At 70.6% G+C, this 115,343-nt stretch carries 99 protein-coding genes (2 of these 99 cut by a window edge); 48 read left to right on the plus strand and 51 right to left on the minus strand.

The annotated features are described in order from the left end of the window. The 6 genes in view from IPH07_27115 to IPH07_27140 are tightly spaced (at most 16 nt apart) and all read left to right on the plus strand, a layout consistent with a single transcriptional unit that may run on beyond the window. Nucleotides 1–751, plus strand: the 3' portion of a protein-coding gene (locus IPH07_27115; protein ID MBK6921096.1) for a PRC-barrel domain-containing protein. Its footprint begins 80 nt before the window's first position; only the last 751 of its 831 coding nucleotides appear in the window; the start codon falls outside the window, past its left edge; it ends in the stop codon at nucleotides 749–751. Beyond that, a complete protein-coding gene (locus tag IPH07_27120) occupies nucleotides 748–1,443 on the plus strand; it encodes a PH domain-containing protein (protein MBK6921097.1) in 696 nt (231 codons plus the stop codon). The genes IPH07_27115 and IPH07_27120 overlap by 4 nt, the downstream gene beginning before the upstream one ends. Nucleotides 1,444–1,459: 16 nt before the next feature. Further along, the gene (locus tag IPH07_27125; protein MBK6921098.1) at nucleotides 1,460–1,909 is read left to right on the plus strand and encodes a photosynthetic complex assembly protein PuhC; all 450 of its coding nucleotides are present in this window, start codon (nucleotides 1,460–1,462) and stop codon (nucleotides 1,907–1,909) included. Beyond that, the gene (locus IPH07_27130; protein MBK6921099.1) at nucleotides 1,906–2,193 is read left to right on the plus strand and encodes a hypothetical protein; all 288 of its coding nucleotides are present in this window, start codon (nucleotides 1,906–1,908) and stop codon (nucleotides 2,191–2,193) included. Before IPH07_27125 ends, IPH07_27130 begins: the two co-directional genes overlap by 4 nt. Next, nucleotides 2,190–3,287: a magnesium-protoporphyrin IX monomethyl ester (oxidative) cyclase gene (gene acsF, locus IPH07_27135; protein ID MBK6921100.1), complete on the plus strand. Its 1,098-nt coding sequence runs from the start codon at nucleotides 2,190–2,192 to the stop codon at nucleotides 3,285–3,287. The genes IPH07_27130 and acsF overlap by 4 nt, the downstream gene beginning before the upstream one ends. Before the next feature lie 4 nt (nucleotides 3,288–3,291). Then, entirely contained in the window at nucleotides 3,292–4,098 is an 807-nt protein-coding gene (locus IPH07_27140; GenBank protein MBK6921101.1) for a DUF3623 domain-containing protein, read from the plus strand. Here the strand turns inward: IPH07_27140 and IPH07_27145 are convergent. The 6 genes from IPH07_27145 to IPH07_27170 form a co-directional block, all read right to left on the minus strand. After that, a complete protein-coding gene (locus IPH07_27145; GenBank protein ID MBK6921102.1) occupies nucleotides 4,089–5,396 on the minus strand; it encodes a DUF1552 domain-containing protein in 1,308 nt (435 codons plus the stop codon). The genes IPH07_27140 and IPH07_27145 overlap by 10 nt on opposite strands. A gap of 5 nt (nucleotides 5,397–5,401) precedes the next feature. Then, a complete protein-coding gene (locus tag IPH07_27150; GenBank protein ID MBK6921103.1) occupies nucleotides 5,402–7,057 on the minus strand; it encodes a DUF1592 domain-containing protein in 1,656 nt (551 codons plus the stop codon). Next, nucleotides 7,020–8,096 (minus strand): hypothetical protein, encoded by a 1,077-nt coding sequence (locus tag IPH07_27155; protein ID MBK6921104.1) that lies wholly within the window; start codon nucleotides 8,094–8,096, stop codon nucleotides 7,020–7,022. The genes IPH07_27150 and IPH07_27155 overlap by 38 nt, the downstream gene beginning before the upstream one ends. A gap of 169 nt (nucleotides 8,097–8,265) precedes the next feature. Next, nucleotides 8,266–9,459, minus strand: a complete 1,194-nt coding sequence (locus tag IPH07_27160; GenBank protein MBK6921105.1) for a hypothetical protein — start codon at nucleotides 9,457–9,459, stop codon at nucleotides 8,266–8,268. 222 nt (nucleotides 9,460–9,681) lie between these two features. Further along, the gene (locus IPH07_27165; protein ID MBK6921106.1) at nucleotides 9,682–10,878 is read right to left on the minus strand and encodes a type II toxin-antitoxin system HipA family toxin; all 1,197 of its coding nucleotides are present in this window, start codon (nucleotides 10,876–10,878) and stop codon (nucleotides 9,682–9,684) included. 11 nt (nucleotides 10,879–10,889) lie between these two features. Further along, the gene (locus tag IPH07_27170) at nucleotides 10,890–11,195 is read right to left on the minus strand and encodes a helix-turn-helix transcriptional regulator (GenBank protein MBK6921107.1); all 306 of its coding nucleotides are present in this window, start codon (nucleotides 11,193–11,195) and stop codon (nucleotides 10,890–10,892) included. A gap of 239 nt (nucleotides 11,196–11,434) precedes the next feature. On the opposite strand from IPH07_27170, the gene IPH07_27175 reads away from it, so the two are divergent. The 3 genes from IPH07_27175 to IPH07_27185 all read left to right on the plus strand — a co-directional run bounded on the left by IPH07_27175 (nucleotide 11,435) and on the right by IPH07_27185 (nucleotide 14,960). Then, entirely contained in the window at nucleotides 11,435–12,952 is a 1,518-nt protein-coding gene (locus tag IPH07_27175) for a hypothetical protein (protein MBK6921108.1), read from the plus strand. A 71-nt stretch (nucleotides 12,953–13,023) separates the two neighbouring features. Further along, nucleotides 13,024–14,406, plus strand: coding sequence for a hypothetical protein (locus IPH07_27180; protein MBK6921109.1), 1,383 nt, complete (start codon nucleotides 13,024–13,026; stop codon nucleotides 14,404–14,406). Beyond that, entirely contained in the window at nucleotides 14,403–14,960 is a 558-nt protein-coding gene (locus IPH07_27185; GenBank protein MBK6921110.1) for a DUF3501 family protein, read from the plus strand. The genes IPH07_27180 and IPH07_27185 overlap by 4 nt, the downstream gene beginning before the upstream one ends. Nucleotides 14,961–14,969: 9 nt before the next feature. On the opposite strand, the gene IPH07_27190 is transcribed toward IPH07_27185, so the two are convergent. Continuing rightward, nucleotides 14,970–15,449 (minus strand): hypothetical protein, encoded by a 480-nt coding sequence (locus tag IPH07_27190; protein ID MBK6921111.1) that lies wholly within the window; start codon nucleotides 15,447–15,449, stop codon nucleotides 14,970–14,972. Between the two features lie 209 nt (nucleotides 15,450–15,658). Here IPH07_27190 and xrtO point away from each other — a divergent pair, with 209 nt between their 5' ends. Both xrtO and IPH07_27200 read left to right on the plus strand, forming a co-directional pair. Further along, a complete protein-coding gene (gene xrtO / locus IPH07_27195) occupies nucleotides 15,659–17,140 on the plus strand; it encodes an exosortase O (GenBank protein ID MBK6921112.1) in 1,482 nt (493 codons plus the stop codon). Next, nucleotides 17,137–19,893, plus strand: coding sequence for a TIGR02921 family PEP-CTERM protein (locus IPH07_27200; GenBank protein MBK6921113.1), 2,757 nt, complete (start codon nucleotides 17,137–17,139; stop codon nucleotides 19,891–19,893). Before xrtO ends, IPH07_27200 begins: the two co-directional genes overlap by 4 nt. Nucleotides 19,894–19,911: 18 nt before the next feature. Here IPH07_27200 and IPH07_27205 read toward each other — a convergent pair whose 3' ends face one another. Continuing rightward, on the minus strand, nucleotides 19,912–20,874 hold the full coding sequence (locus tag IPH07_27205; GenBank protein MBK6921114.1) for a hypothetical protein: 963 nt from the start codon (nucleotides 20,872–20,874) through the stop codon (nucleotides 19,912–19,914). Nucleotides 20,875–21,002: 128 nt separating this feature from the next. On the opposite strand from IPH07_27205, the gene IPH07_27210 reads away from it, so the two are divergent. Next, a complete protein-coding gene (locus IPH07_27210; GenBank protein MBK6921115.1) occupies nucleotides 21,003–22,952 on the plus strand; it encodes an ion channel DMI1 in 1,950 nt (649 codons plus the stop codon). Between the two features lie 36 nt (nucleotides 22,953–22,988). On the opposite strand, the gene IPH07_27215 is transcribed toward IPH07_27210, so the two are convergent. Then, nucleotides 22,989–23,297, minus strand: coding sequence for a hypothetical protein (locus IPH07_27215; protein MBK6921116.1), 309 nt, complete (start codon nucleotides 23,295–23,297; stop codon nucleotides 22,989–22,991). A 145-nt stretch (nucleotides 23,298–23,442) separates the two neighbouring features. Here IPH07_27215 and IPH07_27220 point away from each other — a divergent pair, with 145 nt between their 5' ends. Next, the gene (locus IPH07_27220; GenBank protein ID MBK6921117.1) at nucleotides 23,443–24,123 is read left to right on the plus strand and encodes a TetR/AcrR family transcriptional regulator; all 681 of its coding nucleotides are present in this window, start codon (nucleotides 23,443–23,445) and stop codon (nucleotides 24,121–24,123) included. Nucleotides 24,124–24,155: 32 nt separating this feature from the next. Here IPH07_27220 and IPH07_27225 read toward each other — a convergent pair whose 3' ends face one another. Continuing rightward, a complete protein-coding gene (locus IPH07_27225; GenBank protein MBK6921118.1) occupies nucleotides 24,156–24,761 on the minus strand; it encodes a hypothetical protein in 606 nt (201 codons plus the stop codon). Between IPH07_27225 and IPH07_27230 the strand changes: the two genes are divergently transcribed. Continuing rightward, nucleotides 24,698–25,690 carry a hypothetical protein gene (locus IPH07_27230; protein ID MBK6921119.1) on the plus strand — a complete coding sequence of 331 codons (993 nt, stop codon included), beginning with the start codon at nucleotides 24,698–24,700 and terminating at the stop codon, nucleotides 25,688–25,690. The two genes, IPH07_27225 and IPH07_27230, sit on opposite strands and share 64 nt — an antisense overlap. A 494-nt stretch (nucleotides 25,691–26,184) precedes the next feature. Further along, nucleotides 26,185–28,452, plus strand: coding sequence for a carbohydrate binding family 9 domain-containing protein (locus IPH07_27235; GenBank protein ID MBK6921120.1), 2,268 nt, complete (start codon nucleotides 26,185–26,187; stop codon nucleotides 28,450–28,452). Here the strand turns inward: IPH07_27235 and IPH07_27240 are convergent. The 4 genes from IPH07_27240 to IPH07_27255 form a co-directional block, all read right to left on the minus strand. Beyond that, on the minus strand, nucleotides 28,442–29,602 hold the full coding sequence (locus tag IPH07_27240; GenBank protein ID MBK6921121.1) for an EAL domain-containing protein: 1,161 nt from the start codon (nucleotides 29,600–29,602) through the stop codon (nucleotides 28,442–28,444). The two genes, IPH07_27235 and IPH07_27240, sit on opposite strands and share 11 nt — an antisense overlap. Then, nucleotides 29,602–30,756, minus strand: a complete 1,155-nt coding sequence (locus IPH07_27245) for an HDOD domain-containing protein (GenBank protein MBK6921122.1) — start codon at nucleotides 30,754–30,756, stop codon at nucleotides 29,602–29,604. The genes IPH07_27240 and IPH07_27245 overlap by 1 nt, the downstream gene beginning before the upstream one ends. Continuing rightward, nucleotides 30,753–31,883 (minus strand): ATP-binding protein, encoded by a 1,131-nt coding sequence (locus IPH07_27250; protein MBK6921123.1) that lies wholly within the window; start codon nucleotides 31,881–31,883, stop codon nucleotides 30,753–30,755. Before IPH07_27250 ends, IPH07_27245 begins: the two co-directional genes overlap by 4 nt. A gap of 210 nt (nucleotides 31,884–32,093) precedes the next feature. Further along, nucleotides 32,094–32,990, minus strand: coding sequence for a flap endonuclease (locus IPH07_27255; GenBank protein ID MBK6921124.1), 897 nt, complete (start codon nucleotides 32,988–32,990; stop codon nucleotides 32,094–32,096). Between the two features lie 91 nt (nucleotides 32,991–33,081). On the opposite strand from IPH07_27255, the gene IPH07_27260 reads away from it, so the two are divergent. Beyond that, nucleotides 33,082–34,824 carry a serine/threonine protein kinase gene (locus IPH07_27260; GenBank protein MBK6921125.1) on the plus strand — a complete coding sequence of 581 codons (1,743 nt, stop codon included), beginning with the start codon at nucleotides 33,082–33,084 and terminating at the stop codon, nucleotides 34,822–34,824. Continuing rightward, entirely contained in the window at nucleotides 34,821–35,612 is a 792-nt protein-coding gene (locus tag IPH07_27265; protein MBK6921126.1) for a Smr/MutS family protein, read from the plus strand. The genes IPH07_27260 and IPH07_27265 overlap by 4 nt, the downstream gene beginning before the upstream one ends. Here the strand turns inward: IPH07_27265 and IPH07_27270 are convergent. Beyond that, a complete protein-coding gene (locus IPH07_27270; GenBank protein MBK6921127.1) occupies nucleotides 35,594–37,096 on the minus strand; it encodes a hypothetical protein in 1,503 nt (500 codons plus the stop codon). The genes IPH07_27265 and IPH07_27270 overlap by 19 nt on opposite strands. Next, a complete protein-coding gene (locus tag IPH07_27275; GenBank protein ID MBK6921128.1) occupies nucleotides 37,080–37,448 on the minus strand; it encodes a hypothetical protein in 369 nt (122 codons plus the stop codon). The genes IPH07_27270 and IPH07_27275 overlap by 17 nt, the downstream gene beginning before the upstream one ends. A 929-nt stretch (nucleotides 37,449–38,377) precedes the next feature. On the opposite strand from IPH07_27275, the gene IPH07_27280 reads away from it, so the two are divergent. Further along, nucleotides 38,378–39,484 carry a hypothetical protein gene (locus IPH07_27280; GenBank protein MBK6921129.1) on the plus strand — a complete coding sequence of 369 codons (1,107 nt, stop codon included), beginning with the start codon at nucleotides 38,378–38,380 and terminating at the stop codon, nucleotides 39,482–39,484. Nucleotides 39,485–39,553: 69 nt separating this feature from the next. On the opposite strand, the gene IPH07_27285 is transcribed toward IPH07_27280, so the two are convergent. Further along, nucleotides 39,554–40,186, minus strand: coding sequence for a hypothetical protein (locus IPH07_27285; GenBank protein ID MBK6921130.1), 633 nt, complete (start codon nucleotides 40,184–40,186; stop codon nucleotides 39,554–39,556). A 129-nt stretch (nucleotides 40,187–40,315) separates the two neighbouring features. Here IPH07_27285 and IPH07_27290 point away from each other — a divergent pair, with 129 nt between their 5' ends. After that, nucleotides 40,316–41,686 (plus strand): FAD-containing oxidoreductase, encoded by a 1,371-nt coding sequence (locus IPH07_27290; GenBank protein ID MBK6921131.1) that lies wholly within the window; start codon nucleotides 40,316–40,318, stop codon nucleotides 41,684–41,686. A gap of 6 nt (nucleotides 41,687–41,692) precedes the next feature. On the opposite strand, the gene IPH07_27295 is transcribed toward IPH07_27290, so the two are convergent. After that, nucleotides 41,693–43,081 carry a hypothetical protein gene (locus IPH07_27295; GenBank protein MBK6921132.1) on the minus strand — a complete coding sequence of 463 codons (1,389 nt, stop codon included), beginning with the start codon at nucleotides 43,079–43,081 and terminating at the stop codon, nucleotides 41,693–41,695. Nucleotides 43,082–43,290: 209 nt separating this feature from the next. Between IPH07_27295 and IPH07_27300 the strand changes: the two genes are divergently transcribed. Then, nucleotides 43,291–43,719: a Uma2 family endonuclease gene (locus IPH07_27300; protein MBK6921133.1), complete on the plus strand. Its 429-nt coding sequence runs from the start codon at nucleotides 43,291–43,293 to the stop codon at nucleotides 43,717–43,719. 284 nt (nucleotides 43,720–44,003) lie between these two features. After that, complete coding sequence (locus IPH07_27305; GenBank protein MBK6921134.1) at nucleotides 44,004–44,249, plus strand: hypothetical protein; 246 nt, start codon at nucleotides 44,004–44,006, stop codon at nucleotides 44,247–44,249. A gap of 60 nt (nucleotides 44,250–44,309) precedes the next feature. Here the strand turns inward: IPH07_27305 and IPH07_27310 are convergent, their stop codons facing one another. The 4 genes from IPH07_27310 to moeB all read right to left on the minus strand — a co-directional run bounded on the left by IPH07_27310 (nucleotide 44,310) and on the right by moeB (nucleotide 49,158). Continuing rightward, on the minus strand, nucleotides 44,310–45,014 hold the full coding sequence (locus IPH07_27310; GenBank protein MBK6921135.1) for a TonB family protein: 705 nt from the start codon (nucleotides 45,012–45,014) through the stop codon (nucleotides 44,310–44,312). Further along, a complete protein-coding gene (locus IPH07_27315) occupies nucleotides 45,011–46,054 on the minus strand; it encodes a DUF2330 domain-containing protein (GenBank protein MBK6921136.1) in 1,044 nt (347 codons plus the stop codon). The genes IPH07_27310 and IPH07_27315 overlap by 4 nt, the downstream gene beginning before the upstream one ends. A gap of 161 nt (nucleotides 46,055–46,215) precedes the next feature. Further along, a complete protein-coding gene (locus tag IPH07_27320) occupies nucleotides 46,216–47,931 on the minus strand; it encodes an aminotransferase class V-fold PLP-dependent enzyme (GenBank protein MBK6921137.1) in 1,716 nt (571 codons plus the stop codon). 66 nt (nucleotides 47,932–47,997) lie between these two features. After that, complete coding sequence (moeB, locus tag IPH07_27325) at nucleotides 47,998–49,158, minus strand: molybdopterin-synthase adenylyltransferase MoeB (protein ID MBK6921138.1); 1,161 nt, start codon at nucleotides 49,156–49,158, stop codon at nucleotides 47,998–48,000. A gap of 303 nt (nucleotides 49,159–49,461) precedes the next feature. Here moeB and IPH07_27330 point away from each other — a divergent pair, with 303 nt between their 5' ends. Genes IPH07_27330 through IPH07_27340 form a run of 3 tightly spaced genes read left to right on the plus strand, consistent with a single transcriptional unit; the run spans nucleotide 49,462 to nucleotide 53,553 of the window. Beyond that, nucleotides 49,462–50,475 carry a MoxR family ATPase gene (locus tag IPH07_27330; protein ID MBK6921139.1) on the plus strand — a complete coding sequence of 338 codons (1,014 nt, stop codon included), beginning with the start codon at nucleotides 49,462–49,464 and terminating at the stop codon, nucleotides 50,473–50,475. A 13-nt stretch (nucleotides 50,476–50,488) separates the two neighbouring features. After that, the gene (locus tag IPH07_27335; protein MBK6921140.1) at nucleotides 50,489–51,475 is read left to right on the plus strand and encodes a DUF58 domain-containing protein; all 987 of its coding nucleotides are present in this window, start codon (nucleotides 50,489–50,491) and stop codon (nucleotides 51,473–51,475) included. Further along, nucleotides 51,472–53,553: a VWA domain-containing protein gene (locus tag IPH07_27340; GenBank protein ID MBK6921141.1), complete on the plus strand. Its 2,082-nt coding sequence runs from the start codon at nucleotides 51,472–51,474 to the stop codon at nucleotides 53,551–53,553. The genes IPH07_27335 and IPH07_27340 overlap by 4 nt, the downstream gene beginning before the upstream one ends. Before the next feature lie 74 nt (nucleotides 53,554–53,627). Here IPH07_27340 and IPH07_27345 read toward each other — a convergent pair whose 3' ends face one another. The 4 genes from IPH07_27345 to nagZ all read right to left on the minus strand — a co-directional run bounded on the left by IPH07_27345 (nucleotide 53,628) and on the right by nagZ (nucleotide 56,941). Next, nucleotides 53,628–54,170: a hypothetical protein gene (locus IPH07_27345; GenBank protein ID MBK6921142.1), complete on the minus strand. Its 543-nt coding sequence runs from the start codon at nucleotides 54,168–54,170 to the stop codon at nucleotides 53,628–53,630. A 327-nt stretch (nucleotides 54,171–54,497) separates the two neighbouring features. After that, complete coding sequence (locus IPH07_27350; protein ID MBK6921143.1) at nucleotides 54,498–55,004, minus strand: dihydrofolate reductase; 507 nt, start codon at nucleotides 55,002–55,004, stop codon at nucleotides 54,498–54,500. A gap of 15 nt (nucleotides 55,005–55,019) precedes the next feature. Continuing rightward, the gene (locus tag IPH07_27355; protein MBK6921144.1) at nucleotides 55,020–55,817 is read right to left on the minus strand and encodes a thymidylate synthase; all 798 of its coding nucleotides are present in this window, start codon (nucleotides 55,815–55,817) and stop codon (nucleotides 55,020–55,022) included. 62 nt (nucleotides 55,818–55,879) lie between these two features. Next, complete coding sequence (nagZ, locus tag IPH07_27360) at nucleotides 55,880–56,941, minus strand: beta-N-acetylhexosaminidase (GenBank protein ID MBK6921145.1); 1,062 nt, start codon at nucleotides 56,939–56,941, stop codon at nucleotides 55,880–55,882. 238 nt (nucleotides 56,942–57,179) lie between these two features. Between nagZ and IPH07_27365 the strand changes: the two genes are divergently transcribed. From IPH07_27365 to radA, 3 genes are all read left to right on the plus strand, one after another. Continuing rightward, nucleotides 57,180–59,270, plus strand: coding sequence for a TIGR04551 family protein (locus tag IPH07_27365; GenBank protein MBK6921146.1), 2,091 nt, complete (start codon nucleotides 57,180–57,182; stop codon nucleotides 59,268–59,270). A 231-nt stretch (nucleotides 59,271–59,501) separates the two neighbouring features. Beyond that, a complete protein-coding gene (locus IPH07_27370) occupies nucleotides 59,502–60,038 on the plus strand; it encodes a transglycosylase SLT domain-containing protein (GenBank protein MBK6921147.1) in 537 nt (178 codons plus the stop codon). A gap of 68 nt (nucleotides 60,039–60,106) precedes the next feature. Continuing rightward, the gene (radA, locus tag IPH07_27375; GenBank protein MBK6921148.1) at nucleotides 60,107–61,471 is read left to right on the plus strand and encodes a DNA repair protein RadA; all 1,365 of its coding nucleotides are present in this window, start codon (nucleotides 60,107–60,109) and stop codon (nucleotides 61,469–61,471) included. A gap of 79 nt (nucleotides 61,472–61,550) precedes the next feature. Here the strand turns inward: radA and recA are convergent, their stop codons facing one another. Next, entirely contained in the window at nucleotides 61,551–62,783 is a 1,233-nt protein-coding gene (gene recA / locus IPH07_27380) for a recombinase RecA (protein MBK6921149.1), read from the minus strand. Between the two features lie 47 nt (nucleotides 62,784–62,830). After that, complete coding sequence (locus IPH07_27385) at nucleotides 62,831–64,153, minus strand: CinA family nicotinamide mononucleotide deamidase-related protein (GenBank protein ID MBK6921150.1); 1,323 nt, start codon at nucleotides 64,151–64,153, stop codon at nucleotides 62,831–62,833. A 300-nt stretch (nucleotides 64,154–64,453) separates the two neighbouring features. Between IPH07_27385 and IPH07_27390 the strand changes: the two genes are divergently transcribed. The 5 genes from IPH07_27390 to IPH07_27410 all read left to right on the plus strand — a co-directional run bounded on the left by IPH07_27390 (nucleotide 64,454) and on the right by IPH07_27410 (nucleotide 70,634). Further along, nucleotides 64,454–65,215 (plus strand): Stp1/IreP family PP2C-type Ser/Thr phosphatase, encoded by a 762-nt coding sequence (locus tag IPH07_27390; GenBank protein ID MBK6921151.1) that lies wholly within the window; start codon nucleotides 64,454–64,456, stop codon nucleotides 65,213–65,215. Between the two features lie 241 nt (nucleotides 65,216–65,456). Next, the gene (locus tag IPH07_27395; GenBank protein ID MBK6921152.1) at nucleotides 65,457–65,822 is read left to right on the plus strand and encodes a PilZ domain-containing protein; all 366 of its coding nucleotides are present in this window, start codon (nucleotides 65,457–65,459) and stop codon (nucleotides 65,820–65,822) included. Between the two features lie 311 nt (nucleotides 65,823–66,133). Then, the gene (locus IPH07_27400) at nucleotides 66,134–67,450 is read left to right on the plus strand and encodes a transglutaminase domain-containing protein (protein MBK6921153.1); all 1,317 of its coding nucleotides are present in this window, start codon (nucleotides 66,134–66,136) and stop codon (nucleotides 67,448–67,450) included. A 73-nt stretch (nucleotides 67,451–67,523) separates the two neighbouring features. Beyond that, nucleotides 67,524–68,897, plus strand: a complete 1,374-nt coding sequence (locus IPH07_27405; protein ID MBK6921154.1) for a PQQ-binding-like beta-propeller repeat protein — start codon at nucleotides 67,524–67,526, stop codon at nucleotides 68,895–68,897. A 72-nt stretch (nucleotides 68,898–68,969) separates the two neighbouring features. Next, the gene (locus tag IPH07_27410) at nucleotides 68,970–70,634 is read left to right on the plus strand and encodes an amidohydrolase (protein MBK6921155.1); all 1,665 of its coding nucleotides are present in this window, start codon (nucleotides 68,970–68,972) and stop codon (nucleotides 70,632–70,634) included. 40 nt (nucleotides 70,635–70,674) lie between these two features. Here IPH07_27410 and IPH07_27415 read toward each other — a convergent pair whose 3' ends face one another. From IPH07_27415 to IPH07_27425, 3 genes are all read right to left on the minus strand, one after another. Next, nucleotides 70,675–72,096: a penicillin-insensitive murein endopeptidase gene (locus IPH07_27415; GenBank protein MBK6921156.1), complete on the minus strand. Its 1,422-nt coding sequence runs from the start codon at nucleotides 72,094–72,096 to the stop codon at nucleotides 70,675–70,677. Between the two features lie 105 nt (nucleotides 72,097–72,201). Further along, on the minus strand, nucleotides 72,202–72,468 hold the full coding sequence (locus IPH07_27420) for a hypothetical protein (GenBank protein MBK6921157.1): 267 nt from the start codon (nucleotides 72,466–72,468) through the stop codon (nucleotides 72,202–72,204). Between the two features lie 64 nt (nucleotides 72,469–72,532). Further along, nucleotides 72,533–73,783, minus strand: a complete 1,251-nt coding sequence (locus tag IPH07_27425) for a serine/threonine protein kinase (protein MBK6921158.1) — start codon at nucleotides 73,781–73,783, stop codon at nucleotides 72,533–72,535. A gap of 101 nt (nucleotides 73,784–73,884) precedes the next feature. On the opposite strand from IPH07_27425, the gene selB reads away from it, so the two are divergent. The 5 genes from selB (at nucleotide 73,885) to IPH07_27450 (ending at nucleotide 79,569) form a co-directional block, all read left to right on the plus strand. Next, the gene (gene selB / locus IPH07_27430; GenBank protein ID MBK6921159.1) at nucleotides 73,885–75,891 is read left to right on the plus strand and encodes a selenocysteine-specific translation elongation factor; all 2,007 of its coding nucleotides are present in this window, start codon (nucleotides 73,885–73,887) and stop codon (nucleotides 75,889–75,891) included. 169 nt (nucleotides 75,892–76,060) lie between these two features. Further along, complete coding sequence (locus IPH07_27435; protein MBK6921160.1) at nucleotides 76,061–76,579, plus strand: FixH family protein; 519 nt, start codon at nucleotides 76,061–76,063, stop codon at nucleotides 76,577–76,579. 10 nt (nucleotides 76,580–76,589) lie between these two features. Further along, a complete protein-coding gene (locus IPH07_27440; GenBank protein MBK6921161.1) occupies nucleotides 76,590–77,945 on the plus strand; it encodes a HAMP domain-containing histidine kinase in 1,356 nt (451 codons plus the stop codon). After that, entirely contained in the window at nucleotides 77,942–78,517 is a 576-nt protein-coding gene (locus IPH07_27445) for a response regulator (GenBank protein MBK6921162.1), read from the plus strand. The genes IPH07_27440 and IPH07_27445 overlap by 4 nt, the downstream gene beginning before the upstream one ends. Nucleotides 78,518–78,606: 89 nt before the next feature. Beyond that, on the plus strand, nucleotides 78,607–79,569 hold the full coding sequence (locus IPH07_27450; GenBank protein MBK6921163.1) for a hypothetical protein: 963 nt from the start codon (nucleotides 78,607–78,609) through the stop codon (nucleotides 79,567–79,569). 18 nt (nucleotides 79,570–79,587) lie between these two features. Here IPH07_27450 and IPH07_27455 read toward each other — a convergent pair whose 3' ends face one another. After that, nucleotides 79,588–81,516: a serine/threonine protein kinase gene (locus tag IPH07_27455; GenBank protein MBK6921164.1), complete on the minus strand. Its 1,929-nt coding sequence runs from the start codon at nucleotides 81,514–81,516 to the stop codon at nucleotides 79,588–79,590. Nucleotides 81,517–81,630: 114 nt separating this feature from the next. Between IPH07_27455 and IPH07_27460 the strand changes: the two genes are divergently transcribed. Both IPH07_27460 and IPH07_27465 read left to right on the plus strand, forming a co-directional pair. Beyond that, a complete protein-coding gene (locus IPH07_27460) occupies nucleotides 81,631–81,903 on the plus strand; it encodes a hypothetical protein (protein MBK6921165.1) in 273 nt (90 codons plus the stop codon). Nucleotides 81,904–81,967: 64 nt separating this feature from the next. Continuing rightward, nucleotides 81,968–82,402, plus strand: a complete 435-nt coding sequence (locus tag IPH07_27465; GenBank protein ID MBK6921166.1) for a hypothetical protein — start codon at nucleotides 81,968–81,970, stop codon at nucleotides 82,400–82,402. 42 nt (nucleotides 82,403–82,444) lie between these two features. On the opposite strand, the gene IPH07_27470 is transcribed toward IPH07_27465, so the two are convergent. The 15 genes from IPH07_27470 to IPH07_27540 form a co-directional block, all read right to left on the minus strand. Further along, the gene (locus tag IPH07_27470; protein MBK6921167.1) at nucleotides 82,445–83,020 is read right to left on the minus strand and encodes a hypothetical protein; all 576 of its coding nucleotides are present in this window, start codon (nucleotides 83,018–83,020) and stop codon (nucleotides 82,445–82,447) included. A 24-nt stretch (nucleotides 83,021–83,044) separates the two neighbouring features. Continuing rightward, complete coding sequence (locus IPH07_27475; protein MBK6921168.1) at nucleotides 83,045–84,553, minus strand: hypothetical protein; 1,509 nt, start codon at nucleotides 84,551–84,553, stop codon at nucleotides 83,045–83,047. A gap of 15 nt (nucleotides 84,554–84,568) precedes the next feature. After that, nucleotides 84,569–86,446: a tetratricopeptide repeat protein gene (locus IPH07_27480; GenBank protein ID MBK6921169.1), complete on the minus strand. Its 1,878-nt coding sequence runs from the start codon at nucleotides 86,444–86,446 to the stop codon at nucleotides 84,569–84,571. A 12-nt stretch (nucleotides 86,447–86,458) separates the two neighbouring features. After that, the gene (locus IPH07_27485; GenBank protein ID MBK6921170.1) at nucleotides 86,459–86,902 is read right to left on the minus strand and encodes a hypothetical protein; all 444 of its coding nucleotides are present in this window, start codon (nucleotides 86,900–86,902) and stop codon (nucleotides 86,459–86,461) included. A gap of 224 nt (nucleotides 86,903–87,126) precedes the next feature. Next, nucleotides 87,127–88,638, minus strand: coding sequence for a right-handed parallel beta-helix repeat-containing protein (locus tag IPH07_27490; protein ID MBK6921171.1), 1,512 nt, complete (start codon nucleotides 88,636–88,638; stop codon nucleotides 87,127–87,129). Nucleotides 88,639–88,785: 147 nt separating this feature from the next. After that, nucleotides 88,786–89,169, minus strand: coding sequence for a hypothetical protein (locus IPH07_27495; protein MBK6921172.1), 384 nt, complete (start codon nucleotides 89,167–89,169; stop codon nucleotides 88,786–88,788). Between the two features lie 125 nt (nucleotides 89,170–89,294). Beyond that, nucleotides 89,295–89,813: a DUF1269 domain-containing protein gene (locus IPH07_27500; protein ID MBK6921173.1), complete on the minus strand. Its 519-nt coding sequence runs from the start codon at nucleotides 89,811–89,813 to the stop codon at nucleotides 89,295–89,297. A 113-nt stretch (nucleotides 89,814–89,926) separates the two neighbouring features. Further along, nucleotides 89,927–90,415 (minus strand): PD40 domain-containing protein, encoded by a 489-nt coding sequence (locus IPH07_27505; protein ID MBK6921174.1) that lies wholly within the window; start codon nucleotides 90,413–90,415, stop codon nucleotides 89,927–89,929. 148 nt (nucleotides 90,416–90,563) lie between these two features. After that, a complete protein-coding gene (locus tag IPH07_27510; protein ID MBK6921175.1) occupies nucleotides 90,564–92,111 on the minus strand; it encodes a hypothetical protein in 1,548 nt (515 codons plus the stop codon). Nucleotides 92,112–92,751: 640 nt separating this feature from the next. After that, nucleotides 92,752–93,441, minus strand: a complete 690-nt coding sequence (locus IPH07_27515) for a hypothetical protein (protein ID MBK6921176.1) — start codon at nucleotides 93,439–93,441, stop codon at nucleotides 92,752–92,754. After that, the gene (locus IPH07_27520; GenBank protein MBK6921177.1) at nucleotides 93,438–93,977 is read right to left on the minus strand and encodes a hypothetical protein; all 540 of its coding nucleotides are present in this window, start codon (nucleotides 93,975–93,977) and stop codon (nucleotides 93,438–93,440) included. The genes IPH07_27515 and IPH07_27520 overlap by 4 nt, the downstream gene beginning before the upstream one ends. 53 nt (nucleotides 93,978–94,030) lie before the next feature. Continuing rightward, nucleotides 94,031–94,633, minus strand: coding sequence for a DUF5343 domain-containing protein (locus IPH07_27525; GenBank protein ID MBK6921178.1), 603 nt, complete (start codon nucleotides 94,631–94,633; stop codon nucleotides 94,031–94,033). 17 nt (nucleotides 94,634–94,650) lie between these two features. Next, nucleotides 94,651–96,177 (minus strand): hypothetical protein, encoded by a 1,527-nt coding sequence (locus IPH07_27530; GenBank protein MBK6921179.1) that lies wholly within the window; start codon nucleotides 96,175–96,177, stop codon nucleotides 94,651–94,653. A 306-nt stretch (nucleotides 96,178–96,483) separates the two neighbouring features. Beyond that, nucleotides 96,484–97,371 carry an integron integrase gene (locus IPH07_27535; GenBank protein ID MBK6921180.1) on the minus strand — a complete coding sequence of 296 codons (888 nt, stop codon included), beginning with the start codon at nucleotides 97,369–97,371 and terminating at the stop codon, nucleotides 96,484–96,486. 281 nt (nucleotides 97,372–97,652) lie between these two features. Next, complete coding sequence (locus IPH07_27540; GenBank protein ID MBK6921181.1) at nucleotides 97,653–98,372, minus strand: zinc ribbon domain-containing protein; 720 nt, start codon at nucleotides 98,370–98,372, stop codon at nucleotides 97,653–97,655. A gap of 138 nt (nucleotides 98,373–98,510) precedes the next feature. Between IPH07_27540 and IPH07_27545 the strand changes: the two genes are divergently transcribed. From IPH07_27545 to IPH07_27565, 5 genes are read left to right on the plus strand one after another with little or no spacing between them, the layout of a single operon-like run. Continuing rightward, on the plus strand, nucleotides 98,511–99,737 hold the full coding sequence (locus IPH07_27545) for an efflux RND transporter periplasmic adaptor subunit (protein ID MBK6921182.1): 1,227 nt from the start codon (nucleotides 98,511–98,513) through the stop codon (nucleotides 99,735–99,737). Further along, nucleotides 99,734–100,498 carry an ABC transporter ATP-binding protein gene (locus IPH07_27550; GenBank protein MBK6921183.1) on the plus strand — a complete coding sequence of 255 codons (765 nt, stop codon included), beginning with the start codon at nucleotides 99,734–99,736 and terminating at the stop codon, nucleotides 100,496–100,498. Before IPH07_27545 ends, IPH07_27550 begins: the two co-directional genes overlap by 4 nt. Then, a complete protein-coding gene (locus tag IPH07_27555) occupies nucleotides 100,495–101,673 on the plus strand; it encodes an ABC transporter permease (protein ID MBK6921184.1) in 1,179 nt (392 codons plus the stop codon). The genes IPH07_27550 and IPH07_27555 overlap by 4 nt, the downstream gene beginning before the upstream one ends. An 18-nt stretch (nucleotides 101,674–101,691) precedes the next feature. Then, nucleotides 101,692–102,861, plus strand: a complete 1,170-nt coding sequence (locus IPH07_27560; protein MBK6921185.1) for an ABC transporter permease — start codon at nucleotides 101,692–101,694, stop codon at nucleotides 102,859–102,861. A gap of 35 nt (nucleotides 102,862–102,896) precedes the next feature. Beyond that, a complete protein-coding gene (locus IPH07_27565; GenBank protein MBK6921186.1) occupies nucleotides 102,897–103,634 on the plus strand; it encodes a methyltransferase domain-containing protein in 738 nt (245 codons plus the stop codon). Nucleotides 103,635–103,646: 12 nt separating this feature from the next. Here the strand turns inward: IPH07_27565 and IPH07_27570 are convergent, their stop codons facing one another. Then, nucleotides 103,647–104,726 (minus strand): hypothetical protein, encoded by a 1,080-nt coding sequence (locus tag IPH07_27570; protein MBK6921187.1) that lies wholly within the window; start codon nucleotides 104,724–104,726, stop codon nucleotides 103,647–103,649. Nucleotides 104,727–104,897: 171 nt separating this feature from the next. Between IPH07_27570 and IPH07_27575 the strand changes: the two genes are divergently transcribed. Beyond that, on the plus strand, nucleotides 104,898–105,806 hold the full coding sequence (locus IPH07_27575; protein MBK6921188.1) for an SGNH/GDSL hydrolase family protein: 909 nt from the start codon (nucleotides 104,898–104,900) through the stop codon (nucleotides 105,804–105,806). A gap of 37 nt (nucleotides 105,807–105,843) precedes the next feature. On the opposite strand, the gene IPH07_27580 is transcribed toward IPH07_27575, so the two are convergent. Then, nucleotides 105,844–106,566, minus strand: coding sequence for a hypothetical protein (locus IPH07_27580; protein ID MBK6921189.1), 723 nt, complete (start codon nucleotides 106,564–106,566; stop codon nucleotides 105,844–105,846). Nucleotides 106,567–106,642: 76 nt separating this feature from the next. On the opposite strand from IPH07_27580, the gene IPH07_27585 reads away from it, so the two are divergent. Continuing rightward, on the plus strand, nucleotides 106,643–107,899 hold the full coding sequence (locus IPH07_27585) for a hypothetical protein (GenBank protein ID MBK6921190.1): 1,257 nt from the start codon (nucleotides 106,643–106,645) through the stop codon (nucleotides 107,897–107,899). A gap of 21 nt (nucleotides 107,900–107,920) precedes the next feature. Here the strand turns inward: IPH07_27585 and IPH07_27590 are convergent, their stop codons facing one another. Next, on the minus strand, nucleotides 107,921–109,267 hold the full coding sequence (locus IPH07_27590) for a hypothetical protein (GenBank protein ID MBK6921191.1): 1,347 nt from the start codon (nucleotides 109,265–109,267) through the stop codon (nucleotides 107,921–107,923). Between the two features lie 218 nt (nucleotides 109,268–109,485). Here IPH07_27590 and IPH07_27595 point away from each other — a divergent pair, with 218 nt between their 5' ends. Continuing rightward, nucleotides 109,486–112,554 (plus strand): hypothetical protein, encoded by a 3,069-nt coding sequence (locus tag IPH07_27595; protein ID MBK6921192.1) that lies wholly within the window; start codon nucleotides 109,486–109,488, stop codon nucleotides 112,552–112,554. A 102-nt stretch (nucleotides 112,555–112,656) separates the two neighbouring features. Here IPH07_27595 and IPH07_27600 read toward each other — a convergent pair whose 3' ends face one another. Further along, nucleotides 112,657–112,800, minus strand: a complete 144-nt coding sequence (locus IPH07_27600) for a hypothetical protein (GenBank protein MBK6921193.1) — start codon at nucleotides 112,798–112,800, stop codon at nucleotides 112,657–112,659. 119 nt (nucleotides 112,801–112,919) lie between these two features. Between IPH07_27600 and IPH07_27605 the strand changes: the two genes are divergently transcribed. Next, nucleotides 112,920–115,343, plus strand: the 5' portion of a protein-coding gene (locus IPH07_27605) for a hypothetical protein (protein MBK6921194.1). The gene runs 96 nt beyond the window's last position; 2,424 of the gene's 2,520 nt are visible here — the first part of the coding sequence; it begins with the start codon at nucleotides 112,920–112,922; its stop codon lies beyond the right edge, outside the window.

The raw sequence follows: 115,343 nt of genomic DNA on the forward strand, positions 1-115,343 counted from the left end.
CGTGTGGCTCCGACGCGAGGACCGTCGCGAGGGCTACCCGCTCGAGACCGACGCCCTCGCCGTCGAGGGGCCGCAGAATGCCCTGCGGATTCCGGCCGCGAAGGAGTTTCTCCTGCCCCACGACGAGGGCATCCGCCGCGCGCCCGATTTCGTCCGCGACCGGCGACCGATCCTCGCGGAGCGGGTATCGCAGGCGCCCGGCTATCCGCTCGAGCCAACCGGCGAACCGCTGCTCTCGGGTGTCGGGCCGGCGTCGTTCGCCGCACGCAGCGAGCACCCCGAGCTCTCCCAAGAAGATGGCACCCCGGTCATCGTGCCGATGCGCGTCGCAACCGGGTTCACGGTCGACGCTGGGCCCGATCCCCGCGGCTGGCGGGTGCTGGGCGCCGACGGCGAGGTCGCGGGTGTCATCTCCGACATCTGGGTCGATCGTGCCGACCTGATGGTCCGCTACCTCGAGATCGAGCTGCCCGCGCCGACCGCGCCCGCGGAGTCCGAGTCCGAGGCGGCGTCCGAGTCGGGGTCCGCGGCCCCGGGCTCGCGCTTGCGCCTCATCCCGCTGCCGATGCTGGCGCTCGACGGCAAAGCCAAGCAGGTCCGCGTCCGCGCGCTGCGGGCCGATCAGTTCGTCCACGTACCGACCATCGGCGCCACCGATCGCATCACGTTGCGCGAGGAGGATCAGGTGGCGGCCTTCTACACGGGCGGATGGTTCTACGCCGAGCCGCGCCGCCGGGAGCCAGTGCTATGAGTGCCGTCGAGCACGAGTTCGAGCCGGTCCCGGGCTTGCCCGCGGATCTCCCCGAGGGCGAAGCCATCGTGTGGCAGGGCCGCCCGCAGTGGCGCATGTTGGCCCGCCGCGGCTTCAAGGTCCGCTGGCTGGCGGCCTACTTCGCGGTCTTCGTCGCCGCGCGCACCGTCTCGACGGTGACGAGCGGGCAGTGGTCGGAGGGTGCCGTGCAGCTCGTGGCCATGATCGCGGTGTTCTCGGCGTGCCTGGGCCTGTGCCAGTTGCTCGCGTGGCTCGCGGCCCGCTCGACGCTGTACACGATCACCACGCACCGCGTGGTGATGCGCATCGGCGTCGCGCTGCCGATCACCTGGAACCTGCCGTTCGCGCGCATCGCCGCGGCGGATCGGATCCAACGGCCCGAGGGCGACGGCGACATCGTGCTGCGACTGGTCGCCCCCGATCGGGTGGCGCTGTTCCACCTCTGGCCGCACTCGCAGATGACGGGCCTGCTCCGCGCTTCGCCGACGCTGCGCGCGATCGCGGAGCCGACCATGGTCGCCGCCCGCCTCGAGGAGGCGGTTCGTCGCTGGAGCGCCGCCCATGGCGAGCTCACGATCGCAGCGGCGCCGATCGAGCCGCGCGACGTCGCCGACGAGGATCGCCAGCGCATTCGCGTGGCTCCGGCGCTCGCATCCCAGCTGCAGTCGTAGCCGTAGGAATTCTCCCATGGGCACACACCACGAACAAACCGTCCCGCGCGGCGCCCTCATCGGTGCCGCGGTCCTGCTGGTCGCGACCCTCGGCCTCGCCGCACGGGCCCGCAGCGCCCATGAACCGACCGACGTCGCCGCGGTCGGCGTCACCAGCGTTCGAGAGCTCCGCTTCGAGGATCGCCCCGACGGCGCCGTCGCGGTGCTGGACGCGGAGACCGGCAAGGAAGTCGGGCTGGTGAATCCCGCCGAGGGCGGCTTCGTGCGCGGGGTGATGCGCGGCTTGTTCCGTACCCGCAAGCTCGAGTCGATCCCGCCCGACGCACGCTTCCGCTTGATTCGACAGCGCGACGGGGGCCTCGTGATCGAGGACCCCGAGAGCGGACATACCGTCAATCTGCGTTCGTTCGGCGACACCAACCATGCGTCGTTCGCCCGCTTGCTCGAGCCCGGGGCACCGTCATGAGCACACCGCGGCGCTTCGAGGTCGCGTGCACCGTGCGCGCGTCCAACACCGAGCACGACCTCTCCGCCCACGTCGAGCTCGACGGCGTGGAGCTCGGACCCGGCGATCGCGTGGTCGTCCACGGCGACCCCATCGAGCCGCCCTTCGGGCACAGCATCGTCGAGCGCCGGCGCGCGACCGTCGTGCGCGCGGGATGGCTCGCGCGAGCGTGGACGCGGATGGTCGGCGACCTCGCCTTCTTCCACCTCCTGGACGTCAGCTTCACCGATCGGAGATCGCCATGACCGCCACCAGCCTGCCCCTGCCCCCGACACAGACCTCGCGGTTCCTGGGCCAGGGCGACGCCGCGACGCGGGTCGCCACCGAGACCACGACCCTCAGCCCACGCTTCTACACCACCGACGTCGACGCGATGAACCGCCTCTCGGCGAACGCGATCCGGCCGCAGTGGGAGGCGCTCATGGCCGAGTTCGAGGCCGACACCAATCGCGGTCACTTCGTTCGCGGCGAGGGTTGGCACGCGGAGCTCGACAAGCTCGAGCCGGCGCTTCGCGAGGAACTGCTGGACTTCATGGTCAGCTCGCTGACCGCGGAGTTCTCGGGCTGCATCCTCTACGCCGAGCTGGCCAAGAAGGGCGACAATCGCGACCTCAAGGCGCTGTTCAAGTACATGTCGCGCGACGAGGCACGTCACGCGGGGTTCATCAACGAGTGCCTGAAGGAGTTCGGCATCCACGTCGACATGGGCTTCTTGGTCAAGGCCAAGAAGTACACCTACTTCAGCCCCAAGTTCATCCTGTACGCCACGTACCTCTCGGAGAAGATCGGGTACGCGCGATACATCCGGATCTTCCGACGGCTCGAGGCCAACCCCGAGAATCGCTTCCACCCCATCTTCAGCAAGTTCGAGCGTTGGTGCAACGACGAGTATCGGCACGGCGAGGCGCTGGCGTTGTTGATGCGCGGCAACCCGTCGATCCTCGGCGGTGCCATCAATCGTGCGTGGATGCGGTTCTTCCAGCTCGCCGTCTACGCCACCATGTTCGTACGCGACCACGCGCGCCCCGAGTTCCACCGCGCGTTGGGCGTGGACCCCGAGGTCTACGGCATGGAGGTCTTCCGCATCGTCAGCGAGGTCGCCAAGCAGGTGTTCCCGGTGCGGATCGACGTCGAGAACCCGGCCTTCCTCGCGGGCCTGCGTCGCCTCCAGCGCATCAGCGCCCGCATCGCGACCGCCAAGCGCGGCGGCGGACTGTGGGGCAAGCTGCGGGCGATCCCGCTGCAGCTCGCGGCGGGCGCGACCTTCGTGCGGATGATGTTCCTGCCGACCAAGCAACACGCGCTTCCGGAGGAGCTGAGGGTCGCACCGACCTGGTGATCCGATGAACGCGTGCGCGCTCGCGGTGATGATCGTCATCGGCGCCTGGTGGCTCAGCACCGGCGTGGTGCTGCGCGTGGTGTGGTTGCCCGCACGAACCCAGCGCACCAGCGTGGCAGTGTTCACGGCGCTGGCGCTGCTGGGTGGGTACGCGGCCCTGCGCGCGAGCGAACTGCCCACGACCGCCGGGGCCTATCTCGGCTTCGCGGCCGCGCTGCTGCTGTGGGGGTGGCACGAGGCGACGTTCTTGCTCGGTGCGGTCTCGGGTCCGCGCAAGGAGCCGGGCCGCGCCGGCCTCTCCGGCTGGCCCCGCTTCCGCGAGGCCACCGCGACCGTGATCCACCACGAGCTCGCACTCGCGGCGACCTTGTTGGTGCTGACGGCGGCCACCTGGGGCGCCCCCAATCAGGTCGCGACCGTGGTCTTCACCGTGCTGTGGGCCATGCGGCTCTCGGCCAAGCTCAACGTGTTCTCCGGGGTCCGCAACATCTCGGAGGACTTCGTACCCGCCCACCTGCGCTACCTGACCAGCTACTTCCGTCGGCGACGATTCAACCCGCTCATGCTGCTCTCGCTCGCCGCCGGCGCAGTGGCGCTGCACGTCGCGATCGGTGCGGCGACCTCGGCGGAGGCCAGCGCGTTCGCGGCCGTGCAGGCGACCGTGGTGGCCACGATGATCGCGCTCGGCGTGCTCGAGCACGTTTTTCTCGCGGTGCCGCTACCGGACGCGATGCTGTGGCGTTGGGTGATCCGCGACCGCGACCGCGCGGCCGTGGAGCCCCGCGTGGCACCGCATCGCAACTACAGCTGATCGAGCCCGCCCGGCCCCTGCTCGGCGTAGCCGAAGGTCTCGACCTCGACGCCCGCGAGTGCGGCGAGCGACACCAAGAGCTTGGTGTGCGCGACGTTGGCACCGCCGGCGGCACCGCGTAGATCGAGCGAGCGTCCGGTCTCGAGCGCACCGCCAGCCTGGCCCGCGAGCACGAACGGCATGTCGGTGTGATCGTGGTTGTTGCCGTCGTTGATCTCGGTGCCCATCATGACGATCGCATTGCCGAGCAGGTTGCCGTCGCCGTCGGGCATCGCCTTCATCTGCTGCACCAGATAGACCAGCTGCTCGCAGAAGAAGCGGCGATAGGCGATGAAGTCGAGCGCGAGCGGTCCCGCGAGATCGGCCCCGTAGTGCGAGGCATCGTGGTCCGCGGCCGTCGCCCCGAGCTGCGCCAGCCTCGTCGGGCTCACCGGATGCGACCACATCAGCGATGCGACCCGGGTCATGCCGCACGACAACGCGAGCACGGCGAGGTCCATCTGCAGCTTGCCGACCGTCGCGAAGTACTCCTCCTTTTCCCACGTCTTCGGGTAGTAGTCGGTGTCGAGCACCGTGAATCCCTCGGTGTTCCACACCACCTCGGTGCAGGAGCCCGAGAGCGTGCCCTTGATGCGGGCCTCGACCTCGTGCAGCGACTCGAGGTGGACCTCGAGCTTCTGCTTCTCGACGCTGCCCAGCCTCTGCTGCAGGCGCTTGACGTCGTCGATCGCGCTGTCGATCACACTGCCGGCGCGCAGCCGCGGCCAGTCGGGGCCGGGATCCTCGGGCTGCTCGAGCGCGCCGAAGATGCTGTCGAAGGCCGCCAACGGGTTGTCCTGCGGCGAGACCTGCTGACCCGCGCCGATGTACGACCAGCTGCCCGAGCCATTCTGGAAGTTGGTCGCGACACCGAGCTGGATCGACTTGTGCGGCGTGTCGGCCCCGAGCGCATCGCCGAGGAAGAGATCGAGCGATACGTCGCCGTTGCCGGTGAGGATCTTGGCGATGCCGCCTTCGTGGGTCGCACCACCCGCGTACATGTCGAGCCCCCGGATGAACACCAGGTCGTCACGGATCGCCTCGAGCGGTGCGGTCATGCTCGGCAGCGAGAAGTCGGTGACGCCACCGGTGGGGTGCCACAGCGAGGGAATGCAGCCGTCGGGGATGTACACGAACATCGCCTTGACGTCGCCGCCGGCCGCCATCGCGCGGCGGCCGAGCATCAGCCCCAGCGGCGAGGCCACGCCGGCGGCGGTCAACATCTGCAGCACCTGTCGTCGTGAGGTCTTGATCAGCATCGTCGTCACTCCTGCCGCAGCACGAACGAGGGCGCGGTGTACTGGTGGACCAACATCTCGTAGAGGTTGCCGTCGGCGGCGTCGAACATCGCGGTGAGCTCGTCGAGCGCACACGCGTCGGCGGGCACCGGGTCGCGGCCGAGTGTGAAGCGTTGGTACTGCGACACCACGCAGTGGCCCGGCTCGACGCGTGCCGCCAGCAACGACGACAGCTCGGCGAGCCCATCGAAGGGCAGCTCGGTGTCCGCACCGTCGACGTCGACGACCTTGCCGCTGGCGTCGATCGGCAGCCCGTTCTCGGTGTCGCGATAGCCCGCGACGCCGTCGTAGTGCTCGAAGCCGAAGCCCAACGGATCGATGCGGGCGTGACACCCTGCGCAGGCGGGATCGGCCGAGTGCTGCGAGAAGCGCTCGCGTGTGGTCGCGTTGGGATCGACCGCCGGCGGCGTCGCATTGACGCCGGGCGGTGGCGGCAGCAGCGGCTGACACAGCAGCCGCTCACGCACGAACGCGCCGCGCTTGATCGGCGCCGACTCGTTGGGGTGCGCGTGGCTGGCGAGCACCGACCCGAGGCGGAGCAGGCCGCCGCGGCGGCCGTCGGTGACGGGCACCATCGTGGGCTCCGCGCTGCCCGGCGCCGGCAGCTGATAGAAGCCCGCGAGCGCGTCGTTGGCGAAGGTGTAGCCGGGGTCGAGCAGCGCAGCCATGGTCTGCTCGCCGTCGAAGACGACGTGGCCGACGAACGTGCGCTGCTCCGCCGCCATCGCCTCGCGGATCTCGGGCGTGAACGCGGGGTAGATCTGCGCGTCCTTGTTGACCTGCAGCAGCGGCGCGGTGCCGAGCCACTGGGTCGCGAACGCATCGAAGGCCACGCGCGCGCGCGGGTCGTCGAGCATGCGGCGGACCTCGGCATCGATGGCCTCGGGATCGGCGAGCGAGCCGTCGTCGGCCGCCGCGAGCAGGGCGTCGTCTGGCGTCGTGCCCCACAGGCCGTACGACAGCGCAGTCGCGATCTCGTGCGGCGTGAGGCGGAAGTTGCCCTCACCGTCGGGCTCACCGAGCTCGAAGCGGTAGAGGAAGTGCGGCGAGACCAGCAGCGCGCGCAGGGCCAGCGTCGCGCCCTGGTAGAAGTCGCCCTCGCTGATCGCGGGATCGAACTGCGCGGTGTAGTGGGTGATCTCTTCGCTGGTCAGCGGGCGCCGGAACGCGCGCCGACCGTAGCTCGCGACGAAGTCCGCCGCACACGCGGGGTCCTCCGGCATGCAGCCGATCGCGAGACCACCGGCGATCGCCGCGGTCGCGACCTCTTCGGCGACGCCCATGTAGGCCTCGACGTGGCGATCGGTGACGACCTCGGCGTCGGCGTTGTTGTCGAAGCCCTCGACAATCGGATCAATCGGCACGTCGGCCAGGGAGAGCGGCTCGACCCCGAGCAGATCGAGCAGCGTCTGGTGGTACTCGCGTCGCGTCAGCAGCCGCAGCTGCCGCGGGCCGTAGGCTCCGGCCTCGCAATCCACCGGCGCGGATCCGTCATCGCCCGCGGTCGCCGCACCGTCGGCGCCCTCGGAACCCGATGCGTCGCCCGCGTCGCCCGCGGCCGAGCCCGCGCCGTCTTCGTGGGCTTCATTGCCTCGATAGCAGGCGCCCAGGAGCCCAAGCACCACCACGCCCCCGCGAAGTCGTCCGTGCATGCGTGGGCCCGTGGCGCACGGCCGCGGCGGGTGGATGAAAGAAATCGCGGGCGCGCGAGTGCGGCGTCAGCGAGCCCGCGCGCACGCCCGCATGCGCCGCGCGGGCATCGCTGGCCCGCTTCGCGCGCGGATGCGCGACGCCCGAATCGGTGTAGCGCAGTGGGCGCGGGCGACGACTGCGATGGCGGCCACGCCATCTGCTCCGGCGGATGCCCGCGGGGCTGGGCGACCACGCACCGGGCGGGAGCAGCAGCGTCTGATCGAGGCGGCGCAATCGACGAGCGTTCTCCTCGGGCATTCGCCGGTCGTAGGCATAGTGTTCGTAGCGTGCGATCGCATCACCGTCGCGAACCTCGAGGGTTCGCATCACGACATCGGTCGGATGCGCGCCGTACGAGGGACCGTTGGCGAGACAACGCGCCTGGGCAACGGCCCGCTGCGTGGCGGCGGCCGGCAGCCGCCATCGGCGGAAGCGTGTCCCGTCGAGGTTTCGGCGATGGAGGTCGCGCGCCAGCTCGACGCGCCCATCAAGGCGCAGCGTCAGGTGGTACGAGCGACACGGGCCCAGGCATCCGCTCGAGCGCCGCTCCAGCACGACGTCATCGGGCAGCGCGTCGGCGGGTAGTCGCTCGGCGATCTCGGGCGTGCCGACCTCGCGGTGCGCGATCCAGGCGACTTCGCCGGGCGCGACCATCCAGGCCTTCGAGCTGTGCTCGTCGAGCGCATCGAACACGGTCGACAAGCAAGGTTCGTTCGGGAGCCCGCGGATTTCCACGGTGCCACGCCGATCGGTCGCGAGCTCGATCGAGAAGCGGCCGCACTCGACCGTGACGCGTCGATTCGGCAGGCGGCGACGCGTGTCCGTGTCGGTGACCACGATCCAGGCCTGGCCCCCGACTTCACCGGTATCGTGCACACTCGGTTGGTTGCCCGCGAGCTCGCTGCCCTCGTTCGGCTGCACCGGCGGGCAGCGCGTCGCGGGGCCGCAGGCCAGGAGCACTTGCACCACGCCTGCCGCGACGATGGCGAGCGTCGCTGCGCGTACCCGGCGAGCGAGAGGGAGCATGGACGGAGCAACGCCGGCGCCCTAGCCCTGCTGACACCCATCGCGATCGACGTCGTCGCGGCGATGCGCCGACCGACCCGTGCGCGTCAAGGCGACGCGCGCCAGCACGGCCCTACTTCAACAGCCCGGGAACCGGCTCCCAGCGACAGCCGCCGCGATCGACCCCCGGCGCCTCGCAGCACGCGAGCACGTGATCGCGCGCCGGGCCGAAGAGCGTCTGCCAGGCCGCGAAGTCCGGGATCTGGGCGCCCGCGCCCGGCATCCAGTACGCCAGTGGCCAGTGCGAACTCCCGGGCATCGCCGCATCGAGCACCGCCTGCTCGAAGGGGCTGGCCTTGTCGAGCCCCATCGAGTCGGCAGCGAAGCTGCCGCAGGTGTTCTCGCTGCCGATGCGGTGGCACGACGTGCACGCGGCTGCCTCGCGCGAGGTCAGGTGGAGGTTGCCGGTGGCGCGCACGGTACCGTCGAGGTTCAGCAGTCCGTAGGGCGCCTTCTTCAGCGCCACGCTGGTCCACGGCGCCGCATCCAGGTACGGCGTGAAGATGAACGGATCGTGGTCGTGGCAGCCGACACAGCCGCCGCCGTCGGTGAAGTAGAAGACCTCGCCGTGATGCGAGCGCTCGGCATCGGTCGCATCGAGCAAGTCGAGCGGCGGCATGTCGTCGTCGTGGGTGACGTTGTCGATGTCGTCCCAGAAGCACGTCGCACCGGTACGCGTGTTCTGTCCGATGAGACCCATGTCCGTGTAGATGACGGAGCCGTCGACGTCGGCGTAGGGGTCGCGGCAGATCCACAGCAACATCACGTCGTCGTGCTGCAGCACGCCGAGCTTGCTTCCCTGGGCGCACGACCCGGTCAGGCGCGAGGGGTTGGTGCACTCGCTGGCGTCGGTTTCGGCCGGCTCGAGCACCACCTGCGGACCCGAGACATCGGCGTGGTAGGTGACAATCGGCGACGCGGTGCTGCACTGCACCTCGTCGGTGCTCGGCAACCAGTTGTCGAATGCGGCCTTGCAGCGGCACGAGTAGCACAGCGCGATGCCGCCGTCGGTCGCGGTGTCCACACACGCCTCGGTGCAATCGATGGGGACGAACGGCTCGCCGGTCGACGAGCTGGACTCGCTGCCACTGCTCGTGTCGGCCGCGGTCGAACTCGATTCGCTCGAGCTCGACGTGCTGGAACTCGCGAGGTCGCGGGTGGTCGACGTATCGCTGGTGCCCTCACCGACGACGCCCGCGTCGTCACCACTGCACGCGGCGGTGACGAGGACGATCAGCGTCGCGACGATGCGAGTGGTCGACGGCATCGCCCCAATCTACACGCCCGCGCACGCCCGCGTCGGTGACACGCGATGACATGGCGCGGGCACCGCGCCCGCTCGCACCGCAACGCGCGAGCCGGTCGGTCTTCGGGCAACGGCGCGGCTGAAGCGAGCCGCTGTCCGACCTCCCAGGGGCATGACCCTCCCCGCACCGGCCTGGCTCCCTCGCTGGCCTCATCGTCGCGACCGCGACGGCGTCGTGGTTGCCTAGCGCAGCGTGCGATGGGCATCGCCGATCGCCTTCACGCGCTTGGCCGTCGCGCCGCTGTCCCGCGCGAGCGACCGCCAGCGCGCGACCGCATCTTCGACCTGCTCGATGATCGCCTGCGCCGACGCGCGATCGATCCCGTGGCGCGCGCCCAGGCGCAGTACGCCTCCCTTGGTCGGCGCCTTGCCCTCGCCGTCGATGGTCATGGTGTGCTCACCGCCCGGGCCCCGTGCGAACACCAGGTCGTAGGCCGGCGAGAGCGACCACTGACCGCCGGCGTCCATCAGGAACGCAAAGTTCTTGGCGTGGTCGTCGCGGTTGTGGGCGACGACGTTGAACACCATGCGTCGGAAACACTCGCTCACCGCGCGCGCGTCCCCGGTCAGTGCCCGCGCGACACGCAGCAACTGATCGTAGTCGCACGACGGGAGACGAAAGTCGGCGTGGAGGAGGCCGCCCAACGTATGCATGTGCACGCGGTTCGATGGGCCCTCACGATCGAAGCGCTGCACGCCGAAGAAGCGCGCCTGCGCGAACAAGCGATGGGGCGGCACGGCGATCCCCGCGGCCTCGGCCATTCGCATGTAGGCGTGCTCGAGTCGCCCCTCGTCGGCGCCGTCGCTGCCGATCGCGAACTTCACGAGCCAGTGGGTCCAACCATCGGGGAGCTCGTCGACACCCGAGAGCACCTGGCTGCCCCGCACGCCCACGACCACCTTGGGTCGCGCGCCGCCCGGCGAGCCGCCGGCACGGCGCAGCTCGGGGAGCACCTCACCCTCGGAGCCCAGCAGCTGCTCGGCCTGCGCCGCGAGTTCGGCGAGCCCGAGTCGGCTCGGCGAGTCTTCGGACTCGGCGGGCGGGTGGTACGTCAGTGCGCCCATGGTGCGCCGACCGAGGTACGTCAGCCGGTCGAGCACGGAGATCGTCGAGGGGTCGACGCCGCGGCTGCGGAACCATCGATCCATGAGCAGCAACCCCCAGCCGTCGGGCAGCGAGTCGTCGAACACGCCGAACAGTGGGCCGAAGCTGCGGTCGCCGTGCTCGACCAGGCCCGCTTGCGCGGGGAGCTTCCACGGCGACAGCGCCCAGCCCGTGGCGAGGAACGCCTCGTCGTACTCGAACACGAGCCGACCGCGAGCCACCTCGGCGAGGGTGCCCACCCCGACCTCGTGCGTCGGTGACCAACGCAGCCTCACCGCGACTCGCTTCACCGACGCCCCCGCTTCGGCAACTTCACCGTGCTCGCCCGCTCGAGCTCGTCGATCGAGCGCGCCGCGGGAGCCTCGAACAAGGCCTCGAACTCCTCGAGCCGACCGAGCGCCGCCGCAATCTTCAGGAGGTTGTCGAGCGTGATGTGGCCCGAGCGCTCGAGTCGCTGCACCGTCGACAAACCCACACCGGCACGTTCGGCCAACGTCGCCCTTCGCCAGTCGCGGGCCAGTCGCAGCGCGGACACACGCTGACCCAGCGCGGTCGCAACCTCGACCGGTGTGCGAAGAGTCGGGATCTTCACGGGTACATCATGCGTCGAAAATGAACTTTTGTCGACAGAAACGCCACGTAAGAGGTCATTTTCGAATCTTTGTAACCAAGCCCGTGGTGGGCGGTTTGCTGCGCGTGGGCGGCCGACGTCGCGACCCTTGCGATTCGGCTCATCGTTCGTCCGCAGGTCATCGCCTGCGCCGATCCGCCGCCGTCGCGCGCTCTATCTGCTCGGAAGGACGACGCCGCGACGGCGTCGGGATGACGACGATGAAGCGACGCGGTCTGCTGACGCCGATGCGGCGTGGATGGTGGTGTGGTGCGTTGGTGTTGCTCGCGGTGCCCGGCTGCGCCCGCGAGCGCTGCCCCGACGCCGCGTGCAGCGGCCTGGGCGACGACGGGCTGTCGCCCACGACGCTCGCCGATCCCTCGACCAGCGAGTCCTCGGGTCTCGCCGATGGCGCCGACGATCTGCGCGACCTCCCGCCCGCCAACCCCGGCGGCTGCAACGTCGACTTCGGCTGCACGGACAAGATCGATCTGCTGTTCGTGATCGACAACTCCGGCACGATGGCGGAGGAACAGCTGAACCTCGCGCGCAACTTCCCGCGCCTCATCGAGCGGCTCGAGAACCTGCAGGACGCCGAGGGCAACCCGATCCATCCCGACGTCCACGTGCTGGTCACGACCACCGACATGGGCAACCCGCTGTGCACCGCCCACCAGCCCGATGGCTATTCCCCGGCCAAGGGCGCACCGACCACGACCGGCTGCAACGCGCGCATCGCCGACTTCACCGGCCTCGGCGCGCATCCGGTCGAGGTGCCCGAGGCCTGCACCTCGGTGTGCCCCACCGACCTCGCGCCTGCCGATGCCTTCCTCGCGTTCTCGCCCAACGGCACCAACGTGCCCGAGGTCGCGCCCCGCGACATCGACGGCGACGGCGCACCCGACTCCGCGATCGCGCAGACGCTGGCGTGCATCGGCCCGCAGGGCATCGACGGCTGCGGCTACGAGGCCCAGCTCGAGTCGATGCTGCAGGCGCTCTACCCCGACGCGCCGTGGAACAGCGGCGCGCAGCCGTTCCTGCGCCCCGACGCCCTGCTCGCGATCGCGATCGTGAGCGACGAGGTCGAGGGCTCGGTGCTCGACTACGGCATCATGGACGACGCCTCGCTGCAGGAGGTCGATCCCGACGATGGCAGCCCCTCGCCGACCAGCGCCATCATGTGGCACGCCGGCGTTGGCTGCAGCGGTCCCGATTCCAACGGCGTCTACACCGACTGCACGTCGCGCGACGACGGCGGCCTGCAGCCGGTGTCGCGCTACGTCGACTACCTGGTCGGGACCCTGCGCGAGCAGCAGCACAAGCAAGTCGTCATGCTCGGCATCCTCGGCGTGCCCGAGGTCACCGATCACCAGGACGCACCGCCCTACGCACCTGCGGCCGGTGGCGAGTTCGACCTGGTCTATCGCCGCTGGCGCGACGGCGACTACCCCACCGGCGACATCCTGCCGACCGACCCCGCGGGCACCACCGCCGCCGACAAGACCTTCGACTTCGGCATCGGACCCGGCTGCACCGGCCAGGCCCAAGACGGCAGCTTCACCGGCCAGGCCACGCCCAACACGCGCGTGATGGAGGTGTGCCACAGCCTCGACTTCGTCGACGAGCACGGCACCGAGCAGGTGCGCTGCTGCATCGAGTCGATCTGCGACGACGACTTCAGCGCGGCGATCGATTGCCTGACCGGCATCATCGGGCACTCGCTGCTGCCACCGGGCTGATCCAACCGGCGCGCCGCCTGTGCTAGCTTCGCAGCGGCGGCGATCTCCGTCGCCGCGCGAGCGCGAACGCCATGGCCAGCGGCAACATCTCCTACCACCCGACGCAGGGCCTCACCTACGACCCCGCCGACGCCCACTACTGGGACGAGGACGCGCTGGCCGCCGAGATCACCCGCGTGTTCGAGGTCTGCCACGGCTGCCGCATGTGCTTCAAGTACTGCGACAGCTTCCCGATCCTCTTCAAGTCGATCGACGACGAGTGCGACGGCGACGTGCGCAAGCTGCCCCAGGCCCGCATCGGCGAGGTCATGGAGGCGTGCTTCCAGTGCAAGCTGTGCGAGGTGCAGTGCCCCTACACCCCGCGGGACAACCACCCGTTCCAGCTCGACTTCCCCAAGCTCGTGCACCGGCGTGCGGCGATCGAGCACCGCAAGCGACGCCCGACCCTGCAGGACTTCGCGCTGCGCGACCCCGACCTCACCGGCACCGCCGCGCGCGCGAGCCTGGGTGCCATCAACGCACTCAACCGCAACAAGCTGCATCGGTGGTTCCAGGAGAAGGTGCTCGGCATCCACCGCGACAAGCTGATGCCCGAGTTCGCGTCGAAGACCTTCGAGCACTGGGCCGCCGGCGAAGGTCTGTGTGATCGCGGGCCGGGTGGCGAGGCAGTGCTGTTCCAGACCTGCTTCGTGCAGCACAACGAGCCTCAGATCGGCAAGGATGTGGTCGAGGTGCTGCAGCGCAACCAGGTCGACGTGCGCTGCGAGAAGGGTCTGCAGTGCTGCGGCATGCCGGCGTGGGAGCGCGGCGACCTCGAGCTGGTGCGCAGCAAGGCCAAGCACAACCTCGATCGGTTGATGCCGCACGTCGAGGCCGGTGCCAAGGTCGTCGCGATCAACCCGACCTGCTCGATGATGATGCGCCGCGAGTGGCCCGAGCTGGTTGGTGGCGACGACCGCGAGCGTGCGCGACGGCTCGCCGCAGCGATCGTCGATCCCGGCGAGTTCGTGTGGAACCTGCGCAACGAGCCGCGCTTCAACACCGAGTTCGCGAGCAGCCCCGCCGGCAAGGTCGCCTATCACGCGCCGTGTCATCTGCGTGCGCAGGGGGTCGGCTTCCGTGGCCGCGACCTGCTGCGCAAGCTGCCCGGCGTGCAGCCGGTGATGGTGATGGAGTGCTGCGGCCACGACGGCACCCACGCGATGAAGGTCGAAGGCTTCGAGCCGTCGATCCGCATCGGTCGCAAGTCGTTCGATGGCATGGACGCATCGGAGGCGCAGGTGTGGGCGACCGATTGCCCGCTGGCGGCGATCCAGTTCGAGCAGCACGCGGGGCGCAAGCCCATGCACCCGATGTCGATCCTCGCCCGCGCCTACCGTGGCGAGCCCTTCCCCGGCGCGCCGGCGGCCCCGAAGCCCGCGCCGCCCACGTCACCGAAGCGAGACGAACCATGAAGCCGGTCGAACGCAGCGAGATCCTCGACTACGTCACCTACGACGAGCAGCGCCCGCAGCTGCGCGCGCAGGCCATCGCGGTCAAGCAACCCCGTCGGGTCCAACTCGGCGAGCACTTCACCTTCTTGTTCGAGAACCGCGACACCGTGCGCTACCAGGTGCAGGAGATGATGCGGGCCGAACGACTCGTGCGTGAGGCCGACATCGCCCACGAGCTCGCCACCTACAACGAGCTGCTCGGGGGCGACGGCGAGCTCGGCTGCACGCTGCTCATCGGCATCGACGACGAGGCCGTGCGGGCCGAGAAGCTGCGCGCGTGGGTGGGCCTGCCCGCGCACGTGCACGCCCGCCTCGCTGACGGCACCAAGGTGCCCGCGAGCTACGACCCGCGGCAGATCGGCGACGATCGCCTGAGCTCGGTGCAGTACCTCAAGTTCGCCGTCGGCGGCCGCGCTCCGGTCGCGATGGTCATCGACCTGCCGGCACTGCAGTGCGAGGTCGTGCTCGACGACGCGCAGCGTGCGGCCCTGCAGGCCGATCTCGACGCCGGCTGAGGCCGCGAGTCAGGTCGCCGCACAGACCTTGCGATTGTCGGCGCCGCCGCCGGTCGAGCGACAGCCGAACCCGGTCGACGCGTACTCGTGGCAGTAGTCGTTGGCGTCGGCGTCCCCGACGTCCTCGGCCTCGCACGCGATGAAGCACATCATCTTGCCGGTCGACTCGAACGGCGCGCATACCTGACGCAGATCGGTCGCGCACTCCCCCGGCACCGCGCAGCAGTCGGCGTCGGTGGTGCACTCGTGGGTGCAGTAGCCCTCCGGCACGCGATCGAGGCACACCACCGGACCGCCGACGATCGTCGTGGGGTCCTCGACGTCGGGGTAGCAGTCGTCGGGCGTCATGCAGGGCTGGCCCGCGTGGTCGCCGTCGACGGGCTCGTCGCGGCCGTGACACGCCCCGCCGACGACGGTCGCGAGCGCGAAGCCGAGGCCGATCGCGAGCGTGGTGGTGCGGACGGAGGCAACGGATCCTGGCGCGGACATCGGAAGCGTGGGACCGAGCACCGCGCGGGGATTCCAAGCCCTGGGGTGAACGGTCGCGATCGCGACCTCGCGGCGGGACCTCGCGGCGGGACCTCGCGAGCGGGACCTCGCGGCGCGACCTCGCGGCGCGACCTCGCGGCTCGAATGGCTGCGCCCGTGCACCGCCCCTGCACAGGATCTGCAAACCGACTCGCTAGGCTCGAACTCGCGTGTCGACCCCCTCGCCCGCCCCTGACGTCGCCGGTGCCTCGCGGCCGCGCGCGTGGGTCACCCTCGCCGCCGTCGTGCTCGCGTGGGCGGCCGCGTTCCGCGAGCCGCTGCGGGTGCTGGTGCTCGGGACCAGCGCGCGCGCACAGCTGCTCGACGCCGCGCTCGTGACCGGCATCGTGGTGTTGGCGATTCGCCGCCGCGGCGCCATGTCGCCGTGGCCGCGCCCGGCCCTCGCGCCGCTGGCGGTGACCGCCATCGCGGTCCTCGGCCACGCGGCCGTCACACTGACGATCCATGCCGTGGTCGCCAGCGGCATCGCGATGGTGCTGGCCGCGTGGGGCCTCGCGGGGCTGTGGCTGCCGCAGCGGCGCTGGCTGCAGGCGTTCCCGCTGGTGCTCGCTGGCGTGTGTGCGCTGCCGATCGGCCCGACGCTGGATCTCTACGTCGGCTTCCCGCTTCGCATGGCGAGCACGCGAGTCACCCACGCGCTGCTGGCAGCGTTCATCGAGGGCGACGTCTCGATGCAGACGGTGCTCGTGATCGACGCGGGCACCCGCGGCGTGCAAGTCGATCTGCCGTGCAGCGGTGTGCGCAGCCTCTACTGCGGGGCGATTGCGTGGGCGGCCGCGACCTGGTTCGAGCACCGCCGCGTGGGCGCACGCTGGCTGCTCGCGAGCGGCGGCTTCGTGATCGCGCTGGTGCTGACCAACCTCGCGCGGGTCATCGCGCTGGTCCTGCTGCACACCCACGTCGGCCCGCGGCCCACCGAGTTGCTGCACCTGCCGCTCGGCATGGCCGCGTTCTCGGCGGCCTGCGCAGCGGGCTGGTGGTTGCTGCACCGCGTGCCCGCGACGCCGGCTGCCGCGGCCACGGCGATCGCCGACGGCCGACGCCTACCGCCGCTTCTGCTCGTGGTGCCGCTGTTGGCCGTCGCGACGGTGTCACCCCGCGCGTCCGCGCCGACGCAGGTCGCGGTACCGCAGCTGCCGGCCTGGGCCGAGCCGCTGCCGCTCGAGGAGGGCGAGCGCGCCTCGACCACGGCCCACGGCGCCGATGCGCTCGGCAAGTGGCGCGTCAGCGATCCAACCACCAAGGTCCGCGGTCAGCTGCTGCTGGTGCGCAGCCGTGACTGGCGCGCGCATCACCAGCCCGACGCGTGCCACCACGCCGCCGGCCGTGCGGTCGTCGACGCGCGCACCGTCTTGCTCGCGCCCGACGTGCCGGTGCGATGGCTCGCGCTGCGGACCCCGCAGGGTCCCGCGACCGGCGTGTACTGGTTCCAGTCGAGCACCCGCGTCACCGAAGACCACGACGCGCGCGCGTGGGCCTCGCTGTCGGGCGACACGCAGCCGTGGGTGATGGTCTCGCTGACGCTCGACGGCGCGCGCGATCCCGACGACGCCGAGCTACGCAGCTTCTTGGATGTGGTCGGCCACGAGGCCGCCGCGCTCGCCCGCTCCACCGACGAGGAACTCCGATGACATCGACGTCGCCCCCACCCACCTGGTCCAAGCTCCTGCGCCGCGCGCTGTCCCTGCGCACCGTCGTGTCGACGGTGTTCTGGTCGTGGCACGCGGTGTGGATCTGCGCGGCGTTGTTCGGCGTGGTGCCGTCGCTGCTCGGCGAGCTGTGGAGCGCGAGCTGGAACGGGCTCGCCCCCTGGGATCTGACCGCCGCCGTGACGGTGCTCGCGGTCGTGCCGCTGCTGACCGCCGCCGCGGGCTGGCGCCTGCGCCACGACCCCTGGCGCCTGCTCGGGTTGTTCTACGGCGTCGCGGGGGTCGTGATCACGCTGTTGCTGGTGCGCATCTTCCTCGTGCGCGAGCTGACCGGCGGTGTCGCGCTGTTGCTGCTCACGCTCGCGACCGGTGCGATGTTCTTCGCCGCGCGGCTGTTCGGCCGCGTCGAGCCACGTACCCGCGGCGCCGTCGTCGCGACGGCGGTGGGTCACAGCGCGCTCTTGCTGATCGGGCTGTGGATCGCCGCGGCGCTGGGCATCGTCTGCGTGCCGGTGGTGCTGCGCATGCTGATGCACGTGCCGGACATGCTCGCTGCGATCGTGCACGTGGTGTCGAGCCCACGACTGTGGCCGAGCGCGTTCACCGGTTTGGCGTTCGCGAGTGTGGCGGCGTGTCTCGCCGCGGTCGTGCTGGGCCTGCCGTTCGCGGTGCTGGTGCTGTACACGCGGGCGTGGCTCCGCGCGATGCGGGACATGCCCGGTCGCCACGGTCGCTGGCTCGGGCTCGCGGTCACCGCCGTGACGACGGCGGTATGGCTGGTGGCCTTCGAGGCGGTCGGGGTGCAGCCGCAGCGGGAGGCGCTGGCCCGCTGCGAGCGGGTGCCCGCCGATGCAGCCGCGCAGCGCGACGACCTCGCCGCGCTCCCGCAGACCCGCGACGGCCTGTTGAACGCGTCCCTCGCCCCGTATCGCTACTGGGGCGCCCGCGATGCCCACGGCAAGGTCGCACGGATGTACCAAGAGTTGCTGGACACCGACGGCGAGTCGATGCAGGCGCTGTTCGATGCGCTGGTCCATCCACTGCTCTACGACGGCGCATCGGAGCACGCCGATCGGCGGCGCGCACTCGCGGCCTACGAGCGCTGCTTCGATCGCCCGCTGCAGGAGGGCGATCGCGAGGCAGTGTTGCAGGCGCTGTCGGCCACATGGGATCGCTCGAGCGTCGAGGCCGGCCTGCTCGACGTCGGCAACCGCTCGGTGTGGGTGCGAGAGCAGAGCCTCGACGTTCACGTCGTCGACGACATCGGATCGTTCGAGCTGCACGAGGTGCTGGTCAACCGGACCCCCGAGCGCAAGGAGGTCTTCTACGCCTTCACACTGCCCGAGCGCGCAGCGGTGACCGGCCTGTGGCTCGGCAACGGCCCCGACCGCACGCAGCGGTGGGCCGCCGACGTCGCGCCGCGCGGCGCCGCACAGGCGGTCTATCGCGCCGAGGTGCAGCGCCGCGTCGATCCGGCGCTGCTCGAGCAGATCGGGCCGCGACAGTATCGACTGCGGGTGTTCCCCATCGAGCCGCGGCTCCCTCGCTCGACGAGCGCACCCGAGATGCATGTGTGGCTGACCTGGACCGTGCTCGGTGATGCCGAGGGCTTCGAGCTGCCGACGCTCGCCGAAGCGCGCAACCTCGACTGGGACGACGACACCACCCGCAGCCTCGACGGCGAGCGCGTGCACCACGATGGCTGGCTGCCCCCGCGACTGCCCCGCCCGCTCACGCCGCGGCCGCACGACGCCGACGTGGATGGCGTGCGCGTCCACGTCGAGCCATCGCAGGTCGACGGCGAGCTCGATCGCGACGCGCCGCTGGCGGTGGTGATCGACAGCTCCTACAGCATGGCCGCGCACGCCGACGCGGCCCGGGAGGTGATCGACGCGCTCGGCCGTCGCGGACAGCGCTTCGACCTGTTCGTCGCGCCGTCGCCGTTCTCCGCCGAGCTGCCGCGTGTCGTGAGCCCGGACGCGTTCGACCCGGTGTGGTTCGGCGGTCACACGCTCGAGGGCGTGATCTCGCAGTTCGACGCCGTGCGCGACGACACTCGCTACCGCGCGGTCGTGGTCGTCACGGACGAGGGTTCGACTGCGTTCGCCGACGACACCATCGCGCCGCCCACGAGCGGCGTGCCTCGCCCGATCACGACGCTGCCGGCGGAGCTGCGCACGGATGAGCCGGTGTGGCTGCTGCACCTGGGCGCGCTCCCGCGGGGCTATCGCGACGGTGTCGACGCGCTGGTGCGTCGCAGCGGCGGCGGCGTGGCGCTCGGGCTCGACGCCCTGCTCGAGCGCCTGGGCGACCGCGACGTCGTCGACGGGCGACGCTGGACCGTGACGCCGACGCCGCTCGACGCCGCGCCCGTCGATGACGCCGCGTTCCTCCCGTTGGCCACCGTGGCAGCCATCGCCGCGGGCGGGCTCGAGACCGACCTCGACCGCATCCACGCGCTCGCGGTCGAGCAGCGCGTCGTCACGCCGTACTCGTCGATGATCGTGCTCGTCGAGCAGCGCCAGCGCGCGGCGCTGGCAAAGGCCTCGGCCGCCGACGACCGCTTCGATCGCGAGTTCGAGGGCGGCGTCGAGTCCACCACCGCCCCCGGCGACGGCTTTGGCGTGTCGGCCACGCCCGAGCCGCACGAGTGGATGCTGCTGCTGCTGTCGGGCCTCGCGCTGGCACTGCGCCCGTGGCAGCGGCGACGCGGGCCATCGATGGCGGTCGGATGACCCACCCGCGCGGAGGCCTCACATGCACACGGCGAGCTGCTCCAGCACACCCTGCCCCGGCATGTCGACCGGCTGCCAGGTCGCCACGATCACCGCGATGCCGACATCGCCGGGCGCGAACACCAGCGGCTCCGCATAGACCTCGGTGTACGCGTCGCCGTCGGCCGAGACCTGGAACGACATCTCGCCGCCGCTGGCGACCACGCGCCACCAGGTCTGCCACTCCTCCCACGGCACCACGAACACGTCCTCGTTGGCTTCGCCGACGTAGTTGCGGACCTTGAGGTTGCCGTCCTCGAGCATCATCAACACGCCGAGCTCGGTCTGCGCCACTCGCAGGTAGATCTGCGTGCCGTTGGTGAACGCCGGCACCTCGAGCCACTGCGCCTCGAAGATGGCCTCGTCGAAGGCCGGCACGTCGCGCGCGAAGCCGGCGGCGTTGGTCACTCCGTCGTGCAGCACGATGACGAGATGGTCGTCGAGGACCGAGAGGTCGGCGCCGCTCGTCCACGTCGACCACGGGTCGAAGCTGTCGTCGGCGAAGTCTTCGATCGCGCACGTCAGCGGCACGCCCGCGTCGGGCGGGAGCTCGGCGGTGGTACCGACACCGGTGTCCGCGCCGCTGCTGCTCGCGCTCGCGGTGCCATCGGTGGTCATGGTGCCGGGACCCTGCGTGGTCGCAACGCCCGTGAGGCTCGCGTCGGTGACGGAACCAGCGCTGCTCGAGCCATCGGAGGTGAGGCCGAGCGAGGTGCTGGTCTCGTCGCCGCTCGGCTCCACGCAGTGATGGGCCAGCGCGGTCGGGGCGTGGGCCCCGAAGCGCTGCCGCGACGGGCACGCGTCGTCGGGGAAGCTGCAGTAGCCGACGGCCTCGCAGGTGCCACCGGGGCACTGCGCCGCGTCCTCGCACGTGAACGCACCGGGACTGCAGCCCGCGAGCGCTACGATCAGCGCGACAGCGCTGCGCGACAGCAAGCCCATCGTCGACCAGGGTAGCAGAACCCCGGGCATGAACGGGCGGCTGGACCGGAGCCGTGGCGGGGTGTGTGCGGCGCTCACCGACGGCGGTCGATCGACGGCTGCCCGTGGTCGGATACCATCGCCCTCGCTTGGCGCTGCACACGGACATCCGCGATCGCTTCCAGCTGGTGCTCGAACGGTTCCTCATGCGCGGACCGCTGTACCGGCTGCTGTTCGTCGTCGGCATCGTGGTGGGGGTCTCGGTGGTGGGCGGCTTGATGGTGCTCGGCACCGGTCAGTTCGACGACCCGCTCGACGCGGTGTGGTGGGCGTTCCTGCGCCTGTCCGATCCCGGCTACCTCGGCGACGACGAAGGCGTGTGGACCCGCGTGGTCTCGACCGGCCTCACCGTCGCGGGCTACGTGCTGTTCCTCGGGGCCATGATCGCGATCATGACGCAGTGGCTGAACGGCGCCCTGCGTCGGCTCGAGATCGGGCTGACGCCGGTGTCGAACCACGACCACTTCGTGATCATGGGTTGGACCACCCGCACCGCGACGCTGGTGCAGGAGCTGCTGATGTCCGACGACCGCGTGCAGCTGTTCCTGCGCCTACGGGGCGCGCGGATGCTGAACGTCGTGGTGATGGCCGAACAGGTCGACGGCGAGGTGCAGCAGGACCTGCGCGAGCGCGTCGGTGCGGCCTATCGCGCGTCGAGCGTCATCCTGCGCTCGGGCTCACCGCTGCGGCTCGAACACCTGCGACGGGTCGCAACGCTCGAGGCCTCGGCGGTCCTGCTGCCGGCGCCGGAGAGCGGCCACGCCGGCGCTGGCCCCGACACGCAGACCATCAAGACCCTGCTGTCGCTCTCGGCCTTCACGCAGGAGCACGACATCACGCGCGCGCCGCTGGTGGTCGCCGAGCTACTCGACGCGCGCAAGATGGTGACCGCACGACGGGCGTATCGCGGTCCGCTCGAGATCATCGCGAGCAACCGCGTGATCTCGAGCCTGATGTGCCAGACCATGCGCCACCCCGGGCTCTCGCACGCGTTCTCCGGGCTGCTGCGCCACGGCGACGGCAGCGAGATCTACGCCCGCGAGTGCCCGCAGTTCGAGGGCATGCGCTTCGGTGACCTCGCCGGTGCGTTCCCGGAGGCGGTGCTGCTCGGCGTCGTTCGACGCGAGCACGACGCCGACCGCTCGCTGCTCAATCCCAGCGACGACCTGGTGGTGCGCGCCGACGATCGCTTCGTCTTGGTCGCCGAGGACTTCGGCGCGACCAGACCTCCGGCGCGCTTCCACCCTGCCAGCTCCGATCGCGGCCAGGGCATCCCTGCCGCACCGGCGCTCAAGGCCCACCGACGCATCCTCGTGCTGGGCTGGAACCACCACGTGCCCGACATCCTCGGCGAGCTCGACAGCTATCAGGTCGAACGATTCGAGCTCGTGATCGCCGCGATGGTGCCGCTCGACGTGCGGCTGCGTCACCTCGAGAACCACGAGGTCGTGTGCCACCGCGTCGCGGTCGAGCACCACGAGATCGACTACACCGTGCCCGGGCAGCTGCGCCGGCTCGACCCTGCGAGCTTCGACAACGTCGTGCTGGTGGCGAACGACTGGGCCGAGACCGAGGAGGCTGACGCCCGCACCATCCTCGGCCACCTGTTGCTGCGCGAGATCATCGAGGACGAGCCGACCCCACCGCACGTGCTGGTCGAGCTCAACGACCCCGGCAACCTGTCGCTGTTCCAGCGCGGCACCTCCGAGGTCATCATCCCTCCGACGATCCTCAGCCACATCATGGCTCAGGTCGCGCTGCGCCGAGAGCTGCGGGTGGTGTTCGACGATCTCTTCGGGCCGGAAGGCTCGGAGGTGTTCTTCCGTCCGGCCGCGGAGTACGGCCTGGTCGGCCGCGAAGTCGACTTCGCCCAGATCCACCAGGCCGTCGCACGGCGCAACGAGACCGCGCTGGGCCTGCGCCTGCGCGGGCGCGGGGACGCAGTCGACGACGAGGTGCTGATCAATCCACCCCGCGACCGTCGCTGGCCCCTGCGGGAAGGCGACGACCTGGTGGTGCTCGCGACCTACGCGTGCTGACGTCCGCGTGGGCGCACGCGACGTGCACCGCCTGCGTCACACCACGCGCTGCACACCGTCGATCACCGCCGCACGCGGGAGCGGCTCGGGCCGCAGGCCGGCGACGTCGCGTCCGCACGCGCGGCACGACGCCGGCGCGCCAGCGCGCCGATGGGTCTCGGAGATCAGACACACACCGCCGAACAGCAGCAGCGGCACCAAGCCGACGATGAACGGCCCGACCAACGAGGCGCCGAGCACCGAGACGAAGGCGTAGCCCCACGCGCACACCTGCGCGAGCCGCCACAGCGGATGGGGACGACCGACGGCGAGCGCATCACAGTGGGGGCAACGCAGCAGTGTCATGACCTCGAACCTCCGAAGCGGTCGCCGCCCGGCGACCTCGGACGGACAACGGAGACTATCGATCGATAGTTTCATGGCCTATCGAGCGATAGGTCACCGGCAGGGGTCATCGCGCGGCGCTTGGAATTCCGGTAACTTGCAGCCGATGGCGCGCGCCCCCCGGACCGCCCGACGCGGCAGCGGACGCCCCGCGACACCGGTCGACCGACGTCGTGAGGTGCTCGAGGCTGCGCTCGAGCTGATCGCCGAGCGCGGCTACGCGGGGGCCTCGCTGCGGGTGCTCGCGCAGCGCGTGGGCATGCAGCAGCCCAGCCTCTATCACTACTTTCGGACCAAGGAGGAGCTCATCGAGCAGATCCTCGCGACCTTCTCGGCCGACATGCTCGCGATTGGTGGCGCCGCGCCACCAAGCACGCTCGACGAGGTTCCGCAGTGGATCCGTGACCGCGTCATCGCGCTGTACGAGACCCGCACGCATCCGCTGTTCGTGCGAGTGATGTTCCAGGTCTCGCGCCTGCACCCGCGCTACGGCAGGCTCATGCGCGAGTTCTTCGTCGACCGCGTCGACGAGGCCATGCGCGCGTTCGCGATGCCATTCGTCGAACGCGGCGAGATCGACGAGGACAGCGTGGTGTTCGCCGGGCGCCTGGCCGTCAACGCGCTGGGCCTGCGCCTGATGGAGGAGCGGGTGTTGTTCGACGATCGTCCGCTGTCGCCCTCGGTCTACGCCTACGCCGATTTCGTGGTCGAGGCGATGCGCGCGTTGCTGCGACAGTTCGCCCGTCCGCCGGCACGCCCACGCGCGAGCCGAACCCGACGCCGCTGACGCGCGCGATGGGCCAGTCGCTCCACCCTCGTTCAGCGCGCGCGCGGCCGCGTCACGATCGCGAGCACCAGCGACGCGGCCAACACGACATCGACCGCGCGCCCGAGGCTGACGCCGGCCAGCGCCTGTAGCCGACACCACGCCGCGACGCCGGCGACGACGATCGCGCCCCAGCGCATGGTCGCGAGCGCCGTGAGCCGCTTTCCGCCCGGCGCGGCCATGCCCGAGCGCACGTAGACCACCGCGCCGACCACCGCGAAGCCGAGCAGCGGCAGCGCGGCAACGGCCTGTCCGTGGCGCCACACCACGAACGCGACCAACAGCAGCTGCCCGTGCATGAGCCCGATCGGGCCGCGCAGCACGTCGCGCGCGGCGTCGTGCAGTCGCGGCCACGCCACGCCCAGCACCGCGAGTCCGAACAGGAACGGGGAGCCGAACCCCGACAGCATCAGCACGCCCTGCAGCAGGCCCCGCTGGAACTCCGCGATCAATAGCGCGACGAAGCTGCGGCCGTCGGGCGTGATCGGCAGCGCGGCGGCGATGACGATCGCCAGCCCGCACGCATGCGCAAGCCATGGGATCGTCGTTGGCGTCGCGGCGACGGGCTCGGCGGTGGCGTTCTCCGGTGAATCCGACACCACCGCATCATCGCACGACGCCCGCCTGCTACGATGGCCGGGTGCGACCGCCGCTCCCTGGCACGCGGGCCTGCTCGCCCGCGCGGACCACGACGCCCCTGCGGCGCGCGAGCGCGGTCGCCATGATGACGCTGCTCGGCTGCGCGGGCGCCGAGGTCGGAGGTGGCAGCGGCGGACCCGGCAGCCTCGGCGGCAGTGGTGGCACGCAGGGCACCGCGACCGACGCGAGCGGTGGCGGCACCACCAGCGACGGCAGCGGCGAAGCCGAGAGCTCGACGAGCGCGCTCGGCAGCGACAGTGGCGACACCGGCCCCTGCAACGAGACGGTTTGGTACCTCGATGCCGACGGCGACGGTCGCGGTACCGCGACCACGACGGTGATGGCCTGCGATCCACCCGCGGGCTACGTGCCGTTCGGCGACGACTGCGACGACGCCTCGGCGGCGCGACACCCCGGCGCGACCGAGCTCTGCGACGGCGCCGACGACGACTGCGACGGACTCGTCGACGAGGCCTCGACGATGAACGCCGAGTGCAACGGGTGCGCGCTGTTCGAGGCCGACGGGCGTGCGTACGCGTTCTGTTCCGCGGGCGCGACGTGGGACGGCGCGCGGGTGGCCTGCGCTGCGTTCGCGGGCGACCTGCTGCGCTTCGACGACGCTGCCGAGTCGGCCAGCGTGATCGCCTTCGCCGAGCCACCACCGGTGCCGGCCGGCGGATGGTTCATCGGCTTGAGCGACAGTGCCAACGAGGGCGCGTTCGTGTGGATCGACGGCGCCGGCCTCGACTTCACGTCGTGGAACGCCGGCGAACCCAACGACGCCGGCGGTGCGGAAGACTGCGTCGAGATCGACCCCACGGTCGGCATCTGGAACGACGTGCCCTGCGACACCCCGCGGGCATTCGTGTGCGAGTCACCAGCGCCGTGACCCGGCCGCGCGGTGCGACGGACAAGGGGCCGGTAACCACGGGCACCTTTTCAGGGGGTCCTGAAAAAAATCTTGGACCCGCCGGAAATGCTCCGTTTGTCGGGGTCCAATCTCTGACCCCTTCCCTCTTCGTAGGGTCGGGAGCCCGGCCGACCGGGGTGGATGCGGAAGGGGGGATCCCCGGTCGGCCAGGCCACACGCGACGACACCCGTATAGCAAACGCCAGTCGCATGCGGTAGAGCTGCGCGGGCGTGGGCCAGGGTGACGAGCCGCGCTTTGGCGTGTGGGTCGCTCGCACGCCGCCGCGAACGAGGTTCGGCGGACGCGCGTCCGCCCGCGCATCGCATGCGGCAAGCGCGGGCGCCGAGCCGCATGCGCGGGTCGCCCACCACGGCAATCGGGCTCGACCCGGCGGCTCGCCAGGCGTCGGTGGCCGCAGCGTCGACGCTGCAAACGAGAGCGGCGCTACACGTTCGGCCGCCGTGATCCGCCGATGATCGTCGCGTTCGCAGTGCTCGCGATGCTCGCCGCGCCCGCCGTCGACGGCGGCGCGCCGCTGCAGCCGCCACCACGTAGCTACCGCGCGGTGCGGACGATCGATCCGATGGTGATCGACGGTCGCGACACCGAGCACACGTGGGCACTCGCCGAGCCCGACGATCGCTTCGGCGAGCGACAGCCCGAGCTCGGCGCGACCCCGCCGGTGCGCACGGTGTTGAAGGTCGCCTACGACGATCTCGCGCTCTACGTGCTGCTGGCGTGCGAGAGCAAACCAGGCGACATCATCGTCCGCACGCTGCGACGCGACAACCCGGGGATCTTCTCCGACGACACCGTCTACGTGAAGCTCGATCCGACCCACGATCGGCGCACGGGATACAGCTTTGGGGTCAACGCCGACGGCGCGCAGATCGACGCGCTCGGGCTCGAGGACGGCCGCGACTTCATCACGCAGTGGGACTCGGTGTGGACCGCCGAGGTCGAGCGCCGCGACGACGGCTACACCGTCGAGTTCCGCATTCCGTTCGCCATCCTCGGCCTCAAGCGCACGAGCGAGCGCGTGATGGGACTCGAGATCTCGCGCGACCACCCCAGCCGCAACGCGACCTACGACTGGCGCGTGATCGTGCCGCCACGCAGCCCCATGGCCGCCAGCCAGTTCGGCACGCTCGAGGGCCTGCGCGACATCGCGGGCCAACGCGCGATCGAGTTCACGCCGTACGCCGCGTTGCGCACCAACTTCAGGCCCGAGTTCACCGCCGACCCCGCGCGGCGCCCCAACGTCGCCAGCGGCGGTGACGTGCGCGCACAGATCGGCGCGGGCTCCTACGCCGAGGCCTCGCTGCTCACCGACTTCGCGCAGGTCGAGGCCGACGAGGTCCAGGTCGCGCGTGACCGCTTCCCGCTGTTCTTCCCCGAGCGCCGGCCGTTCTTCATCAACGGCCTCGAGGTGTTCAACTTCGGGCGCGCCAGCGAGGCGCAGCTGTTCTTCTCGCGCAAGGTCGGCCTGGTCGACGGCCGCCCGGTACCGCTGCTCGGGGGCGCCAAGGTCTACGGTCGCAGCGCGTTGGTCTCGTACGGCCTGCTGCACGTGCAGACGCTGGGCTCGCCCTCGGAGCCCGATCGCGGGCTCGCGGCGGCCGACCCGACCAACGTCTCGGTGGCGCGCATTCGCCTGCAGGCGACCCGCATCTTCAACGTCGGCATGATGTTGCTGGGCGAGCACCGCTTCGGCCGCCCCCACTCGGACGACGCCGCCGGTGGTCTCGACGCGCAGATCATCAGTCGCGATGGTCGCATCGCGTGGAGCAGCTTCGCGGCCGCGACCTGGGCGCAGCGGCCGGGCGCGCCCGCGGCGATCGCCGACGACGGCAGCGTCACGCCCGCCGGCGCAGCCAGCTCGGCGATCGGACCGAGCGCCTACTCGCTGCTGGAGTATCGCGGCCTGTTCGTGCGCCCGTCGCTGCTGTGGCTGTGGAGTGACCGCGACTTCTCGCCGGTGATGGGCTTCTACCGGCGACCGGGTTCGTCGCGGCAGCAGGCCGCGGTGGAGTTCGCCCCGCGGCCACGCGCATTGGGCCTGCGCGAGGTCGTGTTCGGTCCCAGCTACAGCGTCGAGGCCACGCCGGACTACGGCCAGCGCCTGGGCCAGGAGGCCAGCAGCCGCGTGGCGCTCAATTGGCGCAATGGCGCCAACGTGGAGTACCGCGTCACGCACTTCATCGATCGCGTGCAGCAGCCCTTCACGTTGTACGAGCACGACGTCGACGCCAGGAGCTACAGCGGCTTCCGTCAGCGCGTCGGCTTTGGCACGCCCGAGCGCCGCGCGCTGGGCCTCGAGGGCAGCTACGAGGCGTTCTCGCTGTTCGGCGGCTTCGCGCACCAACCCAGCGCGACGATCACCGCCCGCCTGGGCAAGCACTTCACGTTCGCCGCGACCTACGTGCACCTCATCGGTCACCTGGCGTCGTCACGGGACGCCTTCAACTTCGGCTTCGCCAACGGCAACCTCGACATCGCGATCACGCGCAATCTGGCGTTCGACACCCTCGGGCGCCTCGATCTGTCGCCGGGTCGACAACGCTTCGGCCTGCAGTCGCGGCTGCGCTGGCGCTTCGCGCCCGGCAGCGACGTCTACGTGGTGTACCGCTACGATCAACCGTTCGGGCCGGGGGATGCCAGCAGCACCGCGGTGCGTGAGCCGTTCCACGAGCTCACGCTCAAGTTCACCTACTACCTGCGCACCTTCATCAACCGCTGATGAGTCGCAGCTCGCGGGTCGGTCGCTTGGGGTGACCGAACAGGTAGCCCTGCAGCAGATCGCAGCCAAAATCGGTCATCGCGCGGGCCTGCTCGTCGGTCTCGATGCCCTCTGCGACCGTGAGAATGCCGAGATCGCGACAGACCTCCGCGACGGCCGCGACCAGTCGTGCCCGCACACCGCCGCGCACGACCTCGCGGCACAGCGCCATGTCGAACTTCACGATGTCGGGCGACAGCTCCGCGAACGCGTTGAGCCCGTTGTAGCCCGCGCCGAGATCGTCGATGGCGACACGGAAGCCGTGCGCGCGCAGGCTCGCGATGCGGGCCGCGAGCCGTTCGTCGCCGGTGATGGTCTCGCGCTCGATCAGCTCCAGCACCACCCGAGGGGCGTGGGCGACCAGCGGGTTGCGCTCGTCGTAGAACTCGTCGTCGTCGAGCGCGCGCGGGTGGGTGTTCACGAACAGCGGGATCTCGGGTGGGAGGGTGCGCAGCAGCTCCCCGACGCGCGTCCGCAGCACCCGCTCGACCGCGACCACGGCATCTTGCTCCTCGGCGAGATCGAACAGCGCCATCGGGCCGCCGATGCCGGGGTGGTCGCAGCGCGCGAGCGCCTCGTAGGCGTACAGCGCCCCGCCGTGGGCGTGCACGATGGGCTGGATCGCGATCCACAGCTTGGGCAGCGCCTCGGCCAACAGCGCGGCGCGGGCCTGGTTGGCCTTGCGTGCGTCGTGGAAGCCACGCTCGAGCTCGCGTCGCTGCTCGCGGGCGGCGAGCGCCTCGGTGATGCACGACGCGAGATCCTGCGGCGGGCACGGCTTGGTGAGAAAGCGGAACACCCGCGCCTCGTTGATGGCACGCAACGCCGCATCGACGTCGGCCTGCCCCGACAACAGCACGCGGCAGACCTCCGGGTGCAGCTGACGCACGACCGTGAGCAGCTCCGCACCGCCCATGCCGGGCATCTTCTCGTCCGAGACCACCACGTCGATGCTGCGCTCGCGCAGGATCGCGAGCGCGGCGGTCGCCGAGGGTGCAGTCAGCACCTCGAGCGGCTCGCGCCACAGTCCGCGCCGGACGTTGGCCAGCACGCTGGGGTCGTCGTCGACGAACAGCACCGACGGCCGGGGGTTGATCGCCAGCACCTCCATCACACGCCTCCCACTGCTTGCTTCGGTGCCTTGCCCGCGTTGGCGAGCACGAGCGACACGATTTCACCGCGCTCGCGACGGTCGCCACGCTCGGCCCACTCGGTGAGCGCGCCCGCGTACGCGCGCTCTGCCAGGCGAAGCGCGTCGATGCCGTCGATGTAGCCCGAGGGGCACACGGGGTCGTCGTGGTGCGCGGCGACGATCTCGACCGTGGCCTGCGGCAGCCCCCACAGCGACAGCAGGAAGCCGCCGCACTGGGCATGATTGCCGCCGAATCGCAGCGACTCGCTGGCCGCGAGCGCGCACTCGTCGACACCGTGCTCGGCACTGGTGGCGGCATACTCGTGCGGCGCAACCCGGGCGAAGCCGACGCGACCGATGTCGTGCAGGAGCGCGGCGGCGCGAACATCTGCACGGGCGTCGGGCGCCACGAGGGTCGCCGCGAGCTCGCCCACCGCCATGCCGTGCTCGCCGATGTCGCCGATGCCGGCGCCACGCTCACTCATCACGCCCAGCAGTAGCACCGCGGCGCGGACGTTCTCGAAGCCGAGCTGGCCACACGCACGATCGAGGCTGGTGACCGGTCGGGGCGCGCCGAACCACGAAGAGTTTGCGAGCTTGAGCAGGCGCGCGGTGATCCCGATGTCGCGCTGAATGATCTCGACCAGGTTCCTGCGTGACGGATCGCGTGCGGAGAGCTCGCGTAGGGCCTCCGCGTGCACCGCCGGCATCGCGCTCGGCTCGCTGAGTGAGCGCAGCGCGGCCGCGAACGCGTTGTGGCAGCCGCCGCCGGCAGCCAGGCACTCCGAGATGTGCTCGGCGAGCCGGTCCGGCGTCACCGGCTTGCTCACGAATCGATGGGCGAAGGTCAGTGCGTCGATACACTGCTTCACCTCGCAGGTGCCCGAGAATGCTGCACGCACCACCACCGGATGGTTGTCGCGCAGGTACGCCAGCAGCGAGACCCCGTCGACGTCGGGCAGCGAGAGGTCGATCAACGCGAGGTCGAACGACTGCGTCTCGAGCAATGTGCGCGCCTGCGCGGCCGAGGCCGCGAAGTGGCACTCGAAGCGTTCGCGGTAGCGTCGTAGCGCGCGGCGCAGGCCCTCCCGAACACCGTGATCGTCGTCGACGAACAGCACTTGCGGCTTCATGGCGACACTCCGCTGCGCTGCAGCGGCAGCGTCAGGCGCACGGTCGTGCCCGCGCCCGGCTCGCTGCAGAGAATGACCCGGCCCCCGTGTCGGTCCTCGATCGCGGCCCGCACCATCGCGAGCCCCTGACCGGTCCCGATCCCGACCGCCTTGGTGGTGAAGAACGGCTCGAAGACCCGCGACTGCACTGGCGCCGGGATGCCGACACCGTTGTCGCTGACCTCGATCTCGATCGCCGCCTCGCGCAGTCGCGACTGGATGCGAATGAGACCGTCGTCGGTGCCGACCTCCGCGATGGCATCGCGGGCGTTGACGATGAGGTTGACCAGTACCTTGCCGAGCTCGCTGGCCGAACACACCAGCGGCGGCAGTCGCTCGAGCTGGGTCTCGACCTTCGCGACGTGACGACACGCCGCACGGGTCATGCGGACCGCGGACTCGATGAGGCCGTTGACGTCGGCGGGCGCATCGGGCCGGTCGACCCCGTGCGTCAGCTCCTTCATCGTGCGGACGATCTCGGCGATGCGACCGGCGCCCTCGATGATGCTGTCGATCGCGGGCGGCAGCTCACGTCGGACGAAGCCGTCGTCGGCCCGCGCCGCCGCGGCGTCGAGCTGCGCCAACACCTCGCCGGGGTCGCCGCCGCGGCGCACCACGGTCGCGAGCTCCTGGTGGCACTGCAGCAGCCGCAACAGCTCGGTGACCGCATCGCGCGCGAAGTGGCCCGCGTCGCTGATGTACTGCGACGGCGAGTTGATCTCGTGCGCGACCCCGGCAGCGAGCCGTCCGACCACCTCGAAGTGCGCGGCCTGGTGGGCTCGCTTGAGCCGCTCGGAGTGATCGCGGGCGTCCATCGCGACCCACAGCGTGCGGGACGGATCGTCGAGGTCGGCGGTGCACGACGTCAGCACGTCGATCGGCGGGCCTTGATCGAGCAACAGCTCACCCGAGACGGTTCCGGCCTGCGCGTCGTCGTGGACCAGCAGGAGCGACTCGATCGCCCGCCCGATCAGCTCGCGACGGGGGTGGCCCAGCAGTGCACAGGCGCGCACGTTGACGTTGGTCACGACGCCGGCGTCGACCTGGAACACGGCACAGGGCATGGCGTCGTAGTCGAATGCGCTCACGGGGCTCGGGACCAGTGCGAGCGGTGGCGCAGCAGGGTGTTGCAGGCTCGCGCGACGCATCCCATCGGTCACATCGCGCGGGTCGGTGCCGCGCTTGAGCACGCGTTCGGCCCGCGCGAGGGGCCGCGGCGGCGTGCCGGTGCGGTGCGGGTCGCAGGCTCCGCCGCCGATGGCCCCTTTTGGTGCGACGCGCAGCGCGGCCGCAGCGCGCTACGACGCGTCGCGGAAGCAGCGTGGCCGCGCGAGCAGGTCGTCGGCATCGGCCGATGCACACCACTGTCGCCACGCCTCGCGATCGGCGCCTCGCCAGCGCATGGCCTCGAGGTCCTCCACCAGTGGCACGTCGTGCACCAGCGTCGCGAGCTGCTTGTAGAGCGCGACGTCTGCTCGTCGGGCCGCGAGCTCCGCCGCGAGGCGCTCGGCCCCGCGCACCTTCACCGTCCACGCGCGCGGATCGTCGGGGATCGCCTCGACGTGACGGTAGTGCCCGAGCAGCGCGGCGCTGCTCTTCTCACCGAACCCTGGGACGCCGGGGATGCCATCGGCGCTGTCGCCGACCAACGCCAGCAGGTCCGCGATGCTCTCGGGCCCCACGCCACGGCGCGCCCGCAGACCGGCCTCGTCGGTGAGCTTCTTGCGGATGCGATCGATCTGCACCACCTGCTCGCCGCGTAGACACTGACCGAGGTCCTTGTCCGGCGAGAGGATGCGAACCTGCTCGACCTGCTCGCAGCGGCCTGGGGCGAACCGTGAGGCCGCGGTGGCCAAGGCGTCGTCGGCCTCCCACCGATCCATCGACCACGTCACCAGGCCCAGCGCCCGCGCGACCGTCTCCGCTTCGTCGAACTGCGCCAACAGCTCGGGTGGCACGCCGTCCTCGGTCTTGTAGCCGGCGAACAGGTCGTTGCGGAACGAGCGGATGGGGTTGTCGAACGCGATGCCGACGTGGGTCGGTCGCTCGTCGGCGTCGTCGAGCAACGCGAGCATGTTGAGCGCGAGCCCGTGGCACGCCGTCAGCGGCCGACCGTCGCGGCCGACGTGGGGTGGCCGCGGCGTGAAGTGGGCGCGGAAGAGCTCGAAGGTGCCGTCGACGAGGTGGACGCGCATGGTCGCGCGAGAGCTTGTCGCGGATCGCCCACGGGTGCGACATCGAATCGGGCCGAGCGGCGCTATCCTCCGTATGGAGCTGCAAGCGCCCGTGGCCGACCCGCACCAAGATCCGACCGACCGACCGCCGGGTGCGCTCACGGCGACCATGGCGGTCCCCGTCGGTGAGTTGGGCGAGACCGGCCCGATGGCGTCACGGCCCCATCGCGCGGCACTGCCCCACGACCTCGCGGCGCCGACGCTCCCCTACGGTGGCGATCCCGACCCACTGCAGAAGCCACCACCGGCCGCTTCACTGGGCGACGACGGCGGCGGCGACACGCTCATCTCCGATCGCGACCTCGCGCTCGAGCGACAGGAGCACGCCGCCGCGGTGGCGCGCATGCGACGGCTCATGCCGATCGCGTGCGTGCTGTGGCTCGGCTTCGGCTTCGTCGACTGGGTGCTGGCGACGTTCATCGCACCGGCACCGCTGGCGAGCTACCTCGTGCTGCGACTGTTCGGCCTGGTGCCGCTGGTCGGTTGCATGCTGTGGCTGCGGCTCGCGCCCGCACCGGGCCCGACCGGGTTGCGCGTGCTCGACGGCGTGATGACGGCGAGCGTGTCGGCAGTGCTCACGGACATGTGCCTGCTCTCGGGCGGCCTCACCAGCCCCTACGCGGCCTACATCGCACTGGTGCTGGTCGGTCGCGCCGCCGTGCTCCCCAATCACTGGCGCATCGGCGCGGTGCAGCTCGCGGTGCCGGTGCTCGTGCATCCGCTGGTGTTCCTGGCCTCGGCGCCATTCTCACCCGAGCTCGCGGCGCAGCTGCACGACGGCCACGCCATCGCGGTGTCGTTCTTCTACCTCATGCTGCTGTTCGGCGCGTGGGCGCTGCTGGTGATCGGCGGTCACAACGTGTGGGCGCTGCGTCGGCAGCTGTTCCGTTCGCGCAGCATCGGCCGCTACCGACTCGAGCGTCGCATCGGCCGCGGTGGCATGGGTGAGGTGTGGATCGCGTTCCACGAGCAGCTGCGCCGCGACGTCGCACTCAAGATCCTGCGCCCCGAGTACGGCACCGATCCCATCGCCGTGCAACGCTTCGAGCGCGAGGTGATGACCACGGCTGCGCTGACGCACCCCAACACCGTGCGCATCTACGACCACGGCACCACCGACGACGGCCTCTGGTACTACGCGATGGAGCTGCTCGAGGGCGACGACCTGTCCTCGATCGTGCGGCGACACGGGCCACTGACGCCGGCCCGTGCGATCCACCTCGCGCTGCAGGCCGCGCGTGCGCTGGGTGAGGCCCACGCCGCCGGCATCGTGCACCGCGACATCAAGCCCGAGAACCTCTTCGTGGCACGTCTCGGCGGGGAGTCCGATGTCGTCAAGCTGCTCGACTTCGGCATCGCCCGCACCGCCAGCGTGCGGGACTCTCGACTCACCACCACCGGCTGGGTCGCGGGCACGCCGGCCTACCTCTCGCCGGAGGCCGCCAAGGGTGAGCCCGCCGGCGCGCCCGCGGACGTCTACGGCGTGGGCATGGCGCTGTTCTGGGCGCTGACCGGCACGGTGCCGTTCGGCGGCGACTCGCCGATCGAGGTGCTGGCGCGACAGGTCAACGATCCCGTGCCCTCGCCGTCGCTGCGACGCGGCGAGGCGCTGCCGCCGGAGCTCGAGGCGCTGGTCCTGCGCACGCTGGCCAAGGATCCCCAGCAACGCTTCGAGGACGGCACCGCGCTCGCGCAGGCACTGCAGGAGCTCGCCCGCATGCTGCCGTGGCGTCCCCACCACGCGACCGTGCGCGCACCGGCCCTGGCGCCGCAGGCCCCGGCACCGCGATCATGAGCGAGCTCGACGACGTCCTGGACGCGGGGCTCGACGCGCTGAGCTTCGACCCGGCGGTGCAGCGCAGCGTGATCGCGGACGGTGAGCGGTGGTCGGCGCCGGCGGCACCTGGTCACCAGCCGTTGCCGATCACGATCCGCCGGCACACCGATGCGATCACGGTCGAGCTCGCGACGTGGTCGCAGCCGTTCGCGCGCGACGACGACGACATCGCGTCGGCACTCGACCTGCTGGCAGCGGCGCTGTTCGGTCGCGTGCGCGTGCAGCCGTGGCGGCGCGCCGACGGCGAGCCGCTGGGCCTCGAGATCGCGTTCCTCGTCGGCGATCGCTTCGTGACGTTCGCGGGTACCGCACCACGCCGCTGGCCGTGGCGCGCCGCACCCGTCGCCGCGCCACCGCTGCGCAATGCGGCCACCATCGGGCCCGGCGTCACGCTCGAGCCCGCGGGCCGACTACCGCGCGCGCCGTGGTGCGGCACCCTGGCCGATGCGAGCCCGCGCGGCCCCGGCGAGCTCGCAATCGATGGCGAGCTCGACCTGCACAACTTCCATCCCCGCGAGGTCGACCCGTTGGTGCGGGCCTACATCGACGAGTGCCTCGCCCGCGGTGTGTTCGAGCTGCGGATCGTCCACGGCAAGGGCATCGGTGCGCTGCGTAGCACCGTCGCAGCGATCCTCGCGCGCCACCCCGCGGTGCTCCACCACCGCCTCGGCGGACATGGCGAGGGCAGCTGGGGCGCGACCGTGGTCACGCTGCGTCGACGCCCACCTCAGCGCGACGGCGCGTAGCGAGCGACCCAGAGGTCGGTGCCGTCGAACGCGTGCGGGGTGTGATCGCCCGCCACGGCGACCGCACCCGCGGGCCCGGCTGCGACCGCGCTCGCGGCCCCCGTGACGCCGCCGTCGAACACCAGCTGCGTCCACAGCAGCCCACCGGCGTCGGCATCGATGCCGAACATCACCGGCGTCTCGCCCGAGGTACCGGTCGACTGCAGGCCACCGACCAGCACCACCAGGCCATCATCGGTCGCCGCCACCGCAGCGCCGTCGCCCTCGCTCCCAGCATACACGCCGCTCCACAGCGCACTGCCATCGGCGCCGCCGAGGCGACGCACGTAGGCGTGCGTGTTGGAGCCGGCGACCAGCACGTCGCCGTCGGGGGTGAACGCGACCGCGCTCGCGACGTCGTCGGCATCCGCGATCGCGTCGAAGGTCTGCTCCCAACGCTGGGTGCCGTCGGACTCGAGCACGCGGACCCAGTTGTCGTCGTCGGTGATTCCCGACAGTGCCCACTCGCCCGCCGGCCCCGCGGCCACGCCCGCGACGAACGCGAAGTCGCTCGGGCCCGAGACCACGGCGCCGTTCCACTGCTCGGCACCGTCGGCGAGATCGAGCGCGCTGTACCAACCCGAGGCGGGCACGTCGTCCGCGGCGAACTCGTAGCCCGCGACCAACACGGTCTGGCCGGCGCATGCGACCCCGTACACGCCGTCGTCGAAGCCGCCTGCGCCTTGGTGCATGGCGGTCCATCCCGGGGTGCCGTCGGCCTCGAAGCTGAGCACGAGCGCGTCGCTGCCCTGCCCCAGCACCGGCGCCTCGCCGCCGACGATGATGCGCCCGTCTTCGCACACGGCGACCGCGTACGCGCGATCGAAGCTGGAGCTGACGCCGCTGTCGAAGCCCGTGGTCCACAGCACCGTGCCGCTCGGATCGTACTTGCGGACCCACACGTCGAAGCCATTGCCCTCGACGTCGTCGATGCGTCCGACCGCGACGACGTTGCCGTCGGCGTCGAGTGCCACGCCGCGGGCCTCGTCGTCGCCGCCGTCCGCGGTGCCGAGCACGTCGATCCAGCCGCGTACCAGCCCCGCACGACAGCCCGCGGTGCAGTGATCCGCGGCGACGTCGCCCACGTCGCACTGCTCGCCCAGCGAGGTCTGCAGCAGGCCGTCGCCGCAGCGCGGCAGCTGGCACAGGTCGGTGCAGCCGTCGTCGGGATCGCCGTCCTTGCCGTCGTCGCAGTCTTCGCCCAGCTCGAGGATCCCGTTGCCGCACTCGCCTTGCGGCGGTGCGATCCCACTGCTGTCGCCGCTGGACGCGGTCGCGTCGCCGCTGCTGCTGCCGACCTCGCCGGAGCTCGAGCCATCGCCAGTGGTGTTGCCGGTGCTCGCATCGGCGCTCGCGGTGGCCGCGACATCGTCGCCGCCGCAGCCCAAAAGCGTCGCGGTCAGGACCAGCGCGCGCCGTCGCAGTCGTTCAGATCGCACAGTCATCGGCATCGCTTCCCACCGGGCAGGTGATGGGTTCGTCGCAGGTCCCATCCTGCACCGTCTCGCACACGCCGCAGTCGTAGTCGTCGCTGCCTACCGGGCAGGTGCCGGGTTCGTCGCAGGTCCCATCCTGCACCGTCTCGCACACGCCGCAGTCGTAGTCGTCGCTGCCTACCGGGCAGGTGCCGGGTTCGTCGCAGGTCCCATCCTGCACCGTCTCGCACACGCCGCAGTCGTAGTCGTCGCTGCCTGCCGGGCAGGTGCCGGGTTCGTCGCAGGTCCCGTCGTTCAGGTGGATGCAGTAGCCGCAGTCGAAGAAGTCGCTGCCGTTGGGACAGGCGCCGCCGCGCGCCATCTCTTCGCACGTCCCGTCCTCGGGCGTCGCGCAGCAGTCCAGGGGATCGGTGTCGGGCGGGCAGCCCCTGACCCTGGGGCTCGTTGCACACGCCGTTGCTCTGGAACGGGCAGCGTCCGCAATCGTAGTCGTCGCTGCCGGGCGGGCACGCGCCACCCTCGTCGCAGACCCCGTCCGAGAAATAGCAGCAGTCGTAGGCGTCGGTCCCGACCGGACACCGACCGGTGCCGACCGGCTCGTCGCAGACGCCGTCACCCGCGGTCTCGCAGGTCGGCAGCATGCCCTGGCAGGTGCCATCGCGGCACTGCAACCCGACCGCGCACAGCTGCGAGTCGGTGCACGCGCAGTCGAGCGTACCGATCGGACACTGCACGCACACGTCATCGATGCACTCGCCACCATCGAGGCACGTGCCGCCATCGCAGGGGCACCCCCACGCGCCGATCGGGCACGACGCGGCGGTGGTGCTGTCCTGCGCGCCGGACTCACTCGCTGCCGTCGTCGATGTGGCCGTGCTGGCATCCGCGCTGCTCGACGAACTCGAGCTGCCCATCGTCGCGACGCCGCCGGCATCCCCACCGCACGACATGGCGATCATCGCCAACGACAGCAACCAGGTGGCGACGGTGGCCACGACCCCCGCGCCTCGACATCGCGAGGATCGATCACATCCCAGCATCATCGGGTTGGACAATCATGATCGCTGGTGCCACGCTCGTCCAGTCTCGCGAGCTCCGATGATGGCGACCTCCGTCCCCCCGCGCACCGTCAGGTCGGCCATCGTCGCAGCCGTGCTCGCGACCACGACGGTCGGCACGACGGCTGAGGCGGCGTCCGCATCGACACGGGAACCTCGGCCCGGTCAGCGCGTGGAAGACCCCGCGCGTCCCCTTCGCGCCGCGAATGCGCGGCTCGAGGGGCGCGGCAGCGTGGGGCGCCGCATCCTCTACCTCGCCTTCGATGGCATCGACGTCAATTGGTGCGGCGACGGCGAGGACGATCCCCACGACAACTGCTCGACGGTGATGCAGGGTGCCGTGCTGCCGTACCGCGGCGGCGCAGCCGAGCGCGCGGCGGTAGTGCAGACGGTCGCCGCCGATCTCATCGATTTCGACGTCGTCGTCACCACCGAACGTCCCGACGAGACGATCGACTACGACATGGAGGCGATCGGCCAGTGGTCACCGCCGGCTGGGGGTTTCCTCGGGATCGCGCCGAAGATCGATTGCTTCGACGGCGACGGCGGCGATCTCAGCTTCACGCTCGATCCGCCCGAGCTGCAGCCGGCCGACGTCGCCAAGGTCGTGCTGCAGGAGCTCGCCCACACCTGGGGCCTCGAGCACGTCGACTCGACCGGCGACATCCTCTACCCCACCGTCGGCAACGCGCCCGATCCGAAGTTCGAGGATCAGTGCAGTCCGATCGTCTACGAGCCCAACCTCTGCCCGCTGCAGCACCTCGAGTTCTGCGACGACGGCGAGCAGAACAGCTACCGCGAGATGCTGGCCCTGTTCGGTCCGCGCCAGCCCGACGACACCGCGCCGAGCCTCGCGATCGTGAGCCCGAGCGACGGCGCGCGCGTACCCAACACCTTCACGCTCGTGCTCGAGCTGCACGACGACATCGCGCCACAGAACTTCCCGACCTCGATCGCGTTCGTCGACGGCTTCGAGAGCTCGGTCGAGCTCGCGGGCCCGGGGGTCTTCCCCATCGCGCTCAACGACGTGCCCGACGGCGAGTGGACCATCGACATCCAGACCCAGGACGGCGCCGGCAACCAGGCCCAGGGCAGCATCACGGTGATCGTCGGCGACGGCGAGCCGCCGGCGGCGGCCGACGACTCGGACTCGGGCGGTGAGACCACGGGCGACGCGGCAACGAGCGACGGCACCTCGGCGAGCGACTCGACCGGCGCCGCCGGCCCACGCGAGCTCGACGACGACGGCGGTTGCGGCTGCCGCAATGGCTCGCCCCTGCGCGGGTGGTCGAGCATGTGGCTGCTGCTGGCGCTGTTCGCCCGCCGTCGTCGGCACTGACCAGCGCGAGGGTCGCGTCGGGGGCACCGCGACCGCACGCCAGCAGGCCCACCGCGACCGGTCGACGCATCAGTACGGCACTGCATCGAACGCCACGCTCGCGGTGACCCCGAGCACGGTGGTGCCGCGCTTGGCGTCCATCACGATGCGCCAGGTCTCGGCGCCGGAGCGGTTGGGCTCGCGCTGCTGCGCGGTGCCTTCCACCAGGCTCAGGCGGCAGCGGGGCACGAACCCGTCCTCCCACACGCCGACGTACTTCGATCGCGTCTTCAGCACGAACTTGGTGGTACCCGCGGTCTGCAGGTACGCGTCCATCGTCAGGGTCGTCTGCGCGCAGGTCTGTTGGTTGGGGCTGTTCACGAGATCGGCGTGCAGCTTGTAGTACGGCGTGCTCCCGCCCAGACCGCTCTGCGGGCCGCGAGCATCGGCCGGCACGTGCAGCTTGGCGACGAAACGCTTGCAGTCGCGAAACGACGAGCCGTACGCCAGCCCGCTCGACGACACCATCGCCGACGCGTTGCCGGCCGTCAGCGTCGCCTCGCGATCGGGCGCGGCGACGAGGCAAGGATTCACCGTGGGTGGATCGTTCGCAGTCACCGGCGGATGGGCGGGTCCCACGGTCGGCGCCACGACGGCAAACGGCGCGGCGGTGGTGAAGGCGGTGGCGAGGACGAGGATCGAGGCAAGTGCTTGTGCTGGCATGGTGCGTTGGGGGGCTCCCTTCGGCCCTGACCTGTGGAGTGCGCTGGCACCTCGTGTGACATCGAAACTTCGAACACCCGCTGCGGCCACGAGGGGTCACGCACCGCGGTGGTAGGCTACGGCGGCACCATGGACACGGACTTCGATGCCATCGTCATCGGCGCGGGCCAGTCGGGCCCCTCGCTCGCCGTGCGGCTGGCCCACGCTGGGCACACCGTCGCCCTCGTCGAGCGTCGGGGCCTGGGCGGCACCTGTGTGAACGACGGCTGCATCCCGACCAAGACGCTCATCGCCAGTGCCCGCGTCGCATGGCTCGCCCGCGAGGCCGCACGCTTCGGGGTGACGACCGGCCCGGTGGTCGTCGACATGGCGCGGGTCAAGGCGCGCAAGGATGCGGTGGTGCAGCAGTCGCGCGACAGCCTGCGCGACTGGCTCGGCGGCACCAAGGGCCTCACCGTGGTCGAGGGCCATGCCCGCTTCGAGGACGCGCACACGATCCGCGTCGGCGAGGGCGTGCTGCGGGCGAAGCGATTCTTCGTGAACGTCGGCGGGCGGGCCATCGTGCCGGCGGCGCTGGCCGAGGTGCCATGCCTGACCAACCACTCGATGATGGATCTCGACCGGGTGCCCGAGCACCTGGTCATCGTCGGGGGCAGCTACGTCGGCCTCGAGTTCGCGCAGATGTACCGGCGCTTCGGCAGTCGCGTGACCGTGATCGAGCAGGGCCCGCGCATCATCGCGCGCGAAGACAACGACGTCTCGACCGAGGTGCGGCGCATCCTCGAGCTGGAGGGCATCACGATCCACACGGCCACGACCGTTCGCGCCGCCCGCTCGATCGACGGCGACGTCGAGCTCACGACCGACGGCCCCAGCGTGACCGGATCGCACGTGCTGGCGGCGATCGGTCGGCGGCCGAACACCGACGACCTCGGCCTCGACCGCGCGGGCGTGAGCACCGACGCCCGCGGCTTCGTCACCGTCGACGACACCCTGCGCACGAACGTCGAGCACATCTGGGCGATCGGCGACGTGAACGGTCGCGGGGCGTTCACGCACACCTCGTACAACGACTACGAGATCGTCGCGGAGAACCTGCTCGACGGTGCATCCCGCCGCGTGACCGATCGCCTGCCGATCTACGCGCTGTACACCGATCCACCGCTGGCGCGCGTCGGCATGAACAAGACGCAGGCGCGCGCCTCGGGCAAGCGCGTGCGCATCGGTCACCTGCCGATGGCGCGCGTCGGTCGTGCCCGTGAGCGCGGCGAGACCCACGGCTTCATCGAGGTGCTGGTCGACGACACCCCCGGCGAGGGCGTCGGGCGCATCCTCGGCGCGACCATCCTCGGCGTCGAGGGCGACGAGGCGATCCACGGCATCGCGGACATCATGTACGCGCGCGCGCACCACTCGGTGCTGTCGCGGGCGGTGCACGCCCACCCGACCGTGAGCGAGTTGATCCCGACGACCCTGCAGCAGCTGGTTGCGCTCGAGTAGCCACCGCTAACGCATCCGCACCGCGTCGAGCACCGGGTCGCGCCCCGCGGCGATGTCCGCCCGTGTCACACGGATCGGGATGTCCGCCAGCGTCGGTCCCTGGCCCAGCTCGGGTACCGGCCGCGTCATCCACGAGCCCGCGAGGGTGAACGCCACGTCGGTGTCCGGCACGTCGAACGACAGCATGTCGCCGGTGCTATTGCGCAGGGCCCCGGTCTCGTCGCCGACGGTGACGCCGAGACCGTTGTCGACGATCTCACCGACGAAGAGCTGGGCGCTGGAGTAGGTCGTCGGCGATACCAGCACGTAGACGTCGCCGGTGAACCTCTGCTCCGGCGCGACCGCGGGCACCAGCGCTCCGATCCCCGTCGACAGCGCCGCGCCCGGCACCTCGAACGTGGGCCCGTCGAGCGCCACGCCGAACGCCTCGAGCAGCCCGAGGAAGCTGGGGTCCGCGTAGATCGGCGCCTGCTCGACGAGCGCGTCCGACCGCCGCGCGCTCACCGAGAACGACGCCACCTCGGGTGCGAGCCAGGCCAGGAACGCGTAGGCCACGGTCACGTCGCCGCCCCCGTTGTAGCGCAGGTCGATCGCGATCTTGCCGACGTCCTGGGCATGGACCTCGGCCATGAAGGCAGCGAGCGTCGCCTGGTAGTTCGCGTCGTAGACACACGCGTCGAGGTGGAAGACGCCGAGGTCGTGCTCGGCCTCGATCGTCCAACCGACCGTGGCGCGCTGGGGCGCCGGGTCGACGACGAGCCCGTCCTCGAGCGGAAGATCGAAGCTCAGCCGCTCGCCGTCGCGCTCGATCGCCACCGTGACGCGACCATCTTCGATCATGCCCATCGGCTCGAGCCAGTCCTGTCGCGGCACGCGGCGTGGGCCGGCGTGGCGGAGGTAGGCGTCGCCGTCCCGACTGACGTGGGCCGCGAGGTCGGCGAGGATCGTGTCGGCCGAGCGCCCGCCGATCGAGACGATCGCGTCGCCGGGCTTCAGCACGTCGGTCGCCCTCGCGACGACGGGCCCCTCGTCGAGCCACGCGATCGGCAGGTCAATCGAAGCGACGGGTGCGCCCGCGCGCAGGCCGACGGTGCTGTGGCCATCGCCGAGCGCGACGAGCACGCGGCCCACGAGCAGCTCGAACTCCGCGTCGGTGTCGACCTGGTCGACCTCGGCACGGGCGGCCGCCACCGCGGCCTCGAGCGCCGGCGAACGGCCATCGAGGGTGCTGCGATGCACGGCGTCGATGGTGCCGATCACGTCGTCGAGGGCGGGCGCGTACACCCCGGGTTCCTCGACGCCGGTGCTCGACGCGTCGTCGAGGTCGGCCTCGGCGCCGCTGCAGGCGACCAGCGAGGGTGACAGGAGAGACACGAGCAGAACCGAGGTGCGCATGGTGGAACGTCCTGGGACGTTGGGCGGAACACCGCGCGACGCGTGGCTCGTCACCGACGCACGCGCGCAGCAGTTGCCGCGGCCGCGCGGCATCCATGCGCGCTTCGGCGCGAGCGCGATTGTGCGGGGCCGCGACCGCCCCTAGTGGACCGATCGACGAGCGCCCCCTGCGGACCCCGTCGGACGGCCCGCGCGCTCCAGCCTGCGCGATCCGTCCGCCGTATCAGCGGCGCGCCGGCGGCGGAGGTCCCGGCGGCTGGTGGATCGCAACGGAGGTCGAGGTGTTGTTGCCCTCGTCGCAGGTGGTACGCCCCGATGTGCTGGGCTGGCGCCGCGATCGCGTGCCCGAGCGACCGACCGGATCGCCGGTGCAGATCCGACCGGATTGGATCTGCGAAATCGTGTCGCCGGCCAACGCGAACACCGACACGGTCAAGAAGCTCCGCATCCATCACGACGCCGAGGTGACCCACTACTGGCTGGTCGATCCGCGCGACTGTACGGTCACCGTCATGCGCTGGAGCGCCGCTGGCTACACCACGATCCTCCGTGCGGAGCGGGGCGAGACCGTGCGCCCCGAGCCCTTCGACGCGATCGAGCTCGTGGTCGGCACGCTGTTCGGCGACGACCCCGAGTAGCCGTCGGGCGTGCCGACCTGGTTCGAACGCACGACCGGGCGCGGGCTCGAGCGGCGCCCACGGCCGACCGACATCTGTGGCACCCTTCGAAATTGGTGCAGCGGCGTCAGTTCGGCTCGTCTCGTCGAGACCTCGCGGTCGGGTTCGCCCTGCTCGTGGCGGTGATGGGCAACGCCGCGTGCACCCGCGCCGCGCCACCCTCGGACGGTCCCCCGCCCCGCGTCCGTGTCGACGACGCTCGCTCGCCGTGCGCACGCTTCTGCGACCGCCTTGGCGCGTGCGACGTGCCGGCATTCATCGGCGCGGCCGCGTGCACGCGCAACTGCGAGGACGATGCGCGGCAGCGCGAAGGCCCGTGCCGCGCACCGCGTCTGGCCTACGAGGCCTGCGTCGAGGCGCTGGCGTGCCCCGACGTGCGGGTTGCCCACGGCCTCGCCGGCGACCAACCCGGGCCCTGCGCGGCACAGCGCCAGGCGGTGATCGACTGCGAGCCGAGCGAACCGACGCCGTTCATCGACTTTCAGTTCTGACGCCGGGATCGAGCACGAGCGGCGGGACGAGTCCGAGGATGGCCCCGATCCACGTCGAGATCAGCCCGGGCGAAACGCCACCGGAAACACGACCTCGACGCTGCCGCCGCCCTCGGGCTTGGGATACTTCCAGCGGCGCGCCGCCTTGACCATGCACGCCGCCACGGCCGTGCCCGCCTTGCCCGCGAGCGTGGACGCCCGGAGCGACGCCTCGGAGACCGACCCGTCCTCGGCGATGGTGAACGCCAGCGTGACCTCGCCCGCGAGCGCCGTGTCGCGCACGAGGCCTTGGTTGTAGCAGAACCGCAGCTCGTTGATGTGCGCGCGCAGGACGCGGCGCACCACGTCGCGATGCAGGCCCTTGTCGACCGTCACCGCGCCCTGCCGCACCTGCGGCCCTCCGCCGACGCTCTCGCGCGGCGCGACACGATCGCGCAGGCCCGCGTCGAAGGCCTTGCCCGGCTCGACGTCCTCGACCGCGAAGTGGCTCGCGTCCGCGCCCGCGAGCAGCTCGAGCACGACGCGCTCGCGGTCGTCTCGGCTCGCGCCGCTACTCGCGGGCGCGGGCCCGTGCGGCAGCGACGGCGCGGGCGCGGCCACGGGCGTCGGCTCGGGCGTCGCCGCGGGCGTTGGCTCGGCGTCGACGACGGCTGCCGGCCCGGCCTCGCCCACCGGTGTCGGCGCGGCCTTGGCGGGTGCGGGCGACGCGGGCGTCGGCCTGGCTTCGCATGCGAGCACGAGGCCGAGGATCGCGAGGCACCTCATGGGGCCTCCAGCAGCGCGGGATCGAGGATCGCGAGCATCGTTCCGAGTGCGGCGCGGTCCTGGGCCGAGACCTCGGTCTTCTGCGCGGGCGCGAACAGGATGTCGCCGATGCCGGCGCGCGATCGTTTCTGATCCTGGAACGTCTGCACCACCAGCTCGCCTTCGGGCAGCAGCCCCTCGAGCGCAGCCAGCTCGTCCAATTTTCTGCGTGCGTCCGGGTGGCTCTCGCCCTCGCGCAGCGGCCGGATCCACGTGCGCTCGTCGCCGCGCTCGCGCACGGCGAGCGGCACGACCTTCTTGCTCGACACGACCCACAGATCGAGCAGGCGCTCGTCACCGACGATCCCGGGCGGTGTCGCAGGCTCGAGGTACGGATAGTAGGGCACGGGCGTGTCGAACGAGATCCGCATGGTCTCGGCCGCAAGCATGCCGTCACCCTTGGCCTGCTTCGGCGGGTCGTAGCGCATCGCGACGTAGAAGAACTTCATTGCGACGTAGTGGGCGAGCCAGGCATCGCCGTGCGGCGTGGTCGAGAGCCCGTGCTGCTCGAGCCAGCCCGACAACGCGGCGCTGTCGTCCGCCGCGAGCACGAACGCGGTGAAGCTGCCGACCTTCTTCTTCTCGAGCACGGTGACGCCGCGGCCGCCGAAGCCGGCACCGCCGCCGGTGCCGCCGCCCGCGCCCACGATGCCCAGCCCCCGCGCGATCGGCTCGAACGGGAAGTCGATGCGAAAGTCCTTGAGCAAGGACGGGTGCACCTTGTCGACCTCGGGTCGCGTCGGGGTCGGCACGACGAAACCGAACGGCTCGTCGGCCTTGCGAAACGCGACCTCGCGGACGAAGTGCTCGCGGTTCTTCGCCGCGTCGTGGACGATGATGACCTGCTCGTACGCCAGCGATGGCGTACGGTCCGCGGACAATCGCTTGGTGAAGAAGCCGCCGCAGGCCTGCACGCGTGCGGGGTCGATCGTCACCGCGAGCGCGCCGAGGACGGACGCGACGAGCAGCCCGGAGGTCAACGCGACGCGGAGCCGTGGCATGGCGCGTACGGTAGCAGCTGTTCGCTTGGGCGGCAGGCGCCGATCACGTAGCATGGGGCGCCGCTGTTGCTCGTGCTCGCGGCCCGGGTCATCCGCCACCGTCGCCACCGGCGGGTCGAGATCGGACGCAGAGGCCGCGCACCACGGCACCGTGCCTCAGGCTAGCTGCAGTCCCCGCCCACGCACTCGACGTAGCGGAACCACACCAACGCATCGATCGCCCCATCCCCCGTCGGTGCGTTCCATCGCGGCGGATCGGCCTCCCACCGCGCGCGCAGGCTGACCGCGGCGGCTTCGGCCTCCTCGAAGTATCGCCGTCGCTCGACCAGCAGCTGCTGCTCGGACATCGGGGCCTCGTGATCGCCGGCCGCGAAGCTCTGCGCGGCTTCCTCGAGCGCGGCGACCGTGAGCTCGATGGGCTCGACGTCGGGCATCGGCCGCTCGATGTGTCGCCACACGCCGTCGCGCCAGTCGAGCCGGTACAGCGGCACGAACACCTCGCCGTGATCGGCGACGAACTCGATCGCGCGCAGCAGGAACTCGAGGTCGTCCTCGGTGGCGTAGAACGGGATCGTCAGCCGCACCCAGCCGGGCTTGATGCCGTTCAAGCCGCGCTGGATCTGGGCCCGGAAGCGCTCGGACTCCTCGCGACCGATGCCGAGCAGACGGTGGCCGTAGGGCCCCGCGCACGAGCAACCCGCACGATTCTGGATGCCGAAGAGGTGATCGAGCAGCGCCGACACCAGGTCGTGGTGCAGGCCCTCGATGTTGAACGAGAGGATCGAGAGCCGCGGCAGCGAGATCGAACCGAGCAGCTTGATGCGCGGGTGACGATGCAGCCGCGCCAACGCGCGCGCGCTGAGCTCGGTCTCGTGGGCGAGGATGCGCTCGGCGCCGATCATCTGCTTGACGAGGAAGGCGGTGCCGGCCCGCACGTCGCCGAGGATCGACGGCGTGCCGCCCTCCTCGCGCTCGGCCAAGCGCTCGGTGTAGTCGACCGAGTCGTGGTGCGAGTCGGCGACGTACTCGACGGTGCCGCCGCCCGGCCGCTCCGGCACGCGCGAGCGGAAGAGCGCCCGGTTGGCGACCAACACGCCGGAGGCCTGCGGCCCGCCGATGAACTTGTGCATCGACAGGAACAGCGCGTCGATGCGGCGCAGCGGATCGTCGGCGCGCATGTCGATCGGCACGTAGGGGCCGGCAGCGGCGTAGTCGAAGCACGCGTAGGCGCCGTGGCGATGCAACAGCTCGGCGACGACCGGCACGTTGGTCAGCACGCCGGTGACGTTCGATGCCGCCGAGAAGCTGCCGATGCGCAGCGGACGATCACGGTAGCGCGTCAGCTTGCGCTCGAGATCGACGAGGTCGACGCGGCCGCTGTCGTCGAGTGCGATCTCGACCACCTCGGCGACCGACTCGAGCCACGGCAGCTCGTTGCTGTGGTGCTCGTAGGGGCCGATGAACACCACCGGGCGACGCTCGGGCGGGATGTGCTTCGAGAGCCCGTACTCGCGCTCGAGCGGCTCCGAGATGCGCAGGCCCAGCAGCCCGACCAGCTTGTTGACCGCCGCGGTCGCGCCCGAGCCCACGAACAACACCTCGTCGTCGGGCCCGGCCCCGACCGCGCGGTGGATGAGGCAGCGCGACTTCTCGCGCAGCTGCGTCATCACGCGGCCGGTCGACGACACCGCGGTGTGCGAGTTGGCGTAGAACGGCCGCACCCGGCGGATCCAGCCCTCGACGAAGTGGAGGTAGCGACCGGTCGCGGTCAGATCGGCGTAGCAGATCAGACGGCGACCGAACGGCGTGTCGACACACGCGCGTCGGCCGACCTCGTTGTTGCGGATGAAGGCCGCGACCTCCTCGAAGGTCTTCACGCTCGCACTCTACCCCCGAACGCCCACCGGAGGTGGGCCGGGGCATCCGCACGCCGCAGCCGCCCGCTAGATCGAGCAGAAGGCTTCGTAGTCGATGAGCTCGATCTCGCTGGGGTGCTTGCTGCACACCCGACAGCCAGGGTCCTTGCGCAGCTTGAGCGTGCGGAACTTGGTGCCCAGCGCGTCGAACACGAGCAGACGACCCGACAGGGTCTCGCCCACACCGAGGATGATCTTCACGGCCTCGTTGGCCTGCAGGGTGCCGACCAGGCCCGGCAACACACCCAGCACGCCGGCCTCCTGGCACGACGGCGCCATGCCCGGCGGCGGCGGGTCGGGGTAGAGGCAGCGGTAGCACGGCCCCGAGTCGGGCAAGAAGGTCGTGATCTGGCCCTCGAAGCGGAAGATCGAGGCGTGGATCACCGGCTTGCGCAGCTTGAGCGCGGCGTCGTTGAGCAAATAGCGCGTGGGGAAGTTGTCGGCGCCGTCGATCACCAGATCGTAGTCGGCGATGATGTCGAGCACGTTCTCGCTCGACAGTCGCGTCTGGTGTGGGATGACCTTCACATCGGGGTTGAGCAGCTGCAACGTCTTGCGCGCGCTCTCGACCTTGGGGATGCCCAGGCGCTCGATGTTGTGCAGCACCTGCCGCTGCAGGTTGCTCTCGTCGACCACGTCGTCGTCGACGATGCCGATGGTGCCGACGCCCGCGGCCGCGAGGTAGAGGCTCGACGGCGAGCCCAGGCCACCGGCACCGAGGAACAGCACCTTGGCGTCGAGCAGCTTGGCCTGCCCGGCCTCGCCCACCTCGGGCAACATGATGTGCCGGCTGTAGCGCTTGATCTGTTCGGGGCTGAGGCTGCGCGGTCGATCGAAGGCGTGGCCCGCGTTCTTCCACGCGCGGAAGCCCCCGGCCATCGATGACACGCGCTCGTAGCCGAGCTCGTGCAGCGCTGCGGCGGCGAGCGCCGAGCGGGTGCCACCGGCACAGTAGAGGATGATCTCGCGATCACGCTCGGGCACGATGTCCTCGACCTTCAGCTCGAGGTAGCCGCGCGAGACCCAGTGCGCGCGCGGGATGAAGCCCTGCTCGTACTCATCGCGCTCGCGCACGTCGATGAGCACCGGCCCGTTCGCCGCATCGAGCACGCGAGCCTTGGTCTCGTCGACCGAGATCTCGCGGATGCGGGCCTTCACGCGGGCGAGGTGATCTTGAAAAGTCGCCATGGATGATTCTCCGACACCGTACCGCTTTATTGCGCGGCTGGAATCCGACGAAGACCTTGGACCAGGTCGGAGCGCCGGTCAAACGCGGCCCTGCTGGTTCCCCGGCCGCAGGGGAGAGAAATGCCACGGCGCGGCCCCGCGAGGGGGTGGCCCCGGACCTGCGCGCCGCTGGCGCCCGCGCGCCGACGTGGGCCGACGCGACCGTGATCCGCGAGCGCCCTCGATGATCCGCACGGCAAGCCGGGACGCGTGGGGCAAGCGCGGGTATATCAAGGGCGCGCGAGTGTGCCTCGCCTTCGAACGTTGCCCGACAGCGCCCCCATCGATCCCCTCACCGCCGACGATTCGGCCGCCCTGCGACAGCTCGCCGAGGCGCGCTCACGCCTGGTCGACGAGATCCACCGTCGCATCGTCGGTCAGGCCCACGTGATCGACCTGTTGCTCGTGTGCCTGTTCGCGCGCGGGCACGGTCTGTTCGTCGGGGTGCCCGGGCTCGCGAAGACGCTGCTGGTCAGCTCGCTGGCGCAGGCGCTCGAGCTCGAGTTCTCGCGCATCCAGTTCACGCCAGACCTGATGCCCGCCGACATCACCGGCAGCGAGGTGCTGGAGGACGACGCCGACACCGGTCGTCGCCACTTCCGCTTCGTGCCGGGCCCGGTCTTCTGCAACCTGCTGCTGGCCGACGAGATCAACCGCACCCCGCCCAAGACCCAGGCCGCGCTGCTGCAATCGATGCAGGAGGGCCGCGTCACCGCTGGCGGCAAGACCCACCGGCTGTCGCCGCCGTTCCACGTGTTCGCCACGCAGAACCCCATCGAGCAGGAGGGCACCTACCCGCTGCCCGAGGCCCAGCTCGACCGCTTCATGCTGCAGATCGTCGTCGACTACCCCGACCTCGAGTCGGAGCGGCGCATCGTGGCGTTCGATCCCAGCGAGGCCGAGGAGCTGCGTCCGATCCTCACGCCCGCGCAGCTCATCGCCCACCAGGAGCTCGTGCGACGCATCCCGGTGCCGGCGGCGGTCGTCGATCACGTGGTCGCGCTGCTCCGCGCATCGCGACCGGCGGATCCGAGCGCACCCGCAGCGGTGCGCGAGCTGGTGCGCTGGGGCGCCGGCCCGCGCGCCGGTCAGCAGCTGCTGGCGGCGACCCAGGCCCGCGCGGCGCTCGACGGGCGCGCCGCGGTCGACGTCGACGACGTGCGCGCGCTGGCCTCGGCAGTGCTCGAACACCGGCTCGTGCGCAGCTTCGCGGCCGAGGCCCGCGGCGTGGGCACGGACGCGATCATGGCCGAGGTCCTCGGCGCGGTACGGGCGTAGGACGTCGGGATTCGTGGCGGCACCGCGCGGCACCTCGATCGCGGAGCTGGTCCCCCCGGACCTCGCGGCGCTGCTGCGCACCCACCCACTCACGCTGCAGCGACCGGTGTGGGGCCGTCGCCACGGCCGCCACGCGTCCTCGCGTGCCGGCCTGGGCCACGACTTCCGCGACCACCGTGCGTACGTGCCGGGCGACGACCCCCGTCAGCTCGACTGGCGCGCGGTCGCACGTCGCGATCGCCTGGTGCTGCGACAGACCGAGGCCGAGGACGAGCTCGCGGTCACGCTGGCAATCGATGTCGGCGCCAACATGGGCTACGGCGAGGGCGCACGCTCGAAGCACGCGATCGCGACCGCGATGGCTGCCGCGCTGGCCTGGGCCGCGCTGCGCCAGGGTGACCGCGCGGGCCTGGTGCTCGCCGGTGCGGGCACGCTCGACACCGCGTTGCAGCGCACCGCGGCCGGCAACGATCGCCTCGATGCGATCGCGCGGGCGCTGGGCGCAGCGCGACCGCTCGGCACCGCGCCGCTGCAGCGACTGCCCGAGGCGCTCGCGCCCCGACTGCCGCCGCGATCGCTGGTGGTGCTGCTGACCGACTGGCTCGACCTCGCCATCGATGGGCAGGACTCCGAGACGGTCGAAGCGGCGCTGCTGCAAGGTCTCGTGCAGCTGCGCGCGCGCCGGCACGACGTCGTGCTGCTGCAGGTGCTGCACCGCGACGAGCTGACGTTTCCCTGGCAGGGCGAAGGCGTGCTGCGCTTCGTCGATCGCAGGGGCACGCGCGCCGACCTCGAGGGCGCTGCCGCGGCCATGCGCGCTGGCTACCTCGAGCGCGTGCATGCCCACCTGGGCGCGCTCGAGGGCCGCTGCGAGCTGCACGGCATCGTGCACCACCGTCTGGTCACCGACGAGCCGCTGGCGTCGGCGTTCATGTCGTTGCTGGCACGCCTCGCCGGCCAGCCCGCGCAGGCCGACGTCGGGAGCGAGGATCGCCCGTGAGCCTGCTGGCGCCGGCGCTGTTGCTGGGCTTGCTGGGCCTGTCGCTGCCGATCGCAGCGCACCTGCTCGGCCGGCAGCCGCCACGCACCATCGAATTTGCCGCCCTGCGATTCCTTCGTGCCGACGATCCCGCCGTCACCCGACGACGCGCGCTGCAGGATCGGATGTTGCTGGCGCTGCGCCTGCTGCTGTTCGCGCTGGTGGTGCTGGTGCTCGCGCGCCCTGCCACGCTCGATCCTTCGGGCATCAGCATCGTCGCGGAGCCCCACGACGCGGTGCTGCTCGTCGACGGCTCGGCCGGCATGTCGCTGCGGGTCGACGATCGCACGATGATGCAGCACGCGGTGCAGCGCGCCGACACGCTGCTGTCGTCGATGCCGCCCGACACCCGCATCGGCCTCGCGACCAGCGATCCCGACGGCCCGCGCATCGAGCCCACCGCGGACCTCGACCGCGTGCGCGAGGCGCTGCAGGAGTGGGCCGATCGGGGCGCGCCACGGCTGGGCGCCTGGACCATGACGGACGCGCTCGCCGACGCCGCGACGCTGCTGCGCGACGCAGAGGTCGACCGCAAGCGCGTGATCTATGCCATCGGCGACGCCACCGCGAACGGGCTCGGCGGCCTGCCACGCGTCACCGAGGACGGCGCGACCGTGGTGCCGATCGCAGCGGTCGACGCCGACGTGACGCCGCCGGCCCACATCGGCATCACCACGCTGGCGTGGACCCCCGCGCCCGATCTCGACCCGCGGGCAGTTCGCATCCAGCTGCAGGTGCGGCGGGTCGGCGGCACCGAGGCATGGACGGTGCCGGTCACCCTCGCGATCGATGGCATCGAGGTCGCGCGCGGCAGCCTCGAGCTCGAGCCCGACACCGAGGCGCCCTTCGAGTTCACCCACGTCCTGCTCGGCGAGGCCCCGAACGCCGCCGCGACCGTGGCGCTCGATCTGCCGGCGGACCCGCTGCCGTTCGACGATGCGCGACACACCTGGCTCACCGCCGACGACGCGATCGCGGTGACCGTGATCAACGGCGACCCCAGCGAGCTGCGCGCCCACGACGAGGTGTTCTTCCTCGCGACCGCGGTCGGTGCGACCGATCGCGAGCAACGCCTGCGGCTGGCCTCGCTGGCCCCGGACCAGCTCGAGGCACGCATCCGCGAGCAGGGCGAGCGCGCGCTCGCGGACATCGACGTGTTGGTGCTGGCCAACGTGCGGGCCCCGGCCGAGGACATCGCCCCCGCCATCGTCGCCGCGATCGGCCGCGGCATGGGTCTGTGGATCACCGTCGGCGACCGCGTCGACCCCGAGGCGTACAACGCCCGGCTCGGGGCGGTGCTGCCGCTGCGACTGCGCGAGACGGTGGTGCTCGGCACCGCACCCGGGCGCACCGAGGCGCGCGTCGAGGGCTTTGCCGCGCCCGACCTCTCGCATCCGATCTTCCGCGGTCTCGGCGGCGAGCTCGGCCTCGCCGGCGCGCGCGTGCGCAAGGTGATCCTCTGCGATCCGGATCCCGGCCGCAGCGCCGCGATCGCGCTCGCGTACACCAACGGCGCCCCCGCGCTCGTGACCCGCGCGGCCGCCGGCGGACGTGTCGCGCTGTTGACCACGACGATCGATCGCGACTGGGCCGATCTCCCGCTGCGCGCCGGCTTCGTGCCGATGGCCAGCAAGGTGCTGGGCTGGCTCGGTGACATCGCCGGCGGCGCGCTGGCGTCACGGGTGTACGTCGGCGAGCCGCGCACGATCCACGGCAAGGGTGCACTGGTGGTCACGACGCCCGATGGCCGCGAGATCCCGGTCGCCGCCGACGCAGAGGGTCAGGCGATCTTCCGTGAGACCTTCGCGCCCGGGCACTATCGGGCCCACGACGACGATGCACTCAGCACGTTCGTGGTCGAGGTCGACCCCCGCGAGAGCGACACCCACTGGCTCGACCTCGCGGCCCCCGAGCTCGGCGAAGGGGCTCGGACCGCCATCGCGCGGCCGCAGTGGCGCATCCTCGTGCTGCTGGTGGCGCTGTTGCTGGCGATCGAGTCGCTCGCACGTCGCCCGCGCGCGGGCGCCCGCAACGCGTGAAGGGCCGGTCTCCGTCGAGACCGACCCTCCATGTCCGCGCACCTTTGCGACTGCAGCGAAGCCTGCGTCGGGCCTTAGCCGCCGCTGCTCGAGTCGGCCATCGGGACCCCGGAGCTCGAGCTATCGGCGGCGCCGGTGCTCTCCTGCGCCGTGGTGCCCGCGCTATCGGTGCTGGGATCGCCGGAGCCGGTCGTGAGGTCCGTTGCGTCGACGCAGGTGTTGGACAGGCACACCAGACCGACGTCGCAGCCACCACCGTTGGTGCACGGGCAGCTCTCGGTGCCGACCGGGCACACCGGCCCGGGATCGACGCAGAAGTCCGAGAGGCACTCGAGGCCCGGATCACATGCGCCCATCGGCGTGCACACGCAGGTCTCGGTGCCGACCGGGCAGCTGTCGCTGATGCAGATGTTGAGGTTGGTGTTGCAGAGGAACCCGGGGTTGCACGCACCACCGCTGGTGCAGTCGCAACCCTCGTGGCCCGTCGGGCAGCTGCCACCCGTGCCGACCTCGGTGTCGTTGTAGCGCTCTCCATCGGTCGTGATGAAGCAGCCGGTCATGGCCAGCACCAACGGCGCGGCCGAGCGCAACACGAACCCGAGACGAGGTGCACGCATGATGTCGATCAGACTAGAGCGGACTCGGTCGCTCTACAAGTCGGTTGTGATCGATTTTCCCGCTACGGCCGCGCTCCGTATGATCTGCGGCACTTTTGGTTTTGGTCGGCGAACCCGAGGCGTCGCGGGTCGGCAACGTCGGCGCCAACGCTCCACGTTCGCATGCGAGCGAACGTCGTGCGGCCGCGGCGACCCCCGGTGTCGCGGGCGGAGCGCCCGCGGTCGCTCACGACGGCGACGTCAGGGTGCGTCCCGCTGGCGCCCGCGCACGCTCGCATCGCATCCGACCCGGGCCCGCTGGGGACGCACGAATCGGCGCGTCCGACCTCAGGGCTCGACGACACGTTCGAGGCACACGATCTCGTACGGCGGTGGGCCCTCGCCGTGCTCGATCCGCCGGCCGAGCGCCCACGCCCGCAGGTCGAGCTCCGGGAAGAACGTGTCGCCCTCGGGCTCGGCGTCGACCCGTGTCAGATAGATACGATCTGCGATGGGTAGGGTTTCGCGGTACAGCGTCGCGCCGCCGATGACGTAGAGCTCGCATTCGCCGGCGGCGCGCGCGAACTCGATCGCCGCCGCGGTCGACGCGAACGCGACACAATCCCCCGCCGCGACCGCGGACGCGAGCCGCTCGGGCGCATGCGTGACCACGAGGTTCACACGCCCGGCCAACGGCTTGGGCAACGACGCCCAGGTCGCGCGTCCCATCAGCACATGATGACCCATGGTCTGCGCGCGGAAGAACTTCATGTCGCCGGGCAGGCGCCACGGCAGACCGCCGTCGCGACCGATCACCTGGTTGCGCGCGACCGCGGCGATGAGAGCGAGCAGCATCGATTCCGTCCCTGGCTAGACCGCGACCGGCGCCTTGATCGACGGGTGCGGGTCGTAGCCGACGACCTCGATGTCCGCGAGCGTGAAGTCGAAGATGCTCGCCGGCCGGCGGGCGAATCGCAGCTGCGGTAGTGCCCGCGGCGCGCGGCTCAGCTGTTCGCGGACCTGGTCGACATGGTTGGCGTAGATGTGCGCATCGCCGAAGGTGTGGACGAACTCGCCGGGCTGGAGGTCGGTGACGTTCGCGATCATCGCGGTGAGCAGCGCATACGAGGCGATGTTGAACGGCACGCCGAGGAACAGGTCGGCGCTGCGCTGGTACAGCTGGCACGAGAGCCGACCGTCGGCGACGTAGAACTGGAACAGGCAGTGGCACGGCGCCAGCGCCATGCGATCGAGCTCGGCGACGTTCCACGCGCTCACGATCATGCGTCGTGAGTCGGGGTCGCGACGGATGGTCTCGACCACGCCGGCGATCTGATCGATGCTCGCGCGACCGTCCCGCGCCGGCCATGCTCGCCACTGACGGCCGTAGACCGGCCCGAGCTCGCCCTCGGCATCGGCCCACTCGTCCCAGATGCTGACGCCGTGGTCGTGCAGGAACCCGACGTTGGTGTCGCCGCGCAGGAACCACAACAGCTCGACGATGATCGAGCGCAGGTGGACCTTCTTGGTCGTGACGAGCGGGAAGCCCTTGGCGAGGTCGAAGCGGAGCTGGCGGCCGAACACGCTGCGCGTGCCAGTGCCGGTGCGATCGGTCTTGACGGTGCCGTGCTCGAGCACGTCGCGCAGCAGGTCGAGGTAGGGTTCCACGGCGAGCGCGAGACTAGCAGGCGGTGGGCGGCGCGAGGGCGCCGACCCGCGCGCCGCCGGGCTCACGCGTCGCCGCGCAGCAACCGCTCGGCAAGCTCGGCGTGCGCCGGATACGGCGGCCCCAGCGGCGTCTCGGCCGGGGCCTCGCCGGGGAAGCGGCGCTTGAACGCGACCACGCGGGCGAGTGCGTGCTCGAGCGCATTGTCCTTCTGTCGCTCGAGCCGCTCGAGCACCTCGGTGACGAAGTCGAAGCGTCGACACACCAGCAGCGCATCGACGCCGGCGGTGAGCGCCGCATCGACCATCTCGCGCGGCTGCCAGTGGTCAGCGACGGCCTTCATCTCGAGATCGTCGGAGAACACCACGCCGTCATGGCCGAGTCGCTCGCGCAGCAGCGCGATGACGTCGGGTGCGAAGCTCGCGGGCCGCGTGCGGTCGATGGCCTCGAAGACCACGTGCGCGGTCATGATGCTGGCGACCTCGCCGGCGATGGCGGCCGCGAACGGCGGCAGCTCGACCTCGAACAGGCGGTCGAGATCATGGGCCAGCTTCGGCAGCGCGAGGTGGCTGTCGAGCTCGGTGTCACCGTGGCCGGGGAAGTGCTTGGCGCAGCACGCCACCCGCTCGGCCTGCATGGCTTCGATGAAGCTGCGCGCGTACCGACCGACGGTGGCCGCGTCGCGGGAGAAGCTGCGATCGCCGATGATCGGGTTGGCCGGGTTGCTGTCGACGTCGACCACCGGCGCGAAGTCGAGGCCGATGCCGAGCTCGCGCAGCTCGAGCGCGAGCGAGCGCGCCAACGCAGCGGTCGACTCGAGCTGCGCGGCCTCGCCGACGCGGCGCATCGGCGGCCACTCGGTCCACGGCTTGCGCAGCCGCTGCACGCGGCCGCCCTCCTGATCGATCGCCACCACCAGCGGTGCATCTTGCGGGGCCCGCTCGCGCATCGATGCCACCAGCTTGCGCACCTGCGCCGGCGCCTCGACATTGCGTGCGAACAGCACGACCCCGCCGATGCGCCCGGCGGCGATGAGCTCGAGCAGCGGCCGCGGACATTCGAGTCCCTCGAAGCCCACGAAGAGTGCCTGTCCGGGCTGCCACGCTGCCGTCGTGCTCGTGCGCATGACGAGAAGATCGACCGTAATCCGCCGCCGTGACAACCCAAAGCCGTCGGGTGACCCGCGAGGACGACGCATGTGCCGGGCGGCGGTCGTTTGCCGGCCGATGTCGTCCGCGGGCCGCCTGCGGGCGCGCTGCCAAGCCCGTCGCCCACCGGCAAGACGCTGCCAGGAGCAGCCCACGAGCCCGGCCCTGCGTGGTTGACGTCGCTTCCCGGCCGCGGGTACCTTGCACCGCCCTCAGATGACCCGCAAACCGAATCGGCGTCGCTGCACGCTCGGCATCAGCGTCGCCGCCTGTGCCCTGGCACTCATCCTCGGACCCGGCATCGCTGCGGCACAGCCTGGCCTCGGTGGTCCGGGCGGTGGTCTCGGCGGTGGCGGTGGCCCCGGCGCGCTCGGCCCGGGCGGCGGCGGTCCGGGTCAACGCAAAGAGAAGAAGGAAGGCCCCGGCGAGGCCGCGCCCAAGGACAAGGAAGCCCTGCGTCCGATCGAACCCGTGCCGGCGCAGCCGCAACGCTTCCGCCGCATCCAGCTGTTCGACGTCGCCGGCTACATGCGCGTGCGCGCCGACTACTTCCATCGTCCGTACCTCGGACTCGCCGAGTTCGGCGAGGACCCGCAGCGCCCCTCGAAGTTCTTCCATCCGCCGGCCGAGTCGCAGGAGGTCGCCGACGACGGCTCCACCTCGCCCAACCAGGCCAGCTGCTTCAACCGCCTGACGGCCGGCGGCGTCTCCGATCTGCGCGCCAGCACCCGCTGCCGGCGGCGAGCCGGCTTCTCGTCGGCGAACATGCGGCTGCGGCTCGAGCCCACGCTGCACATCACCGACACCGTGCAGGTGCACACCCAGATCGACGTGCTCGACAACGTCGTGCTGGGCAGCACGCCCGACTCGTACGGCTTCGACGATCCGTTCGCGCCGATCGATCTCTACACCCGCACGCAGGTACCGCCCTCGGCAGGGGTCAACTCGTTCCAGGACAGCATCGTTGCCAAGCGCGCCTGGGGTCACATCCGCTTCGGCTGGGGCCTCGACCTGCGCTTCGGGCGGATGCCGTGGCACTGGGGCATGGGCATGGTCGCCAACCACGGCAACGGCTACCTGCGCAACGACCAGTCCGACATCATCCGGCAGATCGACCAGGACTACGGCGACTCGGTCGACTCGCTGCGCGCGGCCTTCGACTTCGGCAAGGACCGCCGCCGCAGCCACACCGTCGCGTTGTCGTGGGACTTCGCGTCGAGCGGCGCGACCACGGCGCAGCTGCTCGGACCCAAGTGGGCCTCGGGTGGCACCGTCGGCCAGGAGTTCTCGGCCGAGCGCTTCGACAACGTCAACCAGTGGAGCGCCTCGCTCGAGCGTCGCGACGATCCCGACATGCTCAAGCGCAAGATCTCGCTGGGCACGCCGGTCGTGAACTACGGCGTGATCGGCTGGCTGCGACGCCAGGATCTCGCGCGCGAGATCGGTACCCCCGGCCTCGGTGACGGCCTCGGCACCAACGGCGCCTACTACGACGACACCGCCTTCCCCAACGACCTCGAGCCCGGCGGCGCGACGCTCGGCAACGGCGACCTCGATCAGGTCGGGCGCACCGGCTGGACCAACTACGCCAGCACGCTGGTCCATCGCCGCGCGCTGCTGTTCACGCCCGACCTGTGGCTGCGGGTGAACTGGCGGACCCTGCGGGTCGAGCTCGAGGCCTCGGGCACGATCGGCAAGTTCTACATGCGCGACCTCGCGACCGCGCCCGAGAGTGCCGACGACTTCCGCACGCTCGCGCGCAATGACCTGCGCAAGCAGTTCGTCGCGACCTTCGGCTACGCGCTCGAGTTCAAGTACGGGTTCTTCCGCGACCGCTTCCACATCGGCTTCGATCACGGCTTCGCGACCGGCGATCGCTCGCCGTCGATCGACTACAACCCGCAGAACCCGCTGCTGCTGGGCAACAACGGCACGGTCGGCAACTTCCGCTTCAACCCCGCGTACAACATCGACTTGCTGCTCTTCCGCGAGGTGCTCGGCACCGTCTCGAACGCGGCCTACTTCAAGCCGTGGGCGGCGTTCTACTTCTTCAACCACTTCTCGGCGCGGGTCGACGCCGAGTACGCGATGGCGATGCGACGCCAGGCCACGCTGGGCAACCGCTTCAGCTACGGCGTCGAGGTCGACGCAGCGATCCGCTACCACGACGCGCGCGAACCGATCTTCGTGCAGTTCCAGTACGGCGTGTTGTTCCCGCTCGGCGCGTTCAACCGCATCGGCCCCAGCGGAGCCGAGGACGCACGCGCCATGCAGACCTTGCAGGCGCAGGTCGGGATCAAGTTCTAGGCCGCTGGCGATCCCCGCCCCGCACCTGCTACCGTCGTCGGCATGACGCGGCCAGCCCCCGCGCCCCCGACCGCCGTCGTCGGCGTCGCAAGGACGCTGCCACGGGCGCGGACGAGCGCGTGGACGCTGCTGCTGGCGGGGGCGATCGGCTGCGCGCCCCCCAGCGCTGCGCCGCCCCCGGTGCCCCCGACCGCGCCCGACGGACCCGCCGTCGTCGTCCCGCCAACGCCCGTGCCGGAGCTTCCGTCGCCGCCGCCGGAGCCCGTCGAGCCGGCCGCCGCACCGCCGTGGACCGACGCCGACCTGCCGCGCATCCGCGCGCTGCAGCCGAAGATCCGCGCCGCCGCGCAGCGGCACGGCGTCGACCCGCACGTGATGAACGCCATCATCTGGCACGAGAGCCACTTCAACGCCAGCGCCCGCGGCCCCGGCGGCGCCGCGGGTCTCATGCAGCTGATGCCGACCACGTCGAAGTCGCTGGCCAAGCGGCTGCATCGCGCCAACCGCCCCTTCGATCCCGATTTCAACCTCGACGCCGGCGCGTACCTGTTGTCGCGGCTGCTCACGATCTTCGACGGCGACCTCGACCTCGCGCTGGCCGGCTACGCGCTGGGGCACGTCGCGGTGCGACGCCGACTCGAGGCGGGCGAGCCGCTGCCCGATCGCACGCAACGCTTCATCGCCAAGGTCCACGCGTGGTCGGCCGCGTTCGCCCAGCTGGACGAGCTCGCGCTGGCCGCTCGCCGGTCGGCGCCCCGCGGGACCTGACCGCGGGACCTGACCGCGCGGGTCAGCTGTCGGCCGGCCGCGGTGGTTGCTACTGTGACCGGACCGCGATGGCGAAGTCGACGACGCGATGGATCTGCAGCGACTGTGGTGCGGGCGCCAGCGGGTGGTTCGGCAAGTGCCCTGCGTGCGGCGCGTGGAACACCATCGAGCAACGCGACGAGACCCCGGTCGATCGCGTGGTGCTCTCGACCGGCGCGACCGCACCGGTGCGCGCCGACCAGGCCCCGCCCGAGGTCGCGCGTCTGCGCTGCGGACTGGCCGAGGTCGATCGCGTGTTCGGTGGCGGCCTCGTGCGGGGCAGCGTGGGTCTGCTGGGCGGCGCGCCGGGCATCGGCAAGTCGACCTTGCTGCTGCAGGTCTCCGCCGGGCTCGCGCGCAGCACCGGCACCGTGCTGTACGCCAGCGGCGAGGAGTCCACGCCGCAGATCGCCGGTCGTGCCCAGCGCCTGGGCGCCGCAGTACCGCAGCTGCTGCTGGTTGCGGAGACCCGCGTCGAGGCGATCCTCGAGGCCGCGCGCGAGCTCGCGATCGCCGGTGAGCTCGCCGCGTTGGTGGTCGACTCGATCCAGACCGTCTACAGCGATGCCGCCGAGGGCTTGCCCGGCAACGTGTCGCAGATCCGGGCCTGCGCCGCACAGCTGGTGAGCTTTGCCAAGCTGCACGACATCCCGGTGGTGGTGGTCGGCCACGTCACCAAGGACGGGCAGCTCGCGGGCCCGCGGGTACTCGAGCACCTGGTCGACGTCGTGTTGTCGTTCGAGGGCGACGACGAGCGCGCGCTGCGGTTGCTGCGGGCGAGCAAGAACCGCTTCGGATCGACCGCCGAACTCGGCGTGTTCGAGATGACCGGCGGCGGTCTGCGGGAGATCGGCAACCCGTCGGAGGCCTTCCTCGCCGAGCGACCGAGCCGGGTCGCGGGCTCGTGCATCACCGCGACCCTCGAGGGCTCGCGACCGCTGTTGCTCGAGGTGCAGGCGCTGCTGGCCCCCGCCCACGGCGGCGCGCGGCGCAACTGCGTCGGCGTCGATCCGGCCCGCGTCGCGATGTTGCTGGCGGTGCTCGAGCGCCATGCCGGGCTGCCCGTGCTCGACCAGGACGTGTTCGTCAACGTCGCCGGTGGCATGCGCATCGTCGAGCCCGCGGCCGACCTCGCGATCGCGCTCGCGGTCGCCTCGAGTCACCTGCGGCGTCCGATCGACGCGGGCCTGGTCGCGCTCGGCGAGATCGGCCTGACCGGGGAGATCCGCCAGGCCCAGCGCCTCGAACCCCGACTGGCCGAGGCGCGGCGTCTCGGCTTCGAGCGCGCCGTCATTCCGCCGCTGCCCGCGAAGTTCGAGGGCAAGCGGACGGTGCTGAAGCTATCGCAGGTGCGCTCGATCGCCGACGCGGTCGCGGCGGCCATCGACGGCTGAGCCGCGGTCCGCGAGGGCCTGCGGTCCGTGGCGGACCGCATCGATCACGACGGGTGCGCCACGGCGTTCACCACGGCTGCTAGTTGCGGGCGCGGGCGCGGCCGTTGGGCTTCTCGTCGTCGGCACCGGCCTTGGGCTTGTCGCCGGTGCGTAGGCCCTCGGCCGGGATGCGCACGACATCGGGCTTCTCGACCTTGCCCTCGGCCTTCGCCTCGGCCTTCGCTTCGGCCTTGGCGGCCTCGGCCTTGGCGTCGCCGGCGGCCTGGGCCTGCTGCAGCCGCAGGGTCATGCCGTGCTTGGTCAACAGCTCGGTCTCGATGCGCGCGGCGACCTCGGGGTGCTCGACCAGGAACTGCTTGGCGTTGTCGCGACCTTGGCCGATGCGCTCGCCCTTGTACGAAAGCCACGCGCCAGACTTCTCGATCACGTTGGCCTCGACGCCCATGTCGATGAGCATGCCGGGGCGGCTCACGCCCTCGCCGTAGGTGATGTCGAACTCGACCTCGCGAAACGGTGGCGCGAGCTTGTTCTTGACCACCTTCACGCGGGTGCGGTTGCCGACCACCTGCTCGGCCGACTTGATGGCGCCGATGCGGCGGATGTCGAAGCGGATCGACGCGTAGAACTTGAGCGCGTTGCCGCCGGTGGTGGTCTCGGGGTTACCGAACATCACGCCGATCTTCATGCGCAGCTGGTTGATGAAGATGACGATGGTGCGGCTGCGGGAGATCGAGCCCGTCAGCTTGCGCAGCGCCTGGCTCATGAGTCGCGCCTGCAGACCGACGTGCGAGTCGCCCATCTCGCCCTCGAGCTCGGCCTTGGGCGTGAGCGCGGCGACCGAGTCGATCACGACGATGTCGACCGCGCCCGAGCGCACCAGCATGTCGCAGATCTCCAGCGCCTGCTCGCCGTAGTCCGGCTGCGAGACCAACAGGTCGTCGGTGCGCACGCCGATCTTGCGGGCATAACCGACGTCGAGCGCGTGCTCGGCGTCGATGAACGCACACACGCCGCCGGTGCGCTGGGCCTCGGCGACGGCGTGCAGCGCGAGGGTCGTCTTGCCCGAGGACTCTGGCCCGTAGATCTCGACGATGCGGCCGCGCGGCAGGCCGCCGATGCCGGTCGCGATGTCGAGCGCGAGGCAGCCGGTCGGGACCACCGAGACGTCGCCGAGCGGCAGCTTGCCATCGGCCGACAGCCGCATGATCGAGCCCTTGCCGAACTGCTTCTCGATGGTCGCGAGGGCGAGGCCGATGGCGGCATCACGATGCTTGGCGGGGCTGACGGGTTGCTTCGGATCGGATGCAGACATGGACGACTCGGCTTTCTTGGGCAGTTCGGGTTGCAGGCGGGGGAACTTCAGGTCGCCGGCGATGGCGTGGGTCCGTGCAGCGAGGCCACGCCACGCTCGCAGAGGCGGTCCCACAGCAGCTTGTGCGCCCACGAGGCGGCGCCGCGCTGCAGCGTGCCACGATCGCCGCGCAGCTGCAGTTGGAGGTGGCGGGTGCCGCGATCGTCGGCGACCGCGATGTGCACGGTTCCCACCGGCTTTTCGGCGGTGCCGCCATCGGGGCCGGCGATGCCGGTGATCGCGACGGCGAGATCGCTCCCGAGCGATCGCCGCGCGCCCTCGGCCATCGCCCGCGCGACCGGCTCCGAGACCGCGCCGTGGGCCTCGAGCACCGCGGCCTCGACCCCGAGCAGGCCTCGCTTCACGCGGTTGTCGTAGGCCACGACGCCGCCGTCGAGACAGGCCGACGCGCCGGGGATCGCCGCGATGCCGGCGGCAGCCAGCCCACCGGTGCAGGACTCCGCGAACGCGATCCGCAGCGCGGCATCGCGGGCGGCCGCGACGATGCGGGTCGCGAGATCGGCCTCGCCGACGCCGTGAATCGCCGGGCGCAGCGCCTCGATCATCTCGCCGTCGAGACTCGCGAGGTCGTCGATGCTCGCGCCGTGGCCCTGCGCATCGGGCGTGCCCTCGAGGATGACGAGCACCTCGGGCATCGCGGCCCGGTAGTGCACGAAGACCCCGCGCAGGGCCTCGCTGCGCGCCCGTGCGGCGGCGACGATGGGCTCGACGCGCTCGGCGATCGCGGACTCGCCGAGCCCGATCGCGCGATACATGCGACGCGCGATCGGCCGCAGCGACAGGCGCGCGCGCACGCGCGGCTCGACCTCCTCGCGCTGCATGCGATGCAGCTCGCGCGGGACCCCGGGCATCACGAACACCATGCAGCGCCCGATCTCGATGCAGAAGCCCTCGGCGCTGCCGATGGGGTTGTCGAGCCACTGCGCGCGCTCGGGTCGATCGGCCTGCTTGAGGTTCGCGACCGGCATCTCCCGCGCGAAGCGGCGGAACTTCTCGCGCAGCCGCGCCACCGCGGCCTCGTCGCGCACCACCGGGCAGCCGGCCGCGTCCGCGATCGCGGCGGTGGTCAGGTCGTCGGTGGTCGGGCCGAGCCCGCCGCTGGTCCACAGCACGTCGGCGCGCGCGACAGCACCGCGGACCGCGGTGACGATCTCTTCGTGACGATCCCGGACGACCTCGACGCGGGTGAGCAGCAGGCCCAGCTCGCGCGCGCGCGCACCGAGGAAGGTCGCGTTGGTGTTGACCGTGTCCCCCGAGAGGAGCTCGTCACCGATGCTGAGGACCTCGACGCGCGGGGCAGGAGCATTCATGGCGGGTTGGGGTGTACGATGCCGACGGCGTGCCGGGGCGAGGAGTGCCCAGGACGCGCCAACGCAAGCGGCTGAGGGCTGGTTTGCCCGTATACTGCGCAGATGTCAAGTGACCCCCAGAATTCGGGTCGCGGCCCCCAAGGGGTCACCAGGAAGCGGGCTTCACGGGGGTCTTCGCCAGGGCACCTGCGTGGTCGTCGGGGTCGCCGGCAGGGTTAGCGACCCTTCGGACACGATCGTCGCGATCGTCCAAGCGCGCGCTTGGAGCCATCGGTCGCACTCGGCTACGATGCCACCACGGTGCGCATCCGATACGCGGCCAAGACCGACGTCGGCATGAAGAGGACTCACAACGAGGACTACTTCGCGTTGATCGAGGACGAGCAGCTGTTCATGGTGGCTGACGGCATGGGTGGTCACGCATCGGGCGAGGTCGCGAGCAAGCTGGCGGCCGAGGTGATCGGCGAGTTCTATCGCCACAGCAAGGATCAGGACGCGACCTGGCCGTACCGCTACGACTCGAGTCTGTCGTACGCGGAGAACCGCATGGTCGCGTCGATCCGCCTGGCCAACCAGCGCATCCACGAGAGCGCCGGCAAGAACCCGCACCTGCGCGGCATGGGCACCACGCTGGTGGCGTTCATCGTGAAGGGCGATCAGGCCTTCGTGGCCCACGTCGGCGACTCGCGCTGCTACCGGCTGCGCAACGGCTCGATCCACCAGCTCACGCGCGATCACTCGCTGCTCGAGGACTATAAGGAAGCGCGCCCCGACATGACGGAGGAGGAAGCCCGCAACTTCCCCCACAAGAACGTCATCACGCGCGCGCTCGGCATGCGCGACAACGTCGTCGTCGACATCTCGCGGGTCGACCTGCAGGACGGCGACCGCTTCGTGCTCTGCTCCGATGGCCTCTCCGGCATGCTGACCGACGCGGAGATCCATCACATCACCCGGCGCCACGAAGACCTCGAGAAGGCCGTGTCGGAGCTCATCGATCGCGCCAACGCGGCCGGCGGCACCGACAACATCACGGCCATGGTCGTCGAGTGCTGCTTCTAGTACCTCGACACAGCGATTGTGACGGGCCATAACACCGCCCTGACCGCGCCTCGCTGCGTTGCCGCACCTTGAAATACGCCCGGTATTCCGGCGGCACGGCGCCTTGCGGAGTCGCGGCCATGACGGCGTTCTGACCCATCACAATCCCTGTGTCGAGGTACTAGACCGGCCGCGGGACGCCCGCCCGGTGTGATCGAGAATTCGCGGGCGAGTCGTGACATCGACCTGCTAGCGTGCGCCGGTGTCCGCTGGCCGCTCCGATCGCCGAGCGACGTCGCGCTACCCCGTGGAGCTCGACGTCGACTACCGCATCGAGGGCACCTACTTGTTCGCGTCGATCGCCGACATCTCGAGCTGCGGCATCTTCGTGCGCACCGAGACGCCGCTGGCCCAGGGCACGCTGCTGCAGCTGTGCTTCGAGGCCCCGCCGACGCTCGCCAACGGCGACGGTCGCTTCGAGCTCGCCGGTGAGGTGGTGTGGATCACCGCCGACACCGATCGTCCGGGCATGGGCGTGCGCTTCCTGGAGGTGTCGGCCGCGGATCAGCGGCGCCTGCTGGAGCTGGTGCGCGCCATCGCCTACGTCGACGACAGCGACGCGAACTGACGTCCGACCGTCGCCCGCAGGCAGCCAGGCCTGCCGCACCCGGCCAGAGCGGGCGTCGTCGCCTGCGTCGGTCATACTCGGGAACGGCGGCGACGCGCGTGCGCTCGTCGTCCCCGATCGCCATGCCGATGCGACGCTCCGCCATCGTCCTCGCCCTGCTCCTGCCCGCCTGCCGGGTGCCGAGCGCCCCCGATCCGACCGACGCCACGCCCGTGGCGTCGAGCGCCGCGGTCGCGCCGGTGGTCGCGCCGAGCAGCGCCGAGGTCGATCGTCGCCTCGAGCTGCGCGTGCTCGGCCGCACCATCGGCACCATGGCGCTCGACGTCGAGCCAACCGACGACGGCGGCTCGCGCTGGACCACGCGCACGGAGCTCACGCTCGCGCTCGATGACGCCGGCGAGACGCCCAAGCGCATCGAGACCGACGCCACCGTGGTCTACGACGCGAAGCTGGCGATGCGCTCGGGCCTCGAGATCACCCACGAGGCCGGCGTGCAGGAGCGCAAGACCGTGACGATCGAGGGCGACACGCTCACCCTGCGGGTGCAGGGCCCAGCCCACGACCAGACCCATCGCTTCCCCATCCCCGAGGACAACCGCAGCGACGCGGCGGTGTTCGAGCAGCTGCGGCGCGAGGTCGAGGGCGGCGCGGCGATGCCACGGACGCTGTCGTTCTCGTCGTTCGACGACGACGAGCTGCGCTTCAGCCACGACCGCATGACCCTGCTCGCGCGCGTCATGGTGCGCGACGGCGACCGCGACGTGCCCGGCTGGAAGATCGAGCGCCGCGACGAGCACGGCGAGCGCACGGTCGCGGTGCTCGACGCCGCCGGGCTGCCGCTGTCGCTCGAGATCGGCGTGTTCACGGCCGCGCTGCCGGGCACGCCGGCGGGCGAGGCCGGCGCACGGCTGAGCTCCATGCTCGCGATCGAGGGCGTGGTACCGCGGCAGGCCGCGACGCTGCAGATCTCGCTCGACGTCCCAGGCGACGACGACACCGAGCCGCTGTTGCGCAGCGGTCCGTACCAGGACGTCACGCGCGACGGCAACCACTACACCCTCACGCTGCACGCACGGGCGGGCCACGGCGTCGCATCGCCCAAGCTACCGATGACGACCGTGCCCGACGACGTGCGCCGCTTCCTGTCGCCGACCCCGACCAGCCAGTCGGACGAACCAGCGATCGTCGCGCGCGCGCAGACCCTCGCGCGCGGCCACGAAGACGCCCGCGCAGCCGCCCACGCGATCGTGCGGTGGGTGTTCGAAACCCTGGGCAAGAAGGATGGCGCCCGCGGGGCCGCGACCGCGACCGAGGTGCTCGCCGACGGCTTCGGCGATTGCACCGAGCACGCCGCGTTGTCGGTCGCACTGCTGCGCGCGGCGGGCATCCCCGCGCGCAACGTCAGCGGTGTGGTGCTGGTGCCGGGCCTGTTCAGCTCCGACGCCGGCTACCACGCGTGGGTCGAGGCCTGGCTCGGCGAGTGGGTGGTGCTCGACCCGGCGCTCGGCAACACCGACGTCTCGGCCCACTACATCCTGCTCGGCTACGACGAGCCCGGGCTCGAGCAGGGCGGCGCTGCGTTGTCGCGCATGCTCGGCCGCACGACGATCCGCGTGCTGCCACGCTGACGCGCGCTCGGACCCGGCCACCCGTGATCTTCGCCACCAACCGGGCGCGGCCGTGGTGGCACGAGGACCATCGATGGTCCCCGCACGCCGCCCCGCCCTGCTGCCCGCGCTCGCGCTCGCGCTCGCCGCCTGCGATCCCCACCAGGCCCCCGACGCGGCCGGCGACGGCGGCAGCGGTGGGAGCGACCCAGCCGCGGATGCCGACGCAGGCGGCACGGACCCGAGCGGGGGCGGGCCGACGGGCGACGACGGCGACAGCGGGGATGGACCGAGTGTCGAAGTCGGCGACCCGAGCCTCAACCGCTTCGTGCTGACCTCGGCCGACGAGACCATCGTGCGCATCGAGGCCGACGGCAGCGGTCACACCGAGCTGTTCGCGTTCAACGAATACGACGACGTCAGCAGCCTCTCGTGGGTCGACGGCACGATCTACGCCGGTGGCGGCGACAACTCCGTCAACGCGATCGACGGCACCACCGGCGCGTTCCTCTGGGACCTCCCGATGGGCCGCTACGAGAGCACCTCGCTGGCCGAGCCCGTGATGCTCGTCGACGGCGAGTTGGCGTACGCGCTCGGTCTGCCCGGTGTGCTCACCTCGTTTCGGCTCGCCGATCGCCACATCGATTGGGAGTACCCGCTCGATCCGAGCGGCGAGACCGAGGGCTACTACAGCTCGTGGGGGACCCCACTGGTCACTGCGGATCTGATCTTCGTGGGGACCGGCTCGAGCCTGGACACCAACTACCTGCACGCGATCGATCGCGTCACGGGGTCTCGACGCTGGCGCCTGCAGCTGGCGCACCCCGACGACGACGTGCCCATGGGCGTGACCGGCGGCCTGCGCCGCATCGGAGACACGTTGCTGGTGCCCGCGGGCGACCTGCTCGCGCTCGACGCCACGACCGGCTCGCTGCGATGGTCGTACGCGACCGAGCGACTCAGCCGCGGCGCCGGCACGCCGGTGGTGGTCGACGACCGCATCTACGTGCAGAACGCCCACGACGTCGCCGACGGGCGGCTCGACTGCCTCGCGCTCGCCACCGGCGAGCTGCTGTGGTCGATCGCGGCCGGCAACGACTACGCCGGCGTCTACACGCCCAGCGTGGTGGACGGCCGCGTCTACGGCGTCGACGAGCGCGGGGGCAGTGAGTGGAGCTTCGGCAACGGCCGTCCTTTCGCGGCCGACGCCCTCAGCGGCGCGTTGCTGTGGGCCAACGACCGCGTGAGCGTCGAGAGCTCGCCGGTGCTCGCCAACGGGCGCTTGTTCTTCCACGGTCAGGACTTCGACGGCAGCGGCGACATCGATCTCGACGTCGGCACCTTCGCGCTCGATGCCGCCGACGGCAGCCTGGTGTGGCTCGACAACGTCACCCGCTACGCAAGCGCGACCACGCCGCTGGTGGTCGCCGACAACGGCGTGTTCCGGGCCGGCGCGGCGGTGCCGTGAAGGTGGTCGCAGCGCACGCCTGCACGTCCGCTGCCCGGCGGCCTCGAGCGGTGCTATCACCGGCCGGACGTGATGCACCGACGACGTTTCGTGGCCATCGGTGCGGCGGCGGCCCTGCAGGGCTGTCGGCGCACGCCAGGCGTGGCAGAGCCGGCGAGCCCGCGCCGCGCCGCGCTCATCGTCCACGGCGGCACCATTCACACCGGCGATCCGCAGGGCGTGGTCGAGGCGATCGCGATCGCCGACGGGCGCATCGTCGATCGCGGGGACGGCCGCACGGTGCGGGCCAGCTGGCAGGGTCCCGGCACGACGTTGCTCGATCTCGAAGGCGGCAGCGCGTGCGCAGGGCTGTGCGATGCCCATGCGCACCTGGTCGGGCTCGGCCGCGCGCTCGCGACGGTCGACCTGCGCGGCGCGGGCTCGATCGACGAGGTGGTCGCACGGCTGCGCGCCGGCGCGCCCGCGAGTGGTTGGGTGCACGGTCGCGGCTGGGATCAGAACCTGTGGCCCGGGCAGGCGATGCCGACCCATCACGCGCTGACCGCCGCGTTCCCCGATCGCCCGGTGTGGCTGCGACGCGTCGATGGCCACGCGGGTTGGGGCAACGCAGCGCTGCTCGCCGTCGCCGGCCTCGGCCGCGACACCACGTCGCCCGCCGGCGGCGAGATCCTGCGCGACGGCGAGGGCCTGCCGACCGGCGTGCTCGTCGACGCCGCGATGGCGCTGGTGACCGTGCCCGCGACGACCGCCGACGAGCGCCGCACCCAGCTGCTCGCCGCGCAGACCCACGCGCTGCAGCGCGGCCTCACCGGCGTGCACGAGATGGGCATCGATGCCGACGACGACGCGCTCTACCGCGCGCTCGATCGCGACGAACGGCTGCAGCTGCGCGTGCACGCCTACGCCAGCGAGGGCTGGCTCGTAGGTGATCTCGGCGCCCGCGATGCGAACGCCACCGTCGGTCGCTACGCGCTGGTCGGTGTGAAGCTCTATGCCGACGGCGCGCTCGGCAGCCGCGGCGCCGCGCTGCTCGCCGACTACGACGATCGCCCGGGCCACCGCGGGCTCATGCAGCACGAGCCCGCCGAGCTCACCGCGCTGGTCGAACGCGCGGTGCGAGGCGGTTGGCAGCCCGCCACCCACGCGATCGGCGACGCGGCCAATCGCGCGACGCTCGACGCCTACGCCGCGGTCATGACGAAGGATCAGCGCCGCGCGTTGCGACCCCGCATCGAGCACGCGCAGGTGCTCGCGCCCTCCGACCTCGCGCGCTTCGCCGAGCTCGGCGTGATCGCCAGCATGCAGCCGACCCATGCCACCAGCGACATGGCCTGGGTGCCGGCGCGACTCGGCCCCGAGCGAAGCCAGCGGGCCTACGCCTGGCGCTCGCTGCTGCTGCAACACGCCACGCTGTGCTTCGGCAGCGACTTCCCGGTCGAGCGGGTCGATCCCACGCTCGGCCTGTACGCCGCGATCACGCGGCAGGACCTCGCAGGCGCGCCCAACGGCGGCTGGCTGCCCGAGCAGCGGCTGTCGCTCGACGAGGCGCTGTGGTGCTTCACCCAGGGCGCCGCGTTCGCGGTCCAGCGCGAGCACGAGCTCGGCACGCTCGCCCCGGGCATGCGCGCCGACGTGACCTGCTTCACCGGCCGACTCGACGGGGAGGATCGGCGGGCGCTCGCGACGCTGCCGGTGCGCGCGACGATCATCGACGGCCACGTGGTCTGGCAGGCGTAGGGCGCCGCGCCGCGCGTGCGGCAGCCCGCGCTGGCGCGCGTCACTTCCGGAAGCGGACGTGGAAGTGGTTCGCGTGGCCGCGCCAGTGGCGGATGATGCCGTGGCTGCGGCCGCGGCCGCGGGGGTACTGGAACAGCTCGTCGAGGGTGTCCTCGTCGACGCCCTTCTCGCTGGCGTAGTCGTACAGCAGCTTCTGGATGCGGTAGTCCATGAAGATGTACGTGACCTCGTCGCTGTCGATGAAGGCCTTGATGAGCGCCCACGTGCGCGGCACGTCGAGGTTCTTGGAGTGGGCGTGGCGGAACTTGGTCTCGTTGGCGTCGGCGCCCGACAGCACGTAGCCGATGTCGACGTCGCGGCCGAACTGATGCGACAGGTGCGGCGGGAACTTGCCACCGCCGCGCTTGCTGATGTCGCCGATGTGGATCTTGGGCCCGCCCGGGCTGCGCTTCTTGTAGCTGGCGACCGCGCCCTGGATGGTCGAGATGGTCTTGCGGGTGCCCCAGGCACCGGCCTCCCACTTCACCACGTAGTGCTTGCCGGGCGGCAGCTGCATGCCGTCGGGGAGGCGACCGGTGTCGACATCGACGCCGCCGAAGCCCCGCACGATGCGACCGTCGGCCCACACCACCAGCCGCTGGCCCTCGCGCAGCGCGTTGCGGTCCTCGAGCTTGCCTCGCTGGTAGCGCTCGAGCTCCTTGGGGCTGAGGCCGTACTTCTCGGCGATCGAGCCCAGGTTCTCGCCGTGCACGACCACGTGGCTGATGCGGTTGCGCTCGCGCGGCGGAATCTGCGGGCACACGCGGATCTTCTTGCCGACGCTCAGCATGTCGGGGTTGCTGCGCAGCGAGGCGTTCAGACGCAGCAGGTCGGCCTTGCGCACGCCGTAGCGCCCCGCGATCTGGCCCAGGTGCTCGCCGGGCACGACCTCGTGCACGTAGATCGGCGTCTCGCCGCCGCACTCCTTGGCCTTGACGATCTTCGCGCTGCCCTTGCCGTCGTCGTCGTCGCCCTCGACGCAGACGTTGATGATCTGCCCCACGTGCAGCGAGTCGGGCGCCTTGGCGACCGCGGCGTTGCGGTTCTTGATGTCACGCTCGGTGACGCCGTACTGCAGCGCGATCTGGGCCAGGGTGTCGCCGTCGTCGACCTCGTGCCGCGTGATGGTGCCGCCGTTGCCACAGCGCTTCGCGGTCGACTTGGCGGCGGGCTTGTCGAGGTCGAGCGTGTCGTCGGGCTTGCAGACGTTCAGCGACTGGCCCAGCCGCAGCTTGTCGGGCGCCTTCGCGAGCGCCGGGTTCAAGTTCATCAGCTCGCGCTGGGAGAGATCGTGCTTGGCCGCGATGCCGCTGGCGGTGTCACCACCGACGACGGTGTACTCGCAGGGATCGGCGGCTGCGGCCCGCAGTGGACCGCCCACGAGTGCCGCCGCGACGACGAGGACAGGCGCGAGCCAACGCATGGGCGCCAAGGATTTGCACAGGCGTTCGCACGGCGCAATGGGATCGGCTGGAGCAACCGTCCCGAACCGGTGCGCGCGCACCATCGGGCGCCGCCGATCGCGGCCTCACGCCGCCGCGCGCGTGAGCAACAGCAGCTCGCGCTTGAGCACGAACGCGGCCTCGACGTCGTTGAACAGCGCGATCTGCAGCGCCAGCGGCTGCGCGAGCTCGGCCAGCGCGCGGTGATCGAGCTTGCGCGGCTCGATGCCGACCCGCTCGCACGCCGCCCGCAGCGTCGCCCACGGGAACGCGGTGTAGCGCGACAGGACGTCGAGCACGGCGTCGCACAGCGGGGACACGTACGCGGCGGCGGCGGGACGATCGATCGGCATGCAGGACGCTGTGGTCCTGTCATCGTCGGAGCCGTGCGCGGACTTGAGCCGATGCGCGATCGCGTCAGTCGCCGAACATGATGCGCGAGGTGAACGCGATCGACGCCAACAACGAGTTGATCGATGGGTGGCGATCGGCCGGATCGACCGCGAGGCCACGCAACACGATGGTGCGCAGCCAGCCCGGCACCCGCGAGCGTGGTGGCGGCTCGCGTCGGTGGCCACGCGTCACGTTCTGGGCGATCTCGCGTGCGGTCTCGCCGGCGAACGGGCGCTCGCCGTAGAGCCCCTCGTAGAGCGCGACGCAGAAGGCGAACTGGTCCGTGCGTGCATCGGCGCCCGCGCCGGTGAACAGCTCCGGGGCCATGTACGCCGGCGTGCCGACGCACAGGAACGTCGTGCCGGGATCGCCGATCTCGCCGGTCACCGATCGCAGGCCGCCGATCGAGCCGTCGACCAGTGATCCCGAGGCGAACGACATCGACGAGGTCACGTCGACGCGCTCGCGCACGAGGCTCTCGGACGCGTCGCCGGGGCCGGTCGAGAACACGTCGCCGCGCGAGCGCGACAGCTCCCACGTGCCGGTGGTCGAGGCCTCGAACACGCCGGTGGTCGCGGCCTGGAACACGCCGGAGCCCGCAGCGTCGAAGGTGCTCGACGACATCACGTCGGCGACGCGACCGTCCCCGAGCGTGACCGAGGCATCGAGCACGTCGGCGGCGCGGCCGGGGTTGGTCACATCGATCTCGTGGTCGCGCGCACCCGCCACCGATGCCGCCGGGACCTCACCGAAGTGGGCGAGCCCGAAGTCGACCACGCGCGGCCGGTGATCGGGGCCGACCAGCACGTTCGCGGGCTTGAAGTCGCGGTGCAGCAGGCCCACGCCATGCGCCGCGGCGAGCCCACGCCCGGCGTGGAAGAACATGTTCAGCACCTCACGCCACGTGCGGGGCGTGCCGGCCAACCACGTCGACAACGCCGGGCCCTGGACCAGCTCCATCGCGACGTAGCCGCTGCCGTCGTGCTCACCGACGTCGAAGATGGTGACGACGTTGGGGTGGGCGAGCCGGGCGGCGGTCTGGGCCTCGCGGCGCAGCAGCTCGCTGGCGCGCTCGAGCTGGCCGGCGCGCACGCGATCGCGACGCAGGAGCTTGACCGCGACGTCGCGCTGCAGCACCGGATCCCACGCCGCGTAGACGATGCCCATGCCGCCGAAGCCGAGCACGGCGCGCACCTCGAAGCGCCCGATCGCGCTCGGCGGCTGGCCCGGGGGCCGGTCGTCCGGCGGCCGGTCGGCGGGGTCGGTGACGCTCACGGTCGACGGCATCGTAGCACCAATGTCCCGCCCGGGATCGCGACGCGAGGAGCCTGCCGCCAGGGCGCGTACACTACGGCCGGGAAAGGCGCCCGCCTCGCTTGAGCAAATCGCCCCACGCCATCGTGGTCGGCACCGCTGGTCACATCGACCACGGCAAGACCACCCTCGTTCGCGCGCTGACCGGCATCGACACCGATCGTCTGCCCGAGGAGAAGCGCCGCGGCATCACCATCGAGCTCGGCTTCGCCGCGTGGCCGATCGCGCCCGACCTGGAGGCCAGCATCGTCGACGTCCCGGGCCACGAGGGCTTCGTGCGCACGATGGTCGCCGGCGCCGGTGGCATCGATCTGGTGGTGTTGGTGGTGTCGGCCGAGGACGGCGTGATGCCGCAGACCCGCGAGCACATCAACGTGTGTCGATTGCTCGGGGTCGCCGCGGGCGTGGTCGCGCTGACGAAGATCGATCGTCTCGGCGATGACCCCGAAGCGCTCGAGCTCGCGACCGACGACGTGCGCGGAGCCCTGGCGGGCACGCCGTTCGCCGAGGCCCCGATCGTGCCGTGCAGCGCGGTGACCGGGGTCGGCATCGAGCAGCTGCGCGACACCGTGCGCCGCATCGCGGCCAAGCTGCCGCGGCGCGACAACGGCGGCGCGGTGATCCTCGGGGTCGATCGGGTGTTCACGATCAAGGGCCACGGCACCGTCGTCACCGGCACGCTGCTGTCGGGCTCGGTCGACGTGCGCGGCGACGAGTCGCTGGTGCTGGTGCCCCATGGCCCCGACCGCGAGCCCTTCGCGGTGCGTGCCCGCGCCGCGCAGGTCCGCGGTGACACCCGCGATCGGGTGCTCGCGGGTTGTCGGCTCGCGCTCAACCTCGCGGGCGTCGAGCGCACCGCGGTCGAGCGCGGCGACGTCGTCACCCGCGGGCCCGAGGTCGCGCGGCAGTCGTTCGTGCACGCCAAGCTGCTGCACCTGCCCGGTCACAGCCCGACGTGGACCCACGGCACCACGCTGCAGATCTGCGCCGGCACGGCCCACGGCGTGGGCGTGCTCGATCCGCTGTGGGTCGTGCCGAGCGCCGGTGCCACCGGCGAGGCGAGCTCCAGCGACGGCGTCGAGGTCCCGCCCGGCGCCGAGGCGATCGTGCGCATCCGGCTGGAGGCACCGCTGCCGCTCTGGCGCGGACAACGACTGGTCGTGCGCGCCTTCGCCGAGCCGCACGACGACTGGTCGGGTCGCACCGTCGGCGGCGGCGTCGTGCTCGACCCGGAGCCCTCGGAGGGCCGCGGACAACGGCCGCGGTGGATCGCGCTGGCCCGCGCGCTCGATCACGCCGACGCCGAGGTGCGGCGCAACGCGTTGCTGCACGACGCGGGACTGGCGGGCATCGACACCGACGCACTGTCGCGACGCGCCGGCGGCGATGCGCGTGCGCAGCTGCAGCGGCAGATCGCCCGCGGCGAGCTGCTCGAGCTGCAAGGTGGTCGCTTCGTGCTCGAGGCCGGCCTGCGGCCGGTGGTCGAGCGCTGCATTGCGCTGGTCGATCGCTTCCACGCCGCCAATCCCCTGCAGGCCGGCATGGCCCGCGCCGCGCTCGAGGGCGCGCTCGAGGGTCGCCTCGCCGCCGACGTGCGCGCGCTCGCAGTCGATCGCGCGATCGCCCGCGGAGGGCTGCGCGTGGTCGACGACTTCGGCACCGTCGCGCGGCCCGGCAAGGGCCTGCAGCCCGGCGGCGAGCTGCCCGGACACATGAAGTCGATCCTCGCGCGCTACCTCGAGGGCGGGCTCACGCCACCGACCCTGCGCGAGGTCGGCGACGCGGTCGCGCGACCACCCCGCGACGTGCTCGAGATGGTCACCTCGCTGCAGCGCATGGGCAAGCTCGTGCGCATCACCGCCGATCTCTCGCTCGCGCGCGAGAGCCACGACGAGCTGTGCTCGCGCGTGCGCACGCACCTGCGCGAGCACGGCACCATCGACGTGCAGGCGCTCAAGCAGCTCGCCGGGCTCTCGCGCAAGTTCGCGGTGCCGATGCTCGAGCACCTCGACGAGCTGCAGATCACGCTGCGCCAGGGCGACGCGCGGATCCCCGGCCCCAAGCTGTGAGCCCACCCCAAGCTGTGAGCCCACGCGGCTGCGCGCGCATCGACCCGGCCGGCGCTGCGCTCGCAGCCGCCGCCACGCAGGAATCGCTGCGGTGCGGGGCGACACACCTGCGGCGATTTTGCGCAGCGGCGCGCCGGCGAGCACGCGGCGTTGTGACATACTCCCGAGCATGATGTCGGCCTCGCCTGCGCGTGCCCGCAGCCTCCTTTGTGGCGTGTTCGTGCTGCTCGGCGCGTGCGATCCGAAGGCCGGTGCGGGTGACGAGGACGGTGGCTCGGGCGACGCGGGCTCGAGCACCGGCGAGCCCGTCAGCGGTTGCGCCGCAGAGGATCGCGACGACGACTATGCGCTCGGGCTCGCCCGCGACGGCAGCAAGCTGAGGGTGCGCTTCGTCGATGCGCTGCCGGCCCCGCCCTCGCGGGGCGACAACACCTGGACCCTCGCAGTCGAAGACCTCGCGACCGGCATGCCGGTCGACGACGCCCAGCTCGCGGTCGAGCCGTACATGCCCGACCACATGCACGGCACTTCGATCGCGTGTCACGTGACCGACATGGACCCGCCCGGCGAGGTGATGCTCGAGCCGGTCAACCTGTTCATGCCCGTCCTCTGGGAGGTCCGCCTGCACTTCACCCTCGCCGACGCCTCGACCGACACCGTCGTGTTCAAGTTCTGCGTCGACCCCTGACCGCGCGCCCATGGCCGACCGCATCGAGTCGCGCGCGACCCTGCCGTGGTTGGTGCGCCTGCGTTGGCTCGCGATCGCGGGTCAGCTGGCCGCGATCGTCCTCTACCACCGCGAGCTCGACATGGCCCTGCCGTGGCGCGCGGTGGTGCCCTTGCTCGGCTTCACCGCGCTGACCAACCTCGCATTGGCGCTGTGGCTGCGCCGCCACCCCGCACCGCGCGAGCCCGATCGCTTGATGGTCGCGGCGCTCACCCTCGACACCGCCACGCTGACGGTGTTGCTGGCGACCACCGGCGGTGCCGCCAACCCCTTCACGATCTTCTACATCGCGCACATCGTGCTCGCGGCGGTGGTGTTGACCACGCGCTCGACGGTGTGGATCACCGTGTTGTCGGCGCTGTGCTTCGGCGCGCTGTTCCTGCTGCCCGCCGACGAACACGCGCACCACCACCACGACGGCATGATGATGCCCGATCCGATGCTGGGGGCGCATCTGCGGGGCATGTGGATCGCGTTCGCCATCGCTGCGACGGTGATCGCGTTCTTCGTCCGCAAGATCTCGCTCACCATCGCCGAGCAGCACGAGCAGATCGCACGCCTGCGCGAGCGCGACGCCTCACGCGCGCGGCTGGCCTCACTCGCCGCGCTTGCGGCCGGCGCCGCGCACGAGCTCGGCACGCCGCTGGGCACCATCGCGGTCGCGGCACGCGAGATGGAGCTCGAGTGCACGCGACACGGTGTCGACGACGGTGCGCTCGCCGACGTGCGGCTCATCATCGAGGAGGTCCAGCGCTGTCGCTCGATCCTCGGCGGCATGTCGGCCCACGCCGGCGAGGAGGATCTGCGGCTGCGCCGGGTGCCGGCGCGCGAGCTGCTCGAGGGCGTGCGCGCGCGCTTCGACGAGCGCCATGCCGCCGCGATCCGCATCCGCGTGCCGGCCGGCGAGCCCGCGGTCGTGTGTCCGCCCGAGGCGACGGTACGCACGCTGGCATCGCTGGTGAAGAACGCCTTCGATGCCGGTGCCGACGATGCCGTCGATCTCGAGGCGCTGCCGCAGCCCGAGGCGACCTGCATCGTGGTGCGCGACCGTGGCCACGGCATGAGCGAGGCCGTGCTCGCACGGGCGGGCGAGCCCTTCTTCACCACCAAGGAGCCCGGCGCCGGCATGGGCCTGGGGCTGTTCATCGCGCGCAGTCTGGTCGAGTCGCTGGGCGGCAAGCTCGAGCTGCAGCCCCGCGAGGGCGGCGGCACCGAGGTGCGGGTGACACTTCCGCACGGCGGCGCGATCGCGGGTGCCGCCAGCTCCGACGCCCTGCGACCGCTGCTCGACGGCGACGAGCCGGCGCTGCAAGGGAGCCGAGCATGACCGACGATGCCGACGCGAACTCGGACGCTGCGTCGACGCCCATCCTCCTCGTCGACGACGACGAGCGCTTCCGTGAGCGACTGGCACGGGCGCTCAGTCAGCGCGGCGTCGAGGTGTGGACGGCGGCCGACCGCGACGAGGCGATCGCGATCGCCCAGTCGCACACCATCGAGCGCGCGATCGTAGATCTGCGGATGCCCGGTGCCCACGGCCTCAAGGTGCTGCGGGAGCTGCTCGAGCTGCACCCGGCCGCGCTGGTGGTGATGCTCACCGGCTACTTCTCGATCGCCACCACGGTCGAGGCCATCCGGCTCGGCGCCCGCGACTACCTGGTCAAGCCCTGCGATGCCGACCGCATCCTCTCGGCGTTCGACCGCGAGCCCGGTGAGGGCGTGCAGACCGACGAGCAGGCGCTGCAGCTCGAGACGCCCTCGCTGGCGCGGGTCGAGTGGGAGCACATCGAGCGGGTGCTGCGGGAGTGCGGCGGCAACGTCTCGAAGGCCGCGCGGGTGCTCGGCATCCACCGCCGCACGCTGCAGTACAAGCTCTCGAAGTTCCCGCAGGCGCGCTAGCGCACCGCAAGCTCGTGCGCCCTTGGGGGCCCCCGGCCACGCCAGGGCTGCGACGACGGCAACGCCAGGCCGCGCGACCTCGGTTGCGCATGCCGCCGGCCTCGACGTACGCTGTGAAGCTGTTGATGTCGCGCCATCGCAGCCCGCTGCTCGGTGTGCTCACGCTGCTGTCGGCGTGTGCGGGCAGCAGCATCGACGACGGCGGCTCGTTCTCCGGGGGCCTGTTCTCGGGCTCCGCCGAGACCGGTGGCTCGGCCACCGTTGGCACCGCGTCGGGCACCGCGGGCACCGCGGGCACCGGGGCGACCGAGGGCACCGAAGGCATGAGCTCCACCAGCGCGGATGCCAGCACCACCGGCTCGCCCAGCACCACCGCGAGCAGCACCGATCCCTCGGCGAGCTCCGCGGTCGACAGCTCGGGCAGCGACGGCAGCAGCGGCGATCCGGTGCAGCCCTTCTGCGGTGACGGCACGATCGATCCCGGCGAGGGCTGCGACGACGGCAACGCCGACGACACCGACGCGTGTCTGGCGACCTGCGTCGCAGCCAGCTGCGGCGACGGCTTCGTGCAAGCGAACGTGGAGGCCTGTGACGACGGCGTGAACGACGGCAGCTACGGCGGCTGCAACCCCGGCTGCGCGCAGCTCGGCCCCTTCTGCGGCGACGCCGGCGTGCAGGCGCAGGAGCAGTGCGACCCCGGCGTCGCGCTGCCGTGGGTCAACGTCGGCTGCAGCGCCGCGTGCGTCTACGATTTCTCCGGCATCACGCAGCTGTACTGCAATGGTTCGTGCTCATGGGCGGGCGCAGACAGCTGCGACCAGGCCGACGCCGACATCTACTGCCAGCTCGTGACCGGCGACTCGACCAGCACCGCGAGCTCGTTCCAGGTGGTCACCGCCCTCGATGCCCCAGGCTTCGCGTGCCCGTCGTACGGCACCAACCTCGGCACCATGCCGGGCTTCGGCGTGAACGTGAGCGTGTGGTACCAGGACAGCAGCATCCTGGCCAACCACGGCGGCGGCGAAGTGATCGCCAACGCGGTCTGCACGTAGCGCGAGGGAGACGCGCGCTCAGGTGGCGGTCGCAGGCGGCTCGGGGCCGGTCGGCGCCGTGACCGACGGGGCTGCCGCGCGCACGGCAGGCGCGGCCGCCGACGATCCCAGCGCCGCGTCGGCGACCGCCTCCACCGGCACGACCTGCTCGAGCTGCCACGCCTGCACCGCGAGCTGTCGCCGCACGCGATTGAGTGCGTTGCGGGCGTGCGCGATCGCCAGGCCCGCCATCGCGACCACGCCGACGTTCGCAATCACGAGCGTGACCTCGGTGACCGTGGGCGAGAACGTCGCCATGCGGGCGTGGATGACCATCGCATCGCCGTCGAAGGCGTAGGTCGGCGAGATCACGCCGAGCGCCTCGAGCAGCCACGGCACGAACACGCTCGCGCAGCCCATGACGATGAGCAGCGGCACGAAGCGGAACTCGGTGAACGCGAACATCGCGGTGGTCGCCACCACCAGGCCGGGCACCAGCATGAACGGACCGAACAGCCGCGTCGCGAGGCCGAGCACGACCGCCTGCAGCAGCGCGATGACCAGCACGTCGGCGCTGCCGGCATGGTCGCGCCGCACCCGTCGCAGCGAGAGCCCGACGATCACCAGCATCAGCCCGACGATCGCCAGGTAGCTGCTCCAGTCGCGCACGCCCATGAACAGCGGCGTCACCAGGAACGCCAGCCATGCCGCGCCCGCGACCGCGCCGACGCCGGCCTGCTGCCGACTCTCACGCTGCTGATCGAGCGCGAGCCGGCGCTCGACCTCGGGCGGCACCTGCTTGGGCGGCCGTCGCAGCAGGTTGCCGAGCGCCTCGAAGGCCTCGTGGTTCGACGGGTCCAGCGCCAGCGCGCGGCCGGCCTCGCGCACGGCCTGGGCCCGCGCGGCGTGGTCGTCGTCGCTGCGGGCCTCGAGCGCGCGCGCAGCCGCGGCGTGCTCGCGGGCGAGCGCGCGGCGGGCCTGCTGATCGCGATCGCCATCGAGGTAGCGCTCGACCGCGTCGCGCAGCGATCGCACGTCGGCGAAGCGCTCGGCGGGCGCGGTCGCGGTCGCACGCACGCAGATGGCCTCGAGCTCCGGCGGCACGTCGCGCGCCGGCGCGCGCACGCTGGCGCGCGCGTCGGCGCCGGCGAGGGTGCCCGCGATGAGCTCCATCGCCGGCGCGCGCGGGTGCAGCGGCTGTAGCACGAGCAGCTCGAACAGCATCGCCCCCAGCGCGTAGATGTCGGCGCGGTGATCGACCGCAGCGCCGCCGCCATCGACCTGCTCGGGCGGCATGTAGCCGAGCGTGCCGAGCAGCGCCCCCGCGGCGGTCTCACCATCACGCGGGGCTGCGGGGCCATCGGGGATCTCGGTGGTGGCGCCCTTGGCCTTGGCCACGCCCCAGTCGAGCACGTAGACCTCACCATACTCGCCGAGCATGACGTTGGCGGGCTTGAGGTCGCGATGGATCACGCCGTGGTCGTGGGCATACGCGACCGCCTGGCACACCTGCACGAAGTCGGACAGCAGGCGACGCAGGCCGAAGCTACGCGCGGTCGCCTCGTCGCCGGCGGCGAGCCCGGCGATCACCTCGGCGAGCGTGATGCCGTTGACCCGCTTCATCGTGAACCATGGCAGTCCGTGGCTGTAGCCGACGTCGTAGACCGGCACCACCGCGGGGTGCTCGAGCCGCCCCTGCATCCGCGCCTCTCGCAGGAACCGCGCCGCGCTGCCGCCGTCGGGGCGCAGGGTCTTGAGCGCGATCGATCGGCCCATCTCGACGTCCTCGCACAGCCGCACCTCGCCCATGCCGCCGCGGCCGAGCAGCCGATCGACGCGGTAGCGCTGCTCGAAGGCCTGCTCGGCGCCGTCGACGATTGCCCGCGACGCGGCCGCGTCCGACGGCGCGACGCTGCACGCCGCGAGGGTCGCGTCCGCGAGGTCGACCGGCGAGGGCTCGTCCGCCATGGGCTAGACCCTACCGCTTGTTCGTCGCGCCGGTGAAGCGTCGGTGCCACGGGCTCGCGGGCGTCGTGCCGCCTGGGGCCGCGTTACACTGGGACGCCTGCACGAACCGCCGCCATGACGTCCTGCGCCGCCGCACACCTCCACCGCTGCATCCTCATCGCCGCCGCCGGCATCTTGCTCGGGTGCACGCCGGATCCCGTGGTCGAGGACGCACTGAGCAAGCAGCCGCCGCCGGCCCCCACGAAGCGGACGATCAAGATCCCGCCCCGCGATCCACGGCTGCCACCGCCCGCACAGGACAAGGCGGGCACCACCGCCGCAACGCCGCCGTCGACCGCACCGGTGGCCACGCCCGCCACCGACGTCACGGGCCCGGCGGCGCGTTGATCTTCACGGCGGGCCACCATGGCCCGGTGTAACCCTGGCCGCCGGCGAACCGATGATCCCGCGCATGGCCGAGCCCGACCTTCCCTACGTCGACACGCATGCGTTGACGATCGGCGCGCCGATCGAGCGGGTGTGGACGGTGCTCGAGGACTACGCGGCCACGATCGGTGCCGCGAAGACGCCGATGCTCGGGCGGGTGCTCGGGGCCGAGCCCATGAGCGGCTTCGCAGTGGTGCACCGCGACGCGCCGCATCAGCTCGCGCTCGCGGGCCGGCATCGGTTCTCGCGCTACCGCCTGACATTCGAGCTCGACCCTGCGCCCGGCGGTGGCACCTTGCTGCGCGCGCTGACCCACGCCGTGTTCCCCGGCGTGCGCGGGGCGGTGTACCGCGCGCTGGTCATCGGCACGCGCCTGCACGTGCTGGCGACGCGCGGCATGCTGCACGCGGTGGGCCGCCGCGCGATGGCGCCGACGGCCGGCGTCGCGCCGTCGACGTGATCGAGGCCGCGTGATCGGTGCGCGTGAAAGCGGCCGCGTGAATCAGGCGAAACGCGTCGCCCGGGGATGCACGAGCATGCGGACGCCCAGCTCGCCCACGTCGCGATCCGCGATCGCACGGTGGCGCATGCGTTCGCTGATCGCGAAGACCCCCTTGGCGTCCTCGCGGACGTTGATGAGGTCGGGCTCGAGGGCGTACTCGAGCACGATCTGCACGAGGGTGATCGGCGTGTCGACGAGCTCGGGTGACTCGCGGTCCGGGGTCCACACCTCGCTCCACTCGACCAGCGGCAGCGGTGCGCGGATCGTGGCCTGGAAGCCGCGGCCCGGCTCGACGCGCGAGGCCAACGGCTTGGGCTCCGAGACGTAGGCCTTCGGGCTCGGGGGCCGGCGCACCTGGCCGAGCACGAACAACGCGATTCCGTCGCGGTCGTAGCAGCTCTGCGCGAGGTGGGCCGAGGGCACCGGGTCGGGCTTGCCCGCGAGCACACCGAAGCGATCGGGCACGAGGTTGTAGACATAGGCCGCCGTGTCGCCCGGGTTCGTGATCACGTACGGCACCCGCAGCTCGCCGCGAACGACCTGGACGGGCTCGATCTGGATCTGCAGCATGGTCATTGGTTCGATCCTCGGGCGCCGCACTCACGGCAGCGGGCTAGTGTAGTCGTTGCGTTCGGGCAGGCCGATCGATCGACGCACTTCGTTCTCGAATTGCACGGTGTGGTACTCCTCGACGTTCTTCCATGTCGAGTTCCACGCGGGATCCCGGCTCACGAGATCGTTGGCTCGGGTGCCCAGCGCCGCGCGACGGGCGTGGTTGAGTTCGTGCCCGACGATCACCGGCGATGGCGTCTTGGCCGTCGCCGAGTGGTACGGGTTGCGGCCGGTGGGGTCGTACACGATGTGGCTGCTCGCGCCCTTGTTCGGACCCGTCATCGACATGGGCAACCCGCTCGTGTGCGCGTAGATGCCGTTGGGGTCGTAGGTGGCGAGCACCTGCGCGTTCGCATAGTCCGCGTGGTGCGGGATCTGGTACGGCCCGGTCCACGGCGAGGGCGGAATCCCGAACTGCTGGTTGATCACCGCGTCCATCGACGGCGGGTGCAGGTCGACGTGGTGGCCGGTTCGCGCGATGTCGTCGAACATCGCGCGCCCCGCCGGACTGCCCGCGATGACCTCGAGGTCGCGGATCGCGGCCCTGTTGAAGGCATCGTCGCCGTGCAGGCGGATGGTCCAGTCGTCGAGCAGCTTGGCCACGTACTTGCGGCCGCGCCGCGCGAGCACTGCCATGCGCAGCGCTCGACCCGGCCGGGTCTTGCCCACCGCGCGGCCCACCACGCCGACGCCCTTGAACAGGGCCTTGAACGCAGCGCCCATCGCCATCGAGGTCAGCGATGGCAGCGGCACGCCGCCGATCATCACGGTGGCGTCGCCCGAAAGCGTCGTGCCGACCATCGGGCCGATCGGTGGATCCTTCGGCTTGGGCGCCGTGAAGATGCAGTGCTTCGTGATGTCGACGCCGACGCGGCCTGCGCGAGCGCCTTCGATCCACACCGTCGCCGAGCCGAGGAACACCTCGCACAGCGGAAAGAAGCCGCCGCAGAACGCCGACAGGCCCATGTCGCCGCAGCGCGCCGCAGGCTTGCCGCCGATCTTCGTGTTCTCGGCGCCCGACAGCACCGGGATCGAGATCAGCTGCGTCAGGTGGGGGAAGGGCAGCGGGGGCGCCGGCGGCACCAGATTCGGTGGATGGCTGTGCGCATGGGGGATGCCCATGCCGTTGCTGCCGATCGTCACCGCCGGCAGCGACGGGAACGGGATCGCACCGAGCGGGGCCGTGAGCGCCTGCTCGACGCTCGTCATGAAGTTGAACGCGCGGCCGATCGCCTGCATCGGCGCGCTGCTCAGGATCGCGTGGCCGATGCCACCTGGCGCCGCGGGTGCGGCCGGGGTGTCGTTCGCCGCGGGCGCTGCACCGGCCGCGGGCGCTGCACCGGCCGCGGGCGCTGCACCGGCCGCGGGCGCTGCTGCGGCAACGGCTGCTGCGTGATCACGCTGGCGCCGCGACTGATCCGCGGCGCGTGCGATGACGGTCGAGGTCTTGCTCGGCGAAATCCGCGTCAGTCGATCCGCGAGGTTGGATAGGCCCATGACGCGTCCCCTCGCCTACAGCGGTCGATCCGGCACGGGCCCGCAGCTGCCGTGCTGACACGCGAGGTGCGAGTACGCGTGCGCCTTGGCCCGGTGGCCGGCGTCGTTGTGGTTGGCGGCCATGCGCTCGTACAGATCGGCGAGCCCACCGCGCGCCATCGCTTCGAACGGGGCCTTCATCGCGCGGTACTTCGCCTCGACCTGGGCGAAGCGCCGCTCGGCGTCGTCGCGCAGGCCGACCTTGCGATACGCCTCGGCGCTCCAGATGAGCGCCTGGCACTCGCCGAACACCTGGCCGGCGTCGAGCCACTGCTCGCGCGCCGCCTCGTAGGTCGCGATCGCAGCCGACCACTGCTTCTCGAGGTAGTAGGTGTGGCCGATGCCCATCAACGCATTCGCGGCGTCGGTGGGATTCGCGGCCTGCAGCGCCGCGTCGCACGACTCGGTGAACGCGTTGCGGCTCGCGCCCGTGTTGCCCGCACGTTGCAGCGCGTAGCCCAACGTCCACCACGAACTGCTGCGGGCCGAGTCCACGGCGTGTGCCTCGGCGAGCTCGACCGCCGACGCGGCGCGCTCGGCCGCCTGCAGGTGTTGGCCCTGGCCGACCTCGAAGTTGGCCAGCATCAGCATGTGGCCGATGCGCACATCCGGCGCGAGGTCGGGCCGCGCGAGCACGGCCGCGAGCAGCTCACCGGTGCGCTCGGTCTCGAGCGAGAAGGTCTGCTCGGCCCACGCCTGCTCGACCGGCGGCGCGTCGTCGAACGGCGCCACGCCATCGACGTCGAGCACGATGAACTTGGTCTCGATGCGGGCGCACGCGCCGACCAGGCCCGCGACGAACGTGCGCCACAGCGCGCGGTCGTGCACCGACGTCGGTCGCACGACGATGCACTGCGGCCCACCGCCTTGCCGCGCGGCGACGCGCTCGACGAGCTCGACCATGCTCTGCTCGGGGCGCTCGAGCGCGCGCAGATCGTGGACGCTCTCGGGCAGGCCCTCGGGCAGCGGCGCCCACGCCCGCGTCTGCACCCCACCCGACGGACCGCGAACCCACGGCGGCGGGGTCTGGGCCCCGGTCGCGATGCAGCGATAGATGAGATCGCAGAAGTTGGTGCGGCCTTCGAACGGCGCCTCGACCCAGTGCAGGCGCGTGGCCACGCCGCGGCCGCGCAGCTGCGACAGCTGGCGACGGAGCTCGTCGGGGTGGTGCCCGCGACAGTGCAGGCCGAGCACGCGCTTGTCGTCGCTGCGCACGAAGCGTTCGAGCCGACCGGCGAGGTCGGTCCGACCGGGCTGGATCGCGTCGGCGGTGTAGCGCGTGCACACCGATCGCAGCGCCGGCAGCCGCGGCTTGCCGCGATCGTCGAACACCACCAGCTTCACCTCCGGCATCACGAGGTAGCCGCCGAGCTTCGCGAGCGACACCGCGGCGGCGTGGGCGAGCCGCGGCTCGTCGGTCTCGAAGCGCAGCACGAACACCGTGGTCGCGTGCCAGTTGCCGAGCCCCCGCGTGATCGTCTCGAGGTACGCGGCGAAGTGGGCCTCGATGCATGCCTCGCCGCCGCCGGGCAGCAGCGGCGCCTCCGGCAGCACGAGATCGGGGTCCTCCTCGAGGTAGACCTTCGCGAGCTCTGCGACGCTCTCGTGGATCTGCGCCGCGACCTCGCGGTAGTAGCCAGCGACATCGGTGAACGGCGCCGACGCGCCGAACACCACCGGCGCCTCGGTGGTCGCCTCGTCGGCGTGCTCGTGGGCGCCGAGCAGCGCGACGAAGCGCGCCGCGACGAACTCGAGATCCGGCTCGACCCGCAGCACCAGCGTGTGGCGCGTGGGATCGACAAAATACGCCTCGAGCGCGGCCTTCTGGCGCGCGATGACCTCATCGAAGAGCATGTCCACCTCGAGCTAGGGGTTGAGCAACACGCGGCGGCCGACGATGCACGCGTCGTCCGAGGCCGACACGTCGACCGATCCGTCCTGCGCCACGATGCTCACGCTGCGCGCACAGGTCTCGAGCGCACCGGCGACCTCCTGCCGCACGTCGCCGGCGACGCGCTGCACGAGATCACCCTGCGAGTCGAGCGTGATGCCATCGCGCGCGTTCACGCGGAGCTGGTCGCACGACAGCGTGAGCGCGGCATCGGACCGCAGCGTCAGGCCCAGCGCCGCGACCTCGAGCACCGGGCCCGCCGCGGTGAAGCGGATCGCGACCTCGAAGCGACCTGCGGGGTCCGTCACCGTGAGCCGCTCGGGCCCGCCGTGCTCCAGCGCGACCGTGCGACCGGAGGCGAACGCCATCACGGTCACCGGCGCGGCGAGGGGGCGGGCAGCGGCGCGGGGGCGGTCCATGATCGCGTAAGACCGGCACGCACCCGAAATGATCACGCGGAGCGAACGCCGGGCTCCGACGCGCGCGAGTGCACCGGGCGGCGGCGAGCGCGTACGCCGATCGTGGCGCCCCCACGGCGCTGTCGCTCGCCCTCCCGGCCGTGGAGCACGCCAGAACGCACACGCGCGAACCCCCGATACTGCCACGCGGTGCGCCGCCGCTCGCGGAGCGGCCGGGCGTGAAGCTACCGGGCTTCGAATGCCCCGATGTCGAAGCCGTCGCCCTGCGGCCGCGGGTGACCGAGGTAGTCGATGGCGACGCCGACGTCCTGCGCCGCGTCGACGGCCGGCCCGCCGGCCGCGAGCTGGAGGAACTCGAGGGCGTCCGGCTCGATCGACGCAAACACCTGCGCCGAGTACGGCATCGCGCAGCTACCGTCGTCGCAGATGTTGCCCTCCATCGTGAACGCGGAGCCATCGAACGCCGCGGTGCCGTTGGGCGCGAAGATGATGTTGTTCGCCAGCGTCGCCGTGCCGCCGTCCTGATAGCTCGAGATGCCGAACGGCCACGGGTCGCTGCCGACCTTGGCGTAGTCGAAGCACGTGTTGTGCGCGTAGATGGGCGCCGGATCGCCGCCGCCGCGGTCCCAGATGCACGACGAACCCGTGTCCCACACGAGGTTGTCGACGATGCGCGTGCCATCGTTGCCATCGCCACTCTGCACCGCCACCGTGATGCCCGGCCGACAGCCCCAATCGCCGGCACAGGTCGCCTTGCCCACGTCGTGGATCGCGTTGCCCGCGATCTCGAGGCCGCTCGACGTCACGCGCGGGTTGATCTCGATGCCTTCACCACCCATGTTGCGGATGATGTTGTTCTGGATCAGCAGGCCGTCGTAGCCCCCACCGTCGCCGGGCCCGGCGTAGACGAACGAGCACTGGAATCCATCCGCCGCGTCGCAGCCGTAGCCCTCGTTGTTGACGAAGCGGACGTTGCTGGGCTGCCAGAACGGACCGACCGCGAACAACAGGCTCCCGGTGGGGCAGGTCGAATGGGCGCGCGTGCGATACACCGTGGTGTTGTCGCTCGCAACGGTGAATGCATACACATCGCCACACTGCTCATTCTCGAACTCGATCCCGAAGGCCAGACCCCCGTCGATGATCAGGTTGTGCACGCCCGTCGAGGACGTGTTGGAGTTGCCCGTGAACGTCGCCGTGTCGCCGCCCCAGGGCTTGATCACGATCTCCTGGCCGGGGCTGCCGAAGAAAGTCTCTTCGTACAGCCACAGCTGGCCGCGACCGCGCACGTAGACGTAGGCCGGACCTCCGGTGGTGCCGGGCTTGCCGACCAGGTCGGCGAACGCGAGACACGGCGCGGCCTCGGAGCACTCGTCGCCGGCACCTGCGGCGAGATCGACGTAGTACTTGTTCGCCGTGGTCGCCTCGTCGGGCTCGGCGATGTCGACGAGCGGTGGCTTGGCGTAGCCGAGCGGGTCGAGCCACTGCAAGCCATCGCTGCCGCCGGTGTCACCGCCCGTGCTGCCGTCGGCGCCCGACGTGGTGGCACCGCCGGTCGCCGTGGTGTCGGCGTCGACTGCGGTCGATCCCGGATCGAGGCCCGTGGTGGCCGATGTGCTGGGCTCGGCGGACGTCGTGGTGGCGCCGGACTCGGTCGCGACCGCTCCGGGGTCGCTGCTGCACGCGAGGCCGAGTACGACACATCCGACGAGGAACGGCGCAGACGGAGCGGGCATCGTGGATTCGTAGCACGGCGGCAGAGCGCCCGGGAGACGGGAGCTCCGCCTGACGCTCGGACCCACGTTCCCGTTCGTAGCGCCCGTGGATGCGCGCAGGGCCATGGACGCGAACAACGCCCACGGTTCGGGGTTGGTGCCCTGCGGCTACTCCCGCCACGGCTCGGATAGGTGGCCGCTCCAGGGCAGGAAGAGGAATCCCTGCGAAGCATCCTGCAACGCGCCCTGCACCTCCATGAGCGTGTTGATCTCGTCGAGGGCCGCGTCCAAGTCGTCGATGGCGACCTCGAACCGCGCCCCGCACTCGCGCATGGCTGCCTCGTGCGGGGTGCCCATGCCGATCTTCGCGGCCTCGACGGCAACGTGCGGCTCGGCCGACAGCACGATGCGGAACTGCGGGCTGCCGGGCCGGCCGGCGGTCAGTTCGTCGCCGCGACGGGTGACGGTCAGCCCATAGCCGGCGAGCGACTTGGCGGCGGCATCGAGGTCGCACGCAAGCGCGGGGAAGAACACCATGCAGCGGTGTGCCATCGATTCGCCTTCTCTTTCGCCGCCCAAAGGTATCGCCGTTGCGCTACGGGTGGACGACTCGTCGTCGGCGCGGCCACGCCCACCAAGGGCTCGCTCGGGAGCGCGTCACGCCGAGCGCCGCGCCCTCACGGGGCGCCGTGCAGGGCGGCCCGCAGGCGCTCGACCATCTCGGGCGAGAGGTCGGTCTGCACCAAGGTCGCGCCCGCGAAGCGGCGCAGCTCGGTGGCGAGGGCGTCGTCGTCGATGTGACTCACGAGCAGCGCGAGTGCGGTCGTGCTGGGCTCGAGGGCCTTGCCGATCGCCTCGACGGTGCCATCGGGCACGCCGATGTCGGTGAACTTCGCCACCAACGCGCCGACGCCCGCCGAGACCGCACCGCCGGCGATGAACCCCACGGGCCCCGCGACGATCGTGCCGATGAGTGCGCCCCACAGCGAGCCGCTCACCGCCGCGTCCCCGGGGCTGATGTCGAGCGTCTCGGTGACCTTCACCTTGCCGTCGGCACGCTTCTGGATGAACACCGCGTCCTGCACGAGCAGCTGCCCCTGGGCAGTCATGCGCTGCACGGCGAGGAACGCCTCCTGGGCGCGGATGGAGGAGTCGAAGGCGAGCACGAGGAGCTTGCGGGGATCAGCGTTGGTCATGGCGTGGCGAGTTTGGGCCACACGACGGCGCTCGCAAGGGGGTGGCGACTGGCGGATTGCGGGGTCGGGGTCGGGATGACGCACGACGTGGGGGTTGGGGCTGCGAGGGAAGCTCAGGGAGCGCCGAGCGCCGGGCGCCATCGTGGGTTGCGGCCGCGCACGCGCTCGACGATCTGCGCGGTCGCGAGATCGTAGACCACGATGTCGCCGTCGCGCTGGCCCGGCACGGGTTCGGTCCACAGTGCTCGCGTGCCGTCGGGGGAGAGTTCGGCCCAGGCCGCGAGGCCGGTGAGTGTCGAGAGGATCGCGCCGGTGTCGGCGTCGACGACGAGGTCCTGCGGCGCGGCGTCTGGACACTGGTGCCGGACGAGCAGCGTGTGGCTCTGCGCAATCCAGCGCGGATCCAGATCGTCGCACGGTCCGTCGAGCAGTGGCGTGGACTCGGCGTCGGGGGACGCGGCGACGTGGAGGTCGAGTGAACCGGCACGTGGTGTTGCGAATGCGATGCGGCGGTCGTCCGGCGACCAGGCGGGCGGATGGGTGCCGCGCACCGCACCGAGCTCCCCGACGGCGGGCCGCTGGCGCTCACGATCCGTCGCCAACCCGGACTGGGCCTCCGCTTGCTGCCGAACGAATAGGCGTTCAGCTGCGAGTTCCCGTGGCGAAGCCGCGGGAACTCGTCAGGTGCAACGGCTTGTTGGGCGGCAAGCTGAAGTAGCGGGGCTACCAATGGGTACTGGGGTCAAGGCGTCAATCGTCGTCGTCATCGTCGTCGTCATCCACGTCTGCCTTCGCGTCGCGATGCTTTCTGTCGCGCATCTGCAATGCCGACCGAAAGATTGGCGAGACAGAGATCTTTCGAGCAATCATGAACTCCCCCGGTTGCCTCTCGATCCCTGAATGAATGACACGCGTTCCGCGCAGCGACCCGCCGATTTTCGAGAAACACATGAACCCGATCTGATACAGCCAGCGTTTCACGTCGGCAACATCGACTGGGAGCCAGTTCAGCCCCAAGGTCGCATCGGTGACGAGATCCTCAAGAAAGACATCGAGTTCCTCCGTTGCAAATGTATGAGGCCTAAGACGAAAGCGCTCGAAGATGATCTTTGCGTCTGGGAACTCCACAGAGAGTTCGGCAACGAGATCATCGAGCTTCTGCTCACTGAAGCGACGCTCGACGGCACGGACACGCTCCTTGGCAATGGGTGCGTGCGTGTCGCCCGATGACAACGCCTGCTCGATGGCAAGATTCGCAAACAAAACGAGGTCACGGGGTCGCGCCAAAGTTCGCTCAATCAGCCAGGCCGCCATAGGAATCTTGACTCGCTTAAAGGGTATCGAGGGCTCGAATACCAGCTCCCAGAGATCCTTCGGCGGCAGAGCGTCAAAGCCAGCATAGTTCGCTGCCCGCAGTGAATGAGCGATTCTCTTCGCTAGTAGCGAGAGCAGCGAGTCTTCGTTCCATTGAATCCACTCTGTCTCCATCCGAAAGTGGTCGCTATGCTGAAAACCCTCGGTGGCGACGCGCAAGATGTCGTCTCTAATCAAGACAACGGGATTAAGATCCAGATTGAGGGCTCTCAGATCTCTGGAGGCAAGCAGAAGGCCCTGCACCAGCGCGACATTTCCCCGGCTAGCCTCCCAGCGCTCATCTAGCTTGTCGAAGAAGAGATAGACGGTTTCACCGCGCCTGTTTAGCTCTCTGGCCGACGACGTGATGAGGCGTAGGAGCGTGCGCTCGTCGAAGACAAGAGCGTGGGCTGCGATCGCCGGAACCTCGCGCTCCACCGCGATGTCGCCTACAGATATCGACTTCGCATGTACGAACCAGCTGATCACGTAGTTTGCAACGGTCGAGATCGCGTCCCCATTGCGATAAGAGAGGTGCTCTTTTGCAAATTTGTGCACAAGCTGCGCATCCTCGGTAAGCGCAAATTTCCTCGCGATAACACGCTCTGCGAGCGCGAGCATCGCTGAGAAGAGCCAGGCGTGCTTGAAAGAAGCGTCGAGGTCTGCGAGATCCTGACCGAGTCTGTCTATGCTCTGTTTGATCTTCAGCAAAGTGGCCTGTGATGCCTCGAGCGTAATGACCGCCTGCGTCGGGGTCGCGTCAGCCACGAAGAAGTTCATCAGGGCAGTCTTGCCTGACCCTTTTCTTCCGGCGATAATGCTTTTTTTTCCTGCCAGGATACGATTGTAGGTTTCGGTGGCGAGAAAGTAGCGTGCGAGATCACGATCGAATTCGGCGGTATCCTTGCCGAAGTTGACGTCTCTGAGGCTGATGGGCGCGGTCATGTCGAAGCTTCGCGCGAGTATCGCACCACATCGGCGTCTTGTCCACGGTCTCAGGCGCCTGCTCGCTGTGGTCGCGAAGGTCGCGAAGAGTCCCAGAACCACTGGCTTCGGGGCAGGAGCTGGTCAGGAGCATGGGTCGACGGAGTCGTCCTGAGAATTCCGGCGACAGCGAGGAGCCATGCACGCAACGCAACCGTCCCGGGCCCCGCCCGTTGCCGCCCGGCCCTCCGCCTTTGCCCGCCCAACGAATAGGCGTTCAGCTGCGGCCCGCGTGAGCGTAGCGCACGTGACTGGTGTGACCGAAGCCCAGTCCGCCAGGTACGCGTTCTCCGGCATTGCCTACTGTCTTCTTCTTGCCGGGTCTGCCGCCACCTGCAAGAGTCTTCTTCGTCCGCCTCTTGCTCACTGCGTCTCCTTGTGTTGGCTCGCCAACGCTCCCCCAAATCCGTGAAGTCGACGGAGGATCTGGGGTCCCATTCTTGGGACGGCTCCTCCAGTGGACCAAGGTAGCCCGCAAGCTCGGAGTGCGCAATCGGAACGTGGCGACCTTGCGAAGAAGGCTCGTCAGCGCCGGGCGGAACCCGCCCGAGACGTCCGGAACACAACCCTCCGAACACCAGACGTCCGTTTGAACGAGTGATTAGACGCCACCGTTGGGGTAACGGTGAATGAGTTGCAGGTACGCCCGATTCAAGAGCAAGGACAACTCGGCCATGACCTGCATCTCGGCGGTGAACGACTCGGCTGTGAGGAACTCGTGATCGAACAGTACGTCGCCCGTCTCCTCATCGACCTGAAGTTTCGGATTTGAGCGCAGCATTCCCTGAACCTCCCCGCCTGCTTTCAGCTCGATAAACGCTGAGTGAAGTATGCGATTGCGGTCTCGTCGCACCTGGTGCAGCTGTTTCACAGCAGATGCAAATGAATCCCTGAAGTCTGCCTCCAACCCGGTGGGCAGCTTGCACTTTGGCAGCGCCTGAATGAAGAGTTCATGGACGCGGTCCACAAGCTTCTCGTTTGTGAGGTTTCGCAGGTCTGTCGGCGGCCACTTCGATCGGTCCGGGTCCAGAATGAACCAGCCGATCTCACGGAGCTTGTTCTCAAGCCACTGGAACGCAACTGCAAACTCGCCTATGCGCTGATATATGAGCTCTTCGTTGTGCATCGAGTATTCCTGTGCCGCCCAACCTATCGGGCGTTCAGCGGCGGGAGCGCGGGAGCAGCGGGCGAAAGCCCGATGAGCCCGTCCGTTGCAACGCGCTGTGGACGGCGGCGGGTACAGGCCGGCCAGCGCAAACTCTTGGATCAATTCTCGTCTGAGCACCTTCATGGCACCTGTCGCAGCCAGTCCTCGAGGTGCTGCTCGATACGCTCAATCTCGGGATCCGGGAGAAGGTTCGCGTGTGCGATTACGTTTCGGGAACGCTCAAGTTCGTCCAATCGTTGCTTGACCCGATGCTGATTCGGAAACAGATCGTCAAACTCGGGCCATTCCTTAACGATAATCGCTGCGAGATCTCCGAAGAGCGTGAGATCGATGTCGCGCTCGTTCACTGCCTGATGCCATTTGTTCCTCTCTGTGTCGGCCCGCTTCTGGTCTACGCGTCTTCGCACGTTTTCGGGGACGCTCGTCTCCCACCACTCCGGCCCCTTGCGTTCCTCCAATCTCTGGGAGACCAGCTCCCTCACCAGGTTCTCGAAGCAATAAAAAATGCAGTAGACGTAGGCCATCTTCTCAGCGCGCCCTTGCGTCTCCCACCCAAAGAACTCTTGGTAGCGCCCAAGCAATGACGGGGCCGCCGTGGGCTCGTGCGCACGAGGCAATGCGTCAGCCTCCTCGCGACGAGCAATTTCCGAATCCAGCATGAGCCCCTTGAAGGCCCTCGCATGAAGGAACTCGGATATCAAGCGCCTCGACGTCAAAGGAGATGCTCCCGGATGCTCTTGAAGATGGCATCGTAAACGGCGATGTCTCTGCTCGCCGGAAGATTGATGTAGATCGTATGCGCGAAGGCAATCGAAGTGGGCTTGGGAGTCAGCTCTTCCAACGCAGGGGATTCGACCACTTTGTCCTGGGCAGGCGGCACCTCGGAAGCCGCCCGCTTCTTGAAATCTGCAGTTCCAACGAGCGCCTTAAAAGTCGAAGCCATCTTTGCCACGACCGATTGCTCTTTGCCGGTGCGCGCTCGGAGCTTTCCTTTGATCTCCTCGGCGCTGAGGTCCTGAGCGTTCTCGTCGGCAAGGAATAGCCCTTTGTAAGCTTGACGAGTTTGCCGTGCGAGCACCGCTGAGGCTGCTTTCTTATCGCGGCACTCCCGATACGCCTGCGTAGGCACCGAGCTTGCGTCTAGAAAGCCGAGCCCCTTCAGAACGTTGGTAAAGGAACGATCGTTTGTGCTCTTGAACCCGAGTGTCTTCAGGAACTCGTGAGTGAAGCGCGGAGGAACTTGGGCCTTCTGAATGCCCTCGAACATCTGACCGAGGTTCTTCACCGAGTACATATACGCGTTCGTCACATCCATGGCTCTTCTCGCGTTGTTCAGGTCTTCGATGGCCTTCGCTGTCGCCGCAGCTCCTCGGGGCTGAGGCCCATGTCTGCCGCAGAAGCAGTCTGCTCATCGATCAGGAACTGACGGAAAACGGGGTGAATCTCCCAAGCGACTGGTTGAATGTCGTTCCACCGCGACGCTGACGCAAGTTCCGGATCATCTGCATAGTTGATGTGACGGAACCCGCGCGGCATCCTGTCGTCACTCACCACCGCATTGATGAAACCCGTTTCATGGAGGAAGCGCCAGAGCTTGAACACGTGCGAACGCTGGCCGGGCTGGATTACTGCTCCACGAAGAGATACGCTGAATTGAGAAGGAAGCTTTTGGAGGTGGTCAAAGACGTGCTGCGACGACTCGACGAACGCGAGGCTCTGAAAGGAGCGGATGAGGTCCTGGAGGACAGGACAATCAAACGCGAATTCTTCCGACAAGAGATCGACGCGTTTTCTGGAGTACCCGGAGATTTCGGCTTCCACGTCGACAGAGGTGATCCGAGGACTCCGTCGCGAAATCGCGCGCGCCGCAAGCTGCCGCACAAGCTGCAGTGCGTCGCGTGGTCGCCCACGAGAGTTCTTTGCCAGGAAGTCCATCCACTTGCGAGTTTCATGGCTGCCTGGAAGGCGGACGTCTGCGCCTTCGAAGAACTGGGTGAGGTCGCCCGGCGGATCGGCCGCGCGAAGACGACCGAGCACAATTCGCTCAACATCCGCTTGCTCTGGCGAAAGGCGATGGATTAGAGGCAGGAAATGATCGACCTGATCTCTGCCCCCGATTCCATCCCATTCGAGTCGCATCCAGACCTCCGACCTCAGCGCTACGATGGCGCGGATAGCTCGGTTCTCAGAGGCGAGTTTGCGAATCGCCAAAAGAAGCCCCCAAATGCGCGTTGTGTAATCGCTCGTGTCGGCGCGGCCGATCTGGTCTACGTCGTCGACCAACACAAAGACAAACCGTCCGGTCTCTTTGGAAAGCACATCTCTGAGGGCGGTGACGAGCCCGTGCTCGGTCACTGCTGCGTCTTGGATCCAGGCGCCAAAATCAATATCGGCGAGGAGAGCGCCGACGGGTATCAGCATCTTGCACGCCTTCTCGATCAAGTCATCGCCGCGCTCGCCTCTCTGCTTGGCGGCTAGCAGCAGAGATCGTTCAGCGTCAGTCTTTGCGAACGTTGTGTACTTTCCAACCGCGCTCGCTGTAGCGAGCACCAGCTCTGCGTATGCCCGGCGCTTTGCATCGCCGACACTCTTGAACTCATCATTCGGCAACGGCAAGTCGTCCGGTCGAAGCAACACCGATGGAATGCCCCGTTCGGCAAGGCGCAAGTGGAGGTACTCAAGGATCGCGGTCTTCCCCGTGCCTTTTCTGCCCACGAGAAGCCGGGGATTCCCCTGCGGAATCGACAGGATTTCTCGCAGCTCTGCCGGAAGCACAAACACCTCGGAGAGGAAGCCGAGCTCTCCTTCGGTGGTTCCTGAGGGGATCAGCCTGAGGAGCTTGGCTAGTGAGTCGGGCATGGCGTGCTACTTTGTGAGTGTGTCCGTCGTGTGAGCATAGATCCCAGCACAACGCAGGCAAAAGCGCAAGCGAGACCAGACCGCGCGGTTTCGGGGAACGCGGCCCAAGGCCGCTGCTCCGCTGAGAACGTCCGCGTGACTCACTAGTTTTCCGGGCGGTCCCCGATCAAGCCGGGGGTGGAGCAATCCTCCCCGTTTGATCGCCTCGGCCGATTTCGGGCTTCGTCCGTCCAACTCTAATTCGGCAGACCTGCGTTTGTCGCCCCCCGCCGAGTTATCCCGGTCTGTATAACCACGTGACGCCACTCACCCTCTCTTCCTAAGTTCCTGCGACAGCACGCGATTCCCCCATTCCGCAGCGCCTCGCGAATCCGCGTTATCGAGCAAGCCGCTCAGCTCTACCGGCCGCTTCGCACCGCTCGCACCGCCCCGCTCCCCCTCCCCGCGACGCCCCGAGCCCGCCACGCCCAGCATCCCCTCGAGCCGATCGGCCGGACTCCGCACCCCGCTCGGCCCTCGGTTCAGCACGTGCGTGTCGATCATCGTGGTCGTGACATCCCGATGCCCAAGCAACTCCCGCACCGTCCGAATGTCATACCCATCCTCGAGCAGGTGCGTCGCAAGCGAGTGCCGGAACGTATGGCAAGTCGCGCGCGCCGACAGCCCCGCTGCGGCCACCGCAGCCTTGACCGCCCGCTGCAACACCGTCTCGTGAAGATGATGCCGACGCAGCTCCCGGGACTCGCGGTCGCGGTACACCCGCGTCGCGGGGAACACCCACTGCCACCCCCACTCGCGGGCGGCGTTCGGGAACTTGCGAGCGATCGCGGTCGGCAGCTCGACGAACCCGCCCCCTTCCGCCAGATCCCGCTCGTGCTGCGCCTTCACTTCGGCGAGGTGCACCCGCAACGCGTCGCGCACCACCGCAGGCAAGATCGCGACGCGGTCGCGGTTCCCCTTCCCCTCGCGCACGCGCACCGGGTGCCCCGCGAAGTCGACGTCCCTCACCCGCAGCCGCAGGCACTCGAGCAGTCGCAGCCCCGCACCGTAGAGCAGCAGCGAGACCATCCCCGGCGTGCCCGACATCTGCGCCAGCACGCGCGCCACGTCGTCACGACGCAGCACGATCGGTAGCCGCAACGGCCGCTTCGCCCGCACCACCTCCGCCAGCTGCGTCACCCGCAGCTCGATCACCCCCGCACGCCGGCGATCACCTCTCGCTGCAGCCCGCACACGCGACGCCCCGCGCAGGCTCACGCCCCGCTCGTACACCGCTCGAGCCGCCGAGTGGACGATCCGTTCCACCCCCGCACCGTATCACCACCCACGACGCCCCGCGCCGCGAAACCACCCACCAACCACACCCGAGTCACCGCGCGCGATCGATCGCGCGCGAAACCAACCCGAGCTCACCCATCACACCGACCGATCGATCGATCGGCCCATCGATCACCCCCTCCGGCAATCCCCGAGCATCACTTCTTCGTATCCCCCGCCTTCTTCTCCCCCCGCGGCGCCCCACAGGCCGTGCAGCTCCCCTCCGTATGGGGATTCTCCGCCCCGCAGTACTCGCACTTCCACGGTGCGACCTTCGCTTCGGCATCCGCCTTCGACTTCGCGTCCGCTTCGGCTTGCGACTTCGCGTCGGCCTTCTTGTCCGCGTCGGCGCCGAGCACCTTGTCGATCGCCTTGTCGGCGGCGTCGAGATCCGCGGCGATCTTGTCGAGCACCGCGACCGCGGCGGCCTCGTCGGTGGCACCGCTGGCGAGCGTCGCGTCGGCACGGTCGAGCGCCTTGCCGGCGTCCTCGGCTGCGACCTTCGCGGCCAGACGGCTCGACTCGTCGCCGGCGCCCGCGGCGGCCTGCACCCGCTTCTCTCGCAGCTTCTTCATCGTGTCGGCCAGCGCACCGAGCTTGCCGACGAAGTCGTCGCGCAGCCGGGCGTTCGCCTCCGACAACTTCTGGATCTTCTCCTCGTCGCCGAGGCTCTCGGCGGCGTCGTGGATCGACTGCGCCGCCGCGAGCCGAGCATCGAGCGCCGGCTTGAAGCCGGGGTACTGCGCGGCCAAGGCCTTCACGTCCTTGACGCCGGCCTCCCAGCGCTGGGTCTCGCCCTCCACGCTCTTCTTGCAACCCGCGACCATCAGCAACATCGCGGCGAACACCGTGAACACAGAACGAACGAAAGCCGGCATCACCGGGGAATCTACCGCAACCGCACAGCGCCCGCGCGTGTCGGTTCGTGGCTGCGGCAGGCCAGATCGAGTAACCTCCGGCGCCCCCGACTCGACCCCGGGCGGCGCCCTGGCCTCTTAGCCCGGGAGGGACCGACGATGGCCGACCAGCTGAGCAACGACCTCGCCGCGCTGCGGATCCACCGTGACGCCGGAGCCCCCGGCTCGCCGTGGCCCAAGCGATTGCTCGTCGTCGCACTGGTCGCGGGCGCGGGCTGGGCCGGATGGACGTACGGCAAGCCCCTGCTCGAGGCCAAGATCTACAAGCCCGAGGTCGAGGTCACCCAGATCATCGCGATCTCCCCCGGCCAAGCCCAGGCCAAGCTCATCTCGACCGGCTACGTCGTGCCGCAGCGCGTCACCAAGATCGGCGCGAAGACGCCCGGCCGCATCAAGGAGATGAACGTCGCCGAGGGCGATCGCATCGCGCAGGGCTTCGTCATCGCCGAGCTCGAAGGCGCCGATCTGCGCGCGCAGCTGCAGAGCGCCAAGGCCCGCGTCCTCACGGCCCGCGCCCAGGTCCAGACCGCCAAGGCCGAGCTCGCCGACGCCACCCAGAAGGCCAAGCGCGAGCGTCGACTCGCGACCCAGGGCGTCGGCGCGGCCGCCAACGCCGAGGACCTCGAGTTCCGCGTGACCGCGGTGCAGAAGCAGGTCGCCGCCGCCGAGGCCGGCGTGCGCGCGGCCGAGGCCGAGGTCGAGAACTTCGCGGTGCAGATCGATTACCTCACCATCACCGCGCCGATCGCCGGCACCGTGGTCAGCAAGCCGGCGCAGGTCGGCGAGCTGGTCGGCGTGCAGGCGCTCGCGCTGGTCGAGCTGGCCGACTTCGACTCGCTCATGGTCGAGACCGACGTGCCCGAGGGCCGCCTGCACCTGCTCGAGATCGGCAGCCCCACCGAGATCGTGCTCGACGCCTACCCGACCACGCCCTACGCCGGTCGCGTCAAGTCGATCACGCCACGGGTCAATCGCGCCAAGGCCACCGTGACCGTGAAGGTCGCGTTCGAGGGCGCCGCGACCAACGTGCTGCCCGACATGAGCGCGCGCGTCAGCTTCTTCTCCGAGGAGCTCGACCCGGCGCTGAAGAACGAGCCGACCCGCGTGATCGTGCCCGCCAACGCCATCGCCGAGCGCGATGGTCAGCAGGTGGTGTTCGTGCTCGAGGACGGCGCGGTGCGCAAGGCCAAGGTGCAGCTCGGTGAGGCGTTCGGCACCGGCTTCGAATTGATCGATGGTCCGCCGGTCGGCGCGATGTTGGTGCGAGAGCCCGACGACGCGCTCGAAGACGGCCAGAAGGTGAAGCAGAAAGGTGAAGCGACATGAGTGAGGCAGTCACCGACGACAGCGGCGAGCGCAGCGAAGAGACCGGCAAGGCCGCGAAGGCCCGCAAGCCCGACGGCGCCGCCAGCCAGCGCAAGGCCATCATCGAATGCACCGGCATCACCCGCACCTTCTGGCGCGCGAAGGAGCGGCTGGACGTGCTCGATGGGCTCGACCTCACGATCCCCGAGGGCTCGTTCGAGGCGCTGATGGGCCCCTCGGGCTCCGGCAAGACCACGCTGCTCAATCTCATCGCCGGCCTCGATCGGCCCACCTCCGGCAAGCTGATGGTGGCCGGCACCGAGGTCAGCGCGATGGGCGACGCCGCGCTGGCGCACTGGCGCTCGCAGACCATCGGCTTCGTGTTCCAGCACTTCAACCTCATCCCCGTGCTCACCGCGCTCGAGAACGTCGAGCTGCCGCTCTTGCTCACCAAGCTGTCGTCGGGTGAGCGCAAGAAGCGGGCGCAGATCGCCCTGCGCGTGGTCGGCCTCGAGGACCGCATGCACCACCGTCCGCAGCAGCTCTCGGGTGGTCAGGAGCAGCGGGTCGGCATCGCCCGCGCGATCGTGCACGACCCGCGCATCATCGTCGCCGACGAGCCCACCGGCGAGCTCGATCGCAAGAGCGCCGACGAGGTGCTCAACCTGCTCGAGCGACTCAACCGCGAGTTCGACAAGACCATCCTCATGGTCACCCACGACCCCGCGGCGGCCGAGCGCGCGACCGTGCTGCGCAAGCTCGACAAGGGTAGGTTGCTGTGACGCTCGGCAGCCTGACGATCAAGAACATCGGCCACAACTGGCTGCGCACGGTGCTGACGGTGGTCGGCACCGCGATCGCGATCCTCTCGTTCGTCATGATCCGCACCACCTTGGCGGCGTGGGAGCAGGGCGTCGAGAACGCGGCGCAGGATCGCCTGTCGACCATCCACCGCGTCACCTTCGTGATGCCGCTGCCCAAGCGCTACTTCGACGAGTTCAACGGGCAGCGCGGCAAGATCCCTGGGGTCAAGGCCTCGACCTACATCAACTGGTTCGGCGCCAAGCACCCCACCCGCGAGAGCGAGTTCTTCGCCAACCTCGCGGTCGACAGCGACACCTTCTTCGACGTCTACAGCGAGATGGCCGTGCCCGCCGACCAGCTCGCGGCGTGGCGCGAGAACCCCCAGGGCGCCATCATCGGTGAGGCGCTCGCCAACCAGTTCGGCTGGAAGGTCGGCGACGACGTCACGCTCACCGGCACCATCTATCCCGGTGACTGGCAGTTCAAGGTCGAGGGCATCTATGTCGCGACCAAGAAGTCGATCGATCGCGCGCAGTTCATCCTGCACTGGAACTACGTCAACGAGACCCTGCCCGAGGGCCGCAAGGACCAGATCGGCTGGATCGCCTCGACCATCGATTCGGCCAGCCAGGCCGCGACCATCTCCCAGGCCATCGACGCCAAGTTCGACGAGCAGGAGATCCAGACCCGCACGATGAGCGAGCGCGCGATGAACATGGAGTTCCTCGGCGGCGCGTCGGCGATCCTGCGCGCACTCGACATCGTCTCGCTGGTGATCCTCGGCATCATGATGCTGATCCTCGGCAACACCATCGCGATGGGCGTGCGCGAGCGGACCCACGAGTACGGCGTGCTGCTCGCGCTCGGCTTTCGGCCCAAGCACATCGCGAGCTTCGTGCTCGGCGAGGGCATCACCATCGGCCTGCTCGGCGGTGGGCTGGGCCTGCTCATGGCGTATCCGCTGATCGAGCAGGGCCTCGGCCGCTGGCTCGAGGAGAACATGGGCGCGTACTTCCCCTACTTCTCGATCCCGACCTCGGTGGCCGCGGTCGCGCTGGGCTTGGCCGCGGCGCTGGCGGCCATCGCAGCGGTGATCCCTGCCTACTCCGCGTCGAAGCTCGACGTGATCGACGCCCTGCGCCGGCTGGGCTGAACAAAGCGAGGCTTCGCGATGGTTCCGATTCGCTACAACGTGCGCAACCTCTTCGTCCGTCGTGCCACGACCCTCGCTGCCGCGCTCGGTGTGGCGCTGGTGGTGTTCGTGCTGGCCGCGGCGCTGATGCTCGCCGAGGGGCTCGCGCGCACGCTCGACATGTCGGGCCGACGCGACACCGCGATCGTGCTGCGCAAGGGCTCGGACTCCGAGATGCCGAGCTCGATCGAGGACGCCACGGTCACGCTCATCAAGGGCGCACCGGGGGTGAAGAAGGGCGACGACGGGGCACCGATGGTGCTGCCCGAGGCGGTCGTCGTGCTCTTCCAAGACCTCAGCAACGGCAAGGGCAAGAGCAACGTGACGCTGCGCGGCGTGCCGCTCAGTGAGGTGCAGCAGTTTCGCCCCGAGGTGAAGGTGGTGCAGGGCAAGCTCGCGGCAGCCGGCAGCGACGAGGTCATCGTCGGCACCAAGCTGGTCGGGCGCTTCAAGGGGCTCGAGGTGGGGCAGTCGCTCGAGCTGCGCAAGAATCGAGCGGTGAAGGTCGTCGGCGTGTTCGAGTCCGACGGCTCGTCGTTCGAGTCGGAGGTGTGGGGCGACCTCGACTACGTGCGGCAGTCGTTCGGCCGCGAGGGCGTGGTGTCGTCGGTGCGCGTGCGGCTCGACAGCCCCGCGGTGTTCGACGGCTTCGCGGCCGCGCTCGAGCAGGACAAGCGGCTCGGGCTCGACGCCTCGCCGGAGCCGGAGTTCTACAAGAAGCAGTCCGAGAACACCTCGATCTTCATCATGGCGCTCGGCACCATCATCGCGGTCTTCTTCTCGATCGGCGCGATGATCGGCGGCATGATCACGATGTACGGCGCGGTCGCGCACCGCCGCCGCGAGATCGGCGTGCTGCGAGCGCTGGGCTTCTCGCGCTCGGCGATCATGTTCTCGTTCCTGCTCGAGAGCGTGCTGCTGGCGCTGCTCGGCGGGGCCATCGGCACCGTCGCGTCGCTGGCGATGGGCATGGTCAAGTTCTCGATGCTCAACTTCACGACCTTCTCGGAGATCGTGTTCGAGTTCCATGCGACGCCCGAGATCCTCGTGCGCTCGCTGATCTTCGGCGGCGTGATGGGCATCATCGGCGGCTTCCTGCCGGCGATTCGTGCCGCCCGCACGGCGCCCATCGAAGCGATGAAGGGTTGATTCGAGTCATGCGTATCTCACTTGCGTTTGCGTCGATGCCGCTGGTGCTCGCGTGCACACCGGCGTCCTCGAGGGTGCCGAGCAGCGACGCACCGACCGCCCACGCCCACGGCGAGCACGCCCACGGCGAACACGCCCACGGCGAACACGCCCACGGCCCGGGGGCTCACGGCATGCCGCATCGGTTCGAGCATGCGGACGAGTGGGCCAAGCGGTTCGATGATCCGAGCCGCGATGCGTGGCAGAAGCCCGACGCGGTGGTCGGCATGCTCGGGCTCAGCGCGAGCGCGATCGTGGCCGACGTCGGGGCGGGCACCGGCTACTTCTCGGTCCGGCTGGCGCGCGCGGTGCCGCAGGGCAAGGTGCTGGCCTCCGACATCGAGCCCGACATGGTGCGCTACCTCGGCGAGCGCGCGACCCGGGAGCAGCTCGGCAACATCGTCGCGGTGCAGGGCAAGCCCGAGTCGCCGCAGCTGCCCGAGCCCGCCGACGTGATCCTGCTGGTCGACGTCGTGCACCACATCGGCCACGGCGCGGACGACCGCGTCGCGTTCTTCACCCGCCTGCAGGCTCAGCTGCGCGAGGGCGGCCGCATCGCGATCGTCGACTTCAAGCCCGACGCACCCGACGACGCGCCCGGTCCACCGAAGGCCCACCGCATCGCCGCGGCCACGATGGTCACCGAGCTCGCCGAGGCCGGCTTCGTCGAGCACGCCCGCGACGAGCAGACGCTGCCGTACCAGTACGTGCTGCAGTTCGTCCGCCGGCCGTAGGCGGCGGTGCGCTCACGGCACCCAGACGATCGACTCGGCGACGGCGATCGCCTCGTCGCGTTGGGCCGGCGTCTCGGCAATGATCGATGCGACCACGTGATCGCGACCGAGCAGGGTCTGCGAGACCGTCCACGCGCCGGACAGGCGCAGCCCCGCGGTGAGGTTCCACTCCACCGGCACGCCGAGCACGGTGCCGCCGCGGCCGGACTCGGCGCTGCCGGGCGTGCGCCAGTCGCCGGGGTGCGCGTCGACGCCGATGGTCATCGACACCGTCGCCTCGGGGAAGCTGCCGCGACGGCGCAGCTGCATCCGCGCGAAGTCTTCGATGCCCTCGGTGTCGAGCAGCAGCCAGCCGGGCGGCAGGCGATGGCGGAAGCTCGCGTAGGTGACGCTGGTCGTGACCTCGGCGGTCGCGTCGGCGGGCAAGCGGCGCTCGCCGTTGGTCACGGTGCCGAGCACGAGCTTCGCGAAGTCGTGGCACGAGCGCGGATCACCGACCACGGGTGACACGAACACCGCGACGTCGAGCACGTCGCGGTTGGGATCGAGGAAGTAGCCGTGCGCGACGGCGACCATGTCCTGCGCGGGATCGGGCTCGCGCACGAAGCCGGTGACGATCGATACCTTGCCGTCGCGGCCGGGCACGACCGCGGGATCGTAGCCGCCGCCGAACTCGACCACCTTGGTGGCGCGCTGCTCGAAGCGATCGTCGCCACGGGCGAAGCGCTCGCGCGCGCCGACGAACAACGTGACGCCGTCGCGCACGACCTCGATGCGCGCGGACTCGCGGCTGTCGCTGACCTCGCCGCCGGGCAGGAAACGCAGCCGCAGCCGATCGTCGAGCAGCTTGCGATCCGCGGCGGCGAACGAGCGCGAGTCGAACGGACCGCAGGTCGCGTGGGCCGGCGGCGGCGCGATCGTGGGCGCGACGGGGGGCAACACCTCGGCTGCCGTCGCGACCTTCGGGCTCTCGGCCGCGGGCGCGCCCGGAGCCGCGTCGACGGCCGGCGAGTTCGCCGGCCCCGGGGCGGTGGTGGTGGTCGACTCGCACGCGAGCGACGCCAGCAGGAGCCATCGGCTGGTTCGGAGCATCCCCGCCATGTACGTCCGGCCGAGGGCTTCGGTGCAAGCTTTATGGCTCCGACGTCCGCCGCCGCGGCGCCGCGGCCCGCAAGTTCTAGCGAAGGGTGCAACCGGGTTGCCGCTCGCCCCACGCCCGCGCGCGCGCCCAGGCTGGTCCCACGCTTGCAGTTCCCGCGCGCCATGCTTCGCCGCGCCTCGCTTGCCCTCTTCGTCTCGCTCACCGCCGCCTGTGCCGATGCCCCGGGCCCCTCGCAGGGCAGCACGGGCGACGACGGCAGCGACACCGCCGGCTCGAGCAGCGCCGGATCGACCGCGGCGTCGGCCACCGCGACGACGAGCTCCGCGTCGGCCGAAGGCAGCACCGGCACCGGCTCCGACGGCGGAAGCTCCGGCGCGGCATCGGGCGACTCGAGTGACGGTGGCAGCGAGGACGCGGGCTCGAGCGGCGGTATCGACGAGCATGCGCCGTTCGACCTGGTGGTGATCGGGGCCTCGACCGCCGCGGGCAAGAACCTCGACCAGCCGCAGTATGGCGGCGCGCCCGGCAACAAGCCCTTCGCGACGCTGCTCGCCGATCAGCTCGCGATCGATCGCCCGGGCTCGTCGGTCGTGAACCTCGCGGTGCCCGGCACCTCGAGCTTCGAAGGCATGCCGACCGGCAGCCAGAATCCGCCCGGCTACGCCGCGCCCGATCCCATGCACAACATCACCGCGGCGCTCGCGGACACACCCGACGCGGTGCTGGTCGCGTATCACCTGGGCGCGGGCGCGAGCACCGAGCAGATCATGACCAACCTCGCGGCCATCCACGACGCGGCCGAAGCCGCCGGCGTGCCGGTGTGGTTCAGCACGCCGCTGCCTCGCTTCGCGACCGCCGATCCGGCGCAGCTGGCCCAGATCCCCGAGATGCGCGATGCCGTGCTGACGACCTTCGGCGACCACGCACTCGACTTCTTCGCGGCGCTGGTCGGCGACGACGGCTACGCCGACGCGACGCTGTTCCTCACCGACGAGAACCATCCCAACCAAGCCGGGCACCAGGCGCTCTACCAGGTGCTGCTCGACGCCGACCTGCCCGCGGCGCTGTGATCTCGCACTTCACCGTCGCCGGCGACGGAGGACCGCGTCACGCCAGCGCGGCGGCCAACAGCTGCTCGGTGTCGCGCCCGACGCCGTCGCCGCGGACGATGTCGCCGTGCGCGGGCACCATCACCGTCGGTGGCGAGCGACGAACGTCGTCGAGCAGGGCTCGCAGCGTCGCCTTGCGATCCTTCAAGATGATCTTGTGCGCGAGGTTGAAGAGCGCGTAGCCGGGCGCGCTCTTGGTCCACTTGAAGAGCTGGCGCACCAGCACGTTGCCGGGCAGCGTGGGCATGTTGGCGAAGAGGTCCGAGCCGTACCACGCGTGTCCGCCAGCGATGCGCGCCCGCGCCCAGGTCTCGCCGCACTTGCTCGAGGGCGCCTCGACCACGGCGACGCCATCGGCGAGCAACGGCGCCAGCGCCTCGAGTGACTCGAATGCTCCGGCGTCGCGCGAGCGCTTCGCGATGCGGGCCTGCGCGCCGGCGGCCGCGAACACGCGCGCGGCGGGGAACAGCTCGCGCCACTGCCCGATGCCCAGGTAGTGGAAGCCGTTGTTGGCGACGAGCGCCTCGACGGCGCCGAACGGCGCGAGGTCATCGGCGACCTCGCGTCCGATGCGTGACGGTGGGCTGATCACCAGCAAGCCCCCGCTGGCCAACCGCGCCGTGAATGCGTTCGAGGTGCCGCTGCGGCTGAACGGGTAGGTGTACGAGAGCACGCCCGCGTCGCCATCGAGGATCGTCCAGCCGTGTGGGGTACGCGACATCGCGGCGGATGATCGCCCAACCCGGTCCGCGTCGCCAGCGGCCACGGCCCTCGGCCGTACCTGCTACCGTTGCGACGTGCAGCTGCCGCGCGCCGTGCCTGTGTTCGTGCTCGCGTGCGCGTGTGGTCGGACCGAGCTGATCGGGCGCGCGGACGCGGACGCGGACGGCACGAGCGTCGATCCGAGCGCGAGCAGCACCGACACCTCCGGCCCACCGCCGCCGCCACCCCCGAGCTGCCGCGAGCAGGGCGGCACGATCGCGCGCGACGGCGGGCCGTGGGTCATCACCGACAGCCCGAGCTTCAGCTCGCCGCTGGGCCTGGTGGTCGACGAGACCGGCCTGTTCGCGATGTGGCTGGGGCCGTTCGTGGGCACGCCGCCTTCGCCCAACGTGCGCGGCGTTCGGGTCGATCGCAACGGCGTCGTCCAAGGCGAACCCTTCGTGCCGTGGGAGCGACTGATCTCGCTGCACGGCACCACCCACGCGGCCCCGGGCGGCGCGCTGCTGACGTACTGTGGCCGCGACGGCACCGGCGATCTCGCGATGTCGCGGATCGTCGACGCGAGCGGACAGACCATCGTCGACGAGGTCGTGCGCACACAGCTGGGCCAGTCCTGCGGCGCCGTCGCGCCCGACGGGGTGTGGACCGGCAGCCATCACCTGTTCGCGTGGACCGACAACTCGGGCTTCGAGTTCGAGGTGACCCTCGATGTCGCCGATGCGTCGCTGATCTCGCAGCACGCGACCCTGCTCGCCTTCGACGGCGAGCTGACGGTGCCGCCACGGTTCGCGGTCGGGGCACAGACCGTGACGCTCATCGTGGGGCTCGCCGGCGGTGGTCTCGCGATCTGGCGCTTGGATCTCGCGGGCGAGCCGTTGATGGCGCCGAGCGAGCTGTTCTCGTCGGCGGATCTCCGCGACCCCGTGATCGCCGCTGCGCCGGACGGATCGGCGTGGATCTGGCTCACCGATGGCGACGCCGAGGGCATCGTCCGCATCGTCGTCGACCCCACCGGCGCGGTGACGGAGGCGTTCGTGCCGGTCGAGGTACCGCCGGCGCGCTACTCGGAGCTGCGCCTCGAGCCGTGGCCGGGCGGCGCGATCGTCGTGGGCAACGCCTACGCCCCACCCGACGAGATCATCGCGTGGTTCGCGGTCGACGATCGCGGCTCGCCGATCGCTTGGGAGCTGGTCGACGACGGCCTGCCGTCGCTGTACGAGGCCAGGGGGGTGCCGGCGACGGACGGCGACCAGGCGTGGGTGCTGTACCGCGCCGGCTTCGAGGACGACAGCGCCGAGCTGCGAATGCTCCGCGTCGGCTGCATTCGCTAGGGGCCGACGCAGCTTCGTCGATCAGCCCGCCGGCGGGTTGCAAGCGACCGAGTTGATCGCGCCGCCGGTCATGTCCGAGTAGGTGTAGGCGCCCTGCAGGCCGCTGAACATGTCGTAGCTGAGATCGGTGGTGTCGACCTTGTAGGCACGGTCCTGCGAGTCGGGCACCGCCCACACGTAGCCGTCGAGGTCCACGCTGATGCCCTTGCACTGCGCCGTCTCGCCGGGGAACATCACGCTCGGCCCGAGCGCCATGGTCTCGACGTCGATGGCCTGCACGCCGCCGACGATGCCGACCCACATCAAGCCGGTGGGATCCTCGGCCAGGCCGACGCCGTAGTTGTTGATCGAGCCGGCGATGGTCGTCCACGTCGAGGTTGCCGGGTCCCACTTGCCGGGCACGCCGGTCGCCCCCCAGATCATGCCGTTGTGATCGACGGTGATGCCGTAGCCATAGAAGGGCGGCGCCTCGTCCCACGTGAGATCGTCGAAGTGCACGCGCACGGCCCCGGGGGTGTTCTCGAACAGCCGCGTGAGCCACAGATCATTGTTGGAATCGACGGCGCCGCCGTACCAGCCGAAGGTCGTGCACGGGTAAGGCAGCTCGATCGAGTCCTCGACCACGCCGGTCTCGCCGTCGAGGCGATGGACCCACACCGAGTTGGCGCTGCACATGCCCGAGTCGGGCGTTCCACCGCGCCCCTCGGCGGTCCACAGCTTCTGGTCCTTCCATTCGCAGGTCGCGTCGTCGAGCACGCCGGTGGTCCATGCGACCGGGCGCTGGCTGGTGGCCTCGGGGAAGTCGGTGTACCAGGCGACGCAGTCGTCGGTGCCCCACGGCTTGATGTCCGCCGCGCCGGTGGAGGTGTTGCCGCCGGCGCAGTCCTCGGACCGCGCGTAGATCTTCACGACGCCGCCGAAGCGGTTGGCAACCGCGACGGCGCGACCATCCACGGTGACCGAGGTCCGCGAGGGGTTCCCGAGCGTCGCGCGCGTCAGGTAGCGGCCCTCCTCGACCATCGTCCGGGTGTTGATCTTGCTGACCGTGCTCTGGGTGCTGTTGGCGATCCAGATGTAGCTGAAGTCTGCGGGCCCGCAGCAGTCGAGCGCACCGGTGGTGCCGGTCTCGTTGACGCCGACGTCGAAGATCGCACCGCCGTCGCTGCTGGCGGCGGTGGTGTCGGCGGCGGTCGAACCCATGCTCGCCCCGGTGGCGCTGGCGCTCGCGCCGGTGCTGCCGCTGCCGCCCGACGAACCGCTGCCGTCGTGGGTGGTGGCACCGCCCTCGGCGGTGCCGTCCTGCGCCGACACATCGTCACCACCACAGGCGAACGCGAAACCAAGGGCCAGTACCGTGAAGCTGCGCATGACGTCGATCCTCCGCGTGCGCGCGTCTCGACCCTTGCGCCGCTTCGCCAACTCTCGCACGCGCAGGGCTTGCACGGCCAGCGACATCCGATGCCCCGACGCCCGAGCCACCCTGACGAGCGGGCGGCAGCCGTGGGCACTCGATCCATTGCGCGCCGCGGTGGTTCACAGACGATTCATTGGGCCTGCCCTACGGGCAGCTGGCATCCTCTCGCGACATGTCGCGTCGGGTGTTTCGCTCGCTGTCCCCCTCCCTGCTCGTCATCGCGCTCGCGACCGGCTGCCGCCAGGATCCGCCCGCGGGCGAACCAACGCCCGCGACGGATCCCGCACCCGCCGAGGGCAAGGCCGGCGCGACGAGCACCGCCGCGACCGCGACCGCGACGCCGCCCGACGAGACGCTGCCGACCCTGCGCACCGGTGAGCGCGCGCCGATCGAGCTGCCGGCCGTGACCGCGACCGCGGTACGCGAGTTCACCGATCGCAGCGGCGTGCAATACCTCGAGCTGTCGATCGACGGCGTGGTCGGCGAGGACACGCCCGAGCTCGCGGTGCTCGGCGCCGACGCGTCGATCTGGACCGCGACGCAGGTGCAGGGCCGCAGCGCGAGCGTGTTCGTGCGCCGCCGCGATACCGGCACCGCCGCCACGGCGCTGACCGGCACGCTGTGGTCGAGCCGCTGGGAGCGCAACGACTGGACCCTCTTCGGTGGCTCGCGCCGCGGCAACGTATGGAGCACGCGGTCGTTCACCGTCACCGGCACGCCGACGAGCTCACCCGATCTACCGGCCGCATTCGCGGCGGCGGCCTCCAGCGAGCTGCGCGGGCGTGGCTTCGAGACCCGCTTCGAGTCGCCGTTCCACGCGTTCGCAGCGGCGCGGGTGCATGCCGCCCTGCTCGGCACCAAGGCCGCCGCGGCAGCGGTCGCGACCGCGGTCGACGTGCGCCGCCCGAGCAACGACTTCACCGCGTTGATGTACACCACCACCGCCGCGACCTCGCTGCAGGAGGCGCTGCAGTACGACAAGGGCCTGCGCACCGTCGCGACCCAGGGCAAACGCGAGGTTCCGATCGCGGACATCGCCGCACCGGCGCTGGCCGACCACCCCTTCGCCGCCATGCGGGCGGGCCTGCCCGCGGGCGCCGAGCCCACCGCGGAGCCCTTGGCCGCCGCCGCGCCGGCCGAGTTCTGGTACGTCCGCTTCGACGACATCCGCGACATGCTGCGCGTGCTCGACGAGGCCGACGCGTGGCTGACCCCGGTCGCGCACGCCTTCGAGGAGCGTCCGCTCGTGCGCGACCTCGCCGGTCGCTACCAGCGACAGCTCGGACTCGGGCGCAGCGGCCTCGCCAAGGCCCTCGGTCACACCGTGATCTCGCGGGTCGCGATCGTGGGCAGCGATCCCTACCTGCGCGAGGGCAGCGACGTGACGTTCGTCTTCGACGTCGCCTCGCAGGCCGCCTTCGAGACCGAGCTCTCGCGCCACCTCGCGACCTGGTCCGGCGAGGTGCCGGGCGTCACGCAGCGCGAGCTCCAGCACGAGGGCCACGTGATCACGGTGCACGCCGACCCGGCGGGGCTGGTCCGGCAGCACCGCGCGCAGGTCGGAACGCTCGCGATCGTGTCGAACAGCGAGGCCGCCTGTCGCCGGGTGCTCGACAGCATCGACGGCCGCAAGCCCCGGCTCGCCGACGAGCCCGACCTGCAGTACATGCTCGCGCGGGATCCCGGCACCCACGACGGCCTGGCCTTCATCGGCGATCGCTTCGTCGCCGAGGTCGTGGGTCCGGCGCAGAAGATCCAGCAGGCCCGCCGGATGCAAGCGCTCGCGGAGCTCGCGGTGCCCGGCCACGCCGCGCTGCTGTACGGGTGGTTGAACGGCCGCGCGCCGGCGGACACCGCCGAGATGATCGCCGCGGGTGTGCTCGGTGCCGACGAGCTCGAGCATGCCGATGGCACCTCGATCCAGTTCGCGCCCGGCAGTGCCGCACACTCCGACTGGGGCTCGCCCGAGACCCTGACCCCGCGCATCGATCTGCCGGCCGTCACCCACGCGACCGCCGAGGAGCGCGTCGCCTACGAGACCTTCGCGCGGGGCTATCAGGACTACTGGCGCCAGTTCATCGACCCCATCGCCGTGCGCTTCGATCTCGAAGGCGATCGCGCCGACCTCGACGTGCGCGTGCTGCCGCTCATCGAGGGCACCGACTACCGCGACATCGAAGAGGTGGTCGGCAAGCAGCGCGTGCGCGTGCCCGCCATCGACGGCGGCGTGCAAGCGGTGTGGGCGGTCGGTCGCGACACCTCGCTGCGGCGCGATCTCGACCGCATGGCGGGCTCGATGTCCGGCAGGGCCGATCTCGGGCTCGGCTGGCTCGGTGGCTGGGTCGCCGTCGGCGGCCTCGATCGCGCGGGCCTGCTCGAGCTGATGTCGGCCACCGACGCGCGCGTCCAGCTGGCCTGGCAGCCGCCGGCCGCCGAGCCGCGCGACCGCGAGCTCGCGCGACGGGTCGGCAGGCTGCCGCTGTACGCCGCCGCCGAGGTGAGCAACCCCGCGAGCCTGGTCGCGACCCTCGCGGCCGCCCGCACGCTGCTCAACGAGGTCGCGCCCGGGTCGATCGGCTGGGAGAGCGTCGCGACCCACCACGACGTACCCATCGTGCGGATCGGCGTGACCGACAAGGGCACCTTCGCCGAGTACGCCGACACCATCGCGATCTACTACGCGCAGACCCCGGGCGCGATCGTGCTGGCGCTGCAGCGCTCGACCCTCGAGACGCTGATCGATCGCTTCGCCGACGCCGAGCGACGCCCGCTCGGGGTCGACGCCGACGGCACCCAGTTCGCGATCGAGGCCCGCGTGGTGCCCGATCACGCGCTGTCGCACGCGCTGCTGTGGCTGCTGCAGGGCCAGGCCCTCGAGGGCCAGATCTCGGCGCGGGCGTTCGCCGAGGCGATCCTACGTGGCGACCCGACCGCCAGCGATCCCGCGCGCTTCGAGGCGCTCGCGCGGGCCTACTTCGGTGGCGTGCCGGTGACGCCGGAGGGCCGCTTCGACTATGCGATCCGCGATGGCGTCGTGGGCGATCCGCTCCACGGCTCCGAGCTTCGACCGCGCTTCCCGGCGCTGCCGGTGGCGGGAGCGTCGCCCATCGCGACACTGCTCACGCGACTGTCGGGCGTGCGCGCGTCGGTGGCCTTCGACGATGAACCCGCGAAGCTCCCGACCCCCGCGCGCAGCCTCCACACGCAGCTCACCCTCGAGCTCGGCGCGAGCATCGAGTGAGCTGACCTGACGTCAGCTGCCGCGCGGACGCACGCGCATCGCCTGCGCACGCGCAGGCCCTGCCGCACGCCGTGCGCGGACGATTCCACGCACCCGAGGGCGCTACAGACCGCGCGGGTCGTGATCGCGGCCCTGCTTCGAGCGCCGCACGATGGCGAGGAACAGGGTGCCGAGCACGGTCCAGAGGATCGCCATCACGAAGATGCCGCCGATGTCGACGAAGCGAAGTGCGAGCAGGGTCGTCATGGGAGGCGGGCATCTGCAAGGGTCGATCCGACGCGTGGTGGTCGCAGCTGGCGGGCGCGGCGATCATGGCAAGCCCCCCATGCGCCGCAGGTTGTGCGCTGGCCCGCAAGGCTCGCGTCGTGAAGGTTGGCTTCGTGGTCTGGTCGTCTGCATCCCTGCTCGCGCTCGCCGAGGACAAGGTCCCCAACGAGGCTGCTCTCCCGCTCGGTCCCTCGATGGGGTGGTGGCTGCTGTTCGCCGCCGTGTGTGCGGTGGTGATGTTCATCGTCCAGGCCGACCGCTGGCGGCGGTGGTGGCTCGCGAAGGAGGACCCGCGCTCGATGGCGCTGTTCCGCATCGCGTTCGCGTTCTTCACCATCTGCAACATCAACGGGCTGTGGGAGTACTTCACGTTCCTGTTCACCGACGAGGGCATCTTCACGGCCGACGTCGCACGACAGGTATTCGCGTCGAAGCAGTTCGAGGGCTTCGGCGACGGCATGACCGACGCCGAGCCGTGGGGCTTCTTCGGCGTGTCGGGATTCCTCCACTTCCTGCAGGGGCCCAAGTACTCGCTGCTCTACTTCTGGGACACGCCGACCGCCTTCTGGGTGCATCTGTGGGCGTTCGAGCTGGTGGCGTTCTCGTTCATGATCGGCTTTCGCACGCGCCTGACCGGCGTGCTGACGTTCCTGCTCATGAACAGCCTGATGCAGCGCAATCACCTGTTCTGGGAGGGCACCGAGCTGGTCTACCGCTGCTTCCTGGCGTACTTGATCCTCGCGCGCTCGGGTGAGGCGTACAGCGTCGACAACTGGCTGCGCTGCCGCAAGCTCCGCAAGCAGGGCCTGTTGTCCGAGCGCGGCGGCCCCGGCGGTGGCGCGGGGCTGGCCCCCGACGACGAACATCCCAAGGGCCTGCAGGCGATCTATCGCTTGATCCCCGCGTGGCCGCGGCGCCTGGTGATCCTGCAGCTGGCGACGATCTACACGTACACCGGCATCGTCAAGAACGGCGCGGTGTGGGCCAAGGGCGACGCGTTCTACTACGCGCTCAACATGGACCACTTCTATCGCTTCTACCCGCAGCCGATGTCGTCGGTGCTCGGCACCAACGTCATGCGCATGATGACGTGGGTGACGCACTGGTGGGAGGTGCTGTTCCCGCTGGTGGTGGTCGGCATGGTCGCACGCTGGGCCATCGCCGAGCGGCTGCCGAAGCTGACGGGCACGCGGCTGTGGGCGGTGCGGGCGTGCTGGGCCGGCATCGCGCTCGCGAGCCTGATGCTGTGCGTGGTCTCGTGGCCGGTCCACTTCACGCCATTCGCCGTCGAGTACTTCATCGGTGGCTGGACCGCGGCGATGGCCCTGCTGGGCTGGCTGTGGTGGCGCTTCGCGAACAACCCGTTCCGCGTCTCCAAGCTGTTCGGGCGCAAGCTCTCGCGCACCTACGTGCTCGACACCCGGTGGTTCGCGACCTGGTTCCTCGGGCGCCGCGTGTGGCTGTTCCTCGCCATCGTGTTCCAGTCCCACGTGTTCTTCATGATGAACGTCGGGCACTTCCAGACCGGCATGCTGTCGGCTTGCATTCCGTTCCTCACCGGCCTCGAGGTCGCGCAGATCCTCCGGGGCCTCGGCAAGCGCGTGCACCGACTCGGCGTGCCGATGCCGGCCGACGTGATCGCCGGCGCGCCGCCGCTCCCGGCCGAGGACGAGCAGCTGCCGCACCTGCAGCGCGACACCGCCACGCTGCCCACCGGCGCGATGCTGGCGGCGCTGGGCTTGGTGGTGTTCGGCATCGTGCTGCGCGCGACCACCGAGCTGACGTGGTGGTGGTGGACCTGGATCGGCGCCGCCGCGATGTTGTTCGCCGTCGGCCTGCGCGAGCGCGGCCGCGCCGCGCAAGACGGCCGCCGCACCGGCGCCGACACCCCGCCGTGGTGCTATGGCCCGATCGGCCGCCTGCTGATGGGCTCGCTGTTGGTGTGGCACGTGGTCGGGGTCGCGACCTGGCTGCTGCCCGAGAAGGACTGCCTGAAGTCGTTCCGCGAGCCCGCCCGCGGCGTGTGGACCAAGTGGCTCACGATCACGCAGACCGATCAGAGCTGGGGCATGTTCGCGCCCAACCCCCCGCGCAGCAACGTGTTCCTCAAGGTGCTCGTGACCGACGCCGACGGCGAGGTCTACGACATGCGCAGCGACGTCTACGCGTCGGAGCGCAAGCCGATCCCGTGGATCTTCAACGACCGCATGCGCAAGATGAACCGCCGCATCATCGGCGGCGAGTCGGGCCCCACCGAGTGGTACCGCAAGTGGTACGCGCGCTACCACTGTCGCCAGTGGGCACTCGAGCACGAAGGGATCGCGCCGACCAAGGTCGAGCTGGTGCGCATCACCTACAAGATCCCCTCGCCCGAGCAGGTGCGGCAGCACGGCTGGTACTCGCCCGAGCAGGTGCTCGAGCGCGAGGGTACCGAGACCATCGAGTACACCGAGCGATGCGCCGGCGCGATCATGGGCCAGCTGCCCGACTGGATCCGCGAGCGCCACGGGCTGACACCGCTG

This window comes from Deltaproteobacteria bacterium (assembly GCA_016709225.1).
Lineage (GTDB): Bacteria > Myxococcota_A > Polyangia > Nannocystales > Nannocystaceae > Xiheibacterium > Xiheibacterium phototrophicum.

What these genes read in the sequence shown, in the direction of transcription:
- IPH07_27120 (MBK6921097.1), top strand. Translation starts at nt 748, where the DNA reads ATGAGTGCCGTCGAGCACGAGTTCGAGCCGGTCCCGGGCTTGCCCGCG.
- IPH07_27125 (MBK6921098.1), top strand. Translation starts at nt 1,460, where the DNA reads ATGGGCACACACCACGAACAAACCGTCCCGCGCGGCGCCCTCATCGGT.
- IPH07_27130 (MBK6921099.1), top strand. Translation starts at nt 1,906, where the DNA reads ATGAGCACACCGCGGCGCTTCGAGGTCGCGTGCACCGTGCGCGCGTCC.
- acsF (MBK6921100.1), top strand. Translation starts at nt 2,190, where the DNA reads ATGACCGCCACCAGCCTGCCCCTGCCCCCGACACAGACCTCGCGGTTC.
- IPH07_27140 (MBK6921101.1), top strand. Translation starts at nt 3,292, where the DNA reads ATGAACGCGTGCGCGCTCGCGGTGATGATCGTCATCGGCGCCTGGTGG.
- IPH07_27145 (MBK6921102.1), bottom strand. Translation starts at nt 5,396, where the DNA reads ATGCTGATCAAGACCTCACGACGACAGGTGCTGCAGATGTTGACCGCC.
- IPH07_27160 (MBK6921105.1), bottom strand. Translation starts at nt 9,459, where the DNA reads ATGCCGTCGACCACTCGCATCGTCGCGACGCTGATCGTCCTCGTCACC.
- IPH07_27175 (MBK6921108.1), top strand. Translation starts at nt 11,435, where the DNA reads ATGAAGCGACGCGGTCTGCTGACGCCGATGCGGCGTGGATGGTGGTGT.
- IPH07_27180 (MBK6921109.1), top strand. Translation starts at nt 13,024, where the DNA reads ATGGCCAGCGGCAACATCTCCTACCACCCGACGCAGGGCCTCACCTAC.
- IPH07_27185 (MBK6921110.1), top strand. Translation starts at nt 14,403, where the DNA reads ATGAAGCCGGTCGAACGCAGCGAGATCCTCGACTACGTCACCTACGAC.
- IPH07_27190 (MBK6921111.1), bottom strand. Translation starts at nt 15,449, where the DNA reads ATGTCCGCGCCAGGATCCGTTGCCTCCGTCCGCACCACCACGCTCGCG.
- IPH07_27200 (MBK6921113.1), top strand. Translation starts at nt 17,137, where the DNA reads ATGACATCGACGTCGCCCCCACCCACCTGGTCCAAGCTCCTGCGCCGC.
- IPH07_27205 (MBK6921114.1), bottom strand. Translation starts at nt 20,874, where the DNA reads ATGGGCTTGCTGTCGCGCAGCGCTGTCGCGCTGATCGTAGCGCTCGCG.
- IPH07_27215 (MBK6921116.1), bottom strand. Translation starts at nt 23,297, where the DNA reads ATGACACTGCTGCGTTGCCCCCACTGTGATGCGCTCGCCGTCGGTCGT.
- IPH07_27220 (MBK6921117.1), top strand. Translation starts at nt 23,443, where the DNA reads ATGGCGCGCGCCCCCCGGACCGCCCGACGCGGCAGCGGACGCCCCGCG.
- IPH07_27230 (MBK6921119.1), top strand. Translation starts at nt 24,698, where the DNA reads ATGGGATCGTCGTTGGCGTCGCGGCGACGGGCTCGGCGGTGGCGTTCT.
- IPH07_27235 (MBK6921120.1), top strand. Translation starts at nt 26,185, where the DNA reads ATGATCGTCGCGTTCGCAGTGCTCGCGATGCTCGCCGCGCCCGCCGTC.
- IPH07_27240 (MBK6921121.1), bottom strand. Translation starts at nt 29,602, where the DNA reads ATGGAGGTGCTGGCGATCAACCCCCGGCCGTCGGTGCTGTTCGTCGAC.
- IPH07_27245 (MBK6921122.1), bottom strand. Translation starts at nt 30,756, where the DNA reads ATGAAGCCGCAAGTGCTGTTCGTCGACGACGATCACGGTGTTCGGGAG.
- IPH07_27255 (MBK6921124.1), bottom strand. Translation starts at nt 32,990, where the DNA reads ATGCGCGTCCACCTCGTCGACGGCACCTTCGAGCTCTTCCGCGCCCAC.
- IPH07_27265 (MBK6921126.1), top strand. Translation starts at nt 34,821, where the DNA reads ATGAGCGAGCTCGACGACGTCCTGGACGCGGGGCTCGACGCGCTGAGC.
- IPH07_27270 (MBK6921127.1), bottom strand. Translation starts at nt 37,096, where the DNA reads ATGACTGTGCGATCTGAACGACTGCGACGGCGCGCGCTGGTCCTGACC.
- IPH07_27275 (MBK6921128.1), bottom strand. Translation starts at nt 37,448, where the DNA reads ATGGCGCGCGGCGGCGCCTGTCCCAACGGCAGCGACTTCTTCGACTGC.
- IPH07_27285 (MBK6921130.1), bottom strand. Translation starts at nt 40,186, where the DNA reads ATGCCAGCACAAGCACTTGCCTCGATCCTCGTCCTCGCCACCGCCTTC.
- IPH07_27290 (MBK6921131.1), top strand. Translation starts at nt 40,316, where the DNA reads ATGGACACGGACTTCGATGCCATCGTCATCGGCGCGGGCCAGTCGGGC.
- IPH07_27295 (MBK6921132.1), bottom strand. Translation starts at nt 43,081, where the DNA reads ATGCGCACCTCGGTTCTGCTCGTGTCTCTCCTGTCACCCTCGCTGGTC.
- IPH07_27310 (MBK6921135.1), bottom strand. Translation starts at nt 45,014, where the DNA reads ATGAGGTGCCTCGCGATCCTCGGCCTCGTGCTCGCATGCGAAGCCAGG.
- IPH07_27315 (MBK6921136.1), bottom strand. Translation starts at nt 46,054, where the DNA reads ATGCCACGGCTCCGCGTCGCGTTGACCTCCGGGCTGCTCGTCGCGTCC.
- moeB (MBK6921138.1), bottom strand. Translation starts at nt 49,158, where the DNA reads ATGGCGACTTTTCAAGATCACCTCGCCCGCGTGAAGGCCCGCATCCGC.
- IPH07_27345 (MBK6921142.1), bottom strand. Translation starts at nt 54,170, where the DNA reads ATGCGTGCACCTCGTCTCGGGTTCGTGTTGCGCTCGGCCGCGCCGTTG.
- IPH07_27350 (MBK6921143.1), bottom strand. Translation starts at nt 55,004, where the DNA reads ATGCTGCTCGCTCTCATCGCCGCGGTCGCGCGCAACCAGGTGATCGGT.
- nagZ (MBK6921145.1), bottom strand. Translation starts at nt 56,941, where the DNA reads ATGCGCACGAGCACGACGGCAGCGTGGCAGCCCGGACAGGCACTCTTC.
- IPH07_27365 (MBK6921146.1), top strand. Translation starts at nt 57,180, where the DNA reads ATGACCCGCAAACCGAATCGGCGTCGCTGCACGCTCGGCATCAGCGTC.
- radA (MBK6921148.1), top strand. Translation starts at nt 60,107, where the DNA reads ATGGCGAAGTCGACGACGCGATGGATCTGCAGCGACTGTGGTGCGGGC.
- recA (MBK6921149.1), bottom strand. Translation starts at nt 62,783, where the DNA reads ATGTCTGCATCCGATCCGAAGCAACCCGTCAGCCCCGCCAAGCATCGT.
- IPH07_27385 (MBK6921150.1), bottom strand. Translation starts at nt 64,153, where the DNA reads ATGAATGCTCCTGCCCCGCGCGTCGAGGTCCTCAGCATCGGTGACGAG.
- IPH07_27400 (MBK6921153.1), top strand. Translation starts at nt 66,134, where the DNA reads ATGGCGCTCGACGTCGAGCCAACCGACGACGGCGGCTCGCGCTGGACC.
- IPH07_27405 (MBK6921154.1), top strand. Translation starts at nt 67,524, where the DNA reads ATGGTCCCCGCACGCCGCCCCGCCCTGCTGCCCGCGCTCGCGCTCGCG.
- IPH07_27410 (MBK6921155.1), top strand. Translation starts at nt 68,970, where the DNA reads ATGCACCGACGACGTTTCGTGGCCATCGGTGCGGCGGCGGCCCTGCAG.
- IPH07_27415 (MBK6921156.1), bottom strand. Translation starts at nt 72,096, where the DNA reads ATGCGTTGGCTCGCGCCTGTCCTCGTCGTCGCGGCGGCACTCGTGGGC.
- IPH07_27420 (MBK6921157.1), bottom strand. Translation starts at nt 72,468, where the DNA reads ATGCCGATCGATCGTCCCGCCGCCGCCGCGTACGTGTCCCCGCTGTGC.
- IPH07_27435 (MBK6921160.1), top strand. Translation starts at nt 76,061, where the DNA reads ATGATGTCGGCCTCGCCTGCGCGTGCCCGCAGCCTCCTTTGTGGCGTG.
- IPH07_27440 (MBK6921161.1), top strand. Translation starts at nt 76,590, where the DNA reads ATGGCCGACCGCATCGAGTCGCGCGCGACCCTGCCGTGGTTGGTGCGC.
- IPH07_27445 (MBK6921162.1), top strand. Translation starts at nt 77,942, where the DNA reads ATGACCGACGATGCCGACGCGAACTCGGACGCTGCGTCGACGCCCATC.
- IPH07_27450 (MBK6921163.1), top strand. Translation starts at nt 78,607, where the DNA reads ATGCCGCCGGCCTCGACGTACGCTGTGAAGCTGTTGATGTCGCGCCAT.
- IPH07_27455 (MBK6921164.1), bottom strand. Translation starts at nt 81,516, where the DNA reads ATGGCGGACGAGCCCTCGCCGGTCGACCTCGCGGACGCGACCCTCGCG.
- IPH07_27460 (MBK6921165.1), top strand. Translation starts at nt 81,631, where the DNA reads ATGACGTCCTGCGCCGCCGCACACCTCCACCGCTGCATCCTCATCGCC.
- IPH07_27465 (MBK6921166.1), top strand. Translation starts at nt 81,968, where the DNA reads ATGGCCGAGCCCGACCTTCCCTACGTCGACACGCATGCGTTGACGATC.
- IPH07_27470 (MBK6921167.1), bottom strand. Translation starts at nt 83,020, where the DNA reads ATGACCATGCTGCAGATCCAGATCGAGCCCGTCCAGGTCGTTCGCGGC.
- IPH07_27475 (MBK6921168.1), bottom strand. Translation starts at nt 84,553, where the DNA reads ATGGGCCTATCCAACCTCGCGGATCGACTGACGCGGATTTCGCCGAGC.
- IPH07_27480 (MBK6921169.1), bottom strand. Translation starts at nt 86,446, where the DNA reads ATGCTCTTCGATGAGGTCATCGCGCGCCAGAAGGCCGCGCTCGAGGCG.
- IPH07_27485 (MBK6921170.1), bottom strand. Translation starts at nt 86,902, where the DNA reads ATGGACCGCCCCCGCGCCGCTGCCCGCCCCCTCGCCGCGCCGGTGACC.
- IPH07_27490 (MBK6921171.1), bottom strand. Translation starts at nt 88,638, where the DNA reads ATGCCCGCTCCGTCTGCGCCGTTCCTCGTCGGATGTGTCGTACTCGGC.
- IPH07_27495 (MBK6921172.1), bottom strand. Translation starts at nt 89,169, where the DNA reads ATGGCACACCGCTGCATGGTGTTCTTCCCCGCGCTTGCGTGCGACCTC.
- IPH07_27500 (MBK6921173.1), bottom strand. Translation starts at nt 89,813, where the DNA reads ATGACCAACGCTGATCCCCGCAAGCTCCTCGTGCTCGCCTTCGACTCC.
- IPH07_27510 (MBK6921175.1), bottom strand. Translation starts at nt 92,111, where the DNA reads ATGACCGCGCCCATCAGCCTCAGAGACGTCAACTTCGGCAAGGATACC.
- IPH07_27515 (MBK6921176.1), bottom strand. Translation starts at nt 93,441, where the DNA reads ATGAAGGTGCTCAGACGAGAATTGATCCAAGAGTTTGCGCTGGCCGGC.
- IPH07_27520 (MBK6921177.1), bottom strand. Translation starts at nt 93,977, where the DNA reads ATGCTGGATTCGGAAATTGCTCGTCGCGAGGAGGCTGACGCATTGCCT.
- IPH07_27525 (MBK6921178.1), bottom strand. Translation starts at nt 94,633, where the DNA reads ATGGATGTGACGAACGCGTATATGTACTCGGTGAAGAACCTCGGTCAG.
- IPH07_27530 (MBK6921179.1), bottom strand. Translation starts at nt 96,177, where the DNA reads ATGCCCGACTCACTAGCCAAGCTCCTCAGGCTGATCCCCTCAGGAACC.
- IPH07_27540 (MBK6921181.1), bottom strand. Translation starts at nt 98,372, where the DNA reads ATGCCGGCTTTCGTTCGTTCTGTGTTCACGGTGTTCGCCGCGATGTTG.
- IPH07_27545 (MBK6921182.1), top strand. Translation starts at nt 98,511, where the DNA reads ATGGCCGACCAGCTGAGCAACGACCTCGCCGCGCTGCGGATCCACCGT.
- IPH07_27550 (MBK6921183.1), top strand. Translation starts at nt 99,734, where the DNA reads ATGAGTGAGGCAGTCACCGACGACAGCGGCGAGCGCAGCGAAGAGACC.
- IPH07_27560 (MBK6921185.1), top strand. Translation starts at nt 101,692, where the DNA reads ATGGTTCCGATTCGCTACAACGTGCGCAACCTCTTCGTCCGTCGTGCC.
- IPH07_27565 (MBK6921186.1), top strand. Translation starts at nt 102,897, where the DNA reads ATGCCGCTGGTGCTCGCGTGCACACCGGCGTCCTCGAGGGTGCCGAGC.
- IPH07_27570 (MBK6921187.1), bottom strand. Translation starts at nt 104,726, where the DNA reads ATGCTCCGAACCAGCCGATGGCTCCTGCTGGCGTCGCTCGCGTGCGAG.
- IPH07_27575 (MBK6921188.1), top strand. Translation starts at nt 104,898, where the DNA reads ATGCTTCGCCGCGCCTCGCTTGCCCTCTTCGTCTCGCTCACCGCCGCC.
- IPH07_27580 (MBK6921189.1), bottom strand. Translation starts at nt 106,566, where the DNA reads ATGTCGCGTACCCCACACGGCTGGACGATCCTCGATGGCGACGCGGGC.
- IPH07_27590 (MBK6921191.1), bottom strand. Translation starts at nt 109,267, where the DNA reads ATGCGCAGCTTCACGGTACTGGCCCTTGGTTTCGCGTTCGCCTGTGGT.
- IPH07_27595 (MBK6921192.1), top strand. Translation starts at nt 109,486, where the DNA reads ATGTCGCGTCGGGTGTTTCGCTCGCTGTCCCCCTCCCTGCTCGTCATC.
- IPH07_27600 (MBK6921193.1), bottom strand. Translation starts at nt 112,800, where the DNA reads ATGACGACCCTGCTCGCACTTCGCTTCGTCGACATCGGCGGCATCTTC.